Annotated in this window: 118 protein-coding genes, 1 other RNA gene, 1 pseudogene and 1 riboswitch (1 of these 121 only partly in view); of the genes and pseudogenes, 101 read left to right on the forward strand and 19 right to left on the reverse strand. The window is 37.0% G+C overall.

What is annotated here, in order from left to right; all coding sequences use genetic code 11:
• The 4 genes from ACFSFY_RS08515 to ACFSFY_RS08530 form a co-directional block, all read left to right on the forward strand.
• Positions 1–322, forward strand: the final stretch of a protein-coding gene (locus tag ACFSFY_RS08515) for a SigF/SigG family RNA polymerase sporulation sigma factor (RefSeq protein ID WP_381537153.1). 467 nt of this gene lie to the left of the window's left edge; 322 of the gene's 789 nt are visible here — the last part of the coding sequence; its start codon lies beyond the left edge, outside the window; it ends in the stop codon at positions 320–322.
• Between the two features lie 4 nt (positions 323–326).
• The gene (locus tag ACFSFY_RS08520) at positions 327–1,772 is read left to right on the forward strand and encodes a spore germination protein (RefSeq protein ID WP_381537154.1); all 1,446 of its coding nucleotides are present in this window, start codon (positions 327–329) and stop codon (positions 1,770–1,772) included.
• A 70-nt stretch (positions 1,773–1,842) separates the two neighbouring features.
• Positions 1,843–3,171 (forward strand): diaminopimelate decarboxylase, encoded by a 1,329-nt coding sequence (gene lysA / locus ACFSFY_RS08525; RefSeq protein WP_381537156.1) that lies wholly within the window; start codon positions 1,843–1,845, stop codon positions 3,169–3,171.
• Positions 3,172–3,349: 178 nt separating this feature from the next.
• Positions 3,350–3,709, forward strand: coding sequence for a GNAT family N-acetyltransferase (locus ACFSFY_RS08530; RefSeq protein WP_381537158.1), 360 nt, complete (start codon positions 3,350–3,352; stop codon positions 3,707–3,709).
• Here the strand turns inward: ACFSFY_RS08530 and ACFSFY_RS08535 are convergent.
• Positions 3,706–4,221, reverse strand: a complete 516-nt coding sequence (locus tag ACFSFY_RS08535) for a DUF309 domain-containing protein (protein ID WP_381537160.1) — start codon at positions 4,219–4,221, stop codon at positions 3,706–3,708. The two genes, ACFSFY_RS08530 and ACFSFY_RS08535, sit on opposite strands and share 4 nt — an antisense overlap.
• A gap of 48 nt (positions 4,222–4,269) precedes the next feature.
• Between ACFSFY_RS08535 and ACFSFY_RS08540 the strand changes: the two genes are divergently transcribed.
• The 12 genes from ACFSFY_RS08540 (at position 4,270) to ACFSFY_RS08595 (ending at position 16,379) form a co-directional block, all read left to right on the forward strand.
• Positions 4,270–5,034 carry a segregation/condensation protein A gene (locus tag ACFSFY_RS08540; RefSeq protein ID WP_381537162.1) on the forward strand — a complete coding sequence of 255 codons (765 nt, stop codon included), beginning with the start codon at positions 4,270–4,272 and terminating at the stop codon, positions 5,032–5,034.
• A complete protein-coding gene (gene scpB, locus ACFSFY_RS08545; protein WP_381537163.1) occupies positions 5,021–5,611 on the forward strand; it encodes an SMC-Scp complex subunit ScpB in 591 nt (196 codons plus the stop codon). The genes ACFSFY_RS08540 and scpB overlap by 14 nt, the downstream gene beginning before the upstream one ends.
• Before the next feature lie 14 nt (positions 5,612–5,625).
• Positions 5,626–6,624: a D-alanyl-D-alanine carboxypeptidase family protein gene (locus ACFSFY_RS08550; RefSeq protein ID WP_381537165.1), complete on the forward strand. Its 999-nt coding sequence runs from the start codon at positions 5,626–5,628 to the stop codon at positions 6,622–6,624.
• A 163-nt stretch (positions 6,625–6,787) separates the two neighbouring features.
• Complete coding sequence (locus ACFSFY_RS08555; protein ID WP_381537167.1) at positions 6,788–7,519, forward strand: pseudouridine synthase; 732 nt, start codon at positions 6,788–6,790, stop codon at positions 7,517–7,519.
• A gap of 105 nt (positions 7,520–7,624) precedes the next feature.
• Positions 7,625–8,182 carry a thiol-disulfide oxidoreductase ResA gene (resA, locus tag ACFSFY_RS08560; RefSeq protein ID WP_381537169.1) on the forward strand — a complete coding sequence of 186 codons (558 nt, stop codon included), beginning with the start codon at positions 7,625–7,627 and terminating at the stop codon, positions 8,180–8,182.
• A 14-nt stretch (positions 8,183–8,196) separates the two neighbouring features.
• A complete protein-coding gene (gene resB, locus ACFSFY_RS08565) occupies positions 8,197–9,849 on the forward strand; it encodes a cytochrome c biogenesis protein ResB (protein WP_381537171.1) in 1,653 nt (550 codons plus the stop codon).
• Positions 9,849–11,033 (forward strand): c-type cytochrome biogenesis protein CcsB, encoded by a 1,185-nt coding sequence (gene ccsB, locus ACFSFY_RS08570; protein WP_381537172.1) that lies wholly within the window; start codon positions 9,849–9,851, stop codon positions 11,031–11,033. Before resB ends, ccsB begins: the two co-directional genes overlap by 1 nt.
• 131 nt (positions 11,034–11,164) lie before the next feature.
• Positions 11,165–11,884 (forward strand): response regulator transcription factor, encoded by a 720-nt coding sequence (locus ACFSFY_RS08575; protein ID WP_381537174.1) that lies wholly within the window; start codon positions 11,165–11,167, stop codon positions 11,882–11,884.
• Entirely contained in the window at positions 11,877–13,658 is a 1,782-nt protein-coding gene (locus ACFSFY_RS08580) for an ATP-binding protein (RefSeq protein ID WP_381537176.1), read from the forward strand. The genes ACFSFY_RS08575 and ACFSFY_RS08580 overlap by 8 nt, the downstream gene beginning before the upstream one ends.
• A 45-nt stretch (positions 13,659–13,703) precedes the next feature.
• Positions 13,704–14,231, forward strand: a complete 528-nt coding sequence (locus ACFSFY_RS08585; protein ID WP_381537178.1) for an RNA polymerase sigma factor SigX — start codon at positions 13,704–13,706, stop codon at positions 14,229–14,231.
• Positions 14,232–15,434, forward strand: a complete 1,203-nt coding sequence (locus tag ACFSFY_RS08590; RefSeq protein WP_381537180.1) for a hypothetical protein — start codon at positions 14,232–14,234, stop codon at positions 15,432–15,434. It begins immediately after the preceding gene.
• 74 nt (positions 15,435–15,508) lie between these two features.
• Positions 15,509–15,640: riboswitch (FMN riboswitch) on the forward strand.
• 157 nt (positions 15,641–15,797) lie between these two features.
• On the forward strand, positions 15,798–16,379 hold the full coding sequence (locus ACFSFY_RS08595; protein WP_381537182.1) for an ECF transporter S component: 582 nt from the start codon (positions 15,798–15,800) through the stop codon (positions 16,377–16,379).
• 124 nt (positions 16,380–16,503) lie between these two features.
• On the opposite strand, the gene ACFSFY_RS08600 is transcribed toward ACFSFY_RS08595, so the two are convergent.
• Positions 16,504–16,755 (reverse strand): 4Fe-4S domain-containing protein, encoded by a 252-nt coding sequence (locus ACFSFY_RS08600; protein ID WP_381537184.1) that lies wholly within the window; start codon positions 16,753–16,755, stop codon positions 16,504–16,506.
• Between the two features lie 116 nt (positions 16,756–16,871).
• On the opposite strand from ACFSFY_RS08600, the gene ACFSFY_RS08605 reads away from it, so the two are divergent.
• The 39 genes from ACFSFY_RS08605 to ACFSFY_RS08800 all read left to right on the forward strand — a co-directional run bounded on the left by ACFSFY_RS08605 (position 16,872) and on the right by ACFSFY_RS08800 (position 51,157).
• Positions 16,872–17,924 carry a YpbB family protein gene (locus tag ACFSFY_RS08605; protein ID WP_381537186.1) on the forward strand — a complete coding sequence of 351 codons (1,053 nt, stop codon included), beginning with the start codon at positions 16,872–16,874 and terminating at the stop codon, positions 17,922–17,924.
• The gene (locus ACFSFY_RS08610; RefSeq protein ID WP_381537188.1) at positions 17,911–19,383 is read left to right on the forward strand and encodes a RecQ family ATP-dependent DNA helicase; all 1,473 of its coding nucleotides are present in this window, start codon (positions 17,911–17,913) and stop codon (positions 19,381–19,383) included. Before ACFSFY_RS08605 ends, ACFSFY_RS08610 begins: the two co-directional genes overlap by 14 nt.
• Before the next feature lie 71 nt (positions 19,384–19,454).
• Positions 19,455–20,132, forward strand: a complete 678-nt coding sequence (locus tag ACFSFY_RS17555; RefSeq protein WP_465270268.1) for a LysM peptidoglycan-binding domain-containing protein — start codon at positions 19,455–19,457, stop codon at positions 20,130–20,132.
• 36 nt (positions 20,133–20,168) lie between these two features.
• Positions 20,169–20,963 carry a metallophosphoesterase gene (locus ACFSFY_RS08625; protein ID WP_381537190.1) on the forward strand — a complete coding sequence of 265 codons (795 nt, stop codon included), beginning with the start codon at positions 20,169–20,171 and terminating at the stop codon, positions 20,961–20,963.
• A 69-nt stretch (positions 20,964–21,032) separates the two neighbouring features.
• Entirely contained in the window at positions 21,033–22,010 is a 978-nt protein-coding gene (locus tag ACFSFY_RS08630; protein ID WP_381537192.1) for a YpdA family putative bacillithiol disulfide reductase, read from the forward strand.
• Between the two features lie 45 nt (positions 22,011–22,055).
• Complete coding sequence (gene prsW / locus ACFSFY_RS08635; protein WP_381537194.1) at positions 22,056–22,742, forward strand: glutamic-type intramembrane protease PrsW; 687 nt, start codon at positions 22,056–22,058, stop codon at positions 22,740–22,742.
• Between the two features lie 100 nt (positions 22,743–22,842).
• Positions 22,843–23,616 (forward strand): spore cortex-lytic enzyme, encoded by a 774-nt coding sequence (sleB, locus tag ACFSFY_RS08640; RefSeq protein WP_381537539.1) that lies wholly within the window; start codon positions 22,843–22,845, stop codon positions 23,614–23,616.
• An 87-nt stretch (positions 23,617–23,703) separates the two neighbouring features.
• The gene (locus tag ACFSFY_RS08645; RefSeq protein ID WP_381537196.1) at positions 23,704–24,990 is read left to right on the forward strand and encodes a PepSY1/2 domain-containing protein; all 1,287 of its coding nucleotides are present in this window, start codon (positions 23,704–23,706) and stop codon (positions 24,988–24,990) included.
• Positions 24,991–25,069: 79 nt separating this feature from the next.
• Positions 25,070–25,708: a flagellar brake protein gene (locus tag ACFSFY_RS08650; RefSeq protein WP_381537198.1), complete on the forward strand. Its 639-nt coding sequence runs from the start codon at positions 25,070–25,072 to the stop codon at positions 25,706–25,708.
• 90 nt (positions 25,709–25,798) lie between these two features.
• Positions 25,799–26,476, forward strand: coding sequence for a (d)CMP kinase (gene cmk, locus ACFSFY_RS08655; RefSeq protein WP_381537541.1), 678 nt, complete (start codon positions 25,799–25,801; stop codon positions 26,474–26,476).
• Complete coding sequence (locus tag ACFSFY_RS08660) at positions 26,473–27,054, forward strand: lysophospholipid acyltransferase family protein (protein WP_381537200.1); 582 nt, start codon at positions 26,473–26,475, stop codon at positions 27,052–27,054. The genes cmk and ACFSFY_RS08660 overlap by 4 nt, the downstream gene beginning before the upstream one ends.
• 81 nt (positions 27,055–27,135) lie before the next feature.
• Complete coding sequence (gene rpsA / locus ACFSFY_RS08665; RefSeq protein WP_381537201.1) at positions 27,136–28,278, forward strand: 30S ribosomal protein S1; 1,143 nt, start codon at positions 27,136–27,138, stop codon at positions 28,276–28,278.
• A gap of 308 nt (positions 28,279–28,586) precedes the next feature.
• On the forward strand, positions 28,587–29,897 hold the full coding sequence (gene der / locus ACFSFY_RS08670; RefSeq protein ID WP_381537202.1) for a ribosome biogenesis GTPase Der: 1,311 nt from the start codon (positions 28,587–28,589) through the stop codon (positions 29,895–29,897).
• Positions 29,898–29,901: 4 nt separating this feature from the next.
• Entirely contained in the window at positions 29,902–30,924 is a 1,023-nt protein-coding gene (locus tag ACFSFY_RS08675; protein WP_381537204.1) for an NAD(P)H-dependent glycerol-3-phosphate dehydrogenase, read from the forward strand.
• A gap of 57 nt (positions 30,925–30,981) precedes the next feature.
• Entirely contained in the window at positions 30,982–31,185 is a 204-nt protein-coding gene (locus ACFSFY_RS08680) for a DUF2768 domain-containing protein (protein WP_381537206.1), read from the forward strand.
• Between the two features lie 2 nt (positions 31,186–31,187).
• Positions 31,188–31,895, forward strand: coding sequence for a hypothetical protein (locus ACFSFY_RS08685; RefSeq protein WP_381537208.1), 708 nt, complete (start codon positions 31,188–31,190; stop codon positions 31,893–31,895).
• Positions 31,896–31,977: 82 nt separating this feature from the next.
• Complete coding sequence (spoIVA, locus tag ACFSFY_RS08690) at positions 31,978–33,456, forward strand: stage IV sporulation protein A (protein ID WP_381537209.1); 1,479 nt, start codon at positions 31,978–31,980, stop codon at positions 33,454–33,456.
• A 158-nt stretch (positions 33,457–33,614) separates the two neighbouring features.
• Positions 33,615–33,887: an HU family DNA-binding protein gene (locus ACFSFY_RS08695; RefSeq protein ID WP_381537211.1), complete on the forward strand. Its 273-nt coding sequence runs from the start codon at positions 33,615–33,617 to the stop codon at positions 33,885–33,887.
• Positions 33,888–34,062: 175 nt separating this feature from the next.
• Positions 34,063–34,632 (forward strand): GTP cyclohydrolase I FolE, encoded by a 570-nt coding sequence (gene folE, locus ACFSFY_RS08700; RefSeq protein ID WP_381537213.1) that lies wholly within the window; start codon positions 34,063–34,065, stop codon positions 34,630–34,632.
• Between the two features lie 71 nt (positions 34,633–34,703).
• Positions 34,704–34,922: a trp RNA-binding attenuation protein MtrB gene (gene mtrB / locus ACFSFY_RS08705; protein WP_381537543.1), complete on the forward strand. Its 219-nt coding sequence runs from the start codon at positions 34,704–34,706 to the stop codon at positions 34,920–34,922.
• A 24-nt stretch (positions 34,923–34,946) separates the two neighbouring features.
• The gene (locus tag ACFSFY_RS08710) at positions 34,947–35,708 is read left to right on the forward strand and encodes a heptaprenyl diphosphate synthase component 1 (RefSeq protein ID WP_381537215.1); all 762 of its coding nucleotides are present in this window, start codon (positions 34,947–34,949) and stop codon (positions 35,706–35,708) included.
• An 18-nt stretch (positions 35,709–35,726) separates the two neighbouring features.
• Positions 35,727–36,422 (forward strand): demethylmenaquinone methyltransferase, encoded by a 696-nt coding sequence (locus tag ACFSFY_RS08715; RefSeq protein WP_381537217.1) that lies wholly within the window; start codon positions 35,727–35,729, stop codon positions 36,420–36,422.
• Between the two features lie 26 nt (positions 36,423–36,448).
• Positions 36,449–37,423, forward strand: a complete 975-nt coding sequence (locus ACFSFY_RS08720) for a polyprenyl synthetase family protein (RefSeq protein WP_381537219.1) — start codon at positions 36,449–36,451, stop codon at positions 37,421–37,423.
• Positions 37,424–37,508: 85 nt separating this feature from the next.
• On the forward strand, positions 37,509–37,955 hold the full coding sequence (ndk, locus tag ACFSFY_RS08725; protein WP_381537221.1) for a nucleoside-diphosphate kinase: 447 nt from the start codon (positions 37,509–37,511) through the stop codon (positions 37,953–37,955).
• 103 nt (positions 37,956–38,058) lie between these two features.
• Entirely contained in the window at positions 38,059–38,829 is a 771-nt protein-coding gene (locus ACFSFY_RS08730) for a CheR family methyltransferase (protein ID WP_381537223.1), read from the forward strand.
• Between the two features lie 171 nt (positions 38,830–39,000).
• On the forward strand, positions 39,001–40,182 hold the full coding sequence (gene aroC, locus ACFSFY_RS08735) for a chorismate synthase (protein ID WP_381537225.1): 1,182 nt from the start codon (positions 39,001–39,003) through the stop codon (positions 40,180–40,182).
• A 1-nt stretch (position 40,183) separates the two neighbouring features.
• Complete coding sequence (gene aroB / locus ACFSFY_RS08740; protein ID WP_381537227.1) at positions 40,184–41,284, forward strand: 3-dehydroquinate synthase; 1,101 nt, start codon at positions 40,184–40,186, stop codon at positions 41,282–41,284.
• The gene (gene aroH / locus ACFSFY_RS08745) at positions 41,285–41,650 is read left to right on the forward strand and encodes a chorismate mutase (RefSeq protein ID WP_381537229.1); all 366 of its coding nucleotides are present in this window, start codon (positions 41,285–41,287) and stop codon (positions 41,648–41,650) included.
• A 14-nt stretch (positions 41,651–41,664) separates the two neighbouring features.
• Positions 41,665–42,765, forward strand: coding sequence for a histidinol-phosphate transaminase (gene hisC / locus ACFSFY_RS08750; protein ID WP_381537231.1), 1,101 nt, complete (start codon positions 41,665–41,667; stop codon positions 42,763–42,765).
• Positions 42,762–43,862: a prephenate dehydrogenase gene (locus ACFSFY_RS08755; RefSeq protein ID WP_381537232.1), complete on the forward strand. Its 1,101-nt coding sequence runs from the start codon at positions 42,762–42,764 to the stop codon at positions 43,860–43,862. Before hisC ends, ACFSFY_RS08755 begins: the two co-directional genes overlap by 4 nt.
• Before the next feature lie 15 nt (positions 43,863–43,877).
• A complete protein-coding gene (gene aroA / locus ACFSFY_RS08760) occupies positions 43,878–45,182 on the forward strand; it encodes a 3-phosphoshikimate 1-carboxyvinyltransferase (protein WP_381537234.1) in 1,305 nt (434 codons plus the stop codon).
• A gap of 67 nt (positions 45,183–45,249) precedes the next feature.
• A complete protein-coding gene (locus ACFSFY_RS08765) occupies positions 45,250–46,515 on the forward strand; it encodes a tetratricopeptide repeat protein (protein WP_381537237.1) in 1,266 nt (421 codons plus the stop codon).
• 1 nt (position 46,516) lies between these two features.
• On the forward strand, positions 46,517–47,068 hold the full coding sequence (locus ACFSFY_RS08770; protein ID WP_381537238.1) for a ReoY family proteolytic degradation factor: 552 nt from the start codon (positions 46,517–46,519) through the stop codon (positions 47,066–47,068).
• Positions 47,069–47,121: 53 nt separating this feature from the next.
• Positions 47,122–47,571, forward strand: coding sequence for a YpiF family protein (locus ACFSFY_RS08775; RefSeq protein WP_381537240.1), 450 nt, complete (start codon positions 47,122–47,124; stop codon positions 47,569–47,571).
• 146 nt (positions 47,572–47,717) lie between these two features.
• Entirely contained in the window at positions 47,718–48,224 is a 507-nt protein-coding gene (locus ACFSFY_RS08780) for a ubiquinol-cytochrome c reductase iron-sulfur subunit (RefSeq protein WP_381537242.1), read from the forward strand.
• 23 nt (positions 48,225–48,247) lie between these two features.
• The gene (qcrB, locus tag ACFSFY_RS08785; protein ID WP_381537244.1) at positions 48,248–48,922 is read left to right on the forward strand and encodes a menaquinol-cytochrome c reductase cytochrome b subunit; all 675 of its coding nucleotides are present in this window, start codon (positions 48,248–48,250) and stop codon (positions 48,920–48,922) included.
• Positions 48,923–48,963: 41 nt separating this feature from the next.
• Positions 48,964–49,737 carry a menaquinol-cytochrome c reductase cytochrome b/c subunit gene (locus tag ACFSFY_RS08790; RefSeq protein ID WP_381537245.1) on the forward strand — a complete coding sequence of 258 codons (774 nt, stop codon included), beginning with the start codon at positions 48,964–48,966 and terminating at the stop codon, positions 49,735–49,737.
• A gap of 82 nt (positions 49,738–49,819) precedes the next feature.
• Positions 49,820–50,428: a lipoprotein heptaprenylglyceryl N-acetyltransferase LhaT gene (gene lhaT / locus ACFSFY_RS08795; protein WP_381537247.1), complete on the forward strand. Its 609-nt coding sequence runs from the start codon at positions 49,820–49,822 to the stop codon at positions 50,426–50,428.
• Between the two features lie 60 nt (positions 50,429–50,488).
• Positions 50,489–51,157, forward strand: coding sequence for a zinc metallopeptidase (locus ACFSFY_RS08800; RefSeq protein WP_381537249.1), 669 nt, complete (start codon positions 50,489–50,491; stop codon positions 51,155–51,157).
• A 64-nt stretch (positions 51,158–51,221) separates the two neighbouring features.
• Here the strand turns inward: ACFSFY_RS08800 and ACFSFY_RS08805 are convergent, their stop codons facing one another.
• Entirely contained in the window at positions 51,222–52,091 is an 870-nt protein-coding gene (locus tag ACFSFY_RS08805) for a YitT family protein (protein WP_381537251.1), read from the reverse strand.
• A 107-nt stretch (positions 52,092–52,198) separates the two neighbouring features.
• On the opposite strand from ACFSFY_RS08805, the gene ACFSFY_RS08810 reads away from it, so the two are divergent.
• The 14 genes from ACFSFY_RS08810 to ACFSFY_RS08875 all read left to right on the forward strand — a co-directional run bounded on the left by ACFSFY_RS08810 (position 52,199) and on the right by ACFSFY_RS08875 (position 66,069).
• Positions 52,199–52,537, forward strand: coding sequence for a nucleotide pyrophosphohydrolase (locus ACFSFY_RS08810; protein ID WP_381537253.1), 339 nt, complete (start codon positions 52,199–52,201; stop codon positions 52,535–52,537).
• Positions 52,534–53,334, forward strand: coding sequence for a 4-hydroxy-tetrahydrodipicolinate reductase (gene dapB, locus ACFSFY_RS08815; RefSeq protein ID WP_381537255.1), 801 nt, complete (start codon positions 52,534–52,536; stop codon positions 53,332–53,334). Before ACFSFY_RS08810 ends, dapB begins: the two co-directional genes overlap by 4 nt.
• Before the next feature lie 54 nt (positions 53,335–53,388).
• Positions 53,389–54,522, forward strand: a complete 1,134-nt coding sequence (gene bshA, locus ACFSFY_RS08820) for an N-acetyl-alpha-D-glucosaminyl L-malate synthase BshA (protein ID WP_381537257.1) — start codon at positions 53,389–53,391, stop codon at positions 54,520–54,522.
• Complete coding sequence (locus tag ACFSFY_RS08825) at positions 54,519–55,709, forward strand: CCA tRNA nucleotidyltransferase (RefSeq protein WP_381537259.1); 1,191 nt, start codon at positions 54,519–54,521, stop codon at positions 55,707–55,709. The genes bshA and ACFSFY_RS08825 overlap by 4 nt, the downstream gene beginning before the upstream one ends.
• Positions 55,687–56,670, forward strand: a complete 984-nt coding sequence (locus ACFSFY_RS08830) for a biotin--[acetyl-CoA-carboxylase] ligase (protein WP_381537261.1) — start codon at positions 55,687–55,689, stop codon at positions 56,668–56,670. The genes ACFSFY_RS08825 and ACFSFY_RS08830 overlap by 23 nt, the downstream gene beginning before the upstream one ends.
• 256 nt (positions 56,671–56,926) lie before the next feature.
• On the forward strand, positions 56,927–57,778 hold the full coding sequence (gene panC, locus ACFSFY_RS08835; protein WP_381537263.1) for a pantoate--beta-alanine ligase: 852 nt from the start codon (positions 56,927–56,929) through the stop codon (positions 57,776–57,778).
• A 1-nt stretch (position 57,779) separates the two neighbouring features.
• Positions 57,780–58,163, forward strand: coding sequence for an aspartate 1-decarboxylase (panD, locus tag ACFSFY_RS08840; protein WP_381537264.1), 384 nt, complete (start codon positions 57,780–57,782; stop codon positions 58,161–58,163).
• Between the two features lie 168 nt (positions 58,164–58,331).
• Positions 58,332–61,112, forward strand: a complete 2,781-nt coding sequence (gene dinG, locus ACFSFY_RS08845; protein ID WP_381537266.1) for an ATP-dependent DNA helicase DinG — start codon at positions 58,332–58,334, stop codon at positions 61,110–61,112.
• A 67-nt stretch (positions 61,113–61,179) separates the two neighbouring features.
• Positions 61,180–61,662, forward strand: coding sequence for a cell wall elongation regulator TseB-like domain-containing protein (locus tag ACFSFY_RS08850; RefSeq protein WP_381537269.1), 483 nt, complete (start codon positions 61,180–61,182; stop codon positions 61,660–61,662).
• A gap of 14 nt (positions 61,663–61,676) precedes the next feature.
• Positions 61,677–62,870, forward strand: a complete 1,194-nt coding sequence (locus tag ACFSFY_RS08855) for a pyridoxal phosphate-dependent aminotransferase (RefSeq protein ID WP_381537271.1) — start codon at positions 61,677–61,679, stop codon at positions 62,868–62,870.
• Positions 62,871–62,906: 36 nt separating this feature from the next.
• Positions 62,907–64,202 (forward strand): asparagine--tRNA ligase, encoded by a 1,296-nt coding sequence (gene asnS, locus ACFSFY_RS08860; protein WP_381537273.1) that lies wholly within the window; start codon positions 62,907–62,909, stop codon positions 64,200–64,202.
• A 149-nt stretch (positions 64,203–64,351) separates the two neighbouring features.
• The gene (locus ACFSFY_RS08865; protein WP_381537274.1) at positions 64,352–65,062 is read left to right on the forward strand and encodes a DnaD domain protein; all 711 of its coding nucleotides are present in this window, start codon (positions 64,352–64,354) and stop codon (positions 65,060–65,062) included.
• Between the two features lie 9 nt (positions 65,063–65,071).
• Positions 65,072–65,725: an endonuclease III gene (gene nth, locus ACFSFY_RS08870; protein ID WP_381537276.1), complete on the forward strand. Its 654-nt coding sequence runs from the start codon at positions 65,072–65,074 to the stop codon at positions 65,723–65,725.
• Positions 65,726–65,727: 2 nt separating this feature from the next.
• Entirely contained in the window at positions 65,728–66,069 is a 342-nt protein-coding gene (locus ACFSFY_RS08875; RefSeq protein WP_381537278.1) for a YpoC family protein, read from the forward strand.
• Between the two features lie 42 nt (positions 66,070–66,111).
• Here the strand turns inward: ACFSFY_RS08875 and ACFSFY_RS08880 are convergent, their stop codons facing one another.
• On the reverse strand, positions 66,112–68,661 hold the full coding sequence (locus ACFSFY_RS08880; RefSeq protein ID WP_381537280.1) for a PBP1A family penicillin-binding protein: 2,550 nt from the start codon (positions 68,659–68,661) through the stop codon (positions 66,112–66,114).
• A gap of 8 nt (positions 68,662–68,669) precedes the next feature.
• Complete coding sequence (recU, locus tag ACFSFY_RS08885) at positions 68,670–69,293, reverse strand: Holliday junction resolvase RecU (protein ID WP_381537282.1); 624 nt, start codon at positions 69,291–69,293, stop codon at positions 68,670–68,672.
• 169 nt (positions 69,294–69,462) lie between these two features.
• Between recU and ACFSFY_RS08890 the strand changes: the two genes are divergently transcribed.
• The 8 genes from ACFSFY_RS08890 to ACFSFY_RS08925 all read left to right on the forward strand — a co-directional run bounded on the left by ACFSFY_RS08890 (position 69,463) and on the right by ACFSFY_RS08925 (position 79,480).
• On the forward strand, positions 69,463–69,840 hold the full coding sequence (locus ACFSFY_RS08890) for a YppE family protein (RefSeq protein WP_381537283.1): 378 nt from the start codon (positions 69,463–69,465) through the stop codon (positions 69,838–69,840).
• Entirely contained in the window at positions 69,824–72,115 is a 2,292-nt protein-coding gene (locus ACFSFY_RS08895; RefSeq protein WP_381537285.1) for a DEAD/DEAH box helicase, read from the forward strand. The genes ACFSFY_RS08890 and ACFSFY_RS08895 overlap by 17 nt, the downstream gene beginning before the upstream one ends.
• A complete protein-coding gene (locus ACFSFY_RS08900; RefSeq protein WP_381537286.1) occupies positions 72,100–73,356 on the forward strand; it encodes a ribonuclease H-like domain-containing protein in 1,257 nt (418 codons plus the stop codon). The genes ACFSFY_RS08895 and ACFSFY_RS08900 overlap by 16 nt, the downstream gene beginning before the upstream one ends.
• A gap of 97 nt (positions 73,357–73,453) precedes the next feature.
• Positions 73,454–73,750, forward strand: a complete 297-nt coding sequence (gene gpsB / locus ACFSFY_RS08905; RefSeq protein ID WP_381537288.1) for a cell division regulator GpsB — start codon at positions 73,454–73,456, stop codon at positions 73,748–73,750.
• A 73-nt stretch (positions 73,751–73,823) separates the two neighbouring features.
• Positions 73,824–74,205, forward strand: an RNA gene (gene rnpB, locus ACFSFY_RS08910) — RNase P RNA component class B.
• A gap of 525 nt (positions 74,206–74,730) precedes the next feature.
• Positions 74,731–75,858: a THUMP domain-containing class I SAM-dependent RNA methyltransferase gene (locus ACFSFY_RS08915; protein ID WP_381537290.1), complete on the forward strand. Its 1,128-nt coding sequence runs from the start codon at positions 74,731–74,733 to the stop codon at positions 75,856–75,858.
• Between the two features lie 60 nt (positions 75,859–75,918).
• Positions 75,919–77,829, forward strand: coding sequence for an ATP-dependent DNA helicase (locus ACFSFY_RS08920; RefSeq protein WP_381537292.1), 1,911 nt, complete (start codon positions 75,919–75,921; stop codon positions 77,827–77,829).
• Positions 77,830–77,986: 157 nt separating this feature from the next.
• On the forward strand, positions 77,987–79,480 hold the full coding sequence (locus tag ACFSFY_RS08925; protein ID WP_381537294.1) for a carboxypeptidase M32: 1,494 nt from the start codon (positions 77,987–77,989) through the stop codon (positions 79,478–79,480).
• A gap of 44 nt (positions 79,481–79,524) precedes the next feature.
• Here the strand turns inward: ACFSFY_RS08925 and ACFSFY_RS08930 are convergent, their stop codons facing one another.
• Positions 79,525–79,980 (reverse strand): chemotaxis protein CheX, encoded by a 456-nt coding sequence (locus tag ACFSFY_RS08930; protein ID WP_381537296.1) that lies wholly within the window; start codon positions 79,978–79,980, stop codon positions 79,525–79,527.
• 154 nt (positions 79,981–80,134) lie between these two features.
• Here ACFSFY_RS08930 and ACFSFY_RS08935 point away from each other — a divergent pair, with 154 nt between their 5' ends.
• Genes ACFSFY_RS08935 through ACFSFY_RS08945 form a run of 3 tightly spaced genes read left to right on the forward strand, consistent with a single transcriptional unit; the run spans position 80,135 to position 85,180 of the window.
• Positions 80,135–83,740 (forward strand): dynamin family protein, encoded by a 3,606-nt coding sequence (locus tag ACFSFY_RS08935; protein ID WP_381537298.1) that lies wholly within the window; start codon positions 80,135–80,137, stop codon positions 83,738–83,740.
• Positions 83,741–84,562 (forward strand): sulfurtransferase, encoded by an 822-nt coding sequence (locus ACFSFY_RS08940; protein ID WP_381537300.1) that lies wholly within the window; start codon positions 83,741–83,743, stop codon positions 84,560–84,562.
• Between the two features lie 18 nt (positions 84,563–84,580).
• Positions 84,581–85,180, forward strand: coding sequence for a metallophosphoesterase family protein (locus ACFSFY_RS08945; protein WP_381537302.1), 600 nt, complete (start codon positions 84,581–84,583; stop codon positions 85,178–85,180).
• Between the two features lie 30 nt (positions 85,181–85,210).
• On the opposite strand, the gene ACFSFY_RS08950 is transcribed toward ACFSFY_RS08945, so the two are convergent.
• Positions 85,211–85,594, reverse strand: a complete 384-nt coding sequence (locus ACFSFY_RS08950; protein ID WP_381537304.1) for a ribonuclease HI family protein — start codon at positions 85,592–85,594, stop codon at positions 85,211–85,213.
• 107 nt (positions 85,595–85,701) lie between these two features.
• Between ACFSFY_RS08950 and ACFSFY_RS08955 the strand changes: the two genes are divergently transcribed.
• Entirely contained in the window at positions 85,702–85,890 is a 189-nt protein-coding gene (locus tag ACFSFY_RS08955; protein WP_381537306.1) for a zinc-finger domain-containing protein, read from the forward strand.
• A 35-nt stretch (positions 85,891–85,925) separates the two neighbouring features.
• Here ACFSFY_RS08955 and ACFSFY_RS08960 read toward each other — a convergent pair whose 3' ends face one another.
• Positions 85,926–86,135: a cold-shock protein gene (locus tag ACFSFY_RS08960; protein ID WP_381537307.1), complete on the reverse strand. Its 210-nt coding sequence runs from the start codon at positions 86,133–86,135 to the stop codon at positions 85,926–85,928.
• Between the two features lie 142 nt (positions 86,136–86,277).
• Between ACFSFY_RS08960 and ACFSFY_RS08965 the strand changes: the two genes are divergently transcribed.
• From ACFSFY_RS08965 to ACFSFY_RS08985, 5 genes are all read left to right on the forward strand, one after another.
• On the forward strand, positions 86,278–86,907 hold the full coding sequence (locus ACFSFY_RS08965; protein WP_381537309.1) for an HD domain-containing protein: 630 nt from the start codon (positions 86,278–86,280) through the stop codon (positions 86,905–86,907).
• Between the two features lie 154 nt (positions 86,908–87,061).
• Entirely contained in the window at positions 87,062–88,042 is a 981-nt protein-coding gene (locus ACFSFY_RS08970) for a M23 family metallopeptidase (protein ID WP_381537545.1), read from the forward strand.
• Positions 88,043–88,354: 312 nt separating this feature from the next.
• Positions 88,355–88,756: a CidA/LrgA family protein gene (locus ACFSFY_RS08975; RefSeq protein ID WP_381537311.1), complete on the forward strand. Its 402-nt coding sequence runs from the start codon at positions 88,355–88,357 to the stop codon at positions 88,754–88,756.
• Positions 88,744–89,436, forward strand: a complete 693-nt coding sequence (locus ACFSFY_RS08980; RefSeq protein WP_381537312.1) for an LrgB family protein — start codon at positions 88,744–88,746, stop codon at positions 89,434–89,436. The genes ACFSFY_RS08975 and ACFSFY_RS08980 overlap by 13 nt, the downstream gene beginning before the upstream one ends.
• Before the next feature lie 40 nt (positions 89,437–89,476).
• Positions 89,477–90,265 carry an SDR family oxidoreductase gene (locus ACFSFY_RS08985; RefSeq protein WP_381537314.1) on the forward strand — a complete coding sequence of 263 codons (789 nt, stop codon included), beginning with the start codon at positions 89,477–89,479 and terminating at the stop codon, positions 90,263–90,265.
• A 362-nt stretch (positions 90,266–90,627) separates the two neighbouring features.
• On the opposite strand, the gene ACFSFY_RS08990 is transcribed toward ACFSFY_RS08985, so the two are convergent.
• The gene (locus tag ACFSFY_RS08990) at positions 90,628–91,164 is read right to left on the reverse strand and encodes a transcription repressor NadR (RefSeq protein WP_381537316.1); all 537 of its coding nucleotides are present in this window, start codon (positions 91,162–91,164) and stop codon (positions 90,628–90,630) included.
• A 37-nt stretch (positions 91,165–91,201) separates the two neighbouring features.
• Complete coding sequence (locus tag ACFSFY_RS08995) at positions 91,202–92,353, reverse strand: IscS subfamily cysteine desulfurase (protein WP_381537318.1); 1,152 nt, start codon at positions 92,351–92,353, stop codon at positions 91,202–91,204.
• Between the two features lie 105 nt (positions 92,354–92,458).
• Here ACFSFY_RS08995 and nadB point away from each other — a divergent pair, with 105 nt between their 5' ends.
• From nadB to nadA, 3 genes are read left to right on the forward strand one after another with little or no spacing between them, the layout of a single operon-like run.
• Complete coding sequence (nadB, locus tag ACFSFY_RS09000; protein ID WP_381537320.1) at positions 92,459–94,036, forward strand: L-aspartate oxidase; 1,578 nt, start codon at positions 92,459–92,461, stop codon at positions 94,034–94,036.
• Positions 94,005–94,841 carry a carboxylating nicotinate-nucleotide diphosphorylase gene (nadC, locus tag ACFSFY_RS09005; protein WP_381537322.1) on the forward strand — a complete coding sequence of 279 codons (837 nt, stop codon included), beginning with the start codon at positions 94,005–94,007 and terminating at the stop codon, positions 94,839–94,841. The genes nadB and nadC overlap by 32 nt, the downstream gene beginning before the upstream one ends.
• A gap of 21 nt (positions 94,842–94,862) precedes the next feature.
• The gene (gene nadA, locus ACFSFY_RS09010) at positions 94,863–95,972 is read left to right on the forward strand and encodes a quinolinate synthase NadA (protein ID WP_381537323.1); all 1,110 of its coding nucleotides are present in this window, start codon (positions 94,863–94,865) and stop codon (positions 95,970–95,972) included.
• A gap of 136 nt (positions 95,973–96,108) precedes the next feature.
• On the opposite strand, the gene ACFSFY_RS09015 is transcribed toward nadA, so the two are convergent.
• Positions 96,109–97,005 (reverse strand): diacylglycerol/lipid kinase family protein, encoded by an 897-nt coding sequence (locus ACFSFY_RS09015; protein WP_381537325.1) that lies wholly within the window; start codon positions 97,003–97,005, stop codon positions 96,109–96,111.
• A gap of 268 nt (positions 97,006–97,273) precedes the next feature.
• On the opposite strand from ACFSFY_RS09015, the pseudogene ACFSFY_RS09020 reads away from it, so the two are divergent.
• Positions 97,274–98,916, forward strand: a pseudogene (locus ACFSFY_RS09020) (FAD-binding dehydrogenase).
• Between the two features lie 31 nt (positions 98,917–98,947).
• Positions 98,948–99,163, forward strand: coding sequence for a hypothetical protein (locus tag ACFSFY_RS09025; protein WP_381537327.1), 216 nt, complete (start codon positions 98,948–98,950; stop codon positions 99,161–99,163).
• A 60-nt stretch (positions 99,164–99,223) separates the two neighbouring features.
• Here ACFSFY_RS09025 and ACFSFY_RS09030 read toward each other — a convergent pair whose 3' ends face one another.
• Positions 99,224–100,243 (reverse strand): DUF1646 family protein, encoded by a 1,020-nt coding sequence (locus ACFSFY_RS09030; protein ID WP_381537329.1) that lies wholly within the window; start codon positions 100,241–100,243, stop codon positions 99,224–99,226.
• Positions 100,244–100,467: 224 nt separating this feature from the next.
• Between ACFSFY_RS09030 and ACFSFY_RS09035 the strand changes: the two genes are divergently transcribed.
• Together ACFSFY_RS09035 and ACFSFY_RS09040 are read left to right on the forward strand one after the other, a co-directional pair.
• Entirely contained in the window at positions 100,468–100,890 is a 423-nt protein-coding gene (locus ACFSFY_RS09035) for a DUF948 domain-containing protein (protein ID WP_381537331.1), read from the forward strand.
• Between the two features lie 31 nt (positions 100,891–100,921).
• Positions 100,922–101,434, forward strand: coding sequence for a DUF948 domain-containing protein (locus ACFSFY_RS09040; RefSeq protein WP_381537333.1), 513 nt, complete (start codon positions 100,922–100,924; stop codon positions 101,432–101,434).
• A gap of 45 nt (positions 101,435–101,479) precedes the next feature.
• Here the strand turns inward: ACFSFY_RS09040 and ACFSFY_RS09045 are convergent, their stop codons facing one another.
• Positions 101,480–101,917 carry a DUF948 domain-containing protein gene (locus ACFSFY_RS09045; protein WP_381537335.1) on the reverse strand — a complete coding sequence of 146 codons (438 nt, stop codon included), beginning with the start codon at positions 101,915–101,917 and terminating at the stop codon, positions 101,480–101,482.
• Positions 101,918–101,953: 36 nt separating this feature from the next.
• Positions 101,954–102,445 (reverse strand): DUF948 domain-containing protein, encoded by a 492-nt coding sequence (locus tag ACFSFY_RS09050; protein WP_381537336.1) that lies wholly within the window; start codon positions 102,443–102,445, stop codon positions 101,954–101,956.
• Between the two features lie 308 nt (positions 102,446–102,753).
• Between ACFSFY_RS09050 and ACFSFY_RS09055 the strand changes: the two genes are divergently transcribed.
• A complete protein-coding gene (locus tag ACFSFY_RS09055) occupies positions 102,754–103,365 on the forward strand; it encodes an MOSC domain-containing protein (RefSeq protein ID WP_381537337.1) in 612 nt (203 codons plus the stop codon).
• Between the two features lie 87 nt (positions 103,366–103,452).
• Here the strand turns inward: ACFSFY_RS09055 and ACFSFY_RS09060 are convergent, their stop codons facing one another.
• Genes ACFSFY_RS09060 through ACFSFY_RS09075 form a run of 4 tightly spaced genes read right to left on the reverse strand, consistent with a single transcriptional unit; the run spans position 103,453 to position 106,083 of the window.
• A complete protein-coding gene (locus tag ACFSFY_RS09060) occupies positions 103,453–104,307 on the reverse strand; it encodes an ABC transporter permease (protein ID WP_381537339.1) in 855 nt (284 codons plus the stop codon).
• On the reverse strand, positions 104,291–105,220 hold the full coding sequence (locus ACFSFY_RS09065) for an ABC transporter ATP-binding protein (RefSeq protein ID WP_381537341.1): 930 nt from the start codon (positions 105,218–105,220) through the stop codon (positions 104,291–104,293). The genes ACFSFY_RS09060 and ACFSFY_RS09065 overlap by 17 nt, the downstream gene beginning before the upstream one ends.
• Entirely contained in the window at positions 105,220–105,633 is a 414-nt protein-coding gene (locus tag ACFSFY_RS09070; protein WP_381537343.1) for a hypothetical protein, read from the reverse strand. Before ACFSFY_RS09070 ends, ACFSFY_RS09065 begins: the two co-directional genes overlap by 1 nt.
• Before the next feature lie 12 nt (positions 105,634–105,645).
• The gene (locus ACFSFY_RS09075; protein ID WP_381537547.1) at positions 105,646–106,083 is read right to left on the reverse strand and encodes a LytTR family DNA-binding domain-containing protein; all 438 of its coding nucleotides are present in this window, start codon (positions 106,081–106,083) and stop codon (positions 105,646–105,648) included.
• A 274-nt stretch (positions 106,084–106,357) separates the two neighbouring features.
• On the opposite strand from ACFSFY_RS09075, the gene thiD reads away from it, so the two are divergent.
• The gene (gene thiD, locus ACFSFY_RS09080) at positions 106,358–107,194 is read left to right on the forward strand and encodes a bifunctional hydroxymethylpyrimidine kinase/phosphomethylpyrimidine kinase (RefSeq protein ID WP_381537345.1); all 837 of its coding nucleotides are present in this window, start codon (positions 106,358–106,360) and stop codon (positions 107,192–107,194) included.
• Positions 107,195–107,296: 102 nt separating this feature from the next.
• Here thiD and ACFSFY_RS09085 read toward each other — a convergent pair whose 3' ends face one another.
• Positions 107,297–108,703 (reverse strand): MDR family MFS transporter, encoded by a 1,407-nt coding sequence (locus ACFSFY_RS09085; RefSeq protein ID WP_381537347.1) that lies wholly within the window; start codon positions 108,701–108,703, stop codon positions 107,297–107,299.
• Between the two features lie 397 nt (positions 108,704–109,100).
• Between ACFSFY_RS09085 and ytxJ the strand changes: the two genes are divergently transcribed.
• The 6 genes from ytxJ to ACFSFY_RS09115 all read left to right on the forward strand — a co-directional run bounded on the left by ytxJ (position 109,101) and on the right by ACFSFY_RS09115 (position 115,313).
• Complete coding sequence (ytxJ, locus tag ACFSFY_RS09090; RefSeq protein ID WP_381537350.1) at positions 109,101–109,427, forward strand: bacillithiol system redox-active protein YtxJ; 327 nt, start codon at positions 109,101–109,103, stop codon at positions 109,425–109,427.
• 170 nt (positions 109,428–109,597) lie between these two features.
• On the forward strand, positions 109,598–110,446 hold the full coding sequence (locus ACFSFY_RS09095; protein ID WP_381537352.1) for a metallophosphoesterase: 849 nt from the start codon (positions 109,598–109,600) through the stop codon (positions 110,444–110,446).
• A 186-nt stretch (positions 110,447–110,632) separates the two neighbouring features.
• A complete protein-coding gene (locus tag ACFSFY_RS09100; RefSeq protein ID WP_381537354.1) occupies positions 110,633–111,193 on the forward strand; it encodes a cupin domain-containing protein in 561 nt (186 codons plus the stop codon).
• A 282-nt stretch (positions 111,194–111,475) separates the two neighbouring features.
• Positions 111,476–112,447 carry a tRNA dihydrouridine synthase gene (locus tag ACFSFY_RS09105; RefSeq protein ID WP_381537549.1) on the forward strand — a complete coding sequence of 324 codons (972 nt, stop codon included), beginning with the start codon at positions 111,476–111,478 and terminating at the stop codon, positions 112,445–112,447.
• A 535-nt stretch (positions 112,448–112,982) separates the two neighbouring features.
• A complete protein-coding gene (locus tag ACFSFY_RS09110; protein WP_381537356.1) occupies positions 112,983–114,440 on the forward strand; it encodes an aldehyde dehydrogenase family protein in 1,458 nt (485 codons plus the stop codon).
• An 18-nt stretch (positions 114,441–114,458) separates the two neighbouring features.
• Positions 114,459–115,313: a methyl-accepting chemotaxis protein gene (locus tag ACFSFY_RS09115; RefSeq protein ID WP_381537358.1), complete on the forward strand. Its 855-nt coding sequence runs from the start codon at positions 114,459–114,461 to the stop codon at positions 115,311–115,313.
• The last annotated feature ends 30 nt before the right edge of the window (positions 115,314–115,343 follow it).

The raw sequence follows: 115,343 nt of genomic DNA on the forward strand, positions 1-115,343 counted from the left end.
GCGTGACCCCGCGTCACTTCATGAGCAACTATATGAAAACGAAGGGGATAGTTTAACCCTTATGGATCAGCTTAGAGATGATAGATCTGAAAGGGTTTTCGATCATATACCGCTTAGAGATGTCATTTCGAAATTAAACAAAAGAGATCAAACAATAATCTATATGCGATATTACTTAGATTGCACACAAAGTGATATTGCAGAACGGATAGGAATTTCACAAGTACAAGTATCGCGATTAGAAAAGAAAATTCTTGCTCAGTTGAAATCCTGGATGGGTGTCACTGCTGAGGAAAGTATGGTCAAAACTAGAACGGAGTAGAACGATGGAAAAACATTTCCAATCAGCAAGAGAAGCAGAAGAGTGGTTTTTTGGGCTTTTTGATAAAGAACAGACATTTGACGCTACAGCTCGAAAGTTACATCTTTGGGATATGCCCGCATTACTTTTATATATGAATGGTCTAGTTGATGGAAATGTCTTAACAAACCTTTTCACTGAAATGCAATGGAACCAAGTGGACGAACCGGTTGCGGAAGATAGCATCGAAAAGTTTCTTAGCTATTTTCCGTATCATGCGGTAAGTCCCGCAAGAGATTTAGATGAGTTATTAACGTCGATTTTAAGTGGACAGGCAGCTTTTGTAACACCTGAGGGTTTTGCGTTTATAATTGACGTTCGGTCTTATCCAGGTAGGCAACCGGAAGAGCCTGATACCGAAAAAGTTGTTCGTGGAGCACGTGATGGTTTTACAGAAAACATCCTCCAAAATACAGCTCTTATAAGAAGGCGTATTCGAACTGAGAAATTAAGAATGGAAATTCATAAAACATCCGTGTTTGGTAAAACAGATATTGTACTCTCATTTATTGAGGGGGCAGCCAGTCCTAAACACCTGAGCTTTATTCGAGATAGACTGGATTCAATTCAAACTGACGGGCTTACAATGACGGATAAGCAATTAGAGGAATATTTATTCAAGCAAGGCTTTCATCCGATGCCCTTTGTTCGGTACACTGAAAGACCAGATATTTGTGCAGCGCATCTTCTTGAAGGTCATATTGCAATCATAGTGGATACATCTCCATCAGTAATACTTGTTCCTACAACCTTATTCCACCATTTACAACATGCTGAGGAATATAGGCAAGCTCCACTAATCGGAACAACTGTTCGCTTTATACGTTTGGTAGGATTTTTGGCGAGTTTATTTCTTCTTCCTTTTTGGTATTTACTGGCGACGCAACCTAAATACTTACCTGATATACTAAGTTTTATAGGCCCGAAAGATGTGGGAGAGATCCCTCTTTTTGTCCAGTTATTCACAGCTGATGTTGGAATTGAAGTGTTGCGAATGGCGGCTATACACACACCAACGCCAATGGCTACTGCTATGGGTTTGGTTGCCGCAATCGTTATTGGGCAAGTAGCAATTGATGTGGGATTATTTGCCGGTGAAGTAATTCTATACGTTGCAGTTAGTGCAGTTCTAACTTTTGCGATTCCCTCATTTGAACTTGGGATAACTACAAAGGTGTTTAGGATAAGTATCCTAATTGCTACAGCATTATTTGGTGCTCCAGGATTTTTTATATCAGTTGTACTATTGTTTTATTATTTATGTGCATTAAAACCAATGAATGTGCCGTATTTGTGGCCGTTAGTTCCTTTCTTTCCAAAGGCCCTAATGCATGTCGTTATAAGGTTTCCTATGACTACTGATGCGCCGCGACCATACGTTACGGATTCACCAGAAAGAAAACGAATATAACAGATCATTGCATCCTCACATCCCACTATGATAAAATTTTAGATAGTTAAACTTGGGAGGAGTATGCTTAATGCATCTGTATGGAACACAATCAATTAATGAAAATGGTCATTTGACAATTGGCGGAGTCGATACTGCCGACATTGCTAGTGAATATGGAACACCAGTCATCGTTTATGATATTGCATTATTCCGCGCACGAGCAAATGCTTTTAAAGAAACCTTTCGCAAAGCGGGTATTCGTGCTCAAGTAGCTTATGCGAGTAAAGCATTCTCATCAATTGCTATCTACGAAATTGCTAAAGAAGAAGGACTTTCACTTGATGTGGTATCTGGTGGAGAATTATATACAGCAACAAAGGCGGGCTATCCTAGAGAACGCATTCATTTTCACGGGAATAATAAAAGCTATGAAGAATTAGAGTTTGCATTTGAAGAAAGTATAGGCTGTATTGTAATTGATAATTTTTCCGAGATTGATCTAATTAAAGAAATTTCGGAGAAGCGTAAACAAAAAATGGACGTACTTATTCGTGTGACCCCCGGCGTGGAGGCACATACGCATAGTTATATTACGACAGGGCAAGAGGACTCTAAATTTGGATTTGACTTAAAAAATGGTCAGACAGATGAAGCTTTTTTAAAGTTATACCAACATCCTTATATTAATGTTTTAGGAATGCACTGTCATATTGGCTCGCAGATCTTTGAAACAGAATCTTTTCGTTTCGCTGCAGAAGCCCTTATGACAAAGATGATTACTTGGCAAAAAGAGTATGATTTCATATGCACTGTATTGAATTTAGGAGGAGGCTTCGGTATACGTTATACTGAAGAAGACAAGCCTTTGGAACCTTCTGCATACGTCAAAGAAATGGCAACGATTGTTTCGTCAATGACAGATAAATACAACTATCCGATTCCAGAAATATGGATTGAACCCGGTAGATCTCTAGTAGGAGATGCAGGTACGACACTCTACACATACGGCAGTTCAAAAATAGTTCCGGGGGTTCGTACATATATTGCTGTTGACGGTGGAATGTCTGACAATATTAGACCTGCACTTTATGGAGCAAAATATACTGCGGTTACAGCAAATCGAATGAATGAACCGCACTCGACAAAGGTGACAATTGCAGGAAAATGCTGCGAATCTGGAGATAAATTAATAGAGGAAGCATTTCTAGCAACACCTGTTGAAGGCGATCTTATTGCAACTTTTTGTACAGGCGCATATAGCTATTCAATGGCGAGCAATTACAATCGACTTCCGAAGCCAGCTGTAGTATTCGTAGAAAATGGTAAGCACCAACTTGCTATTAGAAGAGAAACGTATGATGATATCATTAGACTCGACATTCCACTCTCTAACGTGGAAAGTGGGGAAGTACTTTGAGAAAACGAAATATAATATTATTAGTTTCTATTCTCCTTGCTAGTTGCATATGGGGTGCTGTATATTGGTACTTTATTGCTCCAATTATCGATCCGAGGTAACTTCCCATTAATTGAAAAACTGCGACATTCCTATTCGATTGACGAGAGATTTTCAAAAAAAGAAGGAGTTCAATATTATGTTGTTACGGTATAAAAAGACATATGAAAAAATTGCCATGGGTTTGCTTTCATTTATGCCGAGTGAAAAAGGTGTGAAAAGACTACAAGAAACGATTCACACGTATGAATCGGAAGCAGATTGGCAGTTATACTTATATAAAAAAGAAGATGACTTTATTGGATTAGTTGGTATTATTATGGATGAAAATGACTATATCTTAAATCATATCACCGTGAATCCATCTTTTCGTGGCGAAGGAATCGGTAAAGAAATGGTTACAAAGTTAAAGGCAATGTTTCCAACCAAAGAATGTAAGAGTACGGAAGATACGGATTTATTTTTACAGAAATGCACACAAGAAGAAGGAGCAGATTAATACTCTCTGTCCTTCTTTTTTTTATCACGTATTAGTAGTATATCTGTCCGGTCACGGAGCATATGTTTATGAATAACGTCATCGCTTCCTATTGGAAGAAGATCCATTATGAGTTTCATATCGCTTACAAGTAATTCAAGTTCTTTTGAAATAATATTAATTTGAAACGTTTGATAAGTTAAGTTGTTTTCCAAGCGATGAAGCATGTTTTTGATATCTTTACATAACAGATTGAAATCGATTCCTTCTGTATATTCAGGAGCGTCTTCAGTCATTGTTGTCATTTTTGAATACGCTTTGAGAAGTGTGCGTTGTGCACCAATCTTGTTATCTCTTCGGAAGTGATAAAGTCCGGTGGACAGTAAAATATATGCAGTCAATGGATGGTTCTTTGTTCGATTAGGAATAGATTTCCAGAATTCTTCTAATACTTCATGGCATTCAAAGTAATCTTGATTCTCATTAAAATAAACAATGAATTTAAGAAATAATGGGTTGTGAAGTGGTTTCATACAATCAGTCCTTTCAAAAATTGAAGAGCGATAGGCAGGTGGCAAATAATGTTATACAAAGTGAGACTCGAGGCGTTCGAAGGGCCTCTAGATCTTTTGCTCCATTTAATAAATAGGCTTGAAATTGATATTTATGATATCCCGATGTCTGAGTTAACGCAGCAGTACATAGAACATCTTCACGCAATGCGTGTGCTGCAACTCGATGAATTAAGTGAGTACCTCGTGCTTGCAGCGACTCTAATAGAAATTAAAAGTAAAATGTTATTACCCATTCATGAAGGAGAAGATTTTGGCGACGATGTAGATTTCGGATTAGAAGACGACCCCAGGGATGAACTTGTTGCACGCTTAATCGAATATCGAAAGTACAAAGAGGCGGCAATTGTGTTACAAGAATCTGCTCAGGAACGAGCCGAACATTTCAATAAAAACACTGAAGATCTTAGTCAATTCGGAGAAATTGTTGCTGTTTCAAATGAAGCCGATTTGAATGTATTTGACTTAATTGGAGCTTTTCAAAAGATGTTGGATCGAAAACGATTAAAAGCACCTGTCACAGCTAGTATAACGAAGATGGAGCAGTCTGTGGGAGATAAGATGGATGAAATTATGGAGCGCCTTGAAAGAAGTGGGGGAAGCTGTGATTTTTACTCCCTTTATGAAGATGGGGATATGTCTGAACTTGTCGTTACTTTTCTATCTTTACTTGAACTTATGATGCGTAAGGATGTAACGGTAGAACAAGGTTACAATTTTGATCGGCTCATTGTTTCTTTCCGAAAGGAGGAGGTTGTCCATGGAAAATCGTGATCGTGTAATTGGAATGCTTGAAAGTTTTTTATTTATAGCTGGAAATGAAGGTTTAACAGTTTCGCAATTGAAAGCCTTAACAGATTTAGAGGAGTCAGAAATTCTTTTATATCTTGAAACACTATTATCGAACTATGAACAAAGGATGGATAGCGGTATTACGTTGAAGTTGTTCAGTGGGGCTTATCAACTTGTTACAAAGGCTGAATACGCGAATGACATTAAACGTTTGTTAGAAAATCCTGCGCCTCAATCAATCACAAAAGCATCACTTGAGGTTCTTGCAATCATAGCTTATAAACAACCCGTTACACGAGTTGAAATCGATGATTTACGAGGTGTAAAGTCAGATGGTCCTATTCACACATTAATTTCAAGAGGATTTATCATGGAAAATGGACGTTCAGAAGGGACTGGAAGGGCTATATTGTATGGTACTACAGATGTCTTTCTGGATCGTTTTGGATTAAGTTCACTTGAATCATTACCGCCGCTCATGTTGGAACAGGATAATGTTCAAGAAGACACGGACTTATTTATGACACAATTTCAAGAAGTATTTGGAGAAAAAGAGTAAGGAGGAAAGCATTCTTGAAACGGACACTGTTTATCGTCCTATTTATGTCGTTATTTCTTTTTATCGGTAGTGCTGATGCGTCAGCAAGACAAGCATGGGCTGTTATTGATGCGGAAACAGGTAGATTACTAATGGGGTCCAATGAAAATGTACGATTACCCATTGCGAGTTTGACGAAAATTTGGACTGCTTTAACGGTCATTGAGAGTCGTTCTTTATTAAGTGAAGTGATAATATCTCCCGAAGCTGCTTCTGCTGAAGGATCCTCAATTTATTTGCAACAAAATCAAGTGGAAAATGTAGACGGCTTACTTTATGGTCTAATGCTTCGCTCCGGTAATGATGCTGCGCACGCACTTGCCGAACATACTGGAGGCTCGTTGGCAGGATTTGTGGATTTAATGAATACGAAAGCACTGTTTTATGGTCTTCAAGATACGGTGTTTACAAATCCATCTGGCTTACATGATGAAGAGCATATGTCAACAGCTTATGAAACCGCTCGAATGCTCTTTTTTGCAATGAAAAACGAAAAGTTTAAGAAAATTGCTGAGACAAAGAATTATAGTTATAAAATTGAAGACATCAGTTATAATTGGAGAAATAAACATCGACTTATACATTCGGAACCTACAGCAATTGCTGGGAAGACGGGTTTTACAAAAGCTGCTGGCCGTACTCTTGCGACATATTTTCAAAAGGACGATAAAAAGGTTATTGTTGTCACTTTGAACGATGGTAATGATTGGAATACACACAAGAACTTAGCCAATCAGGCATTTAAGTCTTATAAACTTGTAACTGTTGCAAAAAAAGGTACGTATTCAATTTTACCGGGAATAGATGGTGAGCTCGAAAGCCCAATTCGAATACTCTTGAAAAAAGGCGAAAAGAAGAACTTGTTCTCTGTTGTACGCATTCCAAGAGGAAAAAAAGCATTAAGTAATGGTGACTGGACAATTACTCTTAACAATGAAACACTAGTTACATCACCAATTTTGATTAAACAATAACTGAAAAGATAGCAGTTTAAGCTATGGAATAAATCAATACATTTCTTAGAATTTAATAAATATATGTCTAAAATGAGAAGACTGCCTTTCTATAGGACAGTCTTCTTTTAATTTCTCTTAAAGTATGCCATAATTTTTACAGCACATAGGACGGAGTGAAGTAATGGAAAGATTACAAAAGGTGATAGCACAAGCAGGTATTGCGTCTCGTAGAAAATCAGAAACACTAATTGTTGATGGAAAAGTAAAGGTGAACGGAGTTGTCGTTACTGAATTAGGAACGAAGGTCTCGAGTTCGGATAAAGTAGAAGTTGAAGGGGTTCAAATTTCAAAAGAGGAAAGTGTCTATTTTCTTCTCTATAAACCTCGTGGCATAATTTCAACAGCTCACGATGAAAAAGGTAGAAAAACAGTATTGGATTTGTTTCCACATATAGAAGAAAGAATTTTCCCGGTAGGACGTCTAGATTATGATACTTCAGGTGTAATAATTATGACAAATGATGGTGATTTCTCATATTTAATGACGCATCCAAAGTTTGAAATTCAAAAAAAATACATTGCTAAAGTAAAAGGTATCCCACAACGTGAAGATTTGAAGAAATTGGAACAGGGGATTCTTTTAGAGGATGGTATGACGGCACCTGCACATGTGAAGATGCGAACTGTTGATAAAAAATCGAATACCGCATTAATAGAGATTACAATTCATGAGGGTAGGAATCATCAAGTACGCAGAATGTTTGATGCCATTGGTTGCCCAGTAGAAAAACTTAAGAGAGAATCATTTGCAATACTAACGACTATCGGTCTAAATGCAGGCGAATCAAGAGAATTAACAAGACACGAAGTAAAACAATTACGTGTTCTTGCTGAAACGGGTAAAATTGGTTAATACTAAAAAAGACTATAGTTCACAGACCTTTCATTAATTACAAGAGTTTGTGTACATCTATTTGTTATACTAAGTTGTGGACTAGTGGGTTAGGGGGTTATGAGCATGACTCATTTGAGTGATAAAGAAAAACTTCGGGCATCAAAGAAAAAGAAACGTCTTATAATTAGGACGATCATATTATTCATACTTGTCTCGGCAGTCATTTTTGCAATCTTAACGAAAAAAGATGTGAAAATGTTGAAAGTTGGCGATCAAGCTCCTGACTTTGAGCTCGTTGATTTAGAGGGGAATAAACATAGGCTGTCTGATTATAGGGGCGAAGGTGTTTTCCTTAATTTCTGGGGAACTTGGTGTGCTCCGTGTAAGAGGGAGATGCCTGCTATGGAAAGAATGCATGCTGAATTTGAAGACAAAGGTGTCCACATTTTAGCAATAAATATTAAAGGCTCTGATTTACAAGTTGAAACCTTTAGAGATGATTATGGATTAACGTTTCCTATTGCTATTGATAAAGATGAAAGTGTGAAGGAAGCTTATACTATAAAGCCTTTACCTACTACATTTATTATCAATAAGGATGGGAAAATCGAAAAGATTATAATACGGGAAATGTCGGAAGCTGAAATTCGTGGCTATATGGAAAGCATTCAACCCGAGTAAGGAGCACATTTGAAATGAGCGAAATTAAATGCCAATGCGGGCATACTAATCCTTTTGGTACAGTGCTTTGTGAGAAATGTGGTCGGCCACAAACTGAGGCAGCAAAAGAAAGTACGCTCGTCGATATGAGGTATGAAGGTTCTGCGAGAAGATCTCAAACATACAATAAATCGATTATTGATCGTATATGGAACTTCTTTTCAAGCGTCAAAATAGGGATAAGCATCATTGTTGCAGTACTCGCAACATCGGCAATCGGAACAATGTTCCCTCAGAAAATGTATGTAGCTGCATCAACAGATGCGGAGTACTTAGCTTATTATGAAAGGCTTTATGGCTTTGCTGGTACTCTTTATTATAAACTTGGTTTTTATGATATGTATTCAAGCTGGTGGTTCAAAATATTAATAGGAATGCTTTGTACTTCAATCATTATCGCTAGTATAGATCGAGTCATTCCACTTTATAAATCACTAAAACTACAAAAGACGAAAAGACATCCTTCATTTATGAAACGTCAACGTGTATATGGTGTGGGAAAAGTTTCTGATGTAGATGATTCATTCGAAAAAGCAGAGAACAAATTAAAAGAATTGAAATATAAAGTAAAAGTAGAAGATGGAGCGATACTTGCAGAGAAAAATCGTTTTGCAAGATGGGGCCCTTACGTAAATCACACGGGTCTTATTATATTCTTTTTCGGTATATTATTGCATGGTATTCCTGGGTTTTATGTAGATGAAACGATGTGGCTTCGAGAAGGTGAAACACGTTCGATTCCAGGTGCTCCAGGTTATTATTTAAAGAATAATAAATTCATCATAGAGAATTATACGAAAGAAGATTCTGGACAAGTTTTTGAAACAGCACTTGATCGTGTTGGAATGATTGCCAAAAATTATCAAACGGATGTTAGTTTATATAAGAAAGAAACAGACGGTTTGCCTGGGCAATCGGAGAACCTGGAGTTTCAAAAAGACTATTCCATTATTGTGAACAAACCATTGACGTTTGATGGTTATTCTGTTTTTCAAATGGACTATCGTTTAGATGAGTTATCAGCGATGACTTTCCAACTTACTGAAAAGGCAACTGAGAAATCACTTGGAGAGTTTACAGTTGATCTTGTTACACCTGAACGTATCTACGATCTAGGTAATGGTGCAACCGTTGAACTAAAAAACTACTTTCCTGATTATAATGGTGTAGAAGATGGGGTACCTGTTTCGAAATCGCCAATACCAAATAACCCAGCATTTATTTTCAAAATGACTACACCCGCTAAAACGGATGGGGAAATGAGTTTTGTTGCAATTCGTCAAACGCTGGAAACAGAAGTGAATGAGTACAAAGTGAACTTTGTAAGTGCAGAAACGCGTGATATTTCAGGACTTACAATTCGTAAAGATAAAACATTGTATATTCTAATCCTTGGAGGCATTATCTTTATGATTGGTGTTACACAAGGAGCTTATTGGAATCACAGACGAATTTGGGTTCAAAAAGGTGAAGATGATGAAATGCTTATCGCAGCTCATACAAATAAAAACTGGTTTTATTTGAAAAAAGAAATTGATATTGTAAAAGACTATGCCAACTTACCAATTTATGAAGATAGAGAAGACTCCGATTCCCAATTGGATGATCAGGAAGGAGATTTTAAATAATGGATTTAGCATCGTGGAGTTCTAATTTACTACTTATTTCATTCTTTTCATATTTAGTCGCAACACTCTTTTTTGGGGGTGCGGTGAAAGGTGCCAAGTCCAAAGAAACATATAACAATAATAAATGGGGAAATATTGGTATTACAATTACCACTATTGGTTTCCTAACACATTTGGGTTACTTCTTTACGCGTTGGGGCGCTTCTGGACATGCCCCATTAAGTAATATGTTCGAGTTTACAACTGCGTTTGCAATGATGTTAGTCGGATCATTTATAATGTTGTTCTGGATGTATAAAACGCCTTCTCTAGGTTTGTTTGCACTACCAATCGCAATAATAATTATTGGCTATGCAAGCATGTTTCCTACTGAAATAACACCACTTATACCAGCACTTAATAGTTATTGGTTATGGGTGCACGTAAGTACTGCAGCACTCGGTCAAGCAATTTTTGCAATTGGTGCTGTAGCGGGACTTGTATTCTTACTTAAAAATGTGGATATGACTAAGAAGTCGAAATCTAGTTTTTGGTTGGAATCTGTTATGTTCGTACTCGTCTTAACACTGGGTTTCATTTTATCATCCACTGCATTTTCCGTTGCAGGTTACGAAGCTGAGTTTACTTATGTCAATAAAGATGAGCAAACACAGAAAATGATTTATCATTACCCACCGTTATTTGGTTTAAATGAATATGTTGCACAAACGCCCGATAGAATGACGCCTCTTGTCGAAATGCCTGCAATTGTTAATGCTAAAACATTAACGACATTGGTTTGGTCAGTAATGACGGGAATCGTATTGTACCTGTTGATGCGACTTATTATTCGTAAACCAATTGCTGCATTATTCCAGCCTCTTGCTCGGAAAGCGAACTCCCAGTTAATGGACGAAATCGTCTATCGCTCGGTTCTAATTGGTTTCCCAGTGTTTACACTTGGCGCGCTTATATTTGCCATGATATGGGCACACGAGGCGTGGTCAAGATTCTGGGGATGGGATCCAAAAGAAGTATGGGCTCTTATTACTTGGCTCTTTTATGCAGCATTTCTACATTTGCGACTCTCCAAAGGTTGGGAAGGTAAGAAATCTGCATGGCTCGCGGTTATTGGATTCGTCATAATTATGTTTAACTTAATTGTCGTAAACTTAATTCTTGCTGGATTACACTCATACGCTTAAAAGCGGCTGTATAAGCAGTGTTCTTTAGGGCTGTACGGAAATGCTTCACTTTCCGTACAGTCTTTTTATTTCCATTTTAGCGTAGCGATTGTACAATGGTAATTAGATGTGATTGAAGGGAGAAGTTATACATGGATGAAAAAGTTACTTTACTAATTGTTGATGATGAGGATAGAATCCGTCGTCTATTAAATATGTACCTAACACGTGAAGGTTATGAAGTTGAAGAGGCTGAAGATGGTGCCCAGGCGCTCGAGATGGCTCTTGCGAATAACTATGATTGTATTTTACTCGATCAAATGATGCCTGAAAAAGATGGGCTTGAAGTTTTAATTGAATTAAGAGAGCAAAAACAAATGACGCCGGTTATTATGTTGACTGCAAAAGGAGAAGAATCTGACCGTATTACGGGCTTAGAATCAGGTGCGGATGATTACATAGTTAAGCCGTTTAGTCCTAGGGAAGTTGTTTTGAGGGTTAAAGCAATTTTGCGAAGATCCGTAACTTTCCCGGGTGTGGCATCTACTTCTGCTTCAAAAGATTTAGTTGTCTTTCCTCAGTTAACAATTGATCACGATGCTCACCGAGTAACGGCTGAAGGCCAAGAGGTGAACTTAACACCAAAAGAATACGAGTTATTGTATTTTCTTGCAAGGTCACCAGATAAGGTATTCGATCGAGAACAACTATTAAAAGAAGTATGGCATTATGAGTTTTTTGGAGACCTACGAACTGTTGACACGCACGTTAAAAGACTTCGTGAAAAGCTGAACAGAGTTTCCGAAAGCGCGGCTAAAATGATCGTTACAGTTTGGGGTGTCGGATACAAATTCGAGGCCCACAATGAATAGAATATGGAACTCAATCGTCGGGAAGCTATGGGCAACCATACTGCTTCTCGTTACTTTTATTTTATTTATTGTTACTGCGCTGCTTTTAGAGTTTCTAGATAATTTTCATACAGAACAAGCGGAAAATTCTTTGGAAAGAGAAGCTTACACGATTGCGAAAATTGTATGGCAGCATGAAGATGAAGCATCTAGACTTATCCCGATCGTTCAAGATATTTTGGATGAAGAAACGAATGCTATCATTTTAAACGAAAATAATGAAGTTACATATGCTTTTCAAAAAGGTTTAAATAAAGAAAGAATTGAACAAAAGATTCTTTCTGAACCTGCATTTAAAAAGGTTGCTACTACCGGGAAACCAGTGTTTAAAGAAATGATTTTACCGTCTAGTGTTGAACAAAATGTTATGGAAAAATACATTGTTCTTGCGGATCCATTTATTTCAGAAAATGTAACCAAAGGAACTGTGTTTATATACCAAAGTCTTGAAGCAATACATAATACTACTAAAAGAACGACAACCATCGTAATCCTTTCAGCTTTTATTGCTTTTATTCTAACAACTATTTTTGCCTTCTTCCTCTCAACTCGAATTACTTCTCCACTTAGAGGTATGCGTCAAGCAGCATTTGAACTGTCCAAGGGGAATTTCGATACGACATTGCCCTCATTACAAAATGATGAAATCGGACAACTTGCTACGGCATTCAATCAAATGGGAAGGCAACTAAAATATCATGTTGAATTAATAAATCAGGAAAAAGAACAACTAGAAAGTATTCTAACTTCAATGACGGATGCGGTAATCACTTTTAACAGAGATTATACGATTTTACTAAGCAATCCTCAAGCCGAAAGATTATTACAAAACTGGTACTTTAAAAATAATGCGACAGATAAAACTATACCGCCAGAAATATTTCATATGTTGGAGCATGTCCTATCCTTTTCAGAGGAAGTTGAGGACGAACTTGAACTTGGTGGACAATTTTACACCATCTCGATAAGTCCACTTTATAGCGGTAACAGTATACGTGGTGCTGTTGCGGTGCTTCGAGATATGACTGCGCAGCATCAGCTTGACAAGCTTAGGACTGATTTTATAGCTAATGTATCGCATGAGCTAAGAACGCCTATATCGATGCTCCAGGGGTATAGTGAAGCTATTTTAGACGGCGTTACTTCAAGTGATGAAGAACGCAATGAAATGGTGCAAATCATTCATGAAGAATCTAAAAGAATGGGGCGTTTAGTAACAGATCTATTGGATTTAGCTCGAATGGAATCCGGCCATATGATTCTGCATAAAAATGTATTTAATGTGACTCCGTTTTTGGAACGTGTAGTAAATAAATTCATGCAAACTGCCAAGGATGCGGAAGTTGAACTGGTTTTTAATTCATTGAAAGATATCGATCCTTTGTTAGATGCAGATGAAGATCGGCTCGAACAAGTATTTACAAATCTGATTGATAATGCGATTCGTCATACTCCAAGTGGAGGGAATGTTAGTCTCTCTGTCGAAATATACACAGATACTTGCGAAATTATAGTAACTGACACAGGTTATGGTATTCCTGAAGAAGATTTGCCTTTTATTTTCGAAAGATTTTATAAAGCTGATAAAGCTCGAACAAGTGGAAAAGGTGGTACAGGTCTTGGCCTTGCCATCGCCAAAAATATTATTGATTCACATGGCGGCATGATTTCTGCTAAAAGGGGTATTCATTCGGGGACTGTTTTTAAATGTGCATTACCATTAAAAAAAATGTAACTTTTATTTGTTTGAAACGACTACTAATATGAACGGGGGGATTGAATGGATGACTCCGTTTTCCATCGACTATATGAACAGTATCATTCTGATGTGTTCAGGTTTCTTATCTATTTGACAAGAGACAGGGACATAGCTGAGGATCTCTCACATGAAGTTTACGTGAGAGTAATGCGGGCATATAGCGGCTTTGAAGGGAAGAGTTCTGAGAAGACGTGGCTTTTTTCTATTGCAAAAAATGTTGCAATAGATCATTTTAGGAAAAACTCCGTTCGCAGAAAACATTCATTGGATAAATTCGATTGGGAAAAGAGTGAGCTCGTTTCATCGGGGATTTTACCAGATGAATCGGCTGTTTTAAATGAGGAAATGAAAGAACTGTTACACCAATTGGATACGTGTACCGGGGATCAGAAAGTAGTCGTTATTATGCGTTATTTCAATGATTTATCAATAGCTGAAACTGCCGAAGTGCTTGGTTGGACAGAAGGTAAAGTGAAAACAACACAGCATAGGGCAATCAAAGTATTACAAAGAAAAATGAGTGCTCTTCCTGTAGAAGGGGGAAACTAAATGACGGAAAATAAGTGGGATGATAAAAGCATTGAACAACTCCTTAGTGATATGCCGAATATTACTGACAACCGTTCGGAAAAGGAAGTTTTAATGCGTTTAAAGAAAGATGAACGCTTAAAATCCCCTGTTCTTACTAAACGGAAGAGATGGGTACCTGCAGTTGTTGCAGCTGCTGCGCTGGTCGTGTTAAGTTTACTAATACCATCTATGTTTAAGAAAAACGACGTGGCACTGACAAATAATTCATCAGATAAACAAATGGAAAGCAGAAGTATTGAAGAAAATGAAGCAAGTGAAGACAGTAAAATGGATTTTTTCTCTGATGATTCGGCAGCAAAAACTTCAGTCGAGGAAAATATGTTTGAATCATTTGCTGTTTACGAAAATGACATTGCCGGAGATACTGTTTTTCATTTAGGTCTTGCGGGCGATGCCGCTGAGAGTGTTCCTGTCACTTTTATAATCCCGGCTGAAAAAATTCGAGAAGACTTTGGAGAAGTTCAACCAACAAGTTTGGACTTATATAAAAAATATGCTGACCAAATTGATGAAGAGGCTTTTGGCTTCTCTGATTATCATCCGTATAAAGGATCGCTTTCAGTCGAAGGAGAAATGATTACGCATGTACTACCTACAGGACATAATTATGATATGGGGTCCGGGTCCATAGCTGTATACATTCACTCCCTACAAGATACATTTTATGGATTTAAACACATCCGTTTTGAAAATGAAGATGGTTCAATTCATGAGTTTGATCAAGCGGGTGAACCGAGCAAACCACTCGAATTGAAGAGTGGAAAAAACAATACAAACTACTACTTGTTTATTCAAAGTAATGGATTGGAATTTCTATCTTCAAACTTCTATAAATCATATGATTCGCTGGATAAAGCCTTACAGGAAATGAAAGTAAAGCCGAATGATATTTTTTTGCCTTTGATTCCCGATAATATCGATTTTAGTGTAACAATAGATAAGAATTTGGCTCGAGTAAAATTTGCTGAGACTTTAGATTTAAATCTAATGCTTCCTACAGAAGCTCTTCGAATGATAGAAGGCATGCTCCTGACAGCTGCAAGTTTTGATACGCAACTCCAATTTGAAAACATAAGTCAAGTGGAGTGGCAAAGATTTGACTTTACACAACCGTTACCAATGCCAATAGGGCCAAATCCAATGGAGTTTCTATTAAAATGATAAAAGCGCTTTGTAAACTGATTAGTTTACAAAGTGCTTTTTTTGATGTATGATAAAGTAGTAACATAATATTGATTCATCTTCGGGGCAGGGTGCAATTCCCGACCGGCGGTAATGGAAACTTAGTTTCCGAGCCCGCGAGCTTAACAGCTGATTCTGGTGAGATTCCAGAGCCGACAGTAAAGTCTGGATGGGAGAAGGTGAAGGTGCTGTCTTCTATTTGTGTTGTCCACAAAAAGGATTCTTATTTAGTGTGCCTTTCGATTCCCTAGAGCTTATTTGCTTTTGGGATATTTTTGATGGCATAAATAGTTGATTAGCCTTTCCTCTTTTGAAGTGAATCGCAAAAGGAGAGAGGAACAAATGAAAAACAAGAAGTTAAGACGAATGATTTTAGTCGCAATACTAGGGAGTATAGGAACTGTATTAATGCAGTTTAACTTCCCTTTACCCGCATTACCAGGATTCTTAAAAATTGATTTTGGAGAGATTCCAGCGGTATTGGCAGTAATGACAATGGGTCCAGTTGCCGGTATTGGAGTAGAATTAATCAAAAACGTTATGCATTGGTTTTTTACTGGTAGTCCTACGGGGGTTCCAGTTGGAGAAATAGCCAACTTTGTAACGGGATTGTTGTTTATTCTACCGATTTATTACATCTTCAATAAATTCCGTACAACAAAAGGTCTTGCAACTGGTTTAGTTATTGGAACACTTGCAATGGCTATAGGCATGAGCTTTCTGAATTATGTTGTCTTTTTACCGATGTACACATATTTCTTAAATATGCCATTAGTTACCGGTGATGCGATGTATACAATGATTGTACTTGGTATCTTACCGTTTAATTTAATTAAAGGTACAATACTTATGGTAATCTCGTTGTTGTTATTTAATAGTATGAAAAAATGGATATCTCAACAAAGAGCAGAATTAGCTTCATAATACTATGAATCACCCCGAAGTCATTTAGACTAAGGGGTGATTTTTTTAGTTCTGTATCGCATATAAATAAAAACCTCACAAAGTTGTGAGGTTTGGATAAAGATTATACTCTAGCAATTTAGAGTTAGTCTTCATATTTTAACGCATCTCCGTCAAAGGGAGCGTCTGCTACTTTTATTGAGTCAGTCGGACAACCGTCGAATGCATCCTCAAAGTCTTCCGTTAGTTCTTCTGGAACTTGGGCAGTACCCATGTTATCATCTAGAATAACGAAAGCGATTCCGTCGTCGTCATAATCGTAAATGTCAGGTGCTGCAGCCCCGCAAGCTCCACAAGCAATACATGTATCCTGATCAACGATTGTATATTTAGGCATTGTAAAACCTCTCCCCTTTTCTCCGTACCTAACAATTTGTCTACGGTTCTATTCTAAAGATGTTTTCAAAAGTTTTCAACCTAAAAACACTTTTTTAGAATGGTGGTGTCCATATAATGAAGTTATCATCAATTCTTTTAACAATTATAAGCCGAATGGATGGGGAAAGAACCATTTATAATGGACTCCATTTAATTCGCGGAAAAAAATCAGGACAAACACTGCAAGATGTTGAATACTATAACCTGAAAGCGTTTTTTGGTATTTGGCCCAAGTTGGGAACAGATTTATACGATGATGCTGTCAATTATTTAATAAAGTCAGGTTATCTATACATTGAGGAAAATTTAATTGTTAAAGTAACTGAAAAAGGGAAAAGATTTACATCGACTCTGCCAACCTATCAGTTTAATGGATGGGATTATAGAGGGAACGAAGTAACGTTTTTTTCTAGATTGTCACTTACGATTCAAACAATATCGAATTTCAGAGTGGGTTCCAAATTATTTATTCCCACGGAGAAGGATTATGAAGTTCAAACCTTTGTGAAAAATATACTCTATAAACAACCGATTAATAAGCCTGCATTTTCTATTGAAATTATGGAAGAACTTCAGCATTACATAGAATCAAGTAGAATGGTTGATTTACATAAAGTAATACTGCTGCATAGGCTTGGCGGATATGGGGTAACCGGCTGGACATGGAATCAGCTCTCAGAAAGTTTGAAACTTAATACTGTATCTATCCGTCTATATTTTATTGAGGGGCTACATATATTACTTGATGCTCTAGAAATGTCCCAAGAGGCACATTTTTTGCGAAAATTGACGTATAACATAAAAGTATCAACTTATCTGACGGATTCTGCTGCAACCACGAAAAGGTACTTTGAAGGTGGCTTGACTATGACCGCTATTGCGGAAATTCGTAAATTGAAAATGAGTACAATTGAAGACCACTTTGCTGAAATGTCTATTAATGATTCAAATTTTCCATTGAATGATTTTGTCGAAAATGAAGATGTTCAAGCAGTGATTAAAATGGCTTATTACTTACAGACGAGAAGATTACGTCTGTTAAAGAATGAATTTGATCATTTAACTTATTTTCAAATCCGTCTCATATTAGGTGCTATGAATGGAGGAGGGGAAGATGGAAATAAATGAAACAAATGAAACAAATAAAATCTATAACGTTTTAAAGGAAAGGTTTGGATTTACTGAATTTAGACCTGGACAATATGAGGTTATACGGGATGTTATTTCACGTAAAGATACAATTGCCATTTTACCAACTGGTAATGGGAAATCTCTTTGTTTTCAATTGCCGGGATATATGTCCTCGGGGATAGTGCTAATTATTTCACCACTGGTTTCACTTATGGAGGACCAAGTAGCGATAATGAAGCGAAATGGTGAAAAACAGGTTGTTGCATTAAATTCATTTTTAACTTTTAAAGAAAAAAATAGAATTGTTAAGAGTTTGCATGTATATAAATTCATCTTTATATCACCTGAAATGTTATTACAGCAAAATGTGATGACTGAACTTAAAAAAATAACTATATCTTTACTAGTAATTGATGAAGCTCATTGTATATCACAATGGGGATTTGATTTTAGACCGGATTATTTAAGAATTGGGGAATTTTTAAAGCATATTAACAAACCGACAATTCTAGCGCTTACAGCTACAGCTAATGATAAAGTTATTAAAGACATAAAAGATTATTTAGATTTGAATGACTCAGTAGTGCATAAATATTCGCTTGATCGACCTAATATTTCTTTTTCTATTATAAAAATGGAATCACAAAATGAAAAAACCAAGTGGATTCTTGACCGCGTAAAACAAAGCTCTGGATCGGGAGTTATTTACGTATCCTCTAGAAAACGAGCAGAAAGCCTAGCGCTCTTTTTAGCAGATAAAGGGTTGTCGATCGCATCCTATCATGCTGGTATGGAACAGGTAGATCGTGCCTTTGTGCAAGCTCAATTTATTAATGGAGAAGTGAAGTGGATTTGTGCTACAAATGCTTTTGGAATGGGTATACATAAAGGGGATATTCGACAAATAATTCATGATCAGTTCCCGTCAACGATTGCAGGATATATTCAAGAAATAGGAAGAGCGGGGCGTGATGGGAATTTATCGGCTGCTACGTTGTTGTTCTCGCCGGAAGATGAAAGAAAATCACGCTTTATTGTTCAAGAAGATTTCCCAACAGAAGTAGAAATTAAACAGTACACCAACTTATTAACTAGTGGGGTTTCAAATGAAGTTGCTAGTGAAATGGCTGGTATAAGTGAGACAAAACAACGAGTTTTAGAGTACTATTTAGAACGATTGTCTGTAGAAAACACAATTATTCGCTTAGAAGAAATTAGTTTAGAAAAAGAACAGGAATTGCAACAAATGCTTCAAATTATTCATTCAAACATATGTATAAGAGAACAGGTTTTGTCGTTTTTTGATGAAGAAGTAATTACTAGGCCAACACATTGCTGCTCGAACTGTGGGATCACTTCTTTGGATTGGTTGTTAACTGCTGAAGACCAGTATTTTCAGAGGAAGCCGATGGAGTGGATGGAACGACTTCATCTACTTCTGGGAGAACATAGTTGATGTCCATTTACTTTTCCGACAATATTCGTCATAATGGAAACAATAGCATGATGTGATAGGGGAGTCTTACGATGAAAAAAGATGATTATAAAACTAAATTTGAAGAACATAGACAATCGGTATTTTTAGAAGAAGAAAAAAATATTCCATCTCGATCTGAATTACGTCAAAAAGGTCGAAAGACAAAAAACAGTTCAGCAAATAGAACAATAAATATAATACTTGCTCTTTTCACTCTAATTCCTGTAGGAATATTGGTTTATGTTTTAACTGATTTTTATGAGCCTCAAAAAGGTTCAACGAATGAGTTGAAGTCTAATGGCAGCTACGAAATAAATAACGATCTATCAAGCGGTGCCAAGAGTGATACGAATTTAGATGTAGTTATTAATGATGAGAAGGAAGATTCTAATAAGGTGAATACAGATATTACGAAGAAACCTGAAACAGAGGCAGATGAAACTACTTCAAAACCTGTTGAAAAACCAATTGTAAAACCAGTAGTTAAACCAGAAACAAAACCAGAAACAAAACCGGAAGCAAAACCAGAAGTTAAACCAGAAACAAAACCAGAAACAAAACCACAAGTACAATCTGTAGGGAAGACTCATATTGTTGCTGCGAATGAAACATTGTACCGTATTTCAATTAACTATTATAAGACAGATGCTGGCATAGAGAAAATTAAAAAAGCAAATGGATTGTCGTCAAACACTATAAATGCGGGTCAGAAATTAATAATTCCGTAATTGGTAATTCACATAACAGGGCAAAGGTATTTTACTTTGCCTTTTTTAAATGAAAGGTGTGGAATCATCACGATTAGTAAACTAATTTATTCCTTGCTGTTTTTAAGTGCGGCACTAATTTTATATATGATTCATAATGCATTTAGAAAGAATGTGCTTTTCCATGAAATAACTACAAATAGCACTCATGGAAAGAAACGGTCACTGACTTTATTTTTCATATCAGATGTTCACCGCCGTAAAATAGATAAACGTCTTTTACAGAAAATAAAAAATGAAATTGATATTGTAATTATTGGTGGTGATCTTGCAGAAAGAGGCGTTCCACTAAAGCGTATTTCAAAAAATGTAGAAATCCTTTCAAGCTTAGCACCGATTTATTTTATATGGGGTAATAATGATCGTGAAGTTGGAGAAGAAGAAATTCGTAAAATTATTGCAAGCTTTAATGGTAAAATTCTTGATAATGAAAATACCCCTTTTCCAGGTCATCCTAGTTGGGGTATTCTGGGTACAGATGACCCTTCAAATGGATCGCCCGACATCGCAGCAACACTTCGTAATGTTGAACGTTATGAGAAAACAATTCTTGTTACTCATACTCCTTCACTTTTCCGCAAAGTTGAGCTAGAATTCCAACCAAATCTTTTGCTTGCAGGACATACTCATGGTGGCCAAGTTAGAATTGGTAAGTTTGGGTTATTCGAGAAAGGGTCTTTTAAAATCAATGATAATCACGCGAAACTGATCAGTAATGGATTTGGAACAACTAGTTTGCCATTAAGGCTCGGTGCCGAATCGCAATGTCATGTTATTAAAGTGCATTACTAAGAGAATATGTTTTTCATTATTTGAAAATAATTGAATTTGATTATAGTAAGTGTTTTAAGGAGAGGTCCTATGCAAAAAGTTGATGTCTTGATTGTTGGCGGAGGCCCTTGTGGTCTATCGGCAGCGATTGAAATTCAAAACAAAGGTTTAGAGGTACTTGTTGTAGAAAAAGGCAATATCGTTAATTCCATTTATAATTATCCAACACATCAAACATTTTTTAGCACAAGTATTAAACTCTCAATTGGAGATATTCCTTTTATAACTGCGATTGATAGACCTAAAAGAAATGACGCACTGGTTTATTACCGAGAAGTTACTAAGCTGAAAAAAATTTCGGTTAACACTTTTGAAGAAGTGTTATCCGTCCGTAAAGAAAAAGATGCATTTACGGTAGAGACGGATAAAACAGTATACAATGCGAAGCAAGTGGTTATTGCAACCGGATATTATGATAATCCAAATATGTTAGATGTTGTTGGTGAAAAACTTCCTCATGTTTATCATTACTTCAAAGAAGCTCATCCTTTTTTTCAGAAAAAGGTAGTCGTTGTCGGTGGAAAGAACTCTGCTGTAGATGCTGCATTGGAATTAGAGCGTGCTGGAGCTGTTGTTACGGTTGTTTACAGGGGTGCGGAGTATTCTAAGAGCGTCAAACCATGGATCTTGCCAGGTTTTGAAAGTTTAGTTCGATCGGGTGAAATCAAAATGCAATTCAATTCGAACATAGAAAAAATAACGGAATCTGCTGTCACGATTAGAAATGATACTGAAATACTTGAAATTGATTCCGATTATGTTTTTGTCATGACGGGCTACCATCCGGATCAATCATTTTTCAAAAAGATTGGAATTCAAATTGAAGAGGTAAACGGGCGTCCTATTTTTGACGAACACACTATGGAATCTAATGTTGAAGGAATATATATTGCTGGAGTAATTGCAGCAGGAAACAATGCGAATGAAATTTTCATTGAAAACGGTCGTTTCCATGGGGCATTAATAGCAGACGCAATTGAGGCGAAACAAATAAATGGATTTAGCTAACGAATTGTCTCGATCTTAATATAAGTTTATCTGGGAGGGCCGTCTATGTTCATTTTGCTCACAGTAGCGATTGCGCCTGGATTGGCGCTCTTTAGTTATTTTTATTTAAGAAAAGAAATTGCCAAAGAACCATCTCGAACAATATTTCAAACTTTTATATATGGCGCTATTATGACTTTCCCAATCATGTTTATTCAACATGTATTTGAAGAAGAAAACGTCTTTTCCTCTGTATTCTTTCGTGATGTAGTATTTACAAGTGCATTGGAAGAGTTTTTTAAGTGGCTGGTTTTGCTATTGGCAATTTATCGACATGTACAATTTGAAGATGCATATGACGGTATATTATATGGTGCAAGTGTTTCGCTAGGTTTTGCCGCTGTAGAAAACGTACTTTACCTATTCACGTTTGGGGTAGACATTGCTTTCCTGCGAGCATTACTTCCTGTCTCGAGTCATGCACTATTCGGTGTTGTGATGGGCTATTATATAGGCCGTGCAAAATTCGCGGAAGATAAAGATAAACGAAAGTTATTAATTATGTCTTTAATTGCACCATTCGTTTTACATTTTATTTATAATGGTATTTTTCTAACTCACGAACTTTTCTTATATCTAATCATTCCATTTATGATATTTTTATGGTGGTTCGGTTTAACACGAGTAAAATACGCACATACATTTGCAATGCAACAATTTAGACGGAAAACACGTATGAATTCAAAGGAATAATCAAAAGATCTAGCATATGCTGGATCTTTTTTTATTTTTAATAATTTTTATTTTTTTGGACAAGCTTAGTAATAAAGGAGGAATAAAGTTGAAGAAAATTATGATTCGTATTGTTGCAGTTGTGCTTCTCTTTGGGAGTGCATACATTCTGTCTCCTTTAAATACGGGAGCATTTAGTACACAGCAAATTCAGCGGGGAGCTTTTGGAGATGACGTAATTGAACTCCAGTCAAGACTACAATACATTAGCTTTTATTCTGGAACGATTGATGGGAAATTTGGATACGGAACTTACTGGGCACTTCGTAATTTCCAAGAACAATATGGTTTGCCTGTGGATGGAATTGCAGGATCGAAAACAAAAAAGAAATTAGCTGATGCTTCTAAATACGATGAAAAATTTGTTAAAGAAAATATAAAGAAAGGCAATAAATTCACACATTATGGTGGAAAACCCCTTACTTCACAAGTAGAAAAGGGTGGAGGTGAAAAAAAGAATGTTCAGTTACCATCAAAATACTCTGAGCGTGATTTGAAATTACTTTCTAATGCAGTATATGGCGAAGCTAGAGGAGAGCCCTATGAAGGTCAGGTAGCTGTTGCGGCAGTCATATTAAACAGAGTGGAACATGCTGATTTTCCAGACTCAGTTGGTGGAGTCATTTTTCAACCAGGTGCATTTACCGCAGTTGCCGATGGACAAATTTGGTTAGAGCCAAATGATCGTGCTAGTGAAGCAGTATTAGATGCAATTAACGGATGGGACCCATCGGAAAATGCAATTTATTATTTCAATCCCATTACTGCTACAAGCAAATGGATCTGGTCGCGTCCACAAATCAAGAAGATTGGTTTACACATTTTTTGTAACTAATGTTTAATAGAAATAATTGTTAGGAGGCGAAGAGGTGAAAGAATACCGGAGTAACTCTAGAATTCTTGGTAATGCTTTTGCCGAATTATGAAAAAAACAGTTTTTGTACTCGTATATATGGTCGCTGCACTTTCCATTTATTCGTATAGTAAGGCAAATGAAAATGAACAACTTGCTTATTTACTAAGTGGACAATATGCAAAAGAAATGACGGATGCATCTGAGAAACTTGAAGAATTAGATATTGCGGTGAAAAAAACGTTGCTTTTCAACGAATCAGATGGCTCTACAAAAGCTCGAGAGGACATTTGGAGATTGTCATCAGATATAAGGAATTCTGTCAGCGGACTGCCACTAGATCGGAGCTTTTCAAGTGCTTGGATGAATTATTTAGGAAGGCTTGGGAATTTTGCGAAAGAGTCTGAACGTAGCGGTGACGATGATCAATATCATAAAGTTATGGAAAATGCCTCGAAAAATCTTAGTGTCATGGCAGGCGAATGGGAAATCGCTACTACGGGTCTAATTGATGGAGAAATGACTGTTAAAGGATGGACAAACCAGCTTGAGTCAATTGATGTGAAACATAATTGGACAGGTATGAGCGATAATGTAAAGCAATATACGGAAACAGATTTTCCTCTAACAGCTAGTGAATCTGATTCATTAAAGAAAAAAGAGTTGAAAAATTTAAATGACCATGAAATAACCGGACCAGAAGCTATTGAAAGATTCAAAAAGATCTTTCCGGATAAATCTAATTCTTCGGTTGTTGTTGAGCCAAGTAAATCGGGTTCACCTTACGCTTTTTATCATTTGCGCTTTGCAGAGGGTCAATCCATTGGCTATATCGACATAACTGAAAAAGGAGGTCATATATTATCCTTTTTGACTGAAAGACCATTCGGAAAAGAAAGTCTTCGTCATTTAGAAATTCAAGAAAAAGCCGAGGAATTTCTTAGAAATGCGGGGTATGGCGATACTGTCTTCCAAGAAGCTCGAGAAAATCATACAGCTTGGCATTTCGTTTATGTTCGAGTTGAACCTGAAAATAAAGCTAAAGTTTTTTCAGATACAATTCATTTAAAGGTAGCAAAGGATAATGGAGATATAATTGGTCTGGATGCAATGGAATATATAAGAAAAGAAACGATAAAACCACAAACAATTGCTAAAATAGATTGGAGTAGTTTTTTTCACTCAGGTGTATCTGTGGTAGAAGAGGAACTTGCATATGTAGAAAATGAAAGACTTGATCAGCGTCTTGCTCATTACTTGATCGTTACGATGAAGGGAACTAACGAAGAAGTAGATACGTATGCAGTTCTTGTAGATACTGAAACTAAAGAAGTAATAAAGACAGAAAAGCAGTGAAGAATTTTCAAAATTCATATTTGATTTATTATCCAGTCATGACATAATAGATGTAAGACTTAGGATAGTGGGTGTGTTTATGCTATTAGCAATAGGTACAATTATTATTATTGAAAATAGTCTCAAAGAAGAAAAAGAAAAATTCAAAAGTAGGGTAGTCGATCTTGCGGAAAATCATGTAATGATTGATTATCCAACGCATATTCAAACAGGTAAAACCGCCTTTTTTGTGGATGGAACACAATTAGTTATAACATTTACGGATAGCACTAAAGTCTCGTATGCTTATAGAGCTGAAGTCAGTGGCAGGATGATGAAGGGAATTCCTATGCTCAAATTGTCATATCCAGGCGATGATCGAGTACTTAAAATCCAACGACGTGAATTTGTTAGAGTAGATACAGCAATCGATGTTGCCGTTGTAAAGGATGGAAATAAATCACGATTTGTAGCTGTAGACATAAGTGCAGGTGGAATTGCTTTAAACCTTCCAAGCGAACCTCCGTTTAAAGAAAATGATGTACTATCTTTATATATAGTTTTACCGTTTGTAAACAAAGATATTAAATATCTTCAAATCGAGGCAACAGTTGTCCGTGTATGGGAGAGAAGTGGAAGAAATATAGCCTCATTAAAATTTGGCGATGTTACTAATGAGGATCAGCAACGTATTGTACGATTCTGTTTCGAAAGACAATTAGAAATGAGAAATAAATAAGTATTAAAAAGGGAGAAGTGCTGCCGTCGCAGGACTTTTCCCTTTTCGATGTGATACAATACTGACGAATTAACTCTGAAGGGAAATGAGATTATGAAAACTATAAAAATAGCTATTGATGGTCCAGCTGCAGCTGGAAAAAGTACAATTGCAAAGATAACAGCTGAAAAACTTGGATATACCTACATAGACACAGGTGCGATGTATAGAGCGTTAACGCATAAGGCGCTTCAAATGAACATAGATATTAATGATGAGGATAGTCTGGAAGAACTCTTAAACTCGATTGAAATATCCTTGAAACCTACAGATAATACACAGTTGGTATTTATAGATGGTTCTGATGTGACAGAAGAAATTAGATCGAGGGATGTTACTTCATCTGTCTCTTCTGTTGCAACGCACTCTAAAGTTCGTGAACTTATGGTTGCTAAACAACGTGTTTTTGCGGAAGGTGTAGGAGTTGTTATGGACGGCAGAGATATCGGTACACACGTTTTACCTAACGCGGAATTAAAAATTTTCATGACTGCTTCTGTTGATGAAAGAGCGAGTCGCCGACATTTAGAAAATGAAAAACGTGGCATCGTTTCCTCATTAGATCAATTGAAAAATGAAATTAGTGAACGAGACCAGGCAGATATGAAGAGAAAAGCATCTCCGCTAAAAATGGCGGAAGACGCGCTATTAATCGACACTACGGCAATGTCGATTGAAGATGTAGCAGAAAAGATAACTAAGCTTGCGGAAGAGAGGTTAGTGCGATGAATCTGTATCCGCTAGGTAAATTTCTTGTAAGTGCTCTTTACTATCCTTTATATCGTGTCAAAGTCATTGGAAAAGAAAATTTCCCGAAAGAGGGGGGAGTTCTACTTTGCACGAATCATATCGATAATTTAGATCCACCGATTGTTGGAATGACCTGTCCTCGTACCGTTCGGTTTATGGCAAAAGAAGAGCTCTTCAAAATGCCGTTGTTAAAAAGTATTCTTCCAAGAGTTCAAGCATATCCTGTAAAACGTGGGATGAGCGATCGTGAAGCATTTCGTAAAACACTTAAAATTCTAAAAGGTGGAGAAGTTGTAGGTTTGTTTCCGGAAGGGACAAGAAGCAAGACTGGGGAACTTACTAAAGGCCTTGCTGGTGCAGGATTCTTTGCGCTAAAAGGGGATTGTGTTGTAATGCCTTGTGCGATTATTGGACCCTATAAGCCATTTAAAAGCTTAAAGGTTGTTTACGGTAAGCCGATGGATATTTCCGAGTTCCGTGAAAGAAGAGCCTCAGCTGAGGAAGTGACTGAAGCGATAATGAGTGAAATAGGAAAGCTCATAAAAGAATATAAATAAATGAGTCAAGTGTATTTTTTTGTTTTTATCTGTGAATTCGAATAGTATGGAAGTAAGATTCATTATAGAGGAGGACTACATATGTCTGAAGAAATGAATTTAGAGGTAGAGAATGTTTTTAATGAGGGTGATCGAGTAACTGGTAAAGTAACGAAGATTGAAGATAAGTCGGTAACTGTAGAAATTACAGGAGCACCTTTTGACGGTGTAATCCCAATCAGCGAACTATCTAGTTTACACATTGAAAAAGCTTCAGATGCAGTAGCTGAAGGCGATGAAATCGAGTTAATCATTACAAAAGTTGAAGATGAAAACTATGTTCTTTCAAAGCGAAAAGTAGACGCTGAAGACGCGTGGGAATCGCTGGAAGAAGCATACAATACTAAAAAAACAATTGAAACAGAAGTGCGAGATGTTGTAAAAGGTGGATTAGTTGTAGATTTAGGTGTGCGTGGGTTTATCCCGGCTTCTCTTGTTGAAGATTATTTTGTAGAATCTTTCGATGAGTACAAAGGTCGCGTTATGTCATTTAAAATTGTTGAAATGGATAAGGAAAAAAATCGTCTTATACTCTCGCATCGTGCCGTGATTCAAGAAGAGAAGGAATCACAAAAGGGTGTAATTATGGATACACTTGAAGTCGGACAAATACTTGAAGGAACTGTTCAACGTTTAGCGACATTCGGTGCATTTGTTGATATCGGTGGTGTTGATGGACTTGTCCATATTTCACAACTAACACACGAACATGTCGAGAAAGTATCAGATGTCCTTAAAGAGGGCGACAAAGTAAATGTTAAAATTCTATCTGTTGACCGTGACTCAGAACGTATTTCTTTATCTATTAAAGATACGTTGCCCGGTCCATGGGAAGGCATTGAAGATAGAGCGCCGAAAGGATCTAAACTTGAAGGAACTGTTAAACGTATCGTTTCTTATGGGGCTTTCGTTGAACTATTTCCTGGAGTAGAAGGTCTTGTCCACATCTCACGTATTTCACACCAACATATCGGAACACCCGATGAAGTGTTGAAGGAAGGTCAGAAAATTGAAGTTAAAGTTCTTGAAGTCAACCCGGTTGATAAGCGTTTATCATTAAGTATTAAAGATTTGGTTGAAAAAGAGAATGATAATTCATATGGAGACTATGAAATGCCAGAGGAAGCATCGGGCTTTTCTATGAGTGATGTTATCGGTGATCAGTTAAAGAAATTCACAGAGTAAATAACAGTAATAAAAATGATGATGCTTTATAGCATCATCATTTTTATTTTCAGTCATTTGTTGACGGTATCTTTTGATCATCATTGGAACTAGTTCATTTTTAGCGGAATTAATTTAGAGGTAATATGAATTGAAAATGATTTGTTTTCCAAAATGTAAAAATTGTTAAAGTGTAGCATTTTGATTCTTTTTAAGTTATTCATTAATTTTAAATATTCTAGGTAAAGAACATTCAAATTGTTCGTTTAGACGTTCGTTCTTTTATTGTGTATAATATGCAGAAGATAAGCTGGAAGGATGTTTTTATTATGACCAAACCAACAGTAGCGATTGTCGGTAGACCAAACGTGGGTAAATCCACAATTTTTAACCGAATCGTTGGTGAACGAATATCAATTGTAGAAGATGTTGCGGGTGTTACGCGCGATCGTATTTATAGCTCAGCTGATTGGCTAGCACATGATTTTAATCTCATAGACACTGGTGGAATTCAAATAGGTGATGCGCCATTTCTGGATCAAATTAGATCTCAGGCTGAAATTGCAATTGCAGAATCAGATGTCATTATCTTTTTAACAAATGGACGCGAAGGTGTTACAGATGCTGATGAGCATGTGGCAAAAATTCTTTATAAGACAAAAAAACCGGTTATTCTTGCTGTTAATAAAGTGGACAACCCGGATATGAGAGAAATGATATATGACTTTTATTCACTTGGCTTTGGTGACCCGTTTCCGATTTCTGGTTCTCATGGATTAGGTCTTGGTGATTTATTAGATGAGGTCGCAGCTAATTTCCCTGATGTGGATGCTGAAGAAATTGAAGATGATGTGATTCGATTCTCTCTTATTGGACGTCCAAACGTAGGTAAATCCTCGCTTGTGAACGCACTATTAGGCGAAGAGCGCGTAATAGTAAGTGAAATTGCAGGTACAACAAGAGATGCGATTGACACTCCTTATGTTCATGAAGGTCAAAAATATAAAATTATTGACACGGCGGGAATGCGTAAAAAAGGGAAAATATATGAGAGTACTGAAAAATACAGCCAACTTCGAGCGTTGAAAGCGATTGACAGATCGGATGTCGTATTAATCGTTATTAACGGTGAGGAAGGAATACGTGAACAAGACAAAAGGGTTGCAGGTTATGCTGAAGATGCCGGAAAAGGTGTCATGTTTGTAGTTAACAAATGGGATATCGTTGAAAAAGATAATAAAACGATGAATAAATTCATTGAGGATATACGAGGGAATTTCCTATTTCTAGATTATGCACCGATTGCTTTTGTATCAGCTAAAACAAAACAACGTGTAAATACGCTATTTGACCGAATTAAACTTGTTAGTGAGAATCACGCACTGCGAATTCAGTCAAGTGTGTTAAACGAAGTTGTAGAAGATGCGGTTGCAAGAAATCCGGCTCCTTCAGAAAAAGGGAAGCGATTACGTATTTACTATGCGACGCAAGTTGCGGTTAAGCCTCCTACATTTGTCGTATTTGTGAACGAACCCGAAATCATGCATTTCTCATATGAGCGCTTTTTACAAAATCGTCTTCGTGAGTCATTTGGCTTTGAAGGGACTCCGATTCGACTTATAACTAGAGCAAGGAGTTGATGGAATGAAAAAGGTATCCGTTATTGGTGCTGGAAGTTGGGGAACTGCAGTTGCTTTTGTCTTGGCAGAAAACGGCCATGATTGTTTACTCTGGGCAAGACGAGACGATTTATCTTCCGAAATTCTAAATGAACATACAAACAAGAATTATTTACCAGGAATTCAATTACCAAAAAACTTGGCAGCAACTTCAGAACTTGATGTTGCTGTAAAGCATGGAGAAATCCTTGTTATTGCTGTTCCAACTAAAGCGATTCGCGGTGTATGTGTAGAAATAAACACAATGATTGAAGGACCAAAGTTAATTGTTCATGTCTCAAAAGGAATTGAACCTGATTCGCTTAAGAGAATATCTGAAATAATAACGGAAGAGCTCACAGCGTCCAATTTGAAGGCTGTTGTTGCATTATCCGGACCTAGTCATGCCGAAGAGGTTGTCTTGCGTCATCCGACCACTGTAACTGCGGCTTCTGATGATATGCAGGCGGCCGAAGAAGTTCAAGATTTATTTATGAACCAATATTTCCGCGTATATACAAACAACGATCTTATTGGGGTAGAAATTGGTGCAGCACTTAAAAATGTAATTGCCTTAGCAGCAGGAATTACGGATGGTCTTGGCTACGGAGATAATGCTAAAGCGGCATTAATAACCCGGGGACTAGCTGAAATATCTAGACTTGGCGTGAAGATGGGGGCACATCCGCTCACATTTTCAGGTTTAACGGGTCTTGGAGATTTAATCGTAACATGTACAAGTGTCCACTCACGAAACTGGAAAGCTGGTAATATGCTCGGTAAAGGAAACAGTCTTGAAGATGTTGTTTCCGGTATGGGTATGGTAATTGAAGGTGTTCGAACGGCTAAGGCAGCACATCAGCTTGCCATTAAGTATGATGTGTCAATGCCACTAACCGAAGCGCTCTATACAGTTCTATTTGAAGATGTTCCTCCAAATGTAATGGTAGAACAGTTGATGAATCGAATGAAAAAACAAGAGGTAGACGATCTTTTTGGTAATGAATGACTGTGACGGTTATTTTGAAATCTGATTAGGTTGGATATATAGAAAGGTGGACTTTTTGTGTCCTCAATGGATAAAATGTGGATGTCTTTCTATGCAATGGGATTCATGGTTATTTCCATGGGCCTTATTTATGCGAGTAGACATAAAGTAAATAACCGTGTTATAAAATTTGTTATGGCATTGATTGCATACATATTACTGATCGTTTCATTTTTCATATTAGTGTATCTTGTATTTAACGGTCCGACAGGAGGGCAATAAGCTTGTTGAAAAAAAGAATGATGCTTTTACTAACACTCTCTTTTGCTATTCTATTATCAGGTTGTATGACTCCAAGTGACGATAACGCGGGTTCGACAATACCGTATGAAGATCAGCTTGAATTAGTTCAAAAAGCAGTAGAACGCTTTCAGGAAGGTTCTGGGGGCCTACTTCCAATAAAGACACGTGAAATGGAAACGGATATTTATATTAAATATCCGATTGACTTTACAAAAATTATTCCTGCATATACAGAAAAAATACCATCAAATGCCTATGAAAAAGGCGGGATTTTTCAGTATGTACTAATTGATGTAGAAACAAATCCGACCGTGAAATTAGTGGATTTGAGATCAGCCGAACGGATAAGGGAATTAAACTTACGAAAGAGTGTTGCTGGATCTATTTCTTATAAGGACCCAGTTGGTGAAGGTGTATATGAAATCGACTTTGCTGAAATGGGCTTCAAAAAACCATTAACTGTGGAAAGTCCTTATTCTGATGCCCATCTGCCGCTTGTAGTTGGAGGGGATGGAAAGTTTTACATCGATTATTCAATTGATTTAAATCGTATTTTACAAGAAGAAAAGCCGGATGTTGTACAAGGTGAAGATATTCGTTATCTGTTAGCGGATAAGTATCCTGTTCTGCCGGCCTATTCGAAGGCTTATACAGTAAATGAATTAAATGAACCCATCTTTATTAAATAGTAATTTAAAAATGTTTCATGCCTAGTGCATGAAACGTTTTTCATTTACATAAACTAATATGCGCAGAAAAGGAGGACGATGGATGAAAGAGGAATTATATGAGAATTTGGCCAGACGTACTGATGGGGATATTTACATCGGTGTCGTCGGTCCTGTCCGAGTAGGAAAGTCCACGTTCGTGAAGAGGGTAATGGAAGAAGTAGTCATTCCTAACATGACGGATGCAGGTGATCGAATTAGGGCTCAAGATGAACTTCCACAAAGTTCTTCAGGGCCAGTAATTATGACCTCTGAACCGAAATTCATTCCTGCACAAGGGACAATGGTTTCTGTTGGCGATGGAGAATTGAAATTCCAAATTCGACTTGCAGATTGTGTAGGCTACGTCATAGACGGGGTTAAGGGCTACGAAGATGAGGATGGACCCAAATACGTCCATACGCCTTGGCATAACGAGCCAATACCTTTTGAAGAGGCGGCACGTATTGGCACGGACAAAGTAATACGGGATCATTCAACGATTGGTATCCTTGTCACGACAGACGGCACGGTAAATAATATTCCGCGAGCTGCAGCTTTAGTTGCGGAAGAAGAAATTGTAGGTAAGTTAAAAGACATTGGTAAACCATTTGTTATTGTATTAAACTCGAAAATGCCCGCAAATGAAAAAACAGTTGCTTTAAAACAAGAGTTACATGAAAAATATGAGGTACCTGTTATTGCAATCAGTGCGGATCAGCTAAATGCTCAGGAAATACAGCTTATTTTGAAAGAAGCGCTCTATGAATTCCCAATCACTGAAATTGAATTACAAAAACCGGATTGGATGGAAGTCCTTGGATCCGAACATAACCTGAATTCATCAATTGACAAAGTCATCAGTGAGGGGTTCCTGGGCGCATCAAAAATTAGAAAAGTACAAGAACTGGCTGAAGAAATTAAAAACGAAAACCATGTTCGGCATGCGGAAGTTGTTGAAGTGGATGCCGGACAAGGAAAAGCAACTCTTAAAATCGATATGGATGAACAAGCTTTTCGCGAGGTATGTCAAGAAATAATGGGTTCGGAAATTGACACGAAAAAAGATTGGTTATTGTTTATAAAAGAGGCGGCAAAGGCTCGGAAATCGTATGATTTATATTCAGAAGCAATTGATACAGCAAAAAGAGAGGGTTACGGAATTGCGTTACCGACAATTGATGATTTTAACCCAACAGCGCCAGAATTAATTAAACAAAATGATTTCTTTGGTGTTCGAATGAAAGCCACCGCTCCTTCACTTCATATTATTCGAGTAGATATGGAGGCGGAGTTCTCGCCTTTAATTGGGTCTGAGTTTCATAGCCATCATTTGCTTAAAGATTTAAAGAATGCTTATTTACATGACAGAGAAGCACTGTGGGAAACACAACTTTTTGGGACTCCGCTTCATGAAGTTATGAAAGAAAGTATTCGTTTTAAAAATGCTTCGGTCCCGGCAAATGCACGGAAAAGACTGCGAGAAACGATTGAACAAATGGTTAACGATGGAAATAAAGGAATGGTCACATTCATTGTTTAATAAAAAAAGATCCGTAAAAAGCGGATCTTTTTTTGCTTTTTGGGTTAAATATGCATTATTATGGGAAGCAGGCAAGAATATTGTTGCATAGCGGTTTTCCATGTGATACTCTTTTTACAGTATTGCAATTGACTTACCTTTGAGAGGAGGTGAATGGTGTGAATAAATCAGAATTAATTAACTCTGTAGCAGAAGCGGCAGGTCTTTCTAAGAAAGATGGAACAAAAGCTGTAGAAGCTGTATTTGAAACAATTCAATCTACTCTTGCAAAGGGTGAAAAAGTACAAGTAATTGGTTTCGGTACTTTTGAAGTGCGCGAACGTGCTGCTCGTAAAGGACGTAACCCACAATCCGGCGAAGAAATTGATATCGCTGCAAGTAAAGTTCCGGCCTTCAAAGCGGGCAAGGCACTTAAAGACGCAGTAAAATAAGTATTGTTTTTACATAGAAGTTTACCTGTCGAATCTGAAACTGGGTTCGCAGGTGGACTTCTTTTTGTTTTGTTAAGAAGAAAATGGTAAGTAAAGTTTAAGAACTCGTGGGACTGTACGGAAATGGTGTAATATGCTACTATTTTTGTTATTGTCGAAAGAGGGAGAAAGATGTATGCATAACTTTGATTATGGTAAAATAGAGAAAGCTATAACAATGATCCTTGAAGCGATAGGTGAAGATCCGAAACGTGAAGGGCTTGTTGAAACTCCTAAACGAGTTGCTAAAATGTATGCCGAAATGTTTGAAGGATTGAATAAAGATCCGAAAGACTATTTTAAAACTGTATTCAATGAAAACCATAATGAAGTCGTTCTTGTGAAAGACATACCATTCCATTCGATGTGTGAACATCACCTAGTACCGTTTTTTGGTCATGCGCATATTGCGTATATACCTCGTAATGGTGTTGTTGCAGGTCTAAGTAAATTGGCTAGGGCCGTTGAAACAACTGCTCGAAGACCCCAACTTCAAGAACGCATTACTTCAACAGTTGCGAATGCGATGATGGAAATGTTGGATCCAGTTGGTGTATTTGTTGTTATTGAGGCGGAACATATGTGCATGACGATGCGGGGAATTCGAAAACCTGGCTCAAAAACGATGACTATGTCAGCAAGAGGTATTTATGAGGAAGATGCTGAGAAACGTTCAGAAATATTAACACTCATAAATATGACATGAAGCCTTTGCCCACACATCCTTTTCTATGATATGATTGAGACCATAAACAGACAGGAGATGTCGAGATGACAATGCAATCCGAATATATCGTTATTAAAGCGAAAGAAGATGGCGTTAACGTTATCGGGCTGACGCGTGGAAATGATACAAAATTTCACCATACAGAAAAACTAGATCGTGGCGAAGTAATGATTGCTCAGTTTACTGAACATACTTCAGCAATGAAAATACGCGGAAAAGCAGACATTCATACCGCATACGGTGTCATGACAAGTGAAGGTAAAGAGTAAGCCCTTTATTTGGATGATATATCTATGACGTCTTTGATTGGAGATTTCACGATGGAAAGACAAAAAGTAAAATACAATGTTGAAAGTTACATGAGTGATTTGGAACGGGAAACAAACCATAAGATTTTAAATAGAGATGTTGGTTCTATATCGCTTGATTTAGAAAAAGCTTTCTTTATTCTTCTACCATTACTCAATGGAGAAGAATGGACTGAGCAGATGCATAGGGCTGCAATTGCGGTAGGCGCTGTTCATGTCGCTTTTGATGCGCATGACAGAATTGACTTGTATCATGCAACTTCCAGGAAACAACAGCTAACAGTACTTTCAGGAGATTATTATAGCGGGATTCATTACAAGCTTCTTGCATCCTTATCGGATTTTGATTTTATCCGTACTTTATCGAATCGGATTGGAAGCATCAATGAAATAAAGACTATTCATCACGGTCGAACTCCAGCGACTTCAAGCGTCTTAATTGCAACAGTTGAATTGATTGAATCAGGTTGTATTGCTGAATTTTTTCAGGCGTATGGGTTTTCGCGCTATATTCCATTAATTGAAGCAGCACTTCCTTTACTTCGCCTAGATGCAAAAAAAAATAGTTCCAAACAGCCTATCCATAGTAACCAAGGCTGGAATAAAAGTGAAACTATAATAGCTCAAGCAATTATAGAGTTGCAAAATAAAATGTATAAAACAATCGATGAAGCGAATTTTATTGATCCGCTATTAAAAGAACAAATTCGCGGAATGACAATCCCGGTTTTAGGGAAGTCGATTTGAGGAAATGAGGTATGCCTTATGGCTTTATCAAAAGAAGAAAAAGTCCATGAAGTGTTTGAAAAAATATCCGTCGATTACGATAAAATGAATTCGGTTATCAGTTTCAACCAACATAAGAAGTGGCGAGATGATATGATGCTTCGAATGGCTGTTCGTGAAGGTGCACAAGCGCTTGATGTGTGCTGTGGAACTGCTGACTGGACGATTGCTCTAGCCGAGGCGGTGGGGCCTTCTGGTGAAGTGATAGGTCTGGATTTCAGTGAAAACATGCTGGAGTCTGCAAAACCAAAAGTTGAACAAATACCTAATCTATCGTTGATTCACGGAAACGCAATGAAATTACCATTTCCTGATAACTCATTCGATTATGTAACGATTGGATTTGGTCTTCGTAATGTTCCAGACTATCTTACTGTTTTGAAGGAAATGAATCGTGTAGTAAAACCAGGTGGAATGGTTGCTTGCTTAGAAACGTCACAGTCAGAACTTCCTGGATATAAGCAGTTATTTCGATTTTACTTTAAAAACATTATGCCTTTGTTTGGTAAACTATTTGCGAAAAGCTATAAAGAATATTCGTGGTTGCAAGAATCAGCAGATGATTTTCCGGGAAGAAAAGAGCTAGCACAACTTTTCACGGAAGCGGGCTTTACGGACGTCTCGTATAAATCATATAGCGGCGGTGCTACTGCGGGCCATGTTGGATTTAAATAATAAAACCGTAGAAGAAGGTTATCTTTGTGGAGAAATTAAGGTTATTGTCACTTTATTCCGATTTCCGAAAGGATCTCGATTATATTGAAAAAGAACTTGAACGTGCAGTCGATTCGGAATCTCCAATTATTCGACAAGCATCCCTTCATCTTCTCCGAGCGGGTGGTAAGAGAATTCGCCCGATTTTTGTGATTCTTGCATCTAAGTTTGGAACATATTCATTGGAAGATGTATCCAAAGTTGCTGTTTCTCTTGAACTTGTTCATATGGCTTCTCTTGTGCATGATGATGTGATTGATGACTCTGATATGCGCCGGGGACTTCAAACGGTTAAAGCGAGATGGGATAATCGAATTGCGATGTATACAGGTGATTATATTTTTTCACGTGCATTGTCTTCGATTGGAGAAATTGAAGTACCAGCTGTTCATCGATTGTTATCCAGAACGATGCTTGAAATTTGCAAGGGAGAAATCATGCAAATAGAGCAACAGCGTAAATTCGATCAATCAATTCGTGACTATCTACGACGAATTAAGCGAAAGACAGCACTATTGCTTTCCTCAAGCTGTGAACTCGGAGCTCTTGTATCCAATGCAAGTCCGTCTATTGTAAGGAAAATGAGTCGTTTCGGTTATTACGCCGGAATGTCTTATCAAATTATTGATGACATCTTAGATATTACCTCAACAGATGAAGAACTTGGAAAACCAGCGGGTAGTGATTTACTAAATGGCCATTTAACTTTGCCAGTATTATACATAAAAGATGACGTGGAGTTTCGTCCATTTATGGAACGTTCTTTTGATAAAACGTTATCTCATTCGGATCGAGAAGAAATGTTAACATATATACGGAAATCAGGAGCAATTGAAAAAGCGCAAGCAGTCAGTGATCTGTATTTGCAAAAAGCACTTAAAGAAATTGAAGGATTGCCGAATTCAGATGCTCGAAAAGCGTTCTTTCAAATTGCCCGTTTCATTGGTAAACGTGACTTCTGATGGACTCTTAGTTGAAAGATATTAGTCATGATGTTAAGATTATAAAGGGATAAACCCGATACATAAATGAAGGAGTGTTTAATTAATGGAAAGAACATTTTTAATGGTAAAGCCAGACGGAGTACAACGTGATCTTGTAGGTGAAATTGTAGGCCGTTTTGAAAAAAAGGGATACCAACTTGTTGGTGCAAAACTTATGAAAATCACACCAGAACTTGCTGAACAACATTACGGCGAACATAAAGAGCGTCCATTTTTCGGAGAACTTGTAGATTTCATCACATCTGGGCCTGTATTTGCAATGGTATGGGAAGGCGAGAACGTTATTTCAACTTCACGTCTTTTAGTTGGGGCAACAAACCCGACTGAATCAGCACCTGGCACAATTCGTGGCGACTTCGCAGTTACAGTTGGAAAGAATATTATTCACGGTTCTGATTCACCTGAGTCAGCAGTTCGTGAAATTGGTCTTTTCTTCAAAGAAGAAGAGCTCGTATCATATGATAAGTCAATGAAGAACTGGATTATCTAATTATAAACAAAACAGCCTCGCGTTTTTTCGCACGGCTGTTTTTGTTATTACGGAACTCAATGAAAGCCGTTATATTAGAAAGATAGAATTTGGGGGTTTTGAGTTGTCGGATTATGTAAGCTTTATTGCGAATATTAAGAAAAAGACCGGAATTGACCTATCCTATTATAAAGAAGCGCAAATGAAGAGAAGATTGACATCTTTATATGAAAAAAAAGGTTATCGAAATTTCAAAGATTTTTATGAGGCTATACATACTGAAAAAAAATTACTAGAAGAGTTCCTTGATAGAATGACAATAAATGTTTCAGAATTTTATCGCAATGCACAAAGATGGGAAGTGCTCGATAAAAAAATATTCCCTGAATTATTGTCAGTAAATAAAAGACCGAAAGTTTGGAGCGCTGCCTGTTCTACAGGTGAGGAACCCTATTCTCTCGCCATGGTATTGACTTCTCATATACCGATTAGGGACATTTCGATACTCGCGACAGACCTAGATGTAGGCGCAATCGAGAGAGCTAAAGTGGCTCTTTACCCAGAAAGGGCATTAAAGGAAGTGCCTCAAAGTGTAAAGAAAGAATTCTTTGTTAAAGACGAAACATTTTATCAAGTAAAAGATGAAATAAAACGTACTGTGACATTTAAACAACAAAACTTGTTAAATGATAAATATGATACTGGGTTTGATCTTATTGTTTGTAGAAATGTTATGATATATTTTACTGAAGAAGCAAAAGATCAAATTTATACGAACTTTTCAAACTCATTGCGATCAGGTGGAATTCTTTTTGTTGGAAGTACAGAACAAATCTTTAATCCGGCTAAATACGGTTTTGAATCTGCCGAAACATTTTTTTATAGGAAAATTTAAGGTATCCGGGATAACTTCCGGATATTTTTAACTTTATATAATAAGCTTATTAATTTTGCTGAATTGCACTAATCAAAGTAAATGAAAGTAGTATGAATTATGAAATAGGTATAGTCGGAAAGTGTGCATTTTGGTATAGTGTCATGAAACAATAAAAAGGGGGATACACTGATGAGATATTTTACAGCGGGTGAGTCACATGGCCCACAACTAACAGCGATAATAGAAGGTTTACCTGCACAAATGGAATTGACGGCTGAAATGATAAACGGAGAACTTTCGAGAAGACAGGGTGGACACGGTCGGGGTAGACGGATGCAAATTGAAAAAGACCAGGTTGTTATTTCATCAGGAGTACGTCATGGTAAAACACTTGGATCTCCTGTTACGCTCACAGTAGTCAATGATGACTGGAAGCATTGGACGAAAATAATGGGAGTCGAACCGCTTGAAGAAGGGTCGAATCCAGAGGATGTAAAAAGACAAATTTCTCGACCGAGGCCAGGCCATGCAGATTTAGTGGGCGGAATGAAATACGGACATCGAGATTTACGGAATGTACTTGAGCGGTCGTCAGCGCGTGAAACGACTATGAGAGTTGCGATAGGCGCGGTAGCTAAGCAATTTCTCCGTGAATTAGGCATTCATACAGTTGCTCATGTTACGGAAATTGGTGGCGTGAAAACAAATCCTGACTCTTATGCTGGACTAACTACCGAACAACTTAGAGAAATCATTGAAACGAACCCTGTATACTGTGCTGACCCTGAAGCGACACCGCTTATGGTTGATGCGATTGATACGGCAAAAGCGAACGGAGACACTGCTGGCGGTGTTGTAGAAGTGATTGTCGAAGGTTGCCCGCCTGGAATTGGCAGTTATGTACAATTCGATCGAAAAATGGACGGAAAACTTGCTGGAGCTATGATGAGCATTAATGCATTTAAAGGTGTAGAAATTGGTCTTGGATTTGAAATGGCTAAAATGCCAGGCAGCAAAGTCCACGATGAAATTTTTTGGAATGAAGAGCAAGGATATTACCGGAAATCCAATCGTCTAGGTGGTCTTGAAGGTGGTATGACTTCGGGAATGCCGATTGTTATAAGAGGAGTAATGAAACCAATTCCTACACTCTACAAACCTTTGGAAAGTGTCGATATTGACACCAAAGAACCTTTTGTAGCCACAATTGAGCGTTCAGACCCTTGTGCTGTTCCCGCAGCTTCAGTAGTGGCAGAACACGTAATTGCGACAGAGGTGGCAAAAGCAATTATGGATGAATTTCGTTCGGATACAATGGACGGATTGAAAACGGAAATTGAAAATTACAGACAATATGTAAAGGAGTTTTAAAGTGGATAAACTTACGGTCAACATTTTAAATCATGAGTATGATGTTCATATCGGTCAAGAAACATATGGATTGTTTGCAACTCATTATGCAGAACTTTTTAAAAGTGTGGACCGTATTGCAATCATTGCAGATGAGCGTGTTGCTGCGCTTCATTTACCCCTTTTACAAGACTCCTTAGAGTATACGGGTCTTGATGTTGCTGTAAAACACATCCCTTCTGGGGAGCGTTCCAAAACATCAGAAGTGTATGTTGACTGCTTATCCTTTTTATTATCCAAAGGGTTTACAAGAAACTCTCTTCTAATCGCGTTTGGTGGGGGAGCTTGTGGAGATTTAACGGGTTTCGTTGCTGCGACATTCATGAGGGGAATTCGATTCATTCAATGTCCGACAACAATACTGGCGCATGACAGTGCTGTTGGCGGAAAAACGGCAATTAATATGCCAGATGGAAAAAACATGGTCGGTTCTTTTCATCAACCAACAGCGGTACTCTTTGATACAACTTTATTTGAAACGTTGCCACCAAGGGAAGTGCGGTCAGGAATGGCAGAACTATTAAAACATGCGTTCATATCTGATGAGAAATGGACGAATGAATTACTGAGCACTAAATCCTTCGCAAAACCAACAATCGAATGGCTATCAAAAGAGTTATTACTAGGAATACAAGTGAAAGCGAATATTGTTGCAGAGGATGAATTTGAACAATCTACTCGTAAATACTTGAACTTCGGACATACGTTTGGTCATGCGATTGAAGCTGCATGTGGTTTTGGGAAGTTAAGTCATGGTGAATCCATTATGATTGGTATGGCATATAGCTTGATTTTAAGTGAACGTCATGGATCAATCGATAAAAATGTAACAAATCAATTCATTCAATTCGCGCAAGAGAATGGGTATACATTCGGCCCTGTTCATATGTACTCATTCCAATTACTTATGGATTTTATGATGAAAGATAAAAAAGCTTCTTTCGGTAAACTTAATTTTGCCTTACTACACACAATCGGAAATCCATACATAAAAGAAATAACACAGTCAGAGTGTAAAGATGCTTTTGATGAATTAGTTAAGAGAACTGGAGGCGGAAAATAAATGGTTAGAGGTATTAGGGGAGCAACTACAGTTGAATATGACGAGGAACTATTGATTTTAAAAGCAACCGAAGAACTTGCGGTTAAAATGCTTGAGGAAAATGAAGTTGATCCAGAAGACATTATTTCTGTTCTTATATCTACAACACTTGATATTACATCGGCGTTTCCTGCTAAAGCTGTACGTTCAATTGAGGGTTGGAAATATGTGCCCGTAATGTGTACACATGAAATGGACGTTGTTGGTTCAATGCCGTTTTGCATACGTATTCTCATGCATGTAAATACCGATGCTACACAACAAAGTATACAACATGTTTATCATAATAATGCAGTTAACTTACGTCCCGACTTACAAAAAGGTTGATTGGAGGAATGGAAATGCAATGGAAAAAGACTCTTGGAGAAATGACGCCTTACAAACCTGGGAAATCGATTAAAGAAGTAATCAATCAGTACCAGTTGGAAAAGGTTGTTAAACTTGCTTCAAATGAAAATCCATATGGCCCTGCACCATCGGCAAAAAAACTATTGGAAAATGGAACCATTGAAATTGAAATGTACCCCGATGGAAATGCAAGTAGTTTGCGTAAGAAAGTCGCACAAAAGCTTGATGTTAGCGAAAGTTCATTATTATTTGGTGGTGGCTCTGATGAAATTATTGTAATGATATCTAGAGCTCTTCTAGATTCGGGCAAGAATACGATTATGGCAACCCCAACATTTCCCCAATATGCTCACAATGCAAAAATCGACGGTGCTGAAATTAGAGAAGTTGCTCTGGTAGACGGTCACCATAATTTAGACGGTTTCCTGAAAGTGATTGACGAAGATACATCGGTCATCTGGCTTTGCAGTCCGAATAATCCAACGGGAAATCTGATACCTGCAGAGGATTTAAAATCCTTTCTTGCAAAAGTGCCTGATACTATTCTAGTCGTTATGGACGAGGCCTATTATGAATACATTACCGATCCAAGCCATATAAATACTATTCATCTATTGAAAGAATATCCGAATCTCATTGTCTTACGAACATTTTCTAAAGCTTATGGACTTGCTGCATTCCGAATCGGTTATGCGGTTGGAAATCCCGAAGTAATAAGTAATCTCAATAAAGTACGCAGTCCTTTTAATGTAACTTCAGCTGGGCAAGCTCTTGCAGAAGCAGCACTTAATGATGACGAGTTTATTGAAAAATGCAGTCTTTTAAATCGGGAACAGATGCAGAGATTTAAAAAATATGCGAACGAAAACAAACTTCATATTTATGATTCAGCAGCAAATTTTGTTCTCATTGAAGTACCTGAAAATGGAGATATAGCGTCAGAAAAACTGTTGCAACATGGAATTATTGTTCGAAGTGGAGAAGCTCTTGGAACACCGGGATATATCAGGGTTACAGTGGGTTCAGAAGACCAAAATACTGGTTTCTTTTCTGCATTTGATTCATTATTAAAGGATGCTCAGCTTTTAAAATGAAGACAAATGTAACGATTATCGGACTTGGTTTAATAGGCGGTTCTCTTGGACTCGCGATAAAGAGGAATCCTTCGATTTATGTTACGGGTTTTGACAGTTCTCCTGAAACAATGACAGAAGCATACCGCCGCGGAATAATCGATGCAATCCCATCATCTTTCCAAGATGCATGTAGAAATGCTGACATTATTATTTTTTCAACACCAGTAAATACAACAGTAAAACTTATGTATGATGTAGCTGACTTACAACTAAAGAAAGATGTGATTCTAACCGATACTGGCAGTACAAAAGGTCCGATTATGCATGCGGCTTCTTGTTTAAATGAAAAAGGAATAACATTTGTGGGCGGTCATCCAATGGCGGGTTCACATAAGAGTGGTGTTTCAGCCGCGAAAGAACATTTGTTTGAAAATGCGTATTACATCTTGACGCCAGAGTCTACCACTGAGGAAGCGGCTATTGAGCAATTGAAGAAATTGCTTGAGCCGACAAAAGCGAAGATAAAAATATTGCATGCAGATGAACACGATCGAATGACGGCAATTGTAAGTCATTTTCCACATTTAGTAGCATCGTCCCTCGTTGGGATGTTATCTGCACAACAGTCTGTGCAACCGTTCGTAAATAAATTGGCGGCCGGAGGATTTCGGGATATTACACGAATAGCGTCCGCGGACCCATCGATGTGGAGAGATATTACGATCCAAAACAGAGTTGAATTACTCAAACAACTGGATGTGTGGCTTGATGAGATGGGAAATGTACGGGAAATGCTCATTCATAATGATTCAGCTCAAATTCATAATTACTTTGCGGATGCAAAAACATTCAGAGATGAATTGCCAATAACTTCTCAAGGTGCACTCTATATGACTTATGATTTACATATTGATATTCCGGATCATCCAGGTATCATTTCCGAAATTACGAAAATTCTTGCGGATGAATCGATAAGTTTAACAAATTTAAGAATTGTTGAAACGAGAACGGATGTATTTGGTATTCTCGTTATTAGTTTTCAAACAGCTGATGATCGTGAAAAAGCAAAGTTAGCACTTTCACGAGAAACAAATTATGGTATGCATATCCTTTAACTGGAGGGGCTATTTATGAGTGAAATAAGAAAAGTAGAGTTCATTAAACCCGTTCTAAAGGGTGAATTAGTTGTCCCCGGTGATAAATCAATATCACATAGAGCCGTGATGCTTGGATCGATTGCTGAAGGTAAGACACTTATTAAAGGCTTTCTAGATGGTGAAGATTGTTTGAGAACAATTGAGATTTTTACACAATTGGGTGTTTCTATTCAGAGATCAGGTACAGTAGTAACGATAGATAGTCCTGGTATGCAAAATTGGATACAACCTACAGGTGATTTATATGCCGGTAATTCTGGAACGACAGCCCGTTTGATGCTTGGTATATTGGCGGGTTCAAAAGTAACGACTGTTTTGTCAGGAGATGAATCACTTTCCAACCGGCCAATGGACCGGGTAACAATTCCGTTGAAGGAAATGGGTTCAAAAATACAGACAGATAAACAAGCATCTCTCTTACCTCTTAAGGTTATTGGTACAACACTAAATGCAATTGACTATATAATGCCTGTAGCAAGTGCGCAAGTTAAATCTGCAATTCTTTTTGCTGGTTTAAATGCACAAGGCACAACTACAGTGACAGAAGAAACCGTTTCAAGAGATCATACAGAACGAATGCTCACGTACTTCGGTGCAGAGGTGCACTCAGGCGGGGGAAGAGTAAGTATTGCGGGTGGACAAACTCTCAGGGGAATGGAAGTTCATGTTCCTGGGGACATTTCTTCTGCTGCATTTTTTATGGCGGCAGCGGCAATGTTAGAAGGTAGTTCAGTTGAATTTAAAAGAGTTGGGTTAAATCCAACACGAACAGGTATTATTGATGTTCTTCGCGAAATGGGTGCACAAATCGAAATAACAAATACAACAGATGAAAATGGGGAACCGTCAGCTACTATTGTAGTTGCACACGGCAATCTACAAGGGATAACTATTGGTGGCGAACTAATTCCGCGTCTAATTGATGAGCTCCCCGTAATCGCGCTGCTCGCGACTCAGGCGATGGGAACAACGATTATTAAAGATGCAGAAGAACTTCGTGTGAAAGAAACAGATCGAATTGCAGCAGTTACAAACGAGCTCAAAAAAATGGGTGCAGATATCGAAGCGACCCCTGATGGTATGATTATTCATGGTCCGACACCTTTAACAGGTGGAGTTTTAAGCTCATATGGTGATCACAGACTTGGAATGATGGCTGCAATCGCGGCACTTGCAACAACAGGTGCGGTTCATATTGAAGATCCATCATGTATTAATATTTCTTATCCACATTTTTTTGAAGACCTAAATAAATTAACGAAAAATCAAGACAAGTAGAAAATAATTATCTGCTGATAAAATGCTTTTAAGTTTATGTATACAAATCGAAAGAACAGGTGAAAATATGGGACAGTTACAAGAAGTTGAACAGCATATCAAAGAAGGTGATGTAGAAGCTCTTAGCCTTCTTCTAGACAGACTAAGCCTCTCAACGGATTATAATATGCTCTATGAATCGGCATATCTTCTGGCTTCCTATGGTTTTATGGCAGAGGCGGATCGAATATATGAAGTTTTGATTGAAAACCTTCCTGACGAAGCACAATTGAAAATAGATCGTGCGAATACGTTAATGGAACTTGGTGAAGAAGATGATGCCCTTTTGTTACTCTCGGAAATTCGTCCAGAAGAGGATGAATATATACAAGCGCTACTTGTCCTCGCGGATTACTATCATATGACGGGTCTCGCAGAAACTGCACTATCTAAAATTAAAGAAGCTTTTAAATTAGCTCCAGAAGAACCTGTAATTCGCTTCGCTTATGCGGAACTACTCTTAGATTCGGGAAAATACGGTGAAGCAATACGACTTTATCTAGCTTTAAAAGACGAAGTTCAGGAAATTGGTGGTGTTAGCATCGTTTCTAGGCTTGCTGAAACGTATAGTGCTGGTGCCGCTTATGAAGAAGCAATTCCATACTACGAAGAATTGTTAAAAGAGCAGGTTGGTCCGGACCTTTTATTTGGAGCCGCATTTGCTTATTTCCAATCTAAAAATACTGAACGATCTATTTCATTACTAAACAAACTTATTGAAATGGATCCAGATTATTTCTCTGCATATATGCTTGCTGGTCAAGCCTATTCTTTAGCAGGTGAAGATCTTGAAGCATATAATATGTTTAAAGATGGTATTCGTCGGGACGAGTTTGACAAGGAGTTTCAATTGTCCGCAGGGAAATCCGCGTTGAAACTTGGGTTGCCTGTAGAAGCTGAAGAACACTTAAAAGAGGCATTTGCTCTTGATCCAGAATATACGGAGGCATTGATAACACTTGCTTCACTTTATAATGAATTAGAGCGGGACGAGGAACTAATCGAACTGCTTTCGTATACAAAAGATGATTGGGATGATATACCATTACTAGAAGCTTTCAAAGCTTATTCAAATGACCGCTTGGAACAGTTTGAAAAGGCATATGAATCCTATCGTAAAGCATATGTTGGAATGGATGAGGATCACGATTTTCTCACGAATTACACAAACTTTCTAATTGAAGACGGCAAGCAGAATGAGGCTATTGAAATTGCGAAGAAAATCGTATCACTCTATCCAGATGATGAGAATTGGAGAGAATTTTTAGAATTGCAAACTGACGAGGAGGTGTGACATGACGGCCATGATACCTGTCGCTGCGAAGAAAGATTTTGTACGTTGGTTCTTAAAGCGGTACAAATTGAAGCGCCGCGAATGTGTCTGGATTTTGAATTATCTTCTTAGCCATGATCACCTTTTAAAAAATGTACATTTTACTGATGAGGCTCATTATTGTCCCCGAGCAATGGTTATGTCGACAATTGGTTCTGAAAGCATTCCTTTTCGTTTTTACAAAGGGAATCTAATGACTGCAGATGCCGAAAAATCCTTTCATGATTTGAGACTTCATCCGGATGAAAAAATGTATATTCAGCTTAATTTTCCAAATCACAATTTATGCCCACAATACGCTAGTGTTCGTGAAGAAAATCCATATCTTCCAACCTATTTACAAGTAGCTGAAAATGATCGTAAAATAGCTGAACAGCTTTTAGAAGAAAGCATCTCTACTATGAATGAAGATATGCTAAGAAAAGGTGTAGATGAAGCGCTTGATGCGAATGATAAAGAGCGGTTCTTCTTGCTGTCAACATTATTAAATGATTTACAAGTGAAGAAGAGGTAAGTACTCCATCCCAATGGATGGAGTACTTACCTGATTTTTTAGGAGGTGAGTAAATGAACTGGAATGCAAAAGATATGGATACATATATACAACAGAAAGAATATATAGATACACTTATTGTTCCTTTACTTAAATTAGAAACAATTCCCGAAAGAATGAAGAGCAGTTCGTCCTCTACGGAGTTTCTAATGTATTTAACGACTTTTATTGAAACGCAGTTTAAAGGGCGAATTATGCTTCTTCCGCCATTTACGTATACACAGTCTACTGATTTAGTAGAAATGGGAAACGTTATTTCAGGTGATTTACAAAAGATGCAGTTCAAACACGTGTTTTTTATATCGACAGATCCTGCATGGAAAACGGTTGAAATGAATGGAGAAGTCATTTGGTTACCACCAATACCTCTTGAAAATATGGACAAGCAATTAAAGCAATCTATAATTGAAGATCAGCTAAAACAGGTATTGCCGAAATTTACATTGAAATGGTCTGAAAGTTAAACTTCAATAATTGTTCACATAATAAAAATTAGAATGTGTGCATCATTGAATTTATTCATCGATTGATATATTATAGATATGTCCTAGTATTATTATTAGCAAAAATTTGTCCGTTGGACTGACCTTTAAGTTAGAGGAGGGAAATGATGAGTAAGAATCGAGTGTCAAGACGCCAATTCCTAAGTTATACACTAATGGGTACAGGCGGGTTTATGGCTTCCGCAATGCTGATGCCTATGGTTCGTTTTGCAGTCGATCCAGTATTGCAAAAGAACGAAGGTGGATCATTTATTCCTACATCACAAAAAGTAGATGAGTTAACGTCTGAACCTGTACGTGTCGATTACACAATTAAAGACCGTAAAGATGGCTGGTATGAATCAGATGAATCAAATACGGCTTGGGTGTATAAAGATGGTGATACAGTAATTGCACTATCTCCTGTATGTAAACATCTTGGTTGTACAGTAAACTGGGGTGGGGATAAAGAACATCCTGAGCAGTTTTTCTGTCCATGTCACCAAGGACGTTATATGAAAAATGGAGATAACGTAAAAGGAACACCACCGATTGGACCACTAGACGAGTATGAGGTTAAAGTGGAGAATGGATTAGTATATCTTGGAACGACTAAGGCGAACACATTAGTTTAATATTGTAAGGGGGTACGACCGAAGTGCTAAATAGAATATACGATTGGGTTGACGAACGGTTGGATATCACCCCGATATGGCGCGATATTGCTGACCATGAAGTACCTGAGCACGTAAACCCAGCACATCACTTTTCTGCATTCATTTATTGTTTCGGAGGACTAACGTTTTTTGTTACTGTCATTCAAATTCTTTCCGGTATGTTCCTCACAATGTATTACACGCCGGATATTGAAAATGCATGGAAGTCCGTTTACTACCTTCAAAATGAAGTAGCATTCGGTGAGATTGTGCGTGGGATGCATCACTGGGGAGCTTCACTAGTTATAGTTATGATGTTCCTACATACACTGCGTGTTTTCTTTACAGGCTCTTATAAGAAACCACGTGAACTAAACTGGGTTGTTGGTGTACTGATTTTTGTCACCATGCTTGGACTAGGTTTTACTGGTTATTTACTGCCTTGGGATATGAAAGCAGTGTTTGCTACAAAAGTAGGAATTGAAATTGCGGCATCTGTTCCGTTTATCGGGGAATGGATTAAGATTCTCCTTGCAGGAGATACAGAAATTCTTGGTGCTCAAACACTGACACGCTTTTTCGCAATACACGTCTTCTTTTTACCAGCTGCTTTGCTTGGGTTGCTTGCAGCACACTTTGTATTTATTAGAAGACAAGGTATTTCTGGACCACTATAAAAAATATTCACGTCCACAGATTTTGAAAAGGAGGGGACAGTATGCAACGCGGAAAAGGGATGAAGTTTGTCGGAGATTCGCGCATTAAGGCAAGTGGCAAAATGCCGAACGTCCCAAAAGACTACTCAGAATACCCTGGTAAGACAGAAGCTTTTTGGCCAAACTTTCTTCTGAAAGAATGGATGATTGGATCCATTTTCCTAATAGGTTATTTAATAGTAACAGTCGCACATCCGTCTCCGCTTGAACGTGAAGCGGACCCAACGGATACTATGTATATTCCGGTACCGGATTGGTATTTCCTTTCCATGTACCAGTTATTAAAATATCAATTTGCATCCGGTCCATTTAATATTATCGGTGCACTAGTAATGCCAGGAATTGCGATTGGCGCATTGATGTTAGTTCCATTTATGGATACATCTAAAGAACGTCGTCCATTCAAACGTCCATTACCAACGGCATTTATGCTTCTTGCTTTTGCAGCATTGTTTTACCTTACATGGGAATCGGTTGAAAACCATGATTGGGAAGCAGCAAAAACACAAGGTGCAATTAGAGAAGAAGTTGAGTTCGATATGGAATCTGAAGGCTATGAAATCTACTCCGGGGCATCTTGTATTACATGTCACGGTGACTCATTCGAGGGTGGCCTTGGTCTTCCACTAGTGAATACAGGTTTGACGGTTGAAGAGATTGCAGATATCGCTGTGAATGGTTCTGAGAATGGCAAAATGGCTGCCGGACTTTGGGATGGTACTGATGAAGAACTACAAGTTCTGTCAGAGTTCATAGAAAGTTTAAATAAGGAATAAAGGTTTTATTTGCAAGAAGGAGGGAGTCGGGAAACTGACTCTCTTTTTTTTTACATAATATTGATTTGTTGGAGAGGTGTTTATGTCTAATTTAAAGGATCACATTTGGATAGTTTTATCACATAAATCATTCCTATGGATTTTGTTGTTTATAAACTTACTTGGAACGATATATGGATACGACTGGTATATGTGGCAACTTGTCGATACAGAACCAAAGTTTTGGATATTTGTACCCGACAGCCCAACAGCAAGTTTGTTTTTTACTTTGGCAATCATTGGGTGGATTATCAATCGGAATTTCAAATTAATTGAAGCACTTGCGTTGATCACACTTGTGAAGTATGGCTTATGGGCAGTTGTGATGAACTTACTTACGCTTGTCGAATCAGGTTCGATTGGATGGGTAGGCTGGATGCTTATAGGATCACATTTTGCAATGGCAGTTCAGGCAATCCTGTATATACCTTTTTATCGCTTTACTTTTATCCACATTGCAATTGCAGCTGTCTGGACTGTTCATAATGATATTATTGATTATGTTTTTGGGCAAATGCCGATATACAGCAACTTGATGGTTTACATGGATAAGATTGGATACTTCACTTTTTGGCTTTCAATAGCTTGTATCACACTTGCTTATTATGTATGGAAGAAAAGAGTTCCTGTTCTATCAAATAATCGTAAATAGTTGCGAAAAAGATGCAAGCATAATAAAATAGAGGTAGAGATAAATGGAGGGGAAATAACAATGATTTTTCTTTATATTGGGCTCATAATTTTGTTACCAATTTATGCTCAGTTCAAAGTTAAAAGAACGTACAATAAGTATTCGAAAATACGGTCAACATCGGGAATGAACGGGGCAGAAGTTGCTCGTCTCATACTAGATCAGAACGGATTACAAGACGTAAAAGTAATTGAATCAAAAGGTTTTCTAAGTGACCATTACAACCCAATTACAAAAATTGTAGCACTTTCACCAAATAACTATCGTGAAGCCTCAGTAGCGGGTACTGCTATAGCGGCACATGAAGTGGGTCATGCTATCCAAGACAAGGAAGCATATGCAGCACTTCGAATTCGTCATCGTCTTGTACCTGTAGCAAATATAACATCTAAAGCATCATGGATTTTCATCATGATTGGTATTTTTTTCTCGAGTATGAACTCTTTACTTGGAATCGGAATCGCTTTGTTAGCAGTAGGAGTTGTGTTTCAAGTTGTAACATTGCCTGTTGAGTTTAATGCATCGAGTAGAGCGATGAATCAAATAGTTTCACTCGGTATTATTAAAAATGAAGAAGAGAAGGATGCAAAGAAAGTTTTAAGTGCGGCAGCCATGACTTATGTTGCAGCAGCAGCAGTGGCAGTACTTGAATTACTTCGTTTGGTCCTTATATTCACAAGCAGAGATTAAATAGTGAAATATAAAAAGCCTGTCCCTTTGTTGGGCAGGCTTTTTAATTGTATAATTAAGCTACTTATTCGATAGGTTGTTTTTGATCGTCTAACGTAAAACCTTCACCCATGACATCATGGACTTCTGTCAAAGAAACAAACGCATGTGGGTCAATGGATGTGATGATACTTTTCAGTCTAACAATTTCGTTTTTACCAACAACGCAATAGAGTATTTCTTGATTTGCTTTTGTAAAATGACCATGTCCTTTAAAGACAGTCACGCCTCGGTCCATAGCGACTGTGATTTTTGTAGCTATTTCATCCTGTTTTGGTGAGATGATAAAGGCGGCTCTCCCAGAATATGCACCTTGTTGAACAAAGTCGATTACTCGAGCACTAACAAAAAGTGCGACAAGTGTATACATCATGGAACGGTGATTGAGATATACTGCCCAAGAAACAAGAATGACAACTGCATCAAATAGAAACATCGTTTTCCCCATACTCCAACCAATGTATTGGTTGACTAGGCGAGCAATAATATCGACGCCACCTGTAGTACCACCAAATTTGAAAACAATACCAAGACCTACACCGATGAATACTCCTGCAAACAATGCAACTAGGAACATATCGTCCTTCAAATGGATATCTATTTCATATTTCATGAATAGTTCAATAAAAATTGAAACAGCAACCGTACCAATTACTGTATAGATAAATACTCGTTTCCCTAACATTTTCCATCCAATAATGAACATTGGAATATTTAATATTAAGTTCATAAGCGCAGGGTTCCATTTAAATGCAAAATATAGGATAAGGGTGATTCCTGTAAATCCTCCTTCAGCAAGTTCATTTTGAATGTTAAAATGAACTAAACCAAAACTGAATATAGCGGAACCAAGTAAAATAAAAAATATATTTTTAAATCTAATTCCTTCAAACATCAAGTGCACACCTTTCTAAAACAATGAATAGTTCTATTATCGGCTATTAATTTATTTTTAACAATGGTTTTCTTGATTTCATACGATAAGATGGAGGTGGTGTTTCAATGGAAATAAATAAAACGATGACAAAGATGCAAACAGAAATCGATGAATACATAAATAGTTTTGAAGAAGGATATTTTCCACCAATGGAATTACTTGCAAGACTAACTGAAGAACTAGGAGAATTGTCTCGGGAAGTTCAACATGTGTATGGTGCAAAACAGAAAAAACCCGAAGAGGCAATTCGTTCGCTTGAAGAAGAGACAGGCGATTTGTTTTTTGTCCTTATTTGTTTTGCAAACTCACAGGGAATTAGCTTAGAAAATGCTTTAACAATAGTTCTTAATAAATTTAAAAAACGAGATGCAAATCGATGGACGAAAAAGGAGAATATAAAATGAGTATTAAAGTAGCAATTGCTGGGGCAAGAGGTCGAATGGGTACGGCTGCTGTAAAAGCAATACAAGATGCAACAGATATGCAACTCGTTGCAATTTTAGACTATAAAAACGATGGGAAGTATTTAAGTGGGACGGAAATCAATGGAGATTCCAATGGAATACCCATTTTTACATCTTTTTCAACTATGAATCAGTCGATAATGCCAGACGTCCTTCTCGATTTAACTGAGCCAGACTCTGTTTTTAAAACTGTGCATGAAGCGATATCATTAGGAATTAGACCTGTTGTTGGTACGTCAGGTTTGTCAGATGAAAATATTAAATCTTTATCAAAACTAGCGACAAATAAAGGCATAGGTGGAATTATAGCTCCAAACTTTTCAATTGGTGCTGTTCTAATGATGAAGTTTTCTGCTATGGCCGCACGTTATCTTGGTGATATAGAAATTATTGAATTGCATCATAATCATAAAGTGGATGCTCCTTCAGGAACAGCTTTAAAAACAGCTGAAATGATTATGAAAGTTAGAGAACCACATAAACAAGGGCATCCCGATGAAAAAGAACTAATTCAAGGTGCTCGTGGAGCAGATTTGGATGGTATGAAAATACATAGTGTTCGACTACCTGGATTTCTTGCTCATCAAGAAGTACTTCTAGGCGGTGAAGGAGAGATGCTCACGATTCGACATGACTCCTTTGACCGTAGTTCCTTCATGCCTGGCATACTAATGTCCATACGTAGTGTAATCGACAGGGAAGACCTTGTGTATGGTCTAGAAAACATCATAGAATAAATCTTATCCTTGAGAGGATTAAGACTTTAGTTTTATTGGGAAGGATTGTTCAGTGTGAAAAAACTTAAAATCGGCGTAATATGTTATCCTTCCCTTGGAGGATCTGGAGTCGTGGCGACAGAGCTTGCTATTATGATGGCCAATAAAGGACATGAGATGCATTTTATTACTTCAGGTATGCCATTTCGATTTATTGAAGAACATACAAATATTTATTTTCATGAAGTTACGATAGAGGGGTATGCTGTGTTTAAATATCCGCCCTATGATATAGCACTTGCTAATCGAATTGCCCAAGTAATACTATCTGAAAACCTTGATTTGTTGCATGTTCATTATGCGGTGCCGCATGCAGTATCCGCGGCTCTTGGAAAAGACATGGCAAATTCAGATATAGGTGTAATTACAACTTTGCATGGAACAGATGTAACGATACTAGGACATGATCCTGGGTTGAAAAACACTGTCCGCTACGGAATCAACAAATCCACAATTACAACAGCGGTATCTGAATCACTTAGAATTGAAACGAATGAAATCATTAAACCGGATAAAGAGGTTCGCACAATTTATAATTTTATTGATGAAAAGAAATACATACCGGTTTATCCAGGAAATTTAAAAAAGGATCTTGGTATTAAACCACATGAGAAAGTCATTATTCATATTTCGAATTTTAGGGATGTAAAAAATATACCGGACATTATTCATAGTTTTAAAGAAATTAGTAAATTAGTGGATTCGAAGCTTATTCTTGTTGGTGAAGGTGAAGAAAAAGAAGAAATTAAACGATTGGTCATGGAAAGCCGTCTTCAAGAAAGAGTACTATTTCTTGGAAAGCGAGATGATTTACCAGAACTCTTGGCAATATCCGATCTAATGTTTCATTTGTCTAAAAAAGAGGCGTTCGGTTTAGTGTTATTAGAGGCCCTTGCTTGTGGTGTACCGTCTGTTGCTACAAACGTCGGAGGAATACCAGAAGTAATTGAGGACGGTATAAACGGCTTTCTCGTACCTTATGGAGATGTGAATACAGCTGTAGAGAAAGGCTTACTATTACTACAAGATGAAGAACTTCATGCAACTTTTAGGAAAAATGGATTTCAGACAGCAAAAGTGAAGTTTCCATCCTCTAAAATAGTGGAACAATATGAACGTTTATATTATGAAGTGGCGGGAGAAAAATGACACTATTTTATAAAAGAGAACCAGGTTACGGCGTCCTATGTCGACTTGAGGAAGCGGGTCATGAGGCTGTATTTGTCGGAGGTGCAGTTCGGGACCATTTGTTAAATAGGGAAGCAACCGATATTGATATTGCAACTTCTGCCGAACCAGAAGAAGTGAAAAAGGTTTTCCCACATACTTTTGATGTCGGAATAGAACATGGTACGGTTCTAGTTGTACTTAAAGGTGAGCAAGTTGAAGTGACAACTTTCAGAACTGATGGCAAGTATACGGATCATCGTCGACCAGATGCAGTTAAGTTTGTAAAATCACTTACCGAAGATTTAATGCGCCGAGATTTTACAATTAATGCACTTGCGATGACAAAGGATGGAAAACTACTCGACCCATTCAATGGAAGATTGGATATGGAAAAGAATCTTATACGTGCGGTTGGCGACCCTGTGGAACGTTTCAAAGAAGATGCTCTTCGCATGATGCGTGCAATTCGATTTTCATCAACTTTAAACTTCTCAATTGAAAAGAAAACGTTTCAAGCGATTATGAGCGGTGGGGCACAATTAAGCCATGTTTCAGTTGAACGTTTGAAACTTGAATTTGATAAACTTTTTATGGGTATAAATCCCTTGAATGCCTTCAACTATATGGAAAAATCATCATTGAATTTATATTTACCTCTTTACCCAAAAGACAACACAGCACTCATAGAAATTCTTCCATTTAAAAGTCCTAAAGAAGGTTGGGCCTATCTTGCGATTGCCGGTGGATTTTCTACAACAAACATAGTAAATGCTTATAAATTATCCAAACAAGAAAGAAAATATATTAGTTCTGTTCAAGATGTGTATGTAAGAAGACTACAAAACGCATATACAATCGATGATTATTATTTATTTGACATAGATGTTATAAAAATCGCTGAAAGAATTTACAATTCCTTTTACAAAGATGAAATCGCTATCTCCGAAGAAACAATTGAGATGAATAAAAATTCATTACGAATTCATTCGATTGCCGATATCTCAGTTGATGGTACGGATTTACTGGATTGGACTGGCCTTTCAGGAGGAAGATGGACCGGTGAATGGATTAGTAAAATTGAGAAAGCAGTCTTGTACGGTGATTGTCAAAATGAAATAAGTTCTATAAAGGAATGGTTTATTAATGAATTTAACAGCAAAAGATGAGTTGTTGAAACGATTATTTGAAGCTAATGGTCAGCCTGTTTCAGGACAAGAAATCGCTGATCAATTTGGATTGTCTAGAACTGCTATTTGGAAGTACGTAAAAGAACTGGAAGTAGACGGTTATGAAATTGGTACGGTTCGGAAAAAAGGCTATTTTTTAATAACGGTACCGGATAAAGTGAATGCTGCAAATATAAAAAAACACTTGAATACACAAACTTATGGTCAAACGATTCACTATTATGAAACGCTTGAATCGACCCAATTTATTGCTCATGACGAAGCTCAGAATGATGCGCGAGATGGAACACTTATCATTTCAGAAGAGCAAACGTTAGGAAAAGGAAGAATGTCTAGGCCATGGAATTCCGCCTATGGTAAAGGCATCTGGATGAGTCTCATTGTACGTCCAAATTTAGCTCCCCATCAAGCTCCACAAATGACGTTAGTGGCTGCGGTCGCAGTAACACGGGCGATTGAGGAAATTACTGGAATTCATCCAGACATTAAATGGCCCAATGATATTCTTATAAACGGAAAAAAAGTAACAGGTATTTTAACAGAACTTCAAACAGATCCTGATCGTGTAAAGGCAATCATTCTTGGTATCGGCATAAATGTAAATCAGTTTCCAGATGATTTCCCGGTTGAGTTATCAACAATTGCAACTTCGTTGAAAATTGCAATTGGCAGTGAAGTAAACCGTGCAAAATTAATTGCAAAAGTACTGGAATTTATAGAACAATATACGAAAATCTATGAAACGCATGGATTTGCTCCCATTAAATTACTTTGGGAAGGTTATTCCAACACTGTAGGAAAACAAATACGCGCGGTTATGCTAAATGAAGTACTTGATGGAACTGCAATTGGTATTTCTGATGAAGGCTTATTGAAAATTAGGTTAGACGATGGAACGATTCGTGGCATTTATTCCGCAGATATTGAAATTCAGAAATAATTATTATACATTCAATGGACATATTGGTATAGTAGTCTAACTAGGTAGTATCAATTTTGAACTACACTAGAGAATTATATTGGTCATGAACTAAATAATAAATTGATCTGCCTTGATCTAAAGCAAAAGACAGGGACGGAAGAAACCATCTAATGATGATTACGCAACCCTTCTGTCCATTTTTTTGGATAGAAGGGTTTTATTATTGAGTTTTTTAAGAAGAAAGTCTAACCAAATACGTTTACGGGGGATCAATATGAAAACAATCTATACAATACAAATGTTGCAACATTCTTTAAATCAATTTAAGAAAGAAGACAAAAAAATTGGTTTTGTTCCTACGATGGGATTCTTGCATGAAGGCCATCTAGCACTTGTGGAAAAAGCAAAACAAGAAAATGATATTGTCGTTATGAGTATTTTTGTCAATCCAGCGCAATTTGGTCCCGGAGAGGATTTTGATGCCTATCCACGTAATACTAAAAGAGATATGGAGCTCTCCAAGAATGCGGGTGTAGATATTCTATTCGTTCCCGAAACAGTGGAAATGTATCCGACAAATGGTGGCATTCGTATTTTACCAGGACCACAAGCAACAAAACTTTGCGGAGCATCAAGACCGGAACATTTTGACGGTGTACTAAAAGTAGTCTTAAAACTATTTAATATTGTTGATCCTGATCGATCCTATTTTGGAATGAAGGATGCACAACAGTTCGCGATTATAGAGACCTTTATTAGAGATTTTAATTTACGAACGGAATTAGTCCGTGTCACAACGGTTCGTGAAAAAGATGGTCTTGCTAAGAGCTCGAGAAATGTGAATTTATCTGAGACTGAACGTCTTCAAGCACCGGAAATTCAAAAAGCACTTCAAAAAGGGCTGGAATTATTTAGAAATCAAATTCCTGTTAATGAGATTGAAACGGAAGTAATTAAACATATAGTTGCTAATACTTCAGGCGGTATAGACTATGTATCGTTATTGTCTTATCCGTCATTACAAGAACTTAATGAAGAAACTGAAGAGGCGATTCTTGCATGTGCAGTAAAATTTGAAAATACACGTTTAATTGATAATATTATCTTTTCTACAAAGGATGAGTAAAATGTTAAGAATGATGATGAATAGTAAATTACATCGAGCAACTGTAACTGAGGCCGATTTGAATTACATTGGTAGTATTACGATTGACAGTGACTTGCTCGATGCCGCAGGAATGCTTCCCAATGAAAAAGTACATGTTGTAAACAATAATAACGGAGAACGTTTTGAAACGTATATTATTGCAGGTCAAAGCGGGAGTGGCGTTATATGTGTGAATGGTGCTGCTGCTAGACTTGTTCAAAAAGGGGATATTGTTATTATCCTTTCCTATGTTTACATGTCAAACGAAGAAACACAAATACATGAACCGACTGTTTTAATCATGGATGAGTCAAATAAAATTTTGCAAACAATTACTGAAACACCTTTCACAACCGTCATTTAAATACTTGATAAATGGATGTTGTAATCTGAATATACTCGGATTTCAGCATCCATTTTCAAAAAACAACTAGTTGCAACTTACATCTAGAAACTGTGTTCAAATGGGGCTTAAACAAAGTTAAATGTGTTACAATTTAAATAGCATTTATAACAGGAAGTTGTTGATTGAATGGATACGAAAACGTATGCGGTTGTCGATCTCGAAACGACAGGGCATTCTTCGATTAAAGGAGATCGGATTATTCAAATCGCGATTGTGTTTATTAAAAACGAGGAAATTGGTGAAAAGTACGTCCGATTTGTTAATCCAGATCAAAAAATACCTGCATTTATCCGTCAATTGACGAATATCTCAGATGAAGATGTAAAAGATGCGCCGTACTTTGATGAAATTGCAGCTGAGGTAGCAAAACTACTTGAGGGAACCATTTTTGTCGCACATAATACTGATTTTGATTTGTCGTTTTTACAATCGGAATTTAAAAGATGTGGGATTGCAGAATGGTTTGGTCGAGAAATGGACACTGTAGAGCTTTCGAAAGTCCTATTTCCCACTGCTTCAAGTTACCGATTACAAGATATTGCAGAAGAGCTAGGTATTCCGCTTGCAGCTGCACATAGGGCTGACGATGACGCAGAAGCGACGGCTCATCTTTTTCTAGCTTGCAATCGGAAATTAGAAATGTTACCAGAAGACACACTTAACCTTCTGCATCGTCGGTCATTTTATCTTAAATCCGATTTATCAACGCTCTTTCATGAATCTTTAAAACAATCACGTAAAAATCGTCCGATAGACATTTCCAGCTTTAGGGGTATCCCGTATCGTAAAATTAAAGTTTTGGAAGATCGGAATTTTGAACCGTTAGATTATCCCGTAGCAGATGATTTGAAAGTTGTACTTTTAGAAAAAGGTTTTCCTGAATTTGAACGAAGAGAACCACAATTTAGATTTATGGACACGGTTTGGAAGACGTTTGATGAACAATCAGAAGTGGTTGTTGAAGTACCAACGGGAATTGGTAAAACGATGGCCTATTTATTACCAGCTGCAATTCGGTCAATTGAAACAGGAAAACCTGTAGTCATAAGCACATTTACAAATCATCTTGTGGACAAAATAAAAGGTGATGAGCTTGATCGATTAAGGTTGATTCTTGGTACTAAAATTCATGCAGTCGTCTTAAAAGGAATGGAGCAATACATTTCGCTTGGTAAGTTTGAGGAACTGCTTAGAATAGCTGATGAGTCTTATGATGAGACATTGACAATAATGCAAATATTAATTTGGTTGACTGAGACCGTGACAGGTGACCTAGAGGAACTGAATGTCTCTGGGGGTGGACAATTATTTGTTGACAGGATACGAAAAAGGTCGAATATAATTCCAGCTGATGAACAAGAGGCGGACTACCATAGTATTTTAATGCTAAAAAGCATTCATTCGAACTTAATCATTACGAATCATTCAATGCTCCTTGCAGACTTAAATCGTGAACAAAAGCTGTTCACTTCTCTTGGAGGTTTAGTCGTTGATGAAGTACATCAATTGACCCATATAGCAACCCGAGTAAATGAGAAAGTTTTTTCATTTACTAATTGGAAGTATACAATGGGGCAAATTGGTTCAGATGCAGAGGGGCAATTATTGCAACAAATTGATGCTCTTAATCATCGATTGAGTTCTACATCAACGCATATTAAGCGTCGTTTGGATGCTTCTTTTGCCATATTTACGGACGTTTTTGATAAAGCCGTTGGTGTAATGGCTTTTTATAACTTACCAACGAAAGAAAGAAAACGTGATAATCGCGTTGTGTATTCACTTTCAGGTATAAAATCGATGCAATCCTACTTTGAAAATGTTGTAAGCGCTATGTCTGATTATGTTGACAATGCAAATGCATTAACGAATAGTTTATTAATCCATCAAGATAACATGACGCCAAATGAACAAGCTTTATTATCAGAGTGGATCTATTGGATAAGAGAAATTAAAATTAAAGCAGGCGAATGGATTGAAATATTTCTTGAGGATGACCCTGAAAACTACATTGTCTGGGTTGAAAAAGATAAGCGGAGCCTACCGGGTAGCTTAACAGTAAGTAAATATCCATTAGATGGATCCACGGTAGTTAGGAAGTTTATCAATAGGATGAAAGATGAACAAACAGGAATTGTTTGGACCTCTGGAACTGTTTCAATTAAAGGGAATGCGCGATTCATTCCAAACCAACTTGGAATCAATCCACAGGTTCCCCTTTTAACTTTTGATGCGCCTGAGCATTTTTATGAAGGGGCCGAAATATATATCGTTGACGATATGCCTGGTATCCAACAAGTATCACAAAGCGATTATGTGGAAGCTGTTGCTGATGCCGTTATTCAAACGACAATGGCTACTGGTGGAAGATTATTCGTCTTATTTACATCTCTAGATATGCTTAGAAAGACACACGACCTAATTGTTGAAAGTGAACAATTAAATGAATATGCGCTTTTTGCCCAAGGAATTACTTCGGGGAGTCGGATGAAATTGTTGAAGTCATTTCGCCAATTCGATAATTCAGTTCTTTTTGGAACGAATAGTTTTTGGGAAGGCGTTGATGTTCCAGGGGATGCGCTATCAGCTATAATTGTTGTGCGTTTACCGTTTTCATCACCAGATAACCCAGTTTTCAAAGCTAAGAGCGCAAAATTGACAGCACAAGGCTTGAATTCTTTTGCAGAGTTTGCCTTACCTGAAGCGGTGATGCGTCTTCGGCAGGGATTTGGAAGGCTTATAAGATCATCTGCAGATAAAGGATTTTTCATAGTACTAGATAGAAGAATTGAAACGAAATCATATGGACATCAATTCATTGAGTCACTCCCAGACGTTCCAGTAAAAAAAGTATCGCTGCAAGTAATGGTGAAAGAACTCGAAGATTGTTATAATATAATGGAGTGACTGAGAAGGTATGTCCAGTGACCGGTAACAAAAAATGCATGATTTAAATTACAGGATGTGACTGCTTATGCTTAATTGGATTAAATTTTTTTCCGTCTTTTTTTTGGCACTAACATCCGTCATCGTCGTCACCATCTTTACAAGTGCTTATAAACCCATCGCTTCAGTAAAAACATCAGCAATTGAAAAGGCAATTCAATCTGAACAAATAGCGGAAGCCGAGTATGCACAACCATATAACGGGATTCAAACATTTGTTACGGTTTTTGGCTTGGATTCAAAAGGCGAACAGAAAGCTGTCTTTATTGATGAAAATAAAAAAGAAGCTTCTTTTGAAGAGGTTAAGCTAACCGATGGAATTTCGTCGGATGTAGCAATTGAGATGGTTTCTAAGGAGCTTGATATTAAAAAACTGCTACATGTCAAGTTGGGGTTGGAAGAAGTAGGACCAGTTTGGGAAGTAGCTTTTAAAAATGAAAATGACAAACTTAGTTATGTCTATGTTTTATTTGAAGATGGACAGTGGTGGAAAAGAATATTGAATTTATGAGGAGTGAATAATTAATGAGAACATTAGCTTCGAGAGTTAGTACATTATCACCATCTACAACACTTGCAATTACTGCCAAAGCGAAAGAAATGAAGGAATCCGGAATCGATATTATCGGTCTAGGCGCAGGAGAACCTGATTACAATACTCCAGATAATATTTTACAAGCTGCTTATCAATCTATGTTAGAAGGGAAAACAAAATATACTCCTTCTGGTGGACTTCCTGCACTAAAAGATGCAGTTATTGAGAAATTTAAGAAAGATCAAAATTTAACATATGGGCGAAAAGAAATAATGATTGGCATTGGTGCAAAACACGTTTTATTTACATTATTCCAAGTAATACTTGATCCAGGCGATGAAGTAATCATTCCAACTCCCTATTGGGTGAGTTATCCTGAGCAAGTTAAACTTGCCGGAGGAGTCCCTGTACATATCGAAGCTACAGCTACTTCACAATTCAAAGTAACTGCTGAACAAATAGCAAATGCAGTTACAAGCAAGACAAAGGCAGTCATAATAAATTCTCCTGGAAATCCAACAGGTATGATTTATTCAAAGGAAGAACTTCAGACAATTGCTGATGTTTGCTTGGATAAAGATATTTGGATTATTTCTGATGAAATTTATGAAAAACTTATTTATGCCGGACAAAAGCATGTTTCAATTGCTCAGCTTTCAGATGATGCCAAACAGCGTACATTAGTTATCAATGGTGTATCTAAATCACATTCAATGACTGGCTGGAGAATTGGATATATCGCTGGTGATCAGGAAGTTGTCAATGCAATGACAGACCTTGCGAGTCACTCTACATCCAATCCAACAACTACTTCTCAGTATGCTGCAATAGAAGCTTATAACGGCACTCAAGACACAGTAGAAGTAATGAGGTCAGATTTTGAAACGCGACTCGATAGAATATATCCTCAACTTTCGAAAATTCCAGGTTTTAATGTCATAAAACCACAAGGGGCATTCTACTTACTACCAGACGTATCAGAAGCAATGGCAAAGACTGGCTTTGATAATGTCGATGATTTTGCTGAAGCACTTTTGTTGAAGGCCAATGTTGCAGTGATACCAGGTTCTGGATTCGGTTCGGATAATACAATTCGTCTCTCGTATGCAACGTCGATTGATTTACTAGAAGAAGCAGTTCGTAGAATTCATGCGTTTGTTAAAGAGAATTGGATTAACGGATAACAAATTAAAATGATTGAAAAACAATAGGAGGCAACTATGAAAACAATTATGATACAAGAAATGCCAGACCATTTAGGAGAAACAGTTCGAATTGGTGGATGGCTTGCGAACAAACGCTCAAGTGGTAAAATTGCATTTTTACAATTACGTGATGGTTCAGGTTTTGTACAAGGGGTTGTTGTTAAAGAAATAGTAGGTGAAGAACTATTTGCTAAAGCACGCTCGATTACTCAAGAAACATCATTGTATATTACAGCGGAAGTAACAGTTGATGAACGCTCTAGTTTTGGTTTTGAGCTTCAAGTTAAAGATGTTGAAATCATTCATGAAGCAGTCGATTTTCCAATCACTCCGAAACAACATGGAACTGAATTTTTAATGGATAATCGTCATTTATGGCTTCGATCACGAAAGCAACACGCCATAATGAAGATACGCGATGAAGTAATCCGTTCGACGTATGAGTTTTTCCACTTGAACGGATTTACAAAAGTAGATCCACCGATATTAACGGGATCTTCTCCCGAAGGTACATCGGAACTTTTTGAAACGAAGTATTTTGATGAAAATGCTTATCTCTCTCAATCAGGTCAATTGTATATGGAAGCTGCTGCAATGGCTCTTGGGAAAGTATTTTCATTCGGCCCAACATTTCGTGCTGAAAAATCCAAAACTCGTCGTCACTTAATCGAGTTTTGGATGATTGAACCTGAAATGGCTTTTGTTCAATTTGAGGAAAGTCTAGAAGTTCAGGAACAATTCATTACTCATATTATGCAATCGGTTATACAAAACTGTTCATTGGAACTTGAAAGACTTGAGCGTGATGTATCTAAATTAGAAAAATATAAAGCGCCATTTCCACGTGTTTCTTATGACGATGCAATTACGTTTTTAAATGAAAATGGTTTTGATGACATTACATGGGGTGACGACTTTGGGGCACCACATGAAACTGCGATTGCAGAACACCATGATATGCCTGTTTTCATTACTCATTATCCAATTGGCATTAAGCCGTTTTATATGCAACCACATCCTGACAGAGATGACGTTGTTCTCTGTGCGGATTTAATTGCACCAGAAGGGTACGGAGAAATCATCGGTGGTTCTGAACGGATTTATGATTACGAATTAATGAAACAACGCATTAAGGAACATAATTTAGACGAATCTGCTTATGCATGGTACTTAGACATTTGTAAATACGGTGCAGTACCTCATTCAGGATTTGGTCTAGGATTGGAACGTACAGTTGCTTGGATTTCTGGTGCTGATCATGTACGTGAGACAATTCCGTTTCCGCGATTATTAAACAGATTGTATCCTTAAAATGTATATTATTTAAAAAAGTGATTCAAATATAATGCTGAAGAAGATTGACATACATGTGAAAAATGTATGTCAATTATTCTGATTTCAAGGGCAGGTAAAACCTTTGACAGTTTTTTGAATCCATAAGTAAAGGGAGGAGTTCGGACATGCAACACGAAGATCGTCTCCGAATTTGGATTGAGCAGGGGAATGTTAACATTTCTTTGCTTTTATTTCAAAATTATAAAAGTCTTGGAATTAGTGATTTAGACGCAATGCTAATAATGCATATGACTGCCTTTAAATCAGTAAATAATGAATTTCCGACACCTGCAGATTTCTCGAGTAGGATGAATCTTACCGAAAATGAAATATCGATGATTTTACAACGATTAATGCAACGTGGTTTTCTTCGAATTGAGCAAAGTCAGGATGCGAATGGTGTATTACATGAGAAGTTTTCACTTCAGCCTTTATGGGTTCGACTAACAGATAAAATAAGTATTGTTGTAGAAGAATCTGAAGAGAAGACTCAAAAAGAAGCTGAAGGTGAAATTTACAAGCTTTTCGAACAAGAATTTGGACGGTTTTTATCGCCTATGGAAAGTGAATCTATTTCCATGTGGTTAGATGTAGACGGACATTCGGTTGAAATTATTCGAGCAGCTTTAAAAGAAGCGGTACTTGCTGAAAAGATGAGCCTTCGATATATTGACAGAATTCTGTTTGAATGGAAAAAGAAAAACGTTAAAACATTAGCTCAAGTTGAAAGTACCTCTAAAAAGTTTAGAAGTGTTGGAAATCGTCCGGTTCAACAAGAACGGGCAGAGACTGTAAAACGGGTGCCATTTTATAACTGGTTAGAAGAACGGGATTAGGGTGATTGTATGTTGACGAAAAAGTTATGGGAATATAGCCTAGAACAATTTGGAGAGATGTTTCCTGATGCACATTGTGAATTAGTTCATGAAAATCCATTTGAATTACTTGTTGCAACTCTTCTATCTGCTCAGTGCACAGATGTACTTGTGAACCGTGTAACGGCTGAGCTATTTAAAAAGTACAAAACACCAGAAGATTACCTAGCAGTTGAAGTTGAAGAATTAGAGCAGGATATTCGTTCGATTGGATTGTTTCGAAATAAAGCGAAAAACATTCAAGGGTTAAGTTTACTACTAGTTGAGGAGTTCAACGGAGAGGTTCCAGCAAATCGTGATGTATTAATGACTTTTCCAGGTGTTGGCCGGAAAACGGCGAATGTTGTTGTGTCAAATGCATTTGGCATACCTGCGCTTGCAGTCGATACTCATGTTGAACGTGTGGCAAAACGTTTGGGAATGAACAGGTGGAAAGATTCACCACTTGTCGTTGAAGAGAAAATTATGAGATGGACTCCTAAAGAAAATTGGACAGATACTCATCATCAGATCATCTTTTTTGGTCGTTATCATTGTAAAGCCCAAAATCCAGGGTGCGATATTTGTCCGCTGTTATCGATTTGTAGAGAAGGTAAGAAGAGGATGAAAGTTAGTGAGGTCTAAAGGTGACTATAATAAATATGGAACAACTGTCTTCATTTTTTGAACAATGGGATTCTGTAAAAGAGAGCATTGAAACCTATTATGCAAAGCGTGATAAAGAAGCAGTGGTGTTAATGAACGAAGCGATTTACGCGTATATGAATCTTCTCCAAACGGGTGGAACAGAAAAGAATCAACGTACTGGAGAATGTGAATATATCCTTTTGCCTTTAAACGGAGACGAACGCATCGACTTTATCAAAAAACGTATTGCGAGTCATTATTCTTATATTCAGCTAGACGCTTTATTTTTGGAATCAAAGAAAAAAGCAGCTCGTTATTCTGTCATGAAAAGGAAAAGCTGAAGTCTTAACGCTATTTAGCGTAGGACTTCAGCTTTTTTTGATTTAAGGTTGACCATCTTCAGTCGAATCATTTACGGAACCGTCATTTGGGTCATTATTATCGTTATTATTGTTATTTCCGTTATTTTCATTATTCTCGTTACTTCCGTTATTATTATTATTATTATTATTGTTGTTCTCTTCAGGATCTACCTCTTCAAGATCTTCTTCATCTTCAATTTCCTCTTCAGGAATTTCTTCTTCAATTATTTCTTCTTCAACTTCTTCAGGCTCTTCAATTCTAAGCTCAACAGAAGTGGGTGAACTCTCCAAACCATCAACGGTTGCTACTACTGAAAATGTATACGTGACCCCAAGTTCTACTCCGTTAAAGAGTGTACTGAAATCTGTTGTTCGAGTCATTTCTTGTCTTTCTCCACCATTGACGCTTGCATAAACGATAAATTGAATATCTCCATCAATAATATTGAAATCAGCACCCGTATGTGACCAGTTTAACGAAACGGATTGTTCTTCTTCATTATAGTCTGCAGTTAAATTGTTTGGTGCATCCAGTTCCAATTCTTTTGCAACTAATTCAGGGAGACTTCCTTTAACAAAGAGTTCGGTACGTTTCATATTCTGAGGAGTTGAATTACTAGCCAACATCAACGGATTTGAACGATAAACAATCGTTGCTGATTCTACAGAAGGCGGTTGTTGGAATTTTGCCGTTTCCTTTCCATTAGAAATCGACGACATAACTTGTTTAAATAAATCTTGTGGAACAAACCTCTCACCTTCGTAGGTCTCCATTGGGGTACGGTCTTGGTAACCTGCCCAAGTTGCAATTGTATAATTAGATGTGTATCCTGCAAACCAAGAGTCTTTTGCATCACTGGAAGTTCCTGTTTTACCAGCAACATCCAACCCTGGAATTGCTGCTCTTGTGCCTGTTCCACCTTGTCTCAGAACATCTCTTAATATATCTGTTATCATATATGCAGTTGAATCTTTCATAGCTACTTCTGCATCAGGGGCCATGTTTTTCACAGTCTTACCATCCCGATACGTAATCTGTTTAATCGTGTGCGGTTTTGTATATACCCCATTATTTCCAAATGCTGCATAAGCACCTGCCATTTGAACTGTTGAAAATTCATCGGCACCACCTAGTGCATTGGATGGATAGTCATTTGTGTATTTTAAACCCAATTTTTCTGCAAAACCGAATGCTTTTGCGCGACCAACTTCTTCAAATGTTTTAACGGCAGGAATATTTCGTGATTTATAAAGTGCTTCACGAATGGTCATTGGGCCTTGGAATTTATTATCAATATTATTCACAGGTTTATCGTCGAGACCTATATAATTATACGGTTCATCTACAACCGTTTGACCTGTTGACCAATTTAAGTATTCAATTGCCGGACCATAATCGAGGATTGGCTTAATGGATGAACCGGTTTGACGTTTTTCATCAATCGCAAAGTTCCAAAAACCAGTTGAAAAATTACGACCTCCTCCAACCGCGATGATTTCACCCGTTTTTGTATTTAGTACAGTCATTCCAGCTTGCATTTTATCATTTTTATAAACATCTGACCGAATTGCATTTTCAACAGCAATTTGTGCATCGGGATCGAGTGATGTTTGGATTTTTACACCATCTGATAAAATATCAAGCAATCCTGCAGCTTCTAATTCATCCCGAACGATATCTAAGTAAGCTGGATATTTGGTGTTATCGTTTGCTTGTCTTTCCGCTTCAGGGATTAGGCTAGCCGTTACCGGTATTGCTTTCGCGGCTTCCATTTCTTCTTTTGTAATCTTTTTATGCTGAACCATTAATCCGAGTACAATATTACGTCTTGTTTCGGCACGTTCAGGATTTCTGAATGGATTATAACCATTTGGACTTTGCGGCATTCCTGCCAACATGGCGATTTCATTTAACTCAAGTTCTTTTAGTTCTTTACCGAAAAAATGTTTCGATGCAGTACCTATTCCATAAGTCGAGCCTGACATTAAAATTTTATTGAAATACATTTCAAAAATTTCTTCTTTTTCATATTTATTTTCCAACTGGAAAGCTAGCCATGCTTCTTGTGCTTTTCTCTTCAGCGTTTTATCATCTTGTAGGAAAGAGTTTTTAATTACTTGTTGTGTAATTGTACTTGCTCCTTGAGAACCAAAACCGCTTTTAAAGTTTGCGAGAACCGCACCACCCAGTCTGTAAAAATCCATCCCGTTATGTTTGAAAAAACGAACATCTTCTGTTGCTAGAATAGCTTCTCTTACGGTGTCAGGTATTTGGTCGTAAGGGACGAATTCGCGTTTCTCTGTACCTGATTTGTAAAATACATCTCCATTTATATCTAAAAATTCGGATGATAATGGAACTTTTAATAATTCTTCATCGAGTTTGGGTGCGGTGCTTGCATAAAAGGCAAACAAACCACCTCCGCCAATCAGTCCAGCAAGTCCTACGAATAATAGTATAAAAAAGATTCTCTTTATAATGCTTTTGCCTTTAACAGGTTTTTTCTTTTGCTTTCTATTTGCTTCTTTACTCTTTCGAAGTTCAGTTCTTGACTTAATAGTGTCGCTCATTGTTATTCCTACCTTTCGATCTTATCATCATATAATTTCATAAGTGTTTCCACTGCATTTAAGTAATCAAGTCTTGGTATATAGCCAGGTTGGACTTCGACGGAAGTGTTTTCAAATTCGAGTAATGTAATTGACTTTCTTCCTCCTGCTTTCATTCTGTCCCATTTTCGTTCAACCATTTCAAAAGGAACTATAAAGTATCGCTCTAAAGTTGTAAACTTAATTATTAAAAATGCAAATCCTCCTGCATTCGTAACGTTTTGCATATGTTGGATTTGATGTTCTTTAATGTTATTCAACGGGAAAGAGGTTTTAATTTTTGTTTCTTTCGCTTCAAAATCTACATATATTCCTTTCCACACACCATTATAATCTGTTGTTGAAGGGGTACCAAAATAGGCTTCTGTAATTCGAGCCGCACTTCGTGCTGGGTAACTTACTTTTACTACTTGAACAGGTACAGGTTTTTTATGGATGACAGCGATGCCTCTGCTTAAATAATAATCGTTGGATTCGTTCAGTTCATCTTCTAATGATTTTCCTCGATTACTAAAGGATGGATTCTTGAGTTTTTGACTTTTCGATGTTCGAACAGGTACATACTTCTTACCGTTCGGATAGCGTATAGTCATACATATCACCTCGCATTTTACTATCATACCATATGAATTAGACGAATTAGTACTTAGGAAGTTTCTAATAAAATCACTAATATTCAATTCGGTAGAATATACGTTCCTAAGAAATGGTGAATTCAATCAAACTCTGATAAAATAAAGTATATATGGAAGGGTGTCGACAATGAACTTAGAAGAAAAATGTAGAATACTCCTAATGGTTTGTACGGAATGTCTCGATCGTCATACACAAATGAGGGAACTCGATAGAGAACCTGACTTTTTTATAGAAGTTAAACCTTATGCAGATAAATATCATATATTACTTGATGAATGGTCTGAAGAATCCTATGCGTGGGTAAAAGCAGCAAAACCGAAATACGTACATCCGGTGCAAATAGATGCACTAACGGATTCAATGAAACAATTTATCGTACAATCCTTTTATAAGAAAACAGGATTGAAGCGTTTTGTGCTTTCAATACGGTCAGCAGAATATACATTGAAAACATTCCTCGATGCACTTGAAGAGGAGGCAAGAGTTAATGACGAGTTCCAATGATTCCATTCGAACTGCACTTGAAAAGTTTAAATCGGATCCTGTTCTTTCAAAGAACATCATTCACTCGAGAACAATTGAAGGAAAAAAGGCATCTTATACAAAATTCCCTAAAGAACTTCACTCATCCATTATAAAAGCGTTATCGGCGAAAGGAATTGATAAATTATACAGCCATCAGCGTGAAGCTTTTGATCTTGCTTATAGTGGTCATTCCTTTACCGCAGTAACGCCAACCGCTTCAGGTAAATCGCTTTGTTATCATTTACCTGTTTTACAAAGTATTTTAGAAGATGAATCTTCAAGAGCCATCTATTTGTTTCCTACAAAAGCACTTGCACAAGACCAATTAGCAGATCTTCATGAATTAATTGAAGCAAGCGAGGAATCCATATTAAGCTATACGTTTGACGGAGATACTCCGCCGGGTATACGTTCCAAAGTAAGAAAATCGGCGCATATTGTACTTACGAATCCTGATATGTTGCATTCAGGAATTTTACCACATCATACGAAGTGGGTTTCGTTATTTGAAAATCTGAAATATATCATTATAGACGAATTACATACGTACAAGGGTGTTTTCGGAAGTCATGTGGCGCATGTTATTCGTAGACTTAAGCGGATATGCAACTATTACGGCAGTGATCCGGTCTTTATTTGTACGTCTGCCACGATCGCAAACCCTGTAGAACTTGCGGAATCTTTAACAAATTCTAAAATGGAATTGATTTCAAATAATGGTGCACCGGCAGGGAAAAAGCATTTTATCTTCTATAATCCACCCGTCGTTCATCCAACGTTTGGAATTCGACGTAGTGCAGTGCTGGAAGTTAGGGATATTGCTTCTATGCTCTATTTAGAAGGTATTCAAACAATTATTTTCGCAAAAAGTCGAGTTCGTGTAGAAATGCTCGTTACTTATATGAAGGAATTGACAAAGAAAAAGTTATTTGATGAAACAGTAATGGGTTATAGGGGAGGTTATTTACCTTCAGAACGGAGAAAGATTGAAAAAGGATTACGTGAAGGTTTAATTCGAACGGTTATTAGCACGAATGCATTAGAACTTGGAATAGATATCGGTCAGTTGCAGGCGTGTGTCATGACCGGCTATCCCGGAAATATTGCTAGTGCTTTTCAGCAAGCTGGACGAGCAGGAAGACGGCAAGACGAGGCATTAATTGTTTATGTCGCACAATCTGTTGCACTGGACCAATACATTATCGAGCACCCTGATTATTTACTGGGGCAGTCACCGGAGGAAGCACGAATTCACCCAGACAACATGTTTATTTTAATGGATCATTTAAAATGTGCTTCTTTTGAGTTGCCTTTTTCCGTTTCGGAGAGATATGGTGAATTTGAAGTTCAGGAATTACTTGCTTTTTTAGAAAGTGAAGGTGTATTAATTCGAACGACAGAAAAATGGCATTGGATGACGGATCGATTTCCAGCGAGTGATGTTAGTCTTAGATCCGCGGCACAAGAAAATGTAGTGATCATCGATCGAACGCATCCAAAAGAAACGGTAGTAATCGGTGAAATGGATCGTTTTAGTGCAATGACTTTACTTCATGAGGAAGCAATTTATATTCATCAAGGCACGCAATATCAAGTTGAGAAGTTGGATTGGGAAGAAAAGAAAGCTTTTGTTACTGAAGTAGATGTAGATTACTTTACGGATGCTAATTTAGCAGTAGAGCTTAAGGTAATGAGTGAAGATGAAAAGAAAAGTCTTGGTGACAGCGAAGTAACATATGGCGATATTGCTGTTCTAGCAATGCCAACAATTTTTAAAAAAATAAGGTTTACAACTCATGACAATATTGGTTCCGGACCGATTTCGTTACCTGCTGTGGAATTACACACGTCCTCAACCTGGCTTTCTTTTCAAGTCCCAGAAGGTTGGTCGGAGGCGGGGTTAACAGATGCTATGACGGGAGCGGCTTATGCCATTCAATCTTTCATTCCACTTTTTGTTCGTTGCGATCGTATGGATATTCATGTTGTTCCACAAGTAAAAGCGGTTCACACAAATCTTCCAACATTTTATATTTATGATAGTTATCCAGGTGGTATTGGCCTCTGTGAAAAGATTTACAGTAGGTGGGACAGCCTTTTAAATGAAGCGGCTAATCATGTAAAAACCTGCTCTTGTGAAGTGGGATGCCCTGTTTGTATAGGAGCACAAGAAGCCGGTATGAATATGAAAAACAATGTTCACTTACTTCTCCAAGCTTTGGCAGGAGGAGGAAGGGAATGTCATATGAACTAAAGTTAATGCAAATGAAGAAGTTATTGAAAAAAACAACGAACAACTCAATTGAGGTAGAAAAGATTGTAAAAGCAAGCGCACCTTCTTATGAAGAAAACTGGTTAGCGGCTGGACTAACTAAAACTGAAAATGTTCATGGAATTGTATACGAACGTACGATACTGTACGATAGCAATTATAAACATGGCGATGTTTTACTCTCGAAATTAAATGCAGCGGTGAATATGTGGGAAAACTTTGGCGAAGAACATCCGCTGTCTCCGAAAATTTTAAATAAACTTGTTTTCTTTGATACGGAAACAACAGGGCTCAAAGGTGCTGGAACACTAATTTTTCTATTAGGATTTATTGAACAAATTGGAAGTTCTTTTAAATTGACTCAATATGTTCTGCCAGGGCCTGATCATGAACCTGCTTTTCTTTATGCTTCTAAGTTTTGGGAAAAAGAGAAAACAGTTGTTACGTACAATGGCAAAAGCTTTGATATTCCTATGCTTGAAACGCGTTGGACTATGAATCGTAAAGTGCTTCCACCGTTGTTAAAGCATGAACAAATTGACTTGTTACATGGTTCCAGACGTATATGGAAAGATGAAATCGGTGCGTTTAAATTAACTATAATAGAAGAAGAAAAATTAGGATTTTATCGTGATGGGGATATTCCAGGGCATTTAGCTCCAATTATTTATCAAGATGCGGTAAAAAATGGACGGGCAGAAGTTCTGATGAAAGTTCTTACACATAATGAATGGGATATCCTTTCTCTCGTTGCTCTTTACATTCGGTCTACAGAGTTATTGCTGGGTGGGAATGACTCTGAAAATGCAACTACACATACGAATATCGGTAAATGGTTTGCAGATTTAAAAAACTATAACCGAAGTAGGCATATATTTGAAAATGTAATTGATGAATACGGGACAGATCATCCAATAACACATTTTCATTTTGGATTTATTATGAAAAGAGATCAAATGTATGAAAAAGCAGTCTTTTCCTTTAAAATTGCGGCTGAAAAGCTATCAGGGCGTCAACGAATAATTGCTTTGGAGGAATTGGCAAAGTTATTTGAGCATAAACTAAAGAACTTGGACCTGGCACTTATGTTTACAAAAAAAGCGATAGGGTATATTTCATCTGATACAAAGTTAACGAAGAAATTCAGAGCAAGCGCCGATTTTGAGTTTAGGAAAAGGGAAATTAGAATATTGCGGAAACTATTTCCCGGGGAAACGCAGTAAACGACATATGTCATTAAAATTGCTATATAAAAAGACAAATTCAATCAATATATGGTATACTTCAACATAATGTAAACATATATGGAAGGACGATTTCATGGACACAAAGTTAGATACAAAAACAATTCTTGAAAAAGAATTTAAAACAGGATTAAGAGGTTACAATCAAGAAGAGGTTGATTTATTTCTTGATGATGTTATTCACGACTATCAAACTCATAAAAACAAAATATCTGAATTACAAAATGAAAATATGAAATTAAAAGAAGAATTAGCAGAAGCTAAAAAACGACCATCTGCAGGCAGTGCAGGTACAACGAACTTCGACCTTTTGAAAAGGATTTCAAATCTAGAAAGACATGTCTTTGGAAGTAAGCTTTACGACCAAGAATGATTTTGTAAATAGTATATTGATGTAATCATTGAAATTCAGACGAATGTAATGTATACTGGTTAAACCATAGTGTAGATTTAGGTAATCGCTGCAACGCTTGACGTTGTAGAGGAAAGTCCATGCTCACACGGCTCTGAGATGACCGTAGTGTTCGTGCTCGGCTAAAAAATAAGCCGTGGCACCGTATAACATACGGTGACGGCGGGAATAACGTCTACGTCTTCGGATATGACGGAGGTTTCCTGAAAAGTGCCACAGAAACGTAGCCAACTTGGAAACTGGTTGGATGGAACGCGGTAAACCCCACGAGTGAGAAACCCAAACTATGGTAGGGGCACTCTTCCGAAGGAAATGAACTTAGGAAGGGACAGACATTGTCTGTAGATAGATGATTACCACCCTAGTACGAGGCGCAAGCTGTTTGAGTACACAGGAACAAAACATGGCTTATCGAATTTCCTATGGTTTTAATGTTAAAAGCTAATGCTCTCCTAACTGATGGGGAGCTTTTCTTTTTGTAATGAAGAAAAAATTTAAACTACATTCATCTACCTTTTCACATTAATAGTTCGAAGTCGTTTAAAGAACGTAATTTATAGTAACGTCTTAAATCGGTTTTGAATTTTTTAGAATGGATAACTATAAATAAGATAATAGAAGACACTGAAAACATTGGAAATAATTAAGGTGTTTTTGTTGATATATCAAAGAGTGAATCGACTATAAAACATATTAAAGATATTACCTCTCACTGAATTACTAAAGCAATGCACAAGGGAATTTCACTGTCCATTTTTCTGTGTTTTATTTTATACAACCTAACTTCTTGGATGAGGTTATGGGTATACTAGAAAGGCATAATTTTAAAAGATATGATTTGTAATGTGGCCAAAGAGGCTATTTTATGAGAGCGCCCGGAATAGAAAACTAAATAGTTATATTGAAATGATGGATTTAATTGGATAGGAGTGGAATAATTGATGGAGAAATTTAAATTAGTAGCAACAACAGCGATGGGTCTTGAGTCGATTGTTGCAGATGAAGTAAAAGCACTTGGTTTTAAAACAACTTCAGATAATGGGAAAGTATATTTTGAAGGGGATACTGCTGCAATAGCTAAAACGAATATGTGGCTTCGTGTAGCAGATCGAGTCCGTATTATTGTTGGAGAATTCCATGCGGATACATTTGATGATTTGTTTGAACAAACGAAAGCAATTCGTTGGGAACAATTCTTATCTGTAGATGCTGCATTCCCTGTTGCAGGAAAATCGGTTAAATCAATCTTGTATAGTGTACCTGACTGTCAAGCAATTGTTAAAAAAGCAATCGTAGAACGGTTGAAAATTGCATATAATAGAACGGGATTCCTTGATGAAACAGGGCCATTGTATAAATTGGAAGTATCAATTCTAAAAGATAAAGTAACACTAACAATTGACTCCAGTGGAGTTGGACTTCATAAGCGCGGATACCGAGTTGGCCAAGGAGATGCACCATTAAAAGAAACGATGGCTGCGGCCCTAGTTAAATTAACACGATGGAATCCAGACCGTCCTTTCATTGATCCGGTATGTGGATCAGGAACAATCGCGATTGAAGCAGCAATGATTGGGCAAAATATTGCACCAGGTACTAATCGTGACTTTTTGAGTGAACAATGGCCATGGATGGAAACGAGTGTCTGGGAGCAAGTTCGAGAAGAAGTAGAAGATGTTGCAAAACGCGATCTTATTCTTGATATAACCGGATCTGATTATGATCCAGAGCTGATACGAATTGCACAGGGAAATGCTGCGCAAGCAGGTTTTACTGGTTTAATTAATTGGCAAGTACAGGATCTGCGCGATTTAACATTAAATGGTTCCAATGGAGTAATGGTTGGAAATCCCCCTTATGGTGAGCGACTTGGTGAATTAGAAGATGCGGAACAGCTCACTCAGGATTTGGGACAATTGATGAAGAAATATCCATCTTGGTCAGTCTATATGTTATCCTCACTTGAAAATTTTGAGGAAATGTACGGTAAAAAGGCGACAAAGAAGAGGAAGTTATTTAACGGATTTATTCGTACTGATTTATATCAATATTGGGGTAAACGCAAATAAATCATATGCACTAAAGAAGGTACTCGCTTCTTTTGCCTGTAAAATAGGAAGGGGTTCCACATGAAAAGAAAGATGCCATTCCCGTTATCCAAAGAAAAATCATTTTATGACTCATTAAATGATTGGATTGGAGATACGCTGTACGATGATTTAACTGAAAAGGGATTTGAATCCCGTGATGAACAAATTTACATGGCTTTTCAAATTGAAAAAGCATTAAAAGATAAAAAAGTATTATTTGCAGAAGCCGGTGTAGGAACTGGAAAAACGATTGCATATCTTTTACCAGCTCTAGCATATGCACGTTATACAGGAAAACCAGCACTTATATCTTGTGCAGATGAAACGTTAATTGATCAGCTTGTAAAAGAAGATGGCGATATTAAGAAAATTAGTGAAGCTTTAGGGCTTGATATAGATGTTCGTCTTGCAAAAGCAAGGAGCCAATACCTGTGCTTAAAGAGACTTGATGAAGTAGGTAACAGAGTGGATGATGAGTATATTGAAATATTGGAAGACCGATTACCGGATTTCGTCTATGGTTCAGGGTCTTTACAATCGATTTTCCCTTATGGAGATCGTTCGGATTACCCAGAACTAAGTGATGAAGAATGGAATACGGTGAATTATCATCCAATCCAACAATGTACGGCATGTGATTTGCGTAATCGTTGTGGTCAAACAATTCATCGGAACCATTATAGAGATTCCCTAGAACTTGTTATTTGTTCTCATGATTTTTACATGGAACATATTTGGACAAAAGATTCACGCGTTCGACAAGGCCAGCTGCCATTATTACCCGAGGCATCTATGATTGTATTTGATGAAGGTCATTTACTGGAGTATTCTGCTCAACGTGCACTCACATATGAAGTACAAAATAGTACGTTACTCAATTTATTAGAACGAGTTATGGTTGATGGAGTTCGCGAAGAGACTTTGCAGTTAATGGAGAGACTTATTGATACACATGAAGAATTTTTCGTTTTACTTGATGTGTATGCTGATACTACGGATAATGAGCGAAAAGGAATTGAAAAAGCTCCTTCTCTTTTAGAAGTTGGTAATGAAGCAGTTAAAATATCAACAGCTCTTCTTGAAGAATTTGTTTTTGAAGGTGAACTATTTGTCATTCCTGAATATGATTTGAAAATGGTAGAAGAATACCTTGATCAATATATTTATTCAATGGAACTCTTTACGACTAAGGTTGATGCAGTGGATTGGTTAGAGTCTCCTGAAGGTGAAACGACACTTGTTATTATGCCTAGGCTTGTAACAGACATTTTAAGAGAAAAGTTGTTTTCATCAAATACACCAATTGTATTTTCATCTGCTACGTTGTCGATTAAAAAAGACTTTTCTTATTTAGCTAATGGACTTGGTATTCAGGACTTTTTATCGTTTTCCGTGGATTCACCGTTTGATTATGAAGAGGTAATGGAAGTATTTGCACATAATCTTGCTTCTGAAGAAAAGGCTAATCAAGCACTTGAGTTAATCAAAGATGGGGATCAAACGCTTATTCTCTTTAAATCAGAGCTGATGATGCGTCGGTTTAAGGAACAAGTTCCTGATGATATGAAGGACCGAATTTCTTTTGAAGGAGAACGTGAACTTTCTTCTATGATCAAAGATTTCCAACAAAAGAACATTCAAGTTTTATGTTCATATCACTTGTGGGAAGGATTAGATATACCACAGGATGCACTAACTCGTGTGATTATTCATGACCTACCTTTCCCGCCAAAGGACCCTCTTTTTGAAGCGAGACGAACGCATGCAGAAGATCCGTTTAAAGAAGTAGATTTACCATTCATGCTCCTTAGGCTGCGACAAGGTGCGGGACGCTTAATTCGAACGTCAGAAGACTCTGGGACGATTCATCTTTTGTTGGATGATGAAGAACAGAAAATGACGAAAGAAATTGAATCGATTTTTCCTGTAAAGATGAAAATTACGGTTTAATAATTATAAGTAAGAGTTCTTCCGATTCTTGGAAGGACTTTTTTTATAGGATTGAATGCATTGGTGATTTAGTAGTGAATTATCTCATTGGTTAAAAGTAGAGTGAATTATGGTAATATATAAGAGATGGAATCGGTGAAAAGGGAGTAGATTTGTGATGGAAAAAGATTTCTTAGCACATTTGAAAAAGATGAGTGCCTATGATGAAGCAATATCAATTATGTATTGGGATATGCGTACAGGTGCTCCAAAAAAGGGGATAGCTTCTCGATCAGAAGCGGTAGGTACATTATCAGCAGAGCAATATAAAATGGGTGTTTCATCAGAGATGGAATCCTATTTGAAGAAACTTGAGAAAAAGAAAAGCACTTTAAATCCGATATTATTAAAGACGTATGAAGAAGTTCAAAAAAACTTTGATTTAAGTAAGAAAGTTCCAGCAGATGAGTACCGAGAGTATGTTGTTTTAACTTCACAGGCAGAATCAGTTTGGGAAGAAGCGAAAGATCAATCTGATTTTGAGATGTTCTTGCCGTATCTTGAAAAAATTGTTGCTACAACTAAAAAGTTTATTGATTATTGGGGCGTAAAAGATGGTAATCCATATAATACACTGCTGGATCAGTATGAACCCGGTTTGACGACAGATATTATTGATGAAGTATTTGGTCAGTTAAAAGAAACGATTGTCCCGCTCGTAAAGAAAATCACAGACGCGAAATCGAAACCAGAAACATCATTTCTATTTAAAACATTTCCAAAAGAGAATCAAAAATCTTTTAGTCATGATCTTTTAAACCAACTGGGATATGATTTTGATGCAGGTCGCTTAGATGAAACCGTTCATCCCTTTGCAATGGGTATTACAATTGGCGATGTTCGAATTACAACGAAGTATGATGAAAATGATTTTCGGTCTGCAGTTTTTGGTACGATACACGAATGTGGACACGCTCTGTACGAACAAAATATTTCTGAAGAACTTGAAGGGCTTCCAATTGCGAGTGGGACATCTATGGGAATCCACGAGTCACAATCTCTTTTTTATGAAATGTTTGTTGGTAAGAATGAAAACTTTTGGAAGTATAACTTTGATCTACTGAAAAGTTATTCAGAAGACCAATTTAAAGATGTTACGTTAGAGGAATTTTTACGTGCAATTAATGCTTCAGAAAAATCTTTGATTCGTATTGAAGCAGATGAGTTAACCTATTCACTTCATATTATGATTCGATATGAAATTGAAAAAGAACTTTTTAACGGAACGATCGAAGTTAAAGATTTACCTGGAATTTGGAATGATAAATATGAAGAATATCTGGGAATCAGACCTGGGAATGACGGAGAAGGGGTATTACAAGATGTTCACTGGGCGGGTGGTTCATTTGGTTATTTCCCATCATATGCACTTGGTTATATGTATGCGGCACAGTTTAAAAATGCAATGTTGAAAGAATTGCCGAACTTTGATGAACTTTGTTTACGAGGAGATTTTCAACCAATTCTTGAGTGGTTAACGGAGAATATACACAAGTATGGAAAAATGAAAAAACCTCTAGAGATAATTAAAGATGTTACTGGAGAAGGACTCAATGCAAAGTACTTGGCAGATTATTTAAGTGAAAAGTACACTCGACTCTATAATTTATAAGAATAAGACAGTCCAAAGTTCGGACTGTCTTATTAGTACCTTTTTTATTCATCGTCAATTGTTAAAATTATGTTTAAGAATCTACCATCACTCAGTTTGACGGGAAGTTTAAATGCTTTTTTAAAACCATAAAACTTTGTAGCTCCCGTCATGACAGTTGGTGGAGATATATCAAGAACCAACCCATCTTTTTCAAGAATTGTACATAAGTTACCCGCAACCATATTGCCAAGTTCGCCGGTAAAAGATTCAACCATTTCTCCTTCAATCGACATTCCGAACATCGATTGACCAATTGTATCAATAACATCAACTGTAGTATCGATAATAATTCTCCCTTTAATGCCACCAGTGAATCCTATTAATACACTAATTTCTTTTTGTTCATAAGGTTGAACGATAAGAGAAGGTGGGAGGATATCTAGTTTAACTGGAATAACGCTTGTAAGAGATGTTATTGCTGCATTTAATATCATTTGTACATTTTTAGACGTCGACATTACAATTCCTCCGATACATATATGCGAGTAGGTCTATTATACCGATAATAAAGTCATAAAGAAAGAAGATTCGACAATATATAAATTCGGTTAGATGATACCTAGAAAAGTGGTATGATATAGAAAGTTGAAAAATGAGAGGAACGAACAATACATGCTTAACTTTGAAATTGAACAAGCCCAGTTATTAAAGGAAGTTGCACGATATCTTCAATTGTTCAAAGGTAATAACGATGATGAACAAGAAAAGAAAGCCGAACTTTTTGCAAAAAAGATAATAGATGAAGAATATATGATTGGATATGCTGGACATTTTTCTGCGGGTAAGTCTTCTATGATTAATGCTTTGACGGGTGGAGATTTATTACCGTCTAGCCCAATTCCAACTAGTGCAAATATTGTTAAGGTGAAAAAAACTGAATCCGATTATTGTATCATTCATTCAGTAGATGGTTCAGCAGTTAAGTACGGTGGAAAAGGTCTTTCGGAAGCTGTAAAATCTTTTAGTATAGACGGTTCGGCTGTATCGCTCGTAGAAATCGGTCATAAAGAGTCCACATTGCCGGAAGGTATTACGGTTATGGATACACCTGGAGTTGATTCAACAGACGACGCACACCGACTTTCAACAGAATCCGCACTTCACTTGGCGGATTTAGTGTTTTATACGATGGATTACAATCATGTCCAATCTGAATTAAATTTCCGTTTTACCAAGGAATTGCTTCGATACAATAGCAATGTGTACTTGATAATTAACCAAATTGATAAACATCGTGAAAGCGAGTTACCATTTTCCAAATTCACACAATCCGTGGAAGACTCATTTAAAATGTGGGGTGTTGAACCAAAAGGAATCTTTTATACATCATTAAAGGATCTAGAACTACCGAACAATGATTTTTATAAAATTAAATCCATTGTGGATGAATCAATGGAGAATTGGCAAGACCAATTTATTGAAAATGCATATCGTACACTTGAAAAATTGAAGGATGAGCATATCCAGTTTTTGAATGACGAAATTAGTGATCGGAAAAATACATATTCGGAAATTGTCTCAGAAGATGAATGGAATGAATTAGAAGAATTAACACTAGAAACAAAAGAAGCTAAACAGATGGCTGAGCTTCTTAGTGGGGATACTTTTAGCAGTACTTTTGAAAAGGATCGAAGCAGTTTATTATCAAATGCAGCAATAACACCATATGAAACAAGAGATTTACTGAAAGAGTATTTGGAGTCCTTATCGAGTAGTTTTAAAGTAGGTTTTCTTTTTGGTGCAAAAAAAACACTAGAAGAAAAAGAGAAAAGAAAGTTACTCTTTTTTGATAATATTAGCAAGCTAATTCATGCTCAAATTGAAGTACATTTAAAGACTTTAATGAAAAAATCTTTAAAAAACGTTGGGATACTTACAGATGAGCTCTCTCTATCTATTGACAATATAGAAATGACAATTCCGTTAGACGTTTTAGAGAAGGAATTCAGTTCGGTAGATGTCCTTACGGGTGATGCTGTTCTGAATTATGCAGACCGAATAAAATCAGCAGTACAAACTTATTTCCGGTTACTAACAGAAGACTGGAAACATGAGATGTCTCAACTCGCAGCAACAGCGGGTAATGAAAATGCGGGTAGTATCGAGCAGAAAGTGTTTATGCTTGAAAAAAAACTACATGCTATTACTCAAGTAGATATTTTAAATACGCAACTAATCACCTTTAAAGCAAATAGTGAAAATATGACTTTAGCACTGAGTGAAGAAACTGAAGCTTTAATAAAGAGCTGGCAACAAAAAGAAACACTTATAATCTCCGAATATGAAACAGAGGTTAAATCATCGGATATCGAAATCATTGAAGAGGATATTCAAATTGAAATTGAGAATGCTTCAGAAACAAATTATGAAAAAGTAGTTGAAGATGCTAAGCGTGTTGCACAGATTATTAAAGACGTTCCGGGATTTAACAGTACAGTAGACTATTTAATGAAAAAAGCGGATCGACTTGAAGGACAAGAGTTCACTGTAGCGTTATTTGGTGCATTTAGTGCTGGAAAATCATCGTTTTCAAATGCTTTGATAGGTGAACAAATACTTCCTGTTTCACCAAATCCTACAACTGCAACGATTAATCGGATTCGTCCGGTTATAGAAGGAAAAGATAATTGTACAGCAGACATCTTCTTGAAAACAGTAGACCGAATGACTGAAGATGTACTTCGTTCGTTTGAAAAGCTTGGCATAGAAGTGAACACTTTAGACCGTGCGTTCTCAAAAGCAGATGAGGCAATTAGTGTAGAACTATCGAATGAATCTCATCATATTCATAAAGCTTTTATTGCTGCATTTAAAATTGGTTACCCGGTCTATAAAGAGATGTTGGGTACTGTCTTAACAGTTGAACGAGAAGAATTTGTAAAATTTGTTGCAGAAGAAGATCGAAGCTGTTTTGTTGAATCAATTGATTTTTATTATGATTGTGAGTTGACGCGAAAAGGAATTACACTTGTCGATACTCCAGGTGCAGACTCCATTAATGCCAGACATACAGATGTTGCATTCGATTACATTAGAAATGCGGATGCCATTCTTTTTGTCACATATTATAATCATGCATTCGCAAGAGCCGACAGAGAATTTCTAGTTCAACTTGGCCGAGTGAAAGATGCTTTTGAGCTTGATAAAATGTTTTTCATAGTCAATGCCATTGATTTAGCAACCGACATAGAAGAGGCAAACACAGTTAAATCATTTGTTGCTGGTGAGCTTCAAAAGTTTGGGATACGCAACCCACGAGTTCACGGAATATCTAGTATAGAAGCTCTAGCGGCGAAAAAAGAAAACAGTGTTGACCCGTTTATGATGCCATTTGAAAGTGAATTCCATTACTTTCTAGAACATGATTTAAAAGGTTTGGCAATTCAAGCACTTGTAGAAGAAACAGAGAAAACAACAGAACGTCTAGCATCACTTATATCTCGTACAAATTCGAACTTATTACGAAAATCGGAACGACTAGGCGAGCTTAACCATCTCGAAGGCGATGTTCGACATCGATATGCGGATAGTTTTTCGGAAGTTCTTACTCGGAGTACAATAAATGAATTGAGCGAACTTGTATACTATATATTACAACGAGTATTTTTGCGATTCGGTGACTTTTTCAAGGAGTCTTATAATCCATCCGTTTTTTCGAAAAACTCGGCTAATCAAGCACTAAAAAATTCTCTTGAAGAAACGTTGCAAATGGTTGGTTTTGATTTGACTCAAGAACTTAAAGTTACAAATTTAAGAATTTTGAATTTCATGACCAAACAATTAAAAGAACGAGAACGATTGGAATTGAACGAGCTAAAGGAGATGGACTCAACATTTTCATTATCACCATATGATGCGATGGAGACTGAATTACTTACATTTGATGCTCCTTTTACAGACTCTAGTATTTATAGTAGTGTGAATAGAGTTTTTAAAAATCAAAAATCCTTTTTTGAAAAAGGAGATCGAGACATCTTAAGAGATAAACTGGAGGTACTTTTGAAAAAGGATACCGCGCTTTATCTTGGAGAAGAGAAAGAAGTTCTAGAGAAGTGGACAAATCAGTGGATTGAAAGTGAAGCTGAGGGATTAAGACAACATCTGTTGAAAGAATGTCTTAACCAAATCGCATCAGAGAGAACATTATTGAATCAAACCGAGACGATTCACGAATGGGAAAAAGTATACGAAAAATTACAAAAAGAGGGGTTGGTTTAAATGGGAAAGGTTTTTATTTCAGTCAAAAGTATTGAGCAAAATGATTATAAGTGGATAGACACTCGGTTTTCATTGCAAAATGCAAATGATGGTTTAGAAAAATATAAAGAACTTCATTTATCAGATGCAGTATATTGGAATTTGGACGATGATTTAGCGGATATGACGAAAAAAGAGGGTCGACACCCAATGGTAGAAAAAGATGCACTGACAAACCTATTTCGTAGAAGTGGTCTTTCTTTAAATGACCAAATCATTGTTTATGATGATGGCGGAAGCCCTTTTGCTGCTCGAGCATGGTGGCTTCTAAAGTATGCAGGTTTTAAAAATGCATTTATTTCTCTCGAAGGATTTAGTGAAATGAAAGAAATTGGCTTATCTGTGGATAATGCAGTGCCTACCCCTGTAGAATCTGATGTTTTACCAGTTTGGAATGAAGAGATATATGCCCCAAGAAGTTTTGTTGAAGAAACAGTGTCTGGAAATACAACGAGTGTCCTTCTTGATGCGCGTTCGGAGGAGCGTTACCGCGGTGAAACAGAACCACTTGACCCAATCGCAGGTAGAATTCCCGGTGCATTGAACCTTAATTGGGAGAGATTGAAGGAAGACGGGAAATTCAGTATGGATTCAACAATTAAAGAAGCAATGTTGAATGTAGTTGATCCAGCCGAAGAGGTAACGGTTTATTGTGGTAGTGGGGTAACAGCAGCACCTTTGTATGCAATGCTCTCTCATAACGGTTACAATAATGTACGGCTGTATGTGGGAAGTTATAGTGATTGGATAGCAGGTGAAGGAGCTAAAGTCGAGAAGGGCTGAGTTCGGGAGGAAATAATGATGTATTATGCGTTTCTAGGAGATATTCATTCATCCATGGATGACCTGAAAGTTGTGTTAGAGGATATTTCGAATAAAGCACCCGAGGCTATTCAAATTGGCACGGGTGATTTATTTGAATGCACGATTAGTAAGAAAAAGATAACGAATGAAAAGTTTAGACAATTGGAAGATGTAATGATTATACCTGATGGATTTGTGGATCTGTTAACGTTCGATACAGTAATAGGGAATCAAGAAGAGAGGATTTTACTCATTACGGAAACCAATGATTCCTTGCGTTATAAACTTGGTTCTTTACCAGAAATCATTGAAATCGACCATGTAAGAATCATTCATGGACACCAATTTAAGTGGGGTGGTGTTCCATGGTCTCTTATCGAAGCTGAAATAGAGGGCCCTCTAATCTTTTACGGTCATAGTCACCAGTCGGAACTTTGGATTTCTGGTGTTCGTCAAACAATTGAGTTTGGAGTACCCTATTCTATAGGGAATGAACGCACGCTAGTTAATGTTGGGGCGGTCGTTTCGGACAGAGAATGGGTTTTGTACAACAAGTTAAAAGAAGAAGTGACGTTTATGAAAACAAAAATAGACTGACTAAGGAATTTTATTATCCTCTTTTTCAGTCTATTTTCGAATAGCTTCTTTAGCTAAAGCATCAGCTGCTCGGTTTTCGGAATCCGGAATCCATTTGATGAAAAAGAAATCAAATAAGTCTATGATTTCAATGATTTTTGCAAGAATTTCTTTGAATAGTTCATTTTTTACAAACCTTTTTTCAACAGCCATAACAACTAGTTGAGAGTCGGAGCGGGCGGATACAATCCCAGTTGTAAGCTTCTTCACTTCTTCCAATCCGCGAAGTAGGGCTAAAAATTCAGCGGTATGATTATTTGTAGGGTCAATTGATTCGGATATCTTAATAAGATGACCTTCGCCTTTGACAAAAATACCAATCCCACTTTTTCCTGGATTTCCTGCACTAGCACCATCAACATAAAGTTCAATCAACTAAGGATTCACCTCTTATTCCATTGTTTGGAGTTTTTATAAATGAAAAATCAGGGTACAATAATGAATAGCCTTTTATAACTGAGCTTATAGAAATGGAGGTCCTTATGGATAAAGCACTTGTAATGAATGAAATTGATGAAATTTTAGATACATATTGCGACGGTTGTTTCTTGAAAAAACACCTTTCAAAAGACCGTGGAAAAACAGCAGCTCATAATTTTTGCATTACACATTGTACCGTAGGGGAGCATCTGAAATTTCTAGGGGAAGAAATGAATAAATTGATAAAATAATATCCCGCAGAAATTACTTTCCGGCGGGATCTTTTTTAGTTTGCATTTATTTTTAAGACATTGGCTGCCTGAGGACCTCGATTTCCCTCAACAATTTCAAAGGAAACGGATTCGCCTTCATCAAGCGTTTTAAAACCTTCCCCTACAACCCCGGTAAAGTGGACAAATACATCTGAACCATCATCGGCTTCGATAAATCCGTAACCTTTTTCGCTACTGAACCATTTCACTTTTCCTTGGTACATAGTCAGTTCCTCCTCGAGCTTCAACGTCTATCCACGCTAATACGTGGATGATTAAACTATACATGATTCGACAAGTAACGTCAACAACTTTCCTAAATTTTCAGATATCTAATTACGAAAATGTATGAAAATGGGTGATTATATGGAGATAATTATTGAAAACTGTAAACAGTCCGTACTAAGTATATATGAGAAATTTGATGCAAGCCATGATTACGCTCATATCGAGCGAGTGTTAAAAAATGCGGAGAAGATTATGTCTACTGAACCATCAGCCAATCAGAATGTTATTCGATTAGCTGTCCTTTTGCACGACATAGAAGATGCTAAGTATTTTTCTGAGAAAAATCCAACAAGTTTTGATATTTTGACTTCGTTAGGTGTAAAAAGTGAATTAATTGAAGAGATACTACATTGTATTCTAAGTGTTTCTTTTAGTGGAGGCAATGAAAAAGAAATTACATCGATTGAAGGTGCAATCATTCGTGACGCGGATCGGCTTGATGCTATTGGTGCTATTGGAATTGCAAGGACATTTGCCTTTGGAGGAGCTAAAGGACGAAAGTTATACGACGTTGATGAAGAGGTCCGATTGAAAATGTCTGAAAAGGAATACCGCCAAAGAGGAACTGCATCTGTTACACATTTTCATGAGAAATTACTATTATTGAGGGATTTGATGATTACTAAAGAAGGTAAGAAACTTGCTGAGGAGCGTCATGCTTTCATGGTTCTATTTTTGGAACAGTTAGAGAATGAAGTTAAACGATGAGCTATTTACTTTTTGAATCTAAAAAAAGTATTAAAATGTTAATTGGATAAATAAATGTGTTACGCACATATTAATTAATACGGTTTAATATACACAGCCATCAATAAAAGGAGAGAAGGAAAATCAATAAAGGAGGTGTTTTCAAGTGAATTATTTGAGTAGAACCTTTTTAGTGATATTGTTCTTGTTTTTATCAACTGATTTTGCTGATGCTGAAGAATTACAAAGCCGTGAAGAAATATTGGAAGAACGAATGAATTACTATGTTAAATACTCTAATTTGTCGGTACCTTGGTATTATCTGGCTGCAGTAGATCAGTTTGAAAGAAATATACAACAAGTTCGCAGTGATCTTCCTAGAAAGGACGGACCGGTTGCTCTTCAGTTTTCAACAGATTTTTGGGTGGGTCACTTAAATCCTTTCAGAGATGATATGTCTGAACTCTCTATTGCTTTTTTTAATGGAATTGGAAAAGATGGAAACAACGATGGTGTTGTTGATATTGAAAATAATGATGATGTAATGTATACAATGACAACCTTTCTAGAAGAAAAAGGGTATAGTGAAGAAAATTTTAAATCCATATTAAAAAAATATTATGAACGTGAAGAAAGTGTTAACCAAATAGTAACAATCGCTAAAATTTATAAGGAAATGCAAACGCTTCATTTGGACAAACGTGTTTTTCCCCTTCCAGTTCAAAATAATTATAGTTATCAAGGAACTTTTGGAGGTAAAAGGGGCTGGGGTGGACGAAGGATTCATGAAGGGACCGATTTATTTGCGTCTTATGGTGTTCCAGTCAGAGCTGTGACTTACGGGGTCGTAGAAATTATGGGATGGAATGATTATGGTGGTTGGCGTGTAGGAATTCGGGATGTACATAATACGTATATTTATTATGCACATTTATCGGGGTTTAATAAAGAAGTCAAAGAAGGCGATGTTGTTGAACCTGGGACAGTACTTGGCTGGGTTGGAAGTTCAGGTTACGGCAAACAAGGAACTTCGGGCCTTTTTCCACCGCATCTTCACTTTGGGATGTATAAATATAATGGTAAAACGGAATGGGCATTTGATCCCTTTCCATATTTGAAAATTTGGGAACAAAAAGATAAAAAAACATCCAAATAGATACAGCACCCCATAAATTAGAATGAAATCCTAATTTATGGGGTGCTTTTATATGGGTGAATATGGTGGTGAACTTAAGTTAATGTGATATTTGAAGTTTGGCGGAAAATCAGTTAATTTATGATGTACTGTTTTAAATAGATTTAACAATATATGGTGATAAAGTAAATATGTATTGGTGCACTTTCAAATCTTCTGTATAATAGATTTTAGAACGTGTTTTGACCAACATTCAGTAGTTGATACTCTATATTCACAGGTTCGGTAATTTTTTAAGGGGGTAGATGTGAAGTTCTTAAGAGTTTATTAGGGATGGATCGATGGATTATGAAGTTTTTAAAACATTTTTTGCAAATTCTTATTTTGTGTGTTTTTTTTATGTTTGGAAATTGGTTACATGAATTTTTTCAATTACCATTTCCAGGCAGCATTATTGGTCTTGTATTACTTTGGGCTGCCCTGACACTTAAAGTAATTCCTTTAAAGTGGGTTGAATCGGGTTCATTTTTGATATTGTCGTATTTACCCTTATATTTTATACCCCCGATTGTTGGCGCAATGAATTATGGACATATTTTCATAGGAAAAGGTTTGTTTTTGATTTTTATTACGATTGCTAGTACGATTCTAACCCTTTTAACATCAGGTTGGATAAGCCAGTTTCTTGCAAAACAATCCGCTAAGAAAAAGGAGCGATTGTCTTGCAAATTATAATGATCTCGTTGTCTTTTATACTTTTGACGGTTGTCATTTATTATGTAATGAACGTAGTTTATTTTAAATTCAAACGCGATTATCTATTACCAATACTTACTTCAACTATTGTAATCATACTGATTTTACTTATATTTAATATTCCTTATGAAACGTACATGTTAGGTGGCAAGTATATTGATAGTATACTGGGTCCTGCAATTGTAGCATTGGCGATACCACTGTATAAACAACGTGAAGTACTTAAGCAGAACCTCGTACCGATTATTGCTGGGGTAACTGTTGGAGTCGTTATTGGTATGAGCAGCGGCATAGTTTTTTCAAAAGCCTTTGGATTTAGTACAGAAATCATACTCACACTTTTACCAAAGTCGATTACTACGCCAGTTGCAATTCAAATTGTTTCAACTATAGGTGGAGTTACCTCTTTAACTGCAGTTTTTGTTATGATTGCTGGTTTTACAGGAGCAATTGTAGGCCCGACACTATTTAAAATTATAAAGGTGGACACTGCCATTGGACAAGGTATTGGATATGGAGCTGCATCTCATGTGATTGGCACTTCTAAGGCAATTGAATATGGAGAAGAAGCTGGGTCTATGAGCTCGGTAGCAATGATTCTTTGTGCGGTAGTAGGTTCGGTAATGGGACCGTTAATGGCATGGATTTTTTTGATGTAAAATGGAAATAATTGAATCGTAATTAATAGGAGGATGAAAAATGGATTTAGGTTTAAAAGATAAAGTAGCTTTCGTTTCTGCTTCAAGCAAGGGACTTGGTAAAGGGTGTGCACTTGAATTAGCCAAAGAAGGGGCTCATGTCATTATTTCAAGTAGATCTGAACAAGATTTAATTGAAACAAAAAGAGAAATTGAAGAAGTTGCAAAAGGGAAAGTTGAATATGTTGTTTGTGATGTGACAAAGCATGAAGACATTCGAAATGCGATTTCTTTTGCTAAAGAAAAGTTTGGTAAGGTTGATATTTTAATTAACAATGCTGGTGGACCAACAGCAGGTGATTTTTCGAAGATGACCGATGATGATTGGTATGCTGCATTTGAATTGAATCTATTAAGTTATATCCGATTCATTCGAGAAGTATTACCGGAGATGAAGGACCAGCAACACGGCCGTATCATCAATCTCGCATCCTCTTCTGTGAAGCAACCAATATCTGGACTAATCCTATCCAATACTTTTAGGCCAGGTGTAGTAGGGCTTTCTAAGACTCTTTCGGAAGAATTAGCGCCTTATAATATTCTTGTAAATACGGTTTCTCCAGGTAGTATTGCCACGGACCGGTTAATAAGTCTGAATCAGATTCGTTCTGAAAAAACAGGTCTTTCAGTTGAAGAGATTGAAAAGAATACTAAAAAAGGGATTCCGCTTGGTAGGTATGGAGATGTGAGTGAGTTCGGTAAGGTTGTTGCTTTTTTAGCGTCAGATGCAGCGTCATATATGACCGGGAGTTCAATTTTAATAGATGGTGGCAGTGTGAAATCGATTTAATCTAAGGATTTGAAAAACTATAGCTGAGTTTTTCGAGATTTCTTCACTTATTGTTAGAATACTATTTGTTTATCCAACTTCAAATTCCTTCAGGCTATATGTCTCCCTTTTATGGGTATTAAAAGGATAAACAGCTTTATAATATTTGTGAATGATATTGGGATGGAATTAGCCCCGTTAAAAGTATAGATAAATAGAAGGGCTTATTAAGCCCATTAAACTGAACGTCCAAAACACGCTCGATTTACAGAGCGTGTTTTTACGTGCCTTTTAACTTGATGTTTTGCATCTAAAATTATGGATACTCAAATCGTAGCAACTTAATTAATGAAAGTGTGTTGAAATCATTCTGCAAGCACAGATTACTCGACAAGAATCTTTGCATCTCTTAATGCATTTTCCGCGGATTCAATTTGCTGCTCACTATCTGCAATGATGGTATGCGAATGAATCCCATCGGTTAGCTCCAATAAGAACGTTGCATTTGTTTGATGGATATTTTTTATGAAATCCACTACTTCGCTACGGTTTGAAACCATGACAGAGGCAGTTAAATCTCCATATACCGGGTGTTCCACTTTTACATCTTTCACTGTAATTCCATAATCTACAAGCATCATTAACTCTTCCTCCGTTTGTTCGGGGGAATGGTTGCATACGATAATTTTTTCAATTCGTTTTGGTTCGATCATAGGATGCATATACAAATACCCACGACTGGTTGCCATAATTGGTTCGCCCTTAGCTTTTAATAAATTGATATCTCCAACAATAATTTGTCGGCTAACATTAGTTAAAAGACCCAGTTCTCGGCCTGAAATAGGTATGTTTGAATTCTTCAAAGTTGAGACGATAAAAAGATGTCGATCGTCCCCAAGTATTTTTTTATTTCCACTCATTTACTTTCACCCCACATTACATCTATCTTTCAGTTTATCATACGAATTCAGCGAGTGCCTCAGATTGTTTGATATTTAATTGTATTTGAATTATGCAATGGGCTAGTTTTTGAACACTTTCTAATGTTGTACTTTTACCAAAAGATATTCGAATGAATTCCCTTGCTCTCTGTGGTTCGATTTGTAAAGCCATCATTACTTTGGAAGATGCTTGTTGTCCTACCTTGCAAGCACTACCAGTTGAAATAGCAAATCCATTTCGATTTAATTCAAGCATCATCAACTGACCTTCCATATTATGAACGCGAAGACCTATAATTTGGGGAAGCTGTTGGTTATCTTCCTGACAATTGTAAATGGTAAATAGTTTTGGATAATTTGCTAGTTTAGATAAAAAGATGTTTCGCAGTTTAGTGAAACGTTCGTACTCATACTCGCAATTTATAGCTGCAGTTGTAAAAGAAGCTATTCCTGGGACGTTGACAGTTCCTCCTCGAAATGTTGATTCATGTACAAGTCCTGGGAAAACCGGAGTTAGACGATGTTTAGGATGTATATATGCAAAACCAACACCTTTTGGACCGTATACTTTATGAGCAGAAACAGTCAAACTATCTACATTTTGAGCGACAGATTTTAAATCGATTTTTCCAAATGATTGTATGCAATCACTATGTAGAAGAATCCCATGTTTTTTCACCAATACAGAAATTTCTTCTATTGGTTGAATGGTTCCTATTTCAGGATTCACATGTTGCACACTTACCAGTATTGTGTTTTTTGTAATCTCTTTTTCTAACACAGTTAAATCAACAAGGCCATCTTTATTAAAAGGGATTTTTGTGATTTTAAAACCATCGTCTTGTAAATATTCTAGCGCAGAGTCGATTGATGGGTGTTCGCCTAAAGTTGTGATTATATGGTTACCTTTTGAGCGATTTGCCTTTGCAAGTGAAATAATTGAAAGTAGATTGCTTTCAGTACCCCCAGATGTGAAGTAAATTCCGGCAGACTGTACACCAAGCAGTTCTGCAAATTTCATACGACTATAAGCCAAAATGTTTTGAGCTTCTGCACCGACTTCGTGTAAACTGCTTGTGTTTCCGTAACAAGAAATTGAAAGTTTAGTATATACATCAGCTGCCTCTAAACTAAGGGGTGTAGATGCTGCGTAATCAAAATAATTCATTGAATGAACCTCCGAATATTAACTTATTTATAGATTCATCTTGTCATATAATAAGTAATATGTAAAGATAGGTGTCAAGACACTAGTTTGTTTGGGAGGATATCGGTGAAAAAATACAATCACATCATTATCGGTAGCGGAATTGCGGCTTTGCAGCTTGCATCGAATTTAAATAAATCATCCAAAGTACTAATTATTACGAAGTCTAAATTAAATGAGAGCAATTCATACCGAGCTCAAGGTGGAATTGCTGCGGCGATTGGAAATTTGGATCATCCCTCTTTTCATTATAAAGACACACTTAAAGCAGGTTGCTATTTCCAAAATGAAAATGCTGTGATGGAACTCGCTGAAAATGGACCAAGAATTATTGAGAATTTAAAAGGCAACGGTCTTACTTTTGATGAGGATGATTGTGGAAATCTTTCATTAGGCATGGAAGGTGCACATAGTCAAAATAGGATTTTGCATTGTGGTGGAGATGCGACAGGAAAGCATATTATGAATCACCTTTTTTCTGAAATTCATCCGCAAATTGACATTATTGAAAATGAATTCGTTTTTGAGCTGATTTTGAATTCGAATAGAAATAGATGTATTGGAATTAAATCGATGGATGAAAACGGTGAAGTTCATTATTATTCTGGTCAAAACATCATCTTGGCAGTTGGTGGAGTGGGAGGAATGTTTTCATATACATCCAATGAGCAATCAATTGCTGGAGACGGTATAGCACTTGCTTATCGTGCGGGTGCAGAAATTGTTGATATGGAATTCATTCAATTTCATCCAACACTTCTGTTTGTAGATGGGGAAACTAAAGGATTGATTTCCGAAGCGGTTAGAGGTTCTGGTGCAAGGCTTATAACTTCCACAGGGGCTTATTTAATGGATGGAAAACATACACTTGGCGACTTGGCACCGAGACATATAGTAGCAAAAGAAATCTTTGATCAACGAGCAGCTGGTGTTGATGTATTTCTAGATATATCTATGATTTCTGAATTTGAAAAGAAATTTCCTACCGTTTCAAAGATTTGTTTAGAGAATGGTGTTGCAATAAAGACTGGTTTAATTCCTGTAGCACCAGGCTGTCATTTTCTTATGGGTGGAATTTCCGTAAACGAAGTGGGCGAGACATCTGTAAATGGTCTATTTGCTATCGGAGAAACAGCATCAACAGGTATTCATGGTGCGAATCGGCTCGCGAGTAACTCATTGTTGGAAGGTCTATATTTCGGAGAGAAGTTAGCGATGTATTTAAATAAGCTAAATCCGCCGAAAGAATCCCTATCCATAATTGAAAAGGAATTCCAGATGCGTCATGATCTCTTCATTCCTAATGTAAAAGAAGTTCAGCAACAAATGATGCTACATGCGGGAATTATACGAACGAAATTAGATCTTTTGCAAATTGAAAGCTGGCTTAATCAATTCAGCGAAGAGGAAAATGCACTAGATAAATATAGTAAAGAGCAAATCCAAGTTTTGTTTATGGTGCAATGTGCAAAACTTATTGTGAAAGGTGCGCTTTTAAGAGAGGAAAGTAGAGGTGGGCATATACGCGAAGATTTCTCATCTGAAAGTCAAAGTTGGAAAGAAATGCATATCGTCCAATCGAATAAAGGTATTGAAATGAGGAGGAGAACAAATGAACGACATAAAGTTGAAATCCATGCTTGAACAATTTTTTATAGAAGATATCGGAGATGGAGATTTATCAAGTATGACTCTCTTTCCGGAGGAGGTACTTGGGGAAATGGTGTTCGTCGCTAAAATGGATGGTGTATTTTGTGGCAATAAAGTAATTCAATTAGGTACGAGTATTGTTGACCCGTTCACGAAAGTAATTTGTCATCTCCGAGATGGAGAATACATAAGAAAAGGTGAGGAAATCGCAACATTCCAAGGATCTGTTCAAAGTTTACTTAAAAGCGAACGCGTTCTTCTCAATATAATTCAACGGATGAGTGGAATTGCATCTGAAACAAACGATGTTGTTCAACGTGTAAAAGGAACAACTACAAAAATCTGTGATACTCGAAAAACGATGCCGGGACTTCGCATGCTTGATAAGTATGCTGTACGAATGGGTGGAGGTAGTAATCATCGAAGTGGTTTATATGATGCAGTAATGTTGAAAGACAATCATCTGGCATTTGCAGGGTCAATTAGTAAAGCGGTAGAAACCATAAAGAAAAATATAGGACATACTGTAAAAATAGAAGTAGAAATTGAGTCATATGAACAACTTAAAGAAGCAGTAGAAGCGAAAGTAGATATTATAATGTTTGATAATTGTACACCTAAGCAAATTAAGGAATGGAAAGTAATAGTACCGAATTCAATTATTACAGAAGCTTCGGGCAATATTACAAAAGAAACTATTTACGACTACGCTAATGCAGGGATAGATTTTATTTCCTTAGGTTACCTAACTCACTCCGTTCAAGCCTTTGATATAAGCGCAGTCGTTTCAATTAATTAAAATTTATAGGAGGATTATTGCATGTCAATCTTACAGTATTTTGAAGAACAAAAAAGCGGTACGTTACCCGAAAAATATCATGATCTTACACAAAATGAAATGGAAGTGCGAATTACTCAAATAAAAGAACAGTTAGGAGAGAAACTTTTCATACCTGGGCATCATTATCAAAGAGATGATGTTATTCAATTTGCGGATTCTGCTGGAGATTCGTTGCAACTTGCTCAAATTTGTGCGGATAATGAAAAAGCAGAACATATTGTTTTTTGTGGTGTTCACTTTATGGCAGAAACAGCTGATATTTTAACAACTGACAAACAAAAAGTGTATTTACCGGATATGCGTGCAGGTTGTTCGATGGCGGATATGGCAGATATATTCCAAACAGACCGTGCGTGGGAAGCACTTGAGAAATTATTTGGAGAGACGATTGTCCCTTTAACATATGTAAACTCAACTGCTGCCATAAAAGCATTTGTTGGGAAAAATGGTGGAGCAACAGTTACATCATCCAACGCACACGCAATGGTTCAATGGGCCTTTACACAAAAAGAACGAATTCTGTTTTTACCTGACCAACATCTTGGGAGGAATACAGCATTTGATGTAGGTGTTCCTCTAAATGAAATGGCGGTTTGGGATCCGATTAACGACAAGTTGGAATTTGAAGGATCTGTTGAAGATATAAAAGTAGTTTTGTGGAAAGGTCATTGTTCTGTTCACGAAAAGTTTACGATACAAAATACAATCGACGTTAGAAATCAATATCCTGAAATGCGAATCATCGTACATCCAGAATGTTCACGTGAAGTTGTAGCATTAGCAGATGATAGCGGATCAACAAAGAACATTATTGATAAAATAAACGAAGCAAAACCTGGTAGTCAATGGGCTGTAGGGACAGAAATGAACTTAGTCAACAGACTCATTAAAACACATCCGGACAAGCATATTATCTCATTAAATCCAAGCATGTGCCCGTGTTTGACGATGAATCGAATCGATCTTCCTCATTTGCTTTGGAGTCTAGAAGGTATTGTGAATGGTGAAACCATTAATCAAATTATTGTAGATGAAGAAACTACGAAGGATGCAATATTGGCTTTAAATCGTATGTTAGAAAGAGCATAAAGGTTCTGCTCATTTATGTGAACTAAATCAAAAGCATCGGTGCTCTATTATCCGATGTTTTTTGGTTATCCGAAATAAGCGCAATGAAATTTATGTTCATCCCATTGTGCTTGTGAAAAAGTAGATGCTAAAGATGTTAAGTGGTTAACACTAATTTCAATGCCATTTCCTGAACGCAAATATGTAAAGGAGTCGTTAGAATAATTTCACCATCTAAAACAACTTGGATGGGTCTGTCCGTTTGTATCTGAATTTCTTTACCTGTTTTATAGGTAACGCCTTTACCATGTATTGTTCTACCCTTTAAAAGAGCAGGAAAGGACCGACAAAGGACCGTCAAACGGTTTACATCACTTACCATTGTAATGTTCAGTAAACCGTCTGTAGGTGATGCTGTAGGACACACTACTAATCCTCCCCCATATGAAGTAGTATTGCCTATAGCAGTCAACCACGAATTTCGTAATGGGAATTCTTGTTCATCAATAATTACTTTCGAAGTAAAAGTTTGAAAGGACATAAGTGCGAAAATAGCGGCAATCGTATACACGGATGAGCCGAGTTTTAATTTATTTAAAATAGGCTTATAACTTGCATTATTTGCACGCTCTCCGATTGTTGCGTCAATGCCGACGCCGACAACTGTGATTCCGTATCTGCCATTCACTTTTAACAAGTCTACGCAAGTTGTTCTATTTTCAATGAGTTTTTTTACAAAAAGTTCTGGGTTTCTCGTCAAGCTAAACATTCGTGCAGTGTCATTTCCAGATCCTGTTGGAAAAATCGCTATAGGTACATGAGTGCCAGCACTTTCTTGAATGACAGAATTCACGGTACCATCACCGCCAATTATTACAATTGTTTTTATTTCGGTCGTTTTTAGTTGTTTTACAATAAAGTCGCGTGCTTCTATCTCTGAATTACTTAAAATAGCTTGATATTTTATAGTGGACGGAATCTCTTTCTCAATATCATTCCATAAAGGTACAGCTTTTCCATTACCCGATATTGGGTTAATAATAAATAAAAACAAAAACCCACCTCATCCCTTTTTCTGTGAAGCAGAATAAACACATGGTTATTAGACTGTTTTAATCATTTGATATACTCTGTATATACACTTATAGTATCCAACTTTTAAGGTACGATAGCAAACTAACTTTCATTGTTGGATGTGCAAATTACATTATAAATCAATTGATAAAACTTCAATATATTCTTCAATAATATGCTATCTTGAAGAATAGCAAGTTTGTACCTTAAGGCAATTTATTCAAGAATGGATAAAGGGGTGCTCAAAAATGAAGTTTGATGTGATTGTTATTGGGGCGGGACTTGCAGGACTTGTTGCAACTGCAGAGCTCGCAGATGCTGGAAAAAAAGTGATGTTATTGGACCAAGAACCAGAAGCGTCGATTGGCGGACAGGCATGGTGGTCATTTGGCGGCTTATTTCTAGTGAATTCTCCCGAACAAAGAAGACTAGGTATTAAAGATACTTATGAGCTTGCATGGCAGGATTGGCTAGGAACTGCAGGGTTTGATCGGGATGAAGATGAGGATTATTGGGGTGTGAAATGGGCAGAAGCCTACGTTAAATTTGCTGCAGAAGAGAAACGCGATTGGTTGCGTAAACAAGGAATACGCTTTTTCCCCGTTGTTGGATGGGCGGAGCGCGGTGGATATTTGGCTGATGGACATGGAAATTCAGTTCCTCGATTTCATATTGTGTGGGGAACGGGTCCTGCCATTGTAAAACCGTTTGAAGCGCGCGTTAGAAAAGCTATAACGGATGGGTTTGTTGAATATCGCCCACGTCACAAGGTGGACGAATTGAAAACGACTAATGGTACAGTTGTTGGCGTTAAGGGAGAGATTCTAGTTCGGCAACTCGAGGCCAAGCAAGTTCTCGCGAAGTTGCAGGTAAATTTGAATACTATTCAGAGTCCGTGCTTGTTACGAGTGGAGGAATAGGAGCGAATTTGGACTTAGTCAGGCAGAACTGGCCGGCACGTCTTGGTAAAGCTCCGGCAAATATGATATCGGGTGTTCCGGCACATGTAGATGGACGAATGCTTGCAATCACAGAAGAAGCGGGTGGACGAATAGTCAACAGGGACCGAATGTGGCATTACACAGAAGGCATAAAAAACTGGAGTCCAATATGGCCAATGCATGGAATTCGCATTTTACCTGGCCCCTCATCACTTTGGCTAGATGCGGAAGGGAAGCGTTTTCCTGCACCGAACTTTCCAGGTTTTGATACGTTAGGTACATTGGAAGCAATTCAGGCGACTGGGTACGATTATTCTTGGTTTATTTTAACGCAAAGTATTATAGAAAAAGAATTTGCGCTTTCCGGTTCAGAACAAAATCCTGACTTAACAAATAAAAGCATTAAACAAGTTTTACAACGAATTTTACCAGGTCCTACAAAACCAATTCAAGCTTTTTTAGATAAAGGTGAAGACTTTATCATTGCAAATACATTGGAAGAATTGGTTAATGAAATGAATAAGATTACGGACGAAAAGCTGTTGGATTTCAAAACGATTGAGAAACAAGTACTTGCAAGGGACCGTGAAATAGCAAATAAATTCACGAAGGACTTACAAATCACTGCTCTCAGAGGTGCAAGGAACTATATTGGCGATAAATTAATACGTGTTGCGAAACCGCATGAACTACTGAATCCCAAAAATGGACCATTAATTGCAGTTCGTTTGAATATCGTCAGTAGAAAAACGCTTGGTGGGTTGCAAACTGATTTATCGGGGCGTGTTTTAGGCTCGTCTGGAAATCCGGTTCCTGGACTTTATGCAGCAGGAGAAGTGGCGGGTTTTGGTGGTGGAGGTGTTCATGGATATCGTTCACTGGAAGGAACGTTTCTTGGTGGATGTCTTTTTTCCGGAAGACAAGTAGGTCGTGCACTGGCAAGCCTTTAGATAAGAATAGCTAGAGAAATGGGGAATCGATTTGATGAGATATACGGTGTTGTTTTTCCTCTCCTTGTTTTTAATAGGCGGTTCGCTTTGGATGTTGTTAGACTATTTTATACCAGGAGCTGGAGTATTAGGTAATGAAAAACTGACTGTTAACTTTTGGATGATCATTGGGAGTAGTATGTTGATTGGTGTTTTTAGTTTAAGACGTGCTTATCAGTTATATAAAATCGATACATTTAAAGGCTGATCTTAAGGAGACAAAGAACGCACAGAATCTATTGATTTTAGATTCTGTGCGTTCTTTATGTTAATGGATAAACACGATGACTATAAAGTAAGAAATCAGTGCGATTAGTCCAATAGGTACTCCGACTCGAGCCCATTCTAAGCTTGTAATGTTTAGTTTTCCGGCGGCGATAATGTTTGGAATATTGCCTGGTATGAGCATCCCTCCGCTGATTAATAAACCAAGTAATATGGCTTTTATCGTGACAGAATCCATAGAAGGACTGATTTCTGCGGCAGCTAATGTTGCATTATCGAGGATTGCTGAAATCATATTGATCCAATAAAGGATATATGGATTTAAATCAAGGAGGTACCTATTTATGAAAGGTTCGAATCCAGACCCAAGAAAGGTTAAAGCCATTACGAATACATAAATTTTAAAGCTTCGAACAATGATTTCTACGTAAGATTCCTTTTGATGTTTCAATTTTTTCTCCATGGACATTCTTTTAGGAGGAGTAACCATTAAACTCGATAAAAGCCCGAAAATTAAAACTCCAGGGATGATATCAACTGCCAGTAAGTTGAATAAATAAAGAAACTCCTCATTCAATTTACTTGTAGCAATTGTTGAGAGGGGTTCGCCAATTGGAGTAAGTACTGCACCAAGACCAATTGAATAACAAGCCAAAATTACAAGGCGGATTGTGGATTTTCGATCCAGTTGTAAAACTGTTACGAATGCCACAAGTACTATTGCTGCGATAATTGCTGTAATAACGCTAGAAATCAGTCCCAGTAGTATTACGAAAAGTCCTATAAATAATCTAAACGGCATTGCTTTACTTATGCTAAGAATTCCATTTTCGATTGGTTTTTGTAACCATCTAAACAAAAGCCCAGCAATGAGAACAGCTAGAGTGATGTTCACCGGATCTTCTAAAGCATTTAAAAGTAGTGTTTTGTTTAGTACTTGACTGACAAGGACGGCTGCAATTCCCATAATAAATAAAAACAATTCTAAATTTTTCTCTACAATTTTCAAAGTAAATGGCATGAATAATACACATAATAAGATAACTGTTAAGCCTAATATCATTGGTCGGCTCCTTTTCTTTTACTCATTATATCACTAGGGGAGAATTGAATATGAGAGTATTGTTGAATATATTTATTTGGAAATGTAAAAGTAAATACAATCTGGTTATCTTATTCATTCAATATCAGATTACTACTTTTAAGAGTTTCTCAAAATAAATTAATGAATAAATGTTTTAGAAATGGTTGATTAGTGGTATAAGTTAGATATGGAGGTGTAGCTGTATGAATTTAATGTACATAGCAATTTTTCTAATGGCCATCGCTTTTGCAATTGTTTCGATTTATATTGCTAAAATATTAGTCCGTGTCTCTTCTGTACTTTCAACTTTAGGTCTAACACTGGAAAAGGTTGAGAGCCAATTGGATGATTCAATTACTAATGTAGAGAGCATGATTATTGAAACAGAACAAACAGTTATGGATGTCGAGAGAAAACTGCTTGCCACGGAGGGTCTATTTACAATGGTGAGCAATATAGGGGATTCATCATTAATGGTGAGTGAGCAAATCCGAATCAGCACAAAGAGTTCTGCCCAAGATCCTAGACAATCAAGATTTAACCCGGTAGTTCGAGTAATTCAATTCGGAGAGTTTGCTTCAGTATTGTTTAGGTCATGGCATCGGGGCTCTAAACCCATTCGTTAAGGGGAAAATACTTTGAAAAGAGGGATGATTTATGGACTTATCTGGAATTGGCGTGTTGTTAATTGGAATTGCTTTTTTAGTTCTTGCTATTTTTCTTGCACGTGTTCTAAATAATATCGCTGGGGTTTTAAGCGGCGTTGGAAAAACAGTTGAACAATTACCGAATCAGTTGGATTCTATTTTTACTGAAACAGGAAACTTAATTCATAATAGTAATGATACTCTTGCTGATGTAAATGAAAAACTTGGAACGTTAACACCCATTTTTCATATCGTGGGTGATGTGGGAGAGTCAACACGTAAATTATCATCTGCACTCGTTGACGCAACTGCTTCTTCTACAAAAAAATGGAGTGATACGGATGTTGAAGTCCAAAACAAAAGAATTGGTGGAATATACGGGATCACGACACTGGGGTACTACATTCTTGGTAAAAGAAAAGAATTCAAAACAACATCCTTTTACGAAGAAGGTAAAGTTCGTGCAAATGAACTTAAACAAATAAAAGCAGATGCGCGGGAAGAAGCAAAAAGTAATCTATAAAAAAAGCTTGCAGCCGAAGTAAGTAAACTTCGCTGCAAGCCTTTTTTATTTAACAAGTTGTTCTTTGATGACTTCTTTTCTCTGTGATAAATAATAAACGAAAGCGAGTAGTCCATATAAACCTTGGAACCTTTTCCTTTGAGTGAATTCCTTAGCTTCTGATGTTTTCTTTTTAAGTGAAAATGTTTTCTCGAGAGCCATTTCAGAGAAATCTCTAGAAGCTTCACCGGCATCGTTAACTATTTGAAAGAGTGGATTTATATCTTTTACTTGATTGTTTACATTCACTAATGTTTCATTGCCTTTTTGGAAGACTTCAGTTGCTTGTCCTGTAACGTTGGTTAACATAGTTGGTAATTGATCTGTTGTTTTTTGTAAACTCTCTAGTACTGTAGTGAGCTTCATCAGTGGTTTTATTAAAACGAAAACGAGAATCAGAAATGCAATTCCAATGATTAATACCCCGATACCTAACCAGTCCATCTATTTCACCTCATTTCAATTCATTTGATAAAAAAATTAGTTGCGATGTTCAATTTGTTTTTGCGGCTCTGGCAATCTTTTTAGCTGTTTTTCTCTATTCATTTTTTTGCTCTTTTTAGTATCGGTTTGCTGAAATCGGTAATAAGCCCGAGCAAGTACTTCAGTAATAATGCTTGCTTGTTTCATGATTTTTACATGTTGTTCGGGAGGTGTTTTGATTTGATTGGAGACACTTTGAATAGATTCATTTAAATAGTGAGAAGAACTACTTAAATTTTTTGCCGATTGGCTTAAGCCGTTAAATGCTTCTAATTTGGTTTCAGCATTTTCAGCAATTTGATTTGTTTTATTCATAAGCTTCTCAGTTTCATCTGTTATACCGCCAATTTTTGTTTCAACCCTTTTTAGAGTTTCCGATACTTCGTTCATTGTTTTTTTTGCATTTTTCAATGTAATGACAATGAAAATGGCGATTAGTAGTAAAGATAATGCCGCTATAATTGCACTTACATATAAAAGTATTTCCATGATGAAGAACCTCCATTTCTTTTGAATTTTAGCATGTCTAACCTATATGTACCACTTTATAGGTATATTTAAACTGTATCTTCATTTTAAATATATTATTTCATAATAAATCAATTTGCTATGGGACTGGATTTACTTTACCATATATTTTCTTGTTTTGTTACAATAGTATTGAACTCTTGTGTTACAATAGTCTATGAATTTAGTTTACTTAAAAATTAGGTTAAAATAGAGGAATGTGAGGGTCTAGAATGAACAGAAATGTACGCGGGAAGATTAAAAGTTTTTCAATTGGATTACCAAAAAAGATGAAATATGGTGAAAACAAAGAAGTCGTGACCGCAATCTGTAAAGAAACTGTAGAAGAAGCTTATTTGGAAAAACAAGGATTTATCGGGGATGATGTTGCCGATTTAAGATTTCATGGAGGTCCTGATCGTGCGGTATGTGTGTATTCCTATGAACATTATTCTTTCTGGGAAAAAGAATTTGGTAGCTCATTGCCCTCTGCAGCTTTTGGTGAAAATTTATTGGTTGAGAATATGTTGGAACAAGATGTTTATATTGGGGATGTATTTCAAATTGGTGAAGCCGTAATACAAATTACGCAAGGAAGGGTGCCTTGTCATATTATTAATAAAAGGACAAGTAATGAAGCACTTTTAAAGAGAATGGTTGAAACAGGCTATACCGGTTATTTATGCCGGGTTATAAAAGAAGGTATGGTTCGCAATGACTCCGAAATTATTTTAATTGAACCGCATCCTAAACAAATATCCATAGATTTTGCAAATCAAGTATTTTTCCATAGACCTAAAGATATTGAAGGAATTCAGAAGATATTAGAAGTTGCTGAATTAGCTGAAGAGTGGCAGAAACCTTTGTTGAAAAGGTTGGAAAATTTAACTAAACCCGTATGAAGATTATAATTTAATAATAATATAATGGAAAAGCCTTTTTTATAAACCGTTAGTGACGGTATACTAAAAAGGCTTCTGTGTATTCTATTAACTTTTCTTTTTCATCAAAACAACCAGAGTGCATGAAAAAAACAAAACTGCTGTTCCAATTAGGTAAAGGACACTAAATAACTTGGTTGTTAGTTTGTCTTTGATTTCATAAGAAACGCCCATATTAATTAAGAAGTCTTTTTTTAATTCCGCCGGGGCATTTGAAAAAGCTTCTAGCAAAGAGGATTCCATTAAGATTTGCCGGAATAAGGAAACAGAATGGGAAACCGGGAACACTTTCACAATGGTTTGTAAGTATTCGGGTAAACTTCCAATTGGAATGTAAATACCAGCTAAAAAACCGATGAACGTTCCAATAACCATACTTGCTCCTGCAAAAGCATTTGATGTCTTTAATGAAGAAACCAAGAACAGTACCATCGATCCATTTGCCACGACTGAAAGTATGATGACTCCAAACACTTGCACTGTATTTCCGAACGATAAGATGGTTCCACCTGATAGTGATAGATAGATCGCAGCAACGATAAATGTGAAGGAACACATTAGGATTCCGACAAACATGGAACTCGTAATATACCCTCCAACAAGTTGTGGTTTTGAAATTGGGGAGGAGTTAAAATCCATATCAATTTTTAAAAAACGATCATCTACCAGAACACCAAGCGCTCCTAAAGTCGAGGTCATAGATGTGACTGCAAGTATTCCCGCTATAAACCAAGCAGTTAGTAATGGTTTTTTAGCTGGGAAGTCGGGAAGACCTGTCGACGTCATTTCCCCTAAGAAAAATACATACAAAGCAATAAGAATGAGCACAGCAAGAAGTGAAAAGAACACAGCTGTTTTGTCTCGGAAATAAAGAAAGATATTTCGTTTAGCGATTGCGAACACTAGAAACCATATCCTTTCCGGTAATAGAAATAAATACATCATCAAGACTGGACATTCGTACTTCAAAGGATGTAATTGATTGTTCGTACTTAGCTAAAATAGGTATAGCATCAATTGTTTCCTGGAGGTGTATGTGGAAGACTTGTTTTTCTTCACGAAAAGAGATACCTTCTGAAATAAATGCCTCTCTTAAATCATTATCCGCATTCGTTGTTAGGGATAATTGATGTGAGGAATAGGTGTTTTTCAATTGTTCAGGTGTACCCTTAGTAATGATTGACCCTTCCTTCATAACAACAACAAAATCAGAGTTCGCGGCTTCTTCGATGTAATGTGTCGTCAAAAAAATGGTCATATTTGATTCTTGCTGCAGCTGTTGAATCATTTCCCAAATGTACTTTCTATTTTGTGCATCGAGTCCAGTTGTTGGTTCATCTAAAATTAAAATCGTAGGCTGATGAATCAATGCACGTGCGATGTCGGCCCGCCGCTTTTGACCTCCAGATAATTTACCGTATCGTTGATTTAAAAAAGAAGTACAATCTACAATTTCGGCAACTTTTTCTATTGCAATAGTACGCTCTTTCTTTGATAAACCGTAAAAGGATCCACGAATATGTAAATTCTCTTTTACAGTGAGTAAAGAATCCAAAACACTTTCTTGGAACACGACACCAATTTCTTTTCGAATTGCATGATCATTCTTTCCAACAGTATAGCCATTCACAGAAATTTCACCTTTATCTTGTTTTAAAAGAGTTAGAATGATAGAAATCATAGTAGATTTACCAGCACCATTTGTTCCTAGAAATGAAAATAGAGACCCTTTTTCAACATAAAAACTAATATCATTAATGGCCATTACTTTTCCGAAAGATTTCGAAACGTTTTGAACCTCTATGATTTTATTCATCAATATTCCTCCTTATTTTTACTTTGTATTATAGAATTTATTTTCTGAGCACTTGCATGATTGCCTATAAAAGTAATTACAATTACAACGACATAAGTAAACAATCCAATTGTCACAACCGAACTAATATACAATGCTGTGAAGGGGTACATTCCAAAGTACTTTCCCGCAATCAAGAGAATTCCGATAACAATTACAATTTCTGAAATTCTTGAAAAAAAAGTACTTTGAATTGTTACAATATGAGTGATAAATATTAAAACCATAATACTAACGGATATAAATAACATACTTATCATCGTTTTTTCTTCAAACGATGGAAAAATATTTAGTAAACTGAACATTAGATAAAACAGACAGCTAAAAGTAAAAGAAACGCTACAAGCTGTTATATATACTAATATTTTTTTCATTGTATTCCCACCTCAATTCAAAAACTTTTCTTTAAATGATTTTACATAATGACGATTTACAATTACTTTTTCTCCGTTTACTAATAAAGCTTCAAATCTTCCGTTGAACAATGCCCGCACGCTTTGAATCTGCGAAATATTGACAATTAAATTTTTACTTATACGGATAAAACGCGTGTTTTTTACTATTTTTTCGATTTCATATAGCTTTAAATTACTTTCAAACTCATTTGTTAGTGTATAAAGAAATGAGTTGTTGTCAACGGATTCAATGTACAATAAGTCTTTGACTGGAATGGATTGTATTCGTTTCTGATTTTTACCGATTAAATGGATATCATGTTGTTGAATGAGTTCGATGAGTTGAGAAAGACGATCATCTATTTTTGGACAATGAATAATAATTTCAATATCTTTGTGTTCATCAGATTCTTTAATTGATAAGCGAATAAGTCACACACCCTTTTACTTGTTTCATATTGTCTAAATAGTATCATTAGCTCGTAACAGGAACAAGATTTCTAAAGTAAGCTGCATAGGACACAAGTCAAGATACATAAGGACATACTTTATGTGTGAAAAGAAACGGGATTAGGTCTGACCCTTTTAAATAATAGATAATTGACCTTTCAACAGCGATTCTTTTTACGTTACACTGAAAAAGAATAGAAATACATAAAATACAACATTATTGGAACTTTAGATATGAAAGGAATTGAGAAGTATGATGATTCAACGTGCACTTACAATAGCTGGTTCCGCAGCCCGTGGCGGTGCGGGGATTCAAGCAGATTTAAAAACATTTCAAGAATATGATGTATTTGGTACTTCTGTGATTACAGCCATTGTTGCGAGTAGTGAAAAAACTGGTACGGGGATCTTTCCTCAAACACTTGAAGCAATTGAAGCTCAATTATATACAATAGATAAAGACATTGGGATAGACGCTTTGAAGACAGGAATGCTATTCACAAAAGAAGTGATTAGTTACGTCGCAGACTGGATTGCAAAATCCAATCTGACAAATATTGTTGTAGACCCGGTTATGATAGGCAAGATGGGATCCGCATTACTACAGGAAGATGCAATGACGGCTATGAAAATGGAATTACTACCACTTGCAACAATCATTACGCCAAATATGCCCGAAGCATCTTACTTATTAGGTAATATGGAATTGAACTCAGTAGAGGATTTAAAAGTAGCGGCAAAAAAATTGCGCGAACTTGGTCCGAAGTACGTACTTGTTAAAGGCGGTCGATTAGTGGGTCCTGCAATAGACGTGTTGTATGACGGGGAACAATTTTACTTATTGGAAGCACCTCGAATCGACACAGTGAATACGAACGGTGCAGGATGCACATATTCTGCAGCGATTACAGCCGGGCTCGCCAAAGGTCTTACCGTACCTGAATCAGTAATTGAGGCGAAAAAGTTCATTACAGCGGCAATACGCTATTCGCTTAGTTTTAAAGATGGCGTTGGGCCAACATATCATGCGGCTTACGGAAAGTTTAGTGAAGATGATTGTACGGTTACTATAGTCAAAACTGAAAAATAGGGAAATAAAATATTGATGTAATAACAAGCTGAAATTAATTGAGAAACAAAATTCATATAAAAGAAATCTCCCACACTAAAATAGTGTGGGAGATTTCTCTTATTAAGATTCACTAGGTTTTTTGATTACTTTTGGATCCTTAACCATCAATGACAACAGTAGTCCGAATAATGCAATGTATCCAGCAACGCGAAAGGCGACATTGACCCCCTCTATAGCACCTGAAATCGACTCATTATCTGAGGCCGCCGTAATGGTTATGGCGACAAGAACCGCTGTCCCAACTGCACCTGAAATCTGACGAAATGTGTTGTTCATGGCGGTACCGTGAGAAATCAAGTGATTTGGTAGTTCATTCAAACCAAGCGTAGTAGACGGCATCATAACCATCGCAATGCCCATCATTCGAACTGCATTCAAGATAGCCAAATGTGTGAAGGTCGTTTCTTGCGAGAGATAAGCAAACATGAAAGTTGTAACTGTTAATATGATAAATCCAATACGTAACAACCATTTTGCTCCATATTTATCAAAAAGCGCGCCAGATACTGGATTCATAATACCCATGACAATCGCTCCTGGTAAGAGCATAAGACCCGAATGAAAAGCGCTGAATCCCAGTAGGTTTTGCATGAAGATAGGTAGGATAACAGTTGTTGCAATCATAGAGGCAAATACAATCATACCAAGTCCAGTTGCCAAGCCGAAAATTCTATACTTGAAGACACGAAATTCAAGTATTGGTTCATCCAATTTTAACTGTCTTTTAATGAATAAAAAGAGGGTAATCGATCCAATAATTAGAGCGACCCAAACGTTCATGTGAAGCCATCCGGTATTACCCGCAATACTAAATCCGTAGAGAAGGCCACCAAACCCTAGTGTGGAAAGAACGATAGAAAGGTAATCCATTTTGGGATTGGTGAGCTCTGTTACGTTTTTGAGTAATATAGAGGCTGCAATAATAATTATGAGAGCGATTGGTAAGACAACATAAAAGACACTTCTCCATGCGAAATGATCTACAAGATAGCCCGATAAAGTCGGTCCAATAGCCGGTGCAAATGCAATAACGAGCCCAAACATACCCATTGCTTTTCCTCGTTGTTCAATCGGGAACAGTAGGAACATGATCGTTTGTAATAGTGGCATCATAATACCTGCGCCCGCACCTTGAAAAACCCTCCCTATTAATAAAAACTGGAAATTAGGGGAAACCGCGGCGATGAGCGTTCCAAAAGCAAAAATGGACATTGCGGTCAAAAATAATTTACGTGTTGTAAATTTACCAATTAAAAATGCTGTAATTGGAATCATAATTCCGTTAACGAGCATAAAAATCGACTGCAGCCACTGAACAGTACTTTCGGAAACAGACAAGTCCTTCATAATAGGGGGCAAAGCCGTTGCAAGAAGGGTTTGGTTTAGAATCGTAAGAAACGCACCCGATAACAAAACGACCATCAATGGAATATTCTTTTTGAGTTCAAATGTTTGTGAGTTCGCCATCGGAATTGCAACACCTCAATTCAGTTTATATTTGCTGAAACTATTACCATTGTCATTGAATACTAAACAAAAGCGTAAAAAATCTATACTTTATGCTGAACAAGAAAATCAGTTTGTTCAATTGACATCGAAGTACCAATTTAACAGTTTTTAGCAAATCATTCAAGAAATCACTGTAATATATCCTATATCCCTAGATAGAAAAATTATATTGATGTTAAAGACTACTGAATACGAACTTTAATGAGAATTTAAAAAAGGAATTGAAGATTATTAAAAATATCTAATTACTTCTTTATTATTCATTTCCTATTTTATTGCAACGTCCGTATAATAAAAATAAGTACAAAAAAAGACCATTAGATGGATTTGAACTCTGAAGATTGGAGGAAATGCAATGAAGCGCATTAAATCGATAGTAGAATGGCAGTCATTATTGAACTATTCTACGGAGCAACCTTTTCTTCTCTTTAAAATAAGTATGACCTGTTTCAGTAGTTTGTCGGCAAAAAAAGAATTACAAACATTAGTAACGGATTTGCCAATATATGTAGTCATTGTGCAGATGGATAATAAAGTTTCAAAAGCCATTGAAAGTGATTTAAACGTAAAACACGAATCACCACAACTCTTGATTTTAAAAGATGGAAAAGCAATTTGGCAAGCGACCCATTATCACATTAAAAACACGATTGTAACGGAAGCAATTGAAATGTATTGTTAAGGGTTTTGTACATGAGCGCCGAAAAAGTCCTACAAGCGAATTCAAGCATCTGAAGAATTAAAATGTAGGATCATAAATTCGACATGGCATGAGCGGCACGATCACGTTCTTATAAATATAGAGTTTATTAAGCGGAGAATAACTAAAACAGTTAGATAGGAATTGATGCAATGTTAAGAAAGAGGTTGCTATATCTACTCTTTATGATTGTGACTTTAGGATGTTTTATTTGGTTTCAAAACAATTCGATTTCCACAAGTCAGACGGTTGTTCCGTTAGAAAACCTTCCTGTTGGTTTTGATCAATTTAAAATTGTACATTTGTCTGATTTACATAGTAAAGAATTCGGGGAAAATCAGCAACCTCTCATTAGAAAAGTCAACGGACTTCATCCAGATATTATTGTGTTTACCGGAGATCTTATCGATTCCAACAGGGTGGGTGATGATGCGAGTCTGATTTTAATGGAGGAACTGACGGCCATTGCTCCAGTGTATTATGTTTCGGGAAATCATGAATGGTGGTCTGGAGCGTTCAGTTCGTTGGAACAATCATTAAATGATTTAGGGGTGCAAGTTTTAAGAAATGAACATGACACCATAGCAATAGGAAATGACAAAATTAGTATTTCTGGAATCGACGATCCCGCACATGACGGGAGTGGTTGGTCAGATGTAGAGATAGTAGAGGGAGACATTGGAATGTTAAAAGAGGAACTTGAAGAACACACTTTTTCCATTCTTTTAACTCATCGCCCAGAACTGCTAACACTCTATGCTGAATCTGGGTTTGATATGGTTTTTGCTGGTCATGCACACGGCGGACAGGTAAGACTTCCCTTTATCGGTGGTTTAGTCGCGCCGAACCAAGGGTTTTTACCAAACTATACCGCCGGGAAACATGAACTGGGTCATACTGTCATGATAGTCAGTAGAGGACTAGGGAACAGTATTATACCCTTAAGACTATTCAATCGACCGGAGATTGTGGCGGTCACATTGAAAGCAGTGAACAATTAACCTACTAGTACTATAGGGGGTTAGTTGAGGAAGTTAATACTTTTTATTTTATTCGCCATAAATTTAGAAATTAAATTTATTATAGAGCACGATAATGGCAAAGCTTTATGTTAAATCATTATATTAACCCTTTAGGTATGTAAAACATATGATGTTTAAACTATTATTACTTGGAGGAGTTGCAAAATGAATAATTATTACAATCCGCATCTTTATTATGTTGTACCGATGTGTAATTATGGAAATATGCCTGTTCCTGGTCATTGGGCTATGTCGAATGGAAGGGATGCAAATTATTATACAACGTATCCAAACATCCAAAGCAATACAGGAGACGTGTCACTGGATCAGGGAAAGGAACCTTTTGTAGTTAATATTAATCAAGCGTCACGACAAAACAATACTTTTCGTACCGCCATATGGACTGGAGATAACCTGCAGATTACCTTGATGAGTATTAATGTTGGGGAAGATGTGGGCTTAGAGTTACATTCTGATGCAGATCAATTTCTTCGTATTGAAGAGGGTCAGGGACTTGTTCAAATGGGAAAGGATAAAGATGATTTAAGTTTTGTAAGACATGTATTTGATGACTCTGCAATTTTCGTGCCTGCTGGTATCTGGCATAACCTAACCAACATTGGAAATATTCCACTTAAGCTTTATTCGATCTATGCCCCACCTGAACATCCATTTGGGACGATTCATAATACAAAAGCGGATGATATTGCAGCTGGAGGTAATTGAAGACAGCTAAAAGTTTAAAACAACAAGGCACATATCCTGATATACTGGATATGTGTCTATTCTTTATTAAGCCAAAATTTGAAAAGTTAGGCTTGTAAGGACTTGCCTCTTTCCACTTCTGCTGTAGTCATGTAAAATAGTTACTGTTGTTGAAAGTATAGATATATTATGAAAGTGTTTTTTTATTTGGACTAATTGTGTGATCTAAAATAAAAACAATTTAAGTGTTTTCGGATGAAGGATTAACCTTGCATCCTATAAAGAGAGGAATTGAATTTGAAAGTGAAGGATAATTTTTGGCTTGATTTACCACGACCATTTTTTATATTAGCACCGATGGAAGATGTCACGAACATTGTGTTTCGTCATGTTGTAGCTGCTGCAGCAAGCCCGGATGTTTTTTTTACAGAGTTTACGAATACTGAAAGTTATTGTCATCCAGAAGGGATTTTTAGTGTTCGTGGTCGCTTGACCTTTACAGAAGATGAACAACCTATGGTGGCTCACATATGGGGAAATAAACCCGAACACTTTCGTGAAATGAGTATTGGTATGGCGAAACAAGGATTTAAAGGTGTCGATATTAATATGGGATGCCCTGTGCCAAATGTGGCAGCAAAAGGTAAGGGAAGCGGACTCATTCGTTACCCAGACAGTGCTGCGGAAATTATACAAGCTGCAAAAGCTGGAGGATTGCCCATAAGTGTGAAGACTAGGCTTGGTTACACAAGTTTAGACGAGTGGCGTGGTTGGTTGACGCACATATTGGAACAAGACATCGCAAATCTATCCATTCATCTTCGTACAAAAAAGGAAATGAGCGTTGCGGATGCACATTGGGAGCTGATTCCAGAAATCAAGAAGCTCCGTGATGAAATTGCGCCAAATACACTATTAACAATCAATGGAGATATTCCTGATCGTAAAACAGGAATGGAGCTCGTTGAAAAATATGGTGTCGACGGTATTATGATTGGACGAGGTATATTTAAAAATCCTTTCGCCTTTGAAAAAGAACCGAGAGAACATAGCAGTGAGGAATTGCTCAATCTCTTAAGATTGCAGCTAGATCTTCATGATAAATATTCAATTGAATTAGAGCCACTTCCATTCAAACCACTTCGTCGTTTTTTCAAAATTTATGTTCGCGAGTTCTCAGGAGCTGGAGAATTGAGAAATCAGCTGATGAGTACAGAAACGACAGATGAAGTTCGAGCAATGCTCTGTGAATTCGAGCAATCAAAAAATAGTTGAACGAATTGACAGAGTTCGTCCGTTAGGTCTGCTGTACTTCGATCTTGCGTATCACACGATTTATTCACAAGATTTTATTACTCAGTTATCCTGACAAAATCAAATTTATTCAATGGGTAGATTCTAAGTCGAATAATGCTGGGATGTCAATCAGGATTTCATACCGTATAATATGTGTAAAGCATTTTTCCAATCTGGTAATCTGTGTTTTTCAACACTTATTATATCGGATTTTGGGGAGTGTTTTTTTATCATTTTACACTTAGTTCTGCAATTGCCATTAGGTATTAAATGAATCGCGCCAGTGCATACAATACAAATCAAAATTGTTCCCGTTTTGAGAACAAAAAAGATTGTAATAACAAACACAATTGTTTTTTACAAAAAAAAGCAAAAAACACTATAATTATATGGGTGAAAATGATTTTTTCTTTAGAATAAACTATTTTATATACTTAATCTAAAGTATTATAGACATAAGCCGATAGTCTAAATGTGGCGGTGTGAATAAAATATATCATTCAGGAGGAAAGTCATGCTAACCATTCAATCACTAAGCAAACAGTTTATAAACGGAATTTGGAAAGACGGAGCAAGTAGAAAGCATCTTACAAACATCAATCCTTATAATGGAGAGATTTTATCCACAATTGCTATGGCGACAACAAAAGATATTGATCATGCATATCAAGCATCTTTTGAGGCTCAAAAAGAGTGGGAGAAAGTAAATGCATATAAAAAAAGAGCCATTCTAGAAAAAGCCGTTACATATATTGAAAATCATGAAGAAGAAATTACAGAGTTGATTATTAATGAACTGGGTGCTACAAGACTAAAAGCGGCGTTTGAAATTGGGCTCGTTAAGAATATAATTAAAGAATCAGCGACGTTTCCATTAAGAATGGAAGGGAAAATTCTACCTTCCATCGAGGATCAGAAGGAAAACAGGCTGTATCGTATTCCCGTTGGTGTTGTTGGAGTTATTAGTCCGTTCAATTTCCCGTTCTTTCTATCCATGAAATCTGTAGCACCTGCGCTTGGTGCAGGAAATGGTGTTGTGCTTAAACCGCATGAAGAAACACCGGTTATGGGAGGCACATTAATTGCAAAAATATTTGAAGAAGCAGGTTTACCAGCAGGTCTTTTAAACGTGGTTGTTACGGATATACATGAAATCGGGGATGCTTTCATAGAACATCCGATTCCTCGAATTATTTCATTTACTGGCTCTACAAAGGTAGGGAGCCATATTGGACAAGTTGCTATGAAGAACTTTAAGAAGCCGATTCTTGAATTGGGAGGTAATAGTGCATTTATCGTAATGGAAGACGCGGATATCGACTATGCTGTTATAACTGCAACTTTCAGCCGGTTTACTCATTCAGGCCAAATTTGTATGTCAGCGAATCGTATCCTCGTACATGAAGACGTTTATGATGAGTTTACTGAAAAGTATAAACAAAAAGTATCTTCATTGAAGGTCGGCGATCCAAGAGATTTAGAAACAGTTATTGGCCCTGTGGTGAACGAACGTCAGGCTGGTAATTTAGGATTGTTGATCGAGGAAAGTATTACACAAGGCGCTTCTATTATTTTACAAGGAGCCATCGAATCTAACTTAATGGAGCCAACAATAATTGGTAATGTAACACCAGAAATGACAATTGCTCAAGAAGAATTATTTGGACCTGTCGTATGTGTTATGTCTTTTAAAAATAAACAAGAAGCAATTGATATTGCCAACGATACACGTTTTGGTCTGAGCGGGGCAATCCATACTGCAAACGTAGAAACCGGTGTAGAAATGGCGAAGAAGATTCATACAGGAATGATTCATATCAATGATATTACGATACATGATGAACCAATCGTAGCGTTTGGCGGAGAAGGACAGTCAGGAATCGGACGATTAAATGGCCAATGGAGTCTAGATGAATTTACAACGATGAAGTGGATTTCTGTAAGCTATGGTCAACGACAATTTCCATACTAATGAAAAGAGGAGAATACTTTGAACATAGCGAAAAGAGATACAAGTGAAGAAATTCTAGATGCATTTATTAAAATTGCTCCTTATTTGAACGAATTAATTCAAGATGATATTACCATTGGCATTTATGATACAAATAAATTGCTGTTAAATATACCAGGAAAAACTTTTGCATTAAATGTTCAGAAAGGCGATCCTTTACTTCCAGGTGATATTGTGACAAATGCACTTCGTGAAAATCGTAATAAAAGTGCATTGGTCCCAAAAGAACTTTTCGGCTTTCCTCTGATTGCTAGGGCCATTCCGCTTCAAGATGAAACAGGAAAAGTAATTGGCGGAGTTGGCGTAGGAACAAGCCTTGAAAAATCAAATGATTTATTTGTGGTCGCGGAAAGCCTTTCGGCAATTGTAGAAGAAACTGCAGCTTCACTCGACGATATCGCTTCCTCTGTTACAAAGTTAGCGGGTCAAGTGGAAAGTGCTTCAGATGTTATTTCTCAAGTGACGGCAGGGGCTTCAGAAATCGGAAAAATTTCCACTGTTGTTCGCGGTATTTCAGATCAAATTAATTTACTTGGTTTAAATGCAGCAATAGAAGCGGCAAGAGCCGGCGACCATGGAAGAGGCTTTTCCGTTGTATCAAATGAAATCCGAAAACTAGCAGCGAACTCTAAAGAAAACGTCTCGCAAATTGATCATGTAACAAAAAGTATTAGTAATTCTATAATGGAGCTAAATGAATCTTTCGCCGCCATCAATGAAGTAACGACCAATCAAGCGGCAACTATTCAGGAAATTTCCGCGACTGTTCAGGAAATTAGCCGTAATGCACACAATCTTTCCAAAATGGCTGATAGCACTCGCTCCGTTAAATAAACTATAAAATCGGTTTTAAATACAGATGAA

The organism is Sporosarcina siberiensis (assembly GCF_042681925.1).
Lineage (GTDB): Bacteria > Bacillota > Bacilli > Bacillales_A > Planococcaceae > Sporosarcina > Sporosarcina siberiensis.

What these genes read in the sequence shown, in the direction of transcription:
- ACFSFY_RS08520 (WP_381537154.1), top strand. Translation starts at nt 327, where the DNA reads ATGGAAAAACATTTCCAATCAGCAAGAGAAGCAGAAGAGTGGTTTTTT.
- lysA (WP_381537156.1), top strand. Translation starts at nt 1,843, where the DNA reads ATGCATCTGTATGGAACACAATCAATTAATGAAAATGGTCATTTGACA.
- ACFSFY_RS08530 (WP_381537158.1), top strand. Translation starts at nt 3,350, where the DNA reads ATGTTGTTACGGTATAAAAAGACATATGAAAAAATTGCCATGGGTTTG.
- ACFSFY_RS08535 (WP_381537160.1), bottom strand. Translation starts at nt 4,221, where the DNA reads ATGAAACCACTTCACAACCCATTATTTCTTAAATTCATTGTTTATTTT.
- ACFSFY_RS08540 (WP_381537162.1), top strand. Translation starts at nt 4,270, where the DNA reads ATGTTATACAAAGTGAGACTCGAGGCGTTCGAAGGGCCTCTAGATCTT.
- scpB (WP_381537163.1), top strand. Translation starts at nt 5,021, where the DNA reads ATGGAAAATCGTGATCGTGTAATTGGAATGCTTGAAAGTTTTTTATTT.
- ACFSFY_RS08555 (WP_381537167.1), top strand. Translation starts at nt 6,788, where the DNA reads ATGGAAAGATTACAAAAGGTGATAGCACAAGCAGGTATTGCGTCTCGT.
- resA (WP_381537169.1), top strand. Translation starts at nt 7,625, where the DNA reads ATGACTCATTTGAGTGATAAAGAAAAACTTCGGGCATCAAAGAAAAAG.
- resB (WP_381537171.1), top strand. Translation starts at nt 8,197, where the DNA reads ATGAGCGAAATTAAATGCCAATGCGGGCATACTAATCCTTTTGGTACA.
- ccsB (WP_381537172.1), top strand. Translation starts at nt 9,849, where the DNA reads ATGGATTTAGCATCGTGGAGTTCTAATTTACTACTTATTTCATTCTTT.
- ACFSFY_RS08575 (WP_381537174.1), top strand. Translation starts at nt 11,165, where the DNA reads ATGGATGAAAAAGTTACTTTACTAATTGTTGATGATGAGGATAGAATC.
- ACFSFY_RS08580 (WP_381537176.1), top strand. Translation starts at nt 11,877, where the DNA reads ATGAATAGAATATGGAACTCAATCGTCGGGAAGCTATGGGCAACCATA.
- ACFSFY_RS08585 (WP_381537178.1), top strand. Translation starts at nt 13,704, where the DNA reads ATGGATGACTCCGTTTTCCATCGACTATATGAACAGTATCATTCTGAT.
- ACFSFY_RS08590 (WP_381537180.1), top strand. Translation starts at nt 14,232, where the DNA reads ATGACGGAAAATAAGTGGGATGATAAAAGCATTGAACAACTCCTTAGT.
- ACFSFY_RS08595 (WP_381537182.1), top strand. Translation starts at nt 15,798, where the DNA reads ATGAAAAACAAGAAGTTAAGACGAATGATTTTAGTCGCAATACTAGGG.
- ACFSFY_RS08600 (WP_381537184.1), bottom strand. Translation starts at nt 16,755, where the DNA reads ATGCCTAAATATACAATCGTTGATCAGGATACATGTATTGCTTGTGGA.
- ACFSFY_RS08605 (WP_381537186.1), top strand. Translation starts at nt 16,872, where the DNA reads ATGAAGTTATCATCAATTCTTTTAACAATTATAAGCCGAATGGATGGG.
- ACFSFY_RS08610 (WP_381537188.1), top strand. Translation starts at nt 17,911, where the DNA reads ATGGAAATAAATGAAACAAATGAAACAAATAAAATCTATAACGTTTTA.
- ACFSFY_RS17555 (WP_465270268.1), top strand. Translation starts at nt 19,455, where the DNA reads ATGAAAAAAGATGATTATAAAACTAAATTTGAAGAACATAGACAATCG.
- ACFSFY_RS08630 (WP_381537192.1), top strand. Translation starts at nt 21,033, where the DNA reads ATGCAAAAAGTTGATGTCTTGATTGTTGGCGGAGGCCCTTGTGGTCTA.
- prsW (WP_381537194.1), top strand. Translation starts at nt 22,056, where the DNA reads ATGTTCATTTTGCTCACAGTAGCGATTGCGCCTGGATTGGCGCTCTTT.
- sleB (WP_381537539.1), top strand. Translation starts at nt 22,843, where the DNA reads ATGATTCGTATTGTTGCAGTTGTGCTTCTCTTTGGGAGTGCATACATT.
- ACFSFY_RS08645 (WP_381537196.1), top strand. Translation starts at nt 23,704, where the DNA reads ATGAAAAAAACAGTTTTTGTACTCGTATATATGGTCGCTGCACTTTCC.
- ACFSFY_RS08650 (WP_381537198.1), top strand. Translation starts at nt 25,070, where the DNA reads ATGCTATTAGCAATAGGTACAATTATTATTATTGAAAATAGTCTCAAA.
- ACFSFY_RS08660 (WP_381537200.1), top strand. Translation starts at nt 26,473, where the DNA reads ATGAATCTGTATCCGCTAGGTAAATTTCTTGTAAGTGCTCTTTACTAT.
- rpsA (WP_381537201.1), top strand. Translation starts at nt 27,136, where the DNA reads ATGTCTGAAGAAATGAATTTAGAGGTAGAGAATGTTTTTAATGAGGGT.
- der (WP_381537202.1), top strand. Translation starts at nt 28,587, where the DNA reads ATGACCAAACCAACAGTAGCGATTGTCGGTAGACCAAACGTGGGTAAA.
- ACFSFY_RS08675 (WP_381537204.1), top strand. Translation starts at nt 29,902, where the DNA reads ATGAAAAAGGTATCCGTTATTGGTGCTGGAAGTTGGGGAACTGCAGTT.
- spoIVA (WP_381537209.1), top strand. Translation starts at nt 31,978, where the DNA reads ATGAAAGAGGAATTATATGAGAATTTGGCCAGACGTACTGATGGGGAT.
- folE (WP_381537213.1), top strand. Translation starts at nt 34,063, where the DNA reads ATGCATAACTTTGATTATGGTAAAATAGAGAAAGCTATAACAATGATC.
- mtrB (WP_381537543.1), top strand. Translation starts at nt 34,704, where the DNA reads ATGCAATCCGAATATATCGTTATTAAAGCGAAAGAAGATGGCGTTAAC.
- ACFSFY_RS08710 (WP_381537215.1), top strand. Translation starts at nt 34,947, where the DNA reads ATGACGTCTTTGATTGGAGATTTCACGATGGAAAGACAAAAAGTAAAA.
- ACFSFY_RS08715 (WP_381537217.1), top strand. Translation starts at nt 35,727, where the DNA reads ATGGCTTTATCAAAAGAAGAAAAAGTCCATGAAGTGTTTGAAAAAATA.
- ndk (WP_381537221.1), top strand. Translation starts at nt 37,509, where the DNA reads ATGGAAAGAACATTTTTAATGGTAAAGCCAGACGGAGTACAACGTGAT.
- aroC (WP_381537225.1), top strand. Translation starts at nt 39,001, where the DNA reads ATGAGATATTTTACAGCGGGTGAGTCACATGGCCCACAACTAACAGCG.
- aroH (WP_381537229.1), top strand. Translation starts at nt 41,285, where the DNA reads ATGGTTAGAGGTATTAGGGGAGCAACTACAGTTGAATATGACGAGGAA.
- hisC (WP_381537231.1), top strand. Translation starts at nt 41,665, where the DNA reads ATGCAATGGAAAAAGACTCTTGGAGAAATGACGCCTTACAAACCTGGG.
- ACFSFY_RS08755 (WP_381537232.1), top strand. Translation starts at nt 42,762, where the DNA reads ATGAAGACAAATGTAACGATTATCGGACTTGGTTTAATAGGCGGTTCT.
- aroA (WP_381537234.1), top strand. Translation starts at nt 43,878, where the DNA reads ATGAGTGAAATAAGAAAAGTAGAGTTCATTAAACCCGTTCTAAAGGGT.
- ACFSFY_RS08765 (WP_381537237.1), top strand. Translation starts at nt 45,250, where the DNA reads ATGGGACAGTTACAAGAAGTTGAACAGCATATCAAAGAAGGTGATGTA.
- ACFSFY_RS08770 (WP_381537238.1), top strand. Translation starts at nt 46,517, where the DNA reads ATGACGGCCATGATACCTGTCGCTGCGAAGAAAGATTTTGTACGTTGG.
- ACFSFY_RS08775 (WP_381537240.1), top strand. Translation starts at nt 47,122, where the DNA reads ATGAACTGGAATGCAAAAGATATGGATACATATATACAACAGAAAGAA.
- ACFSFY_RS08780 (WP_381537242.1), top strand. Translation starts at nt 47,718, where the DNA reads ATGAGTAAGAATCGAGTGTCAAGACGCCAATTCCTAAGTTATACACTA.
- ACFSFY_RS08790 (WP_381537245.1), top strand. Translation starts at nt 48,964, where the DNA reads ATGCAACGCGGAAAAGGGATGAAGTTTGTCGGAGATTCGCGCATTAAG.
- lhaT (WP_381537247.1), top strand. Translation starts at nt 49,820, where the DNA reads ATGTCTAATTTAAAGGATCACATTTGGATAGTTTTATCACATAAATCA.
- ACFSFY_RS08800 (WP_381537249.1), top strand. Translation starts at nt 50,489, where the DNA reads ATGATTTTTCTTTATATTGGGCTCATAATTTTGTTACCAATTTATGCT.
- ACFSFY_RS08805 (WP_381537251.1), bottom strand. Translation starts at nt 52,091, where the DNA reads ATGTTTGAAGGAATTAGATTTAAAAATATATTTTTTATTTTACTTGGT.
- ACFSFY_RS08810 (WP_381537253.1), top strand. Translation starts at nt 52,199, where the DNA reads ATGGAAATAAATAAAACGATGACAAAGATGCAAACAGAAATCGATGAA.
- dapB (WP_381537255.1), top strand. Translation starts at nt 52,534, where the DNA reads ATGAGTATTAAAGTAGCAATTGCTGGGGCAAGAGGTCGAATGGGTACG.
- ACFSFY_RS08825 (WP_381537259.1), top strand. Translation starts at nt 54,519, where the DNA reads ATGACACTATTTTATAAAAGAGAACCAGGTTACGGCGTCCTATGTCGA.
- ACFSFY_RS08830 (WP_381537261.1), top strand. Translation starts at nt 55,687, where the DNA reads ATGAATTTAACAGCAAAAGATGAGTTGTTGAAACGATTATTTGAAGCT.
- panC (WP_381537263.1), top strand. Translation starts at nt 56,927, where the DNA reads ATGAAAACAATCTATACAATACAAATGTTGCAACATTCTTTAAATCAA.
- panD (WP_381537264.1), top strand. Translation starts at nt 57,780, where the DNA reads ATGTTAAGAATGATGATGAATAGTAAATTACATCGAGCAACTGTAACT.
- dinG (WP_381537266.1), top strand. Translation starts at nt 58,332, where the DNA reads ATGGATACGAAAACGTATGCGGTTGTCGATCTCGAAACGACAGGGCAT.
- ACFSFY_RS08850 (WP_381537269.1), top strand. Translation starts at nt 61,180, where the DNA reads ATGCTTAATTGGATTAAATTTTTTTCCGTCTTTTTTTTGGCACTAACA.
- ACFSFY_RS08855 (WP_381537271.1), top strand. Translation starts at nt 61,677, where the DNA reads ATGAGAACATTAGCTTCGAGAGTTAGTACATTATCACCATCTACAACA.
- asnS (WP_381537273.1), top strand. Translation starts at nt 62,907, where the DNA reads ATGAAAACAATTATGATACAAGAAATGCCAGACCATTTAGGAGAAACA.
- ACFSFY_RS08865 (WP_381537274.1), top strand. Translation starts at nt 64,352, where the DNA reads ATGCAACACGAAGATCGTCTCCGAATTTGGATTGAGCAGGGGAATGTT.
- nth (WP_381537276.1), top strand. Translation starts at nt 65,072, where the DNA reads ATGTTGACGAAAAAGTTATGGGAATATAGCCTAGAACAATTTGGAGAG.
- ACFSFY_RS08880 (WP_381537280.1), bottom strand. Translation starts at nt 68,661, where the DNA reads ATGAGCGACACTATTAAGTCAAGAACTGAACTTCGAAAGAGTAAAGAA.
- recU (WP_381537282.1), bottom strand. Translation starts at nt 69,293, where the DNA reads ATGACTATACGCTATCCGAACGGTAAGAAGTATGTACCTGTTCGAACA.
- ACFSFY_RS08890 (WP_381537283.1), top strand. Translation starts at nt 69,463, where the DNA reads ATGAACTTAGAAGAAAAATGTAGAATACTCCTAATGGTTTGTACGGAA.
- ACFSFY_RS08895 (WP_381537285.1), top strand. Translation starts at nt 69,824, where the DNA reads ATGACGAGTTCCAATGATTCCATTCGAACTGCACTTGAAAAGTTTAAA.
- ACFSFY_RS08900 (WP_381537286.1), top strand. Translation starts at nt 72,100, where the DNA reads ATGTCATATGAACTAAAGTTAATGCAAATGAAGAAGTTATTGAAAAAA.
- gpsB (WP_381537288.1), top strand. Translation starts at nt 73,454, where the DNA reads ATGGACACAAAGTTAGATACAAAAACAATTCTTGAAAAAGAATTTAAA.
- ACFSFY_RS08915 (WP_381537290.1), top strand. Translation starts at nt 74,731, where the DNA reads ATGGAGAAATTTAAATTAGTAGCAACAACAGCGATGGGTCTTGAGTCG.
- ACFSFY_RS08920 (WP_381537292.1), top strand. Translation starts at nt 75,919, where the DNA reads ATGAAAAGAAAGATGCCATTCCCGTTATCCAAAGAAAAATCATTTTAT.
- ACFSFY_RS08925 (WP_381537294.1), top strand. Translation starts at nt 77,987, where the DNA reads ATGGAAAAAGATTTCTTAGCACATTTGAAAAAGATGAGTGCCTATGAT.
- ACFSFY_RS08930 (WP_381537296.1), bottom strand. Translation starts at nt 79,980, where the DNA reads ATGTCGACGTCTAAAAATGTACAAATGATATTAAATGCAGCAATAACA.
- ACFSFY_RS08935 (WP_381537298.1), top strand. Translation starts at nt 80,135, where the DNA reads ATGCTTAACTTTGAAATTGAACAAGCCCAGTTATTAAAGGAAGTTGCA.
- ACFSFY_RS08940 (WP_381537300.1), top strand. Translation starts at nt 83,741, where the DNA reads ATGGGAAAGGTTTTTATTTCAGTCAAAAGTATTGAGCAAAATGATTAT.
- ACFSFY_RS08945 (WP_381537302.1), top strand. Translation starts at nt 84,581, where the DNA reads ATGTATTATGCGTTTCTAGGAGATATTCATTCATCCATGGATGACCTG.
- ACFSFY_RS08955 (WP_381537306.1), top strand. Translation starts at nt 85,702, where the DNA reads ATGGATAAAGCACTTGTAATGAATGAAATTGATGAAATTTTAGATACA.
- ACFSFY_RS08960 (WP_381537307.1), bottom strand. Translation starts at nt 86,135, where the DNA reads ATGTACCAAGGAAAAGTGAAATGGTTCAGTAGCGAAAAAGGTTACGGA.
- ACFSFY_RS08965 (WP_381537309.1), top strand. Translation starts at nt 86,278, where the DNA reads ATGGAGATAATTATTGAAAACTGTAAACAGTCCGTACTAAGTATATAT.
- ACFSFY_RS08975 (WP_381537311.1), top strand. Translation starts at nt 88,355, where the DNA reads ATGGATCGATGGATTATGAAGTTTTTAAAACATTTTTTGCAAATTCTT.
- ACFSFY_RS08985 (WP_381537314.1), top strand. Translation starts at nt 89,477, where the DNA reads ATGGATTTAGGTTTAAAAGATAAAGTAGCTTTCGTTTCTGCTTCAAGC.
- ACFSFY_RS08990 (WP_381537316.1), bottom strand. Translation starts at nt 91,164, where the DNA reads ATGAGTGGAAATAAAAAAATACTTGGGGACGATCGACATCTTTTTATC.
- ACFSFY_RS08995 (WP_381537318.1), bottom strand. Translation starts at nt 92,353, where the DNA reads ATGAATTATTTTGATTACGCAGCATCTACACCCCTTAGTTTAGAGGCA.
- nadC (WP_381537322.1), top strand. Translation starts at nt 94,005, where the DNA reads ATGAACGACATAAAGTTGAAATCCATGCTTGAACAATTTTTTATAGAA.
- nadA (WP_381537323.1), top strand. Translation starts at nt 94,863, where the DNA reads ATGTCAATCTTACAGTATTTTGAAGAACAAAAAAGCGGTACGTTACCC.
- ACFSFY_RS09030 (WP_381537329.1), bottom strand. Translation starts at nt 100,243, where the DNA reads ATGATATTAGGCTTAACAGTTATCTTATTATGTGTATTATTCATGCCA.
- ACFSFY_RS09035 (WP_381537331.1), top strand. Translation starts at nt 100,468, where the DNA reads ATGAATTTAATGTACATAGCAATTTTTCTAATGGCCATCGCTTTTGCA.
- ACFSFY_RS09040 (WP_381537333.1), top strand. Translation starts at nt 100,922, where the DNA reads ATGGACTTATCTGGAATTGGCGTGTTGTTAATTGGAATTGCTTTTTTA.
- ACFSFY_RS09045 (WP_381537335.1), bottom strand. Translation starts at nt 101,917, where the DNA reads ATGGACTGGTTAGGTATCGGGGTATTAATCATTGGAATTGCATTTCTG.
- ACFSFY_RS09050 (WP_381537336.1), bottom strand. Translation starts at nt 102,445, where the DNA reads ATGGAAATACTTTTATATGTAAGTGCAATTATAGCGGCATTATCTTTA.
- ACFSFY_RS09055 (WP_381537337.1), top strand. Translation starts at nt 102,754, where the DNA reads ATGAAATATGGTGAAAACAAAGAAGTCGTGACCGCAATCTGTAAAGAA.
- ACFSFY_RS09065 (WP_381537341.1), bottom strand. Translation starts at nt 105,220, where the DNA reads ATGAATAAAATCATAGAGGTTCAAAACGTTTCGAAATCTTTCGGAAAA.
- ACFSFY_RS09070 (WP_381537343.1), bottom strand. Translation starts at nt 105,633, where the DNA reads ATGAAAAAAATATTAGTATATATAACAGCTTGTAGCGTTTCTTTTACT.
- thiD (WP_381537345.1), top strand. Translation starts at nt 106,358, where the DNA reads ATGATGATTCAACGTGCACTTACAATAGCTGGTTCCGCAGCCCGTGGC.
- ACFSFY_RS09085 (WP_381537347.1), bottom strand. Translation starts at nt 108,703, where the DNA reads ATGGCGAACTCACAAACATTTGAACTCAAAAAGAATATTCCATTGATG.
- ytxJ (WP_381537350.1), top strand. Translation starts at nt 109,101, where the DNA reads ATGAAGCGCATTAAATCGATAGTAGAATGGCAGTCATTATTGAACTAT.
- ACFSFY_RS09095 (WP_381537352.1), top strand. Translation starts at nt 109,598, where the DNA reads ATGTTAAGAAAGAGGTTGCTATATCTACTCTTTATGATTGTGACTTTA.
- ACFSFY_RS09100 (WP_381537354.1), top strand. Translation starts at nt 110,633, where the DNA reads ATGAATAATTATTACAATCCGCATCTTTATTATGTTGTACCGATGTGT.
- ACFSFY_RS09110 (WP_381537356.1), top strand. Translation starts at nt 112,983, where the DNA reads ATGCTAACCATTCAATCACTAAGCAAACAGTTTATAAACGGAATTTGG.